The sequence below is a fragment of the Brenneria sp. hezel4-2-4 genome (genome assembly GCF_013155275.1).
Classification (GTDB): domain Bacteria; phylum Pseudomonadota; class Gammaproteobacteria; order Enterobacterales; family Enterobacteriaceae; genus Brenneria.
Window position 1 is genome coordinate 805,916 of sequence record NZ_JABJXS010000001.1, and the last position, 83,885, is coordinate 889,800.

58 protein-coding genes and 3 pseudogenes (1 of these 61 cut by a window edge) are annotated in these 83,885 nt (G+C 53.4%); 17 read left to right on the forward strand and 44 right to left on the reverse strand.

What is annotated here, in order from left to right:
• A protein-coding gene (locus HOY33_RS03725; RefSeq protein ID WP_172288645.1) for a DUF2971 domain-containing protein crosses the window boundary here: on the forward strand, positions 1-618 show its 3' portion. 498 nt of this gene lie to the left of the window's left edge; 618 of the gene's 1,116 nt are visible here — the last part of the coding sequence; its start codon lies off the left edge, out of view; it ends in the stop codon at positions 616-618.
• A 717-nt stretch (positions 619-1,335) separates the two neighbouring features.
• On the opposite strand, the pseudogene HOY33_RS03730 reads toward HOY33_RS03725, so the two are convergent.
• The 4 genes and pseudogenes from HOY33_RS03730 to HOY33_RS03745 form a co-directional block, all read right to left on the reverse strand.
• Positions 1,336-1,623: pseudogene (locus HOY33_RS03730) on the reverse strand (transposase); the annotation flags it as partial.
• Positions 1,624-1,793: 170 nt separating this feature from the next.
• Positions 1,794-3,593 carry a response regulator receiver domain gene (locus HOY33_RS03735; protein ID WP_172288647.1) on the reverse strand — a complete coding sequence of 600 codons (1,800 nt, stop codon included), beginning with the start codon at positions 3,591-3,593 and terminating at the stop codon, positions 1,794-1,796.
• On the reverse strand, positions 3,586-6,555 hold the full coding sequence (locus HOY33_RS03740) for an ATP-binding protein (RefSeq protein WP_172288649.1): 2,970 nt from the start codon (positions 6,553-6,555) through the stop codon (positions 3,586-3,588). The genes HOY33_RS03735 and HOY33_RS03740 overlap by 8 nt, the downstream gene beginning before the upstream one ends.
• The gene (locus tag HOY33_RS03745; protein ID WP_172288651.1) at positions 6,552-7,763 is read right to left on the reverse strand and encodes a DNA cytosine methyltransferase; all 1,212 of its coding nucleotides are present in this window, start codon (positions 7,761-7,763) and stop codon (positions 6,552-6,554) included. The genes HOY33_RS03740 and HOY33_RS03745 overlap by 4 nt, the downstream gene beginning before the upstream one ends.
• A gap of 290 nt (positions 7,764-8,053) precedes the next feature.
• Here HOY33_RS03745 and HOY33_RS03750 point away from each other — a divergent pair, with 290 nt between their 5' ends.
• Positions 8,054-8,767, forward strand: a complete 714-nt coding sequence (locus HOY33_RS03750) for a hypothetical protein (RefSeq protein ID WP_172288653.1) — start codon at positions 8,054-8,056, stop codon at positions 8,765-8,767.
• A 366-nt stretch (positions 8,768-9,133) separates the two neighbouring features.
• Here the strand turns inward: HOY33_RS03750 and HOY33_RS03755 are convergent.
• Positions 9,134-9,353: pseudogene (locus HOY33_RS03755) on the reverse strand (type II toxin-antitoxin system PemK/MazF family toxin); the annotation flags it as partial.
• A 299-nt stretch (positions 9,354-9,652) separates the two neighbouring features.
• On the opposite strand from HOY33_RS03755, the gene HOY33_RS03760 reads away from it, so the two are divergent.
• A complete protein-coding gene (locus HOY33_RS03760; RefSeq protein ID WP_172288655.1) occupies positions 9,653-13,687 on the forward strand; it encodes an NACHT domain-containing NTPase in 4,035 nt (1,344 codons plus the stop codon).
• Between the two features lie 271 nt (positions 13,688-13,958).
• Here the strand turns inward: HOY33_RS03760 and HOY33_RS03765 are convergent, their stop codons facing one another.
• Positions 13,959-14,099, reverse strand: a complete 141-nt coding sequence (locus HOY33_RS03765) for a hypothetical protein (protein ID WP_172288657.1) — start codon at positions 14,097-14,099, stop codon at positions 13,959-13,961.
• Positions 14,092-14,493 carry a nuclear transport factor 2 family protein gene (locus HOY33_RS03770; protein ID WP_172288659.1) on the reverse strand — a complete coding sequence of 134 codons (402 nt, stop codon included), beginning with the start codon at positions 14,491-14,493 and terminating at the stop codon, positions 14,092-14,094. Before HOY33_RS03770 ends, HOY33_RS03765 begins: the two co-directional genes overlap by 8 nt.
• Before the next feature lie 167 nt (positions 14,494-14,660).
• Here HOY33_RS03770 and HOY33_RS03775 point away from each other — a divergent pair, with 167 nt between their 5' ends.
• Genes HOY33_RS03775 through HOY33_RS03790 form a run of 4 tightly spaced genes read left to right on the forward strand, consistent with a single transcriptional unit; the run spans position 14,661 to position 20,417 of the window.
• Positions 14,661-15,845: an ABC transporter substrate-binding protein gene (locus HOY33_RS03775; RefSeq protein ID WP_172288661.1), complete on the forward strand. Its 1,185-nt coding sequence runs from the start codon at positions 14,661-14,663 to the stop codon at positions 15,843-15,845.
• Positions 15,846-15,865: 20 nt separating this feature from the next.
• The gene (locus HOY33_RS03780; RefSeq protein WP_172288663.1) at positions 15,866-16,729 is read left to right on the forward strand and encodes a branched-chain amino acid ABC transporter permease; all 864 of its coding nucleotides are present in this window, start codon (positions 15,866-15,868) and stop codon (positions 16,727-16,729) included.
• Positions 16,729-19,209: an ATP-binding cassette domain-containing protein gene (locus tag HOY33_RS03785; protein WP_172288664.1), complete on the forward strand. Its 2,481-nt coding sequence runs from the start codon at positions 16,729-16,731 to the stop codon at positions 19,207-19,209. The genes HOY33_RS03780 and HOY33_RS03785 overlap by 1 nt, the downstream gene beginning before the upstream one ends.
• Positions 19,206-20,417, forward strand: coding sequence for an amidohydrolase family protein (locus HOY33_RS03790; protein WP_172288665.1), 1,212 nt, complete (start codon positions 19,206-19,208; stop codon positions 20,415-20,417). Before HOY33_RS03785 ends, HOY33_RS03790 begins: the two co-directional genes overlap by 4 nt.
• Here HOY33_RS03790 and HOY33_RS03795 read toward each other — a convergent pair.
• The 8 genes from HOY33_RS03795 to HOY33_RS03830 form a co-directional block, all read right to left on the reverse strand.
• Positions 20,386-21,111 (reverse strand): GntR family transcriptional regulator, encoded by a 726-nt coding sequence (locus HOY33_RS03795; RefSeq protein WP_172288667.1) that lies wholly within the window; start codon positions 21,109-21,111, stop codon positions 20,386-20,388. The genes HOY33_RS03790 and HOY33_RS03795 overlap by 32 nt on opposite strands.
• A gap of 402 nt (positions 21,112-21,513) precedes the next feature.
• The gene (locus HOY33_RS03800) at positions 21,514-22,389 is read right to left on the reverse strand and encodes an NAD(P)-dependent oxidoreductase (protein ID WP_172288850.1); all 876 of its coding nucleotides are present in this window, start codon (positions 22,387-22,389) and stop codon (positions 21,514-21,516) included.
• A gap of 65 nt (positions 22,390-22,454) precedes the next feature.
• Positions 22,455-22,814: a RidA family protein gene (locus HOY33_RS03805; protein WP_172288669.1), complete on the reverse strand. Its 360-nt coding sequence runs from the start codon at positions 22,812-22,814 to the stop codon at positions 22,455-22,457.
• Positions 22,815-22,927: 113 nt separating this feature from the next.
• Positions 22,928-23,704 carry a transporter substrate-binding domain-containing protein gene (locus HOY33_RS03810; RefSeq protein WP_172288671.1) on the reverse strand — a complete coding sequence of 259 codons (777 nt, stop codon included), beginning with the start codon at positions 23,702-23,704 and terminating at the stop codon, positions 22,928-22,930.
• 19 nt (positions 23,705-23,723) lie between these two features.
• Positions 23,724-24,455 carry an amino acid ABC transporter ATP-binding protein gene (locus HOY33_RS03815; protein WP_172288674.1) on the reverse strand — a complete coding sequence of 244 codons (732 nt, stop codon included), beginning with the start codon at positions 24,453-24,455 and terminating at the stop codon, positions 23,724-23,726.
• Positions 24,442-25,092 (reverse strand): amino acid ABC transporter permease, encoded by a 651-nt coding sequence (locus tag HOY33_RS03820; RefSeq protein ID WP_199379465.1) that lies wholly within the window; start codon positions 25,090-25,092, stop codon positions 24,442-24,444. Before HOY33_RS03820 ends, HOY33_RS03815 begins: the two co-directional genes overlap by 14 nt.
• Positions 25,089-25,754, reverse strand: coding sequence for an amino acid ABC transporter permease (locus HOY33_RS03825; RefSeq protein WP_172288676.1), 666 nt, complete (start codon positions 25,752-25,754; stop codon positions 25,089-25,091). Before HOY33_RS03825 ends, HOY33_RS03820 begins: the two co-directional genes overlap by 4 nt.
• Before the next feature lie 317 nt (positions 25,755-26,071).
• The gene (locus HOY33_RS03830) at positions 26,072-27,277 is read right to left on the reverse strand and encodes a Zn-dependent hydrolase (RefSeq protein WP_172288678.1); all 1,206 of its coding nucleotides are present in this window, start codon (positions 27,275-27,277) and stop codon (positions 26,072-26,074) included.
• A 250-nt stretch (positions 27,278-27,527) separates the two neighbouring features.
• Here HOY33_RS03830 and HOY33_RS03835 point away from each other — a divergent pair, with 250 nt between their 5' ends.
• The gene (locus HOY33_RS03835; protein ID WP_172288680.1) at positions 27,528-28,229 is read left to right on the forward strand and encodes a GntR family transcriptional regulator; all 702 of its coding nucleotides are present in this window, start codon (positions 27,528-27,530) and stop codon (positions 28,227-28,229) included.
• A gap of 118 nt (positions 28,230-28,347) precedes the next feature.
• Here the strand turns inward: HOY33_RS03835 and HOY33_RS03840 are convergent, their stop codons facing one another.
• Positions 28,348-29,139 carry a siderophore-interacting protein gene (locus HOY33_RS03840; RefSeq protein WP_172288682.1) on the reverse strand — a complete coding sequence of 264 codons (792 nt, stop codon included), beginning with the start codon at positions 29,137-29,139 and terminating at the stop codon, positions 28,348-28,350.
• A 413-nt stretch (positions 29,140-29,552) separates the two neighbouring features.
• On the opposite strand from HOY33_RS03840, the gene HOY33_RS03845 reads away from it, so the two are divergent.
• The 7 genes from HOY33_RS03845 (at position 29,553) to HOY33_RS03875 (ending at position 38,613) form a co-directional block, all read left to right on the forward strand.
• Complete coding sequence (locus tag HOY33_RS03845; protein ID WP_330527261.1) at positions 29,553-30,335, forward strand: aldolase/citrate lyase family protein; 783 nt, start codon at positions 29,553-29,555, stop codon at positions 30,333-30,335.
• A 29-nt stretch (positions 30,336-30,364) separates the two neighbouring features.
• On the forward strand, positions 30,365-31,531 hold the full coding sequence (locus HOY33_RS03850; protein ID WP_172288684.1) for a siderophore biosynthesis protein PvsA: 1,167 nt from the start codon (positions 30,365-30,367) through the stop codon (positions 31,529-31,531).
• The gene (locus tag HOY33_RS03855) at positions 31,528-33,243 is read left to right on the forward strand and encodes an IucA/IucC family protein (RefSeq protein ID WP_253906913.1); all 1,716 of its coding nucleotides are present in this window, start codon (positions 31,528-31,530) and stop codon (positions 33,241-33,243) included. The genes HOY33_RS03850 and HOY33_RS03855 overlap by 4 nt, the downstream gene beginning before the upstream one ends.
• Positions 33,243-34,412 carry an MFS transporter gene (locus HOY33_RS03860; RefSeq protein WP_172288686.1) on the forward strand — a complete coding sequence of 390 codons (1,170 nt, stop codon included), beginning with the start codon at positions 33,243-33,245 and terminating at the stop codon, positions 34,410-34,412. The genes HOY33_RS03855 and HOY33_RS03860 overlap by 1 nt, the downstream gene beginning before the upstream one ends.
• Entirely contained in the window at positions 34,387-36,156 is a 1,770-nt protein-coding gene (locus HOY33_RS03865) for an IucA/IucC family siderophore biosynthesis protein (RefSeq protein ID WP_172288688.1), read from the forward strand. Before HOY33_RS03860 ends, HOY33_RS03865 begins: the two co-directional genes overlap by 26 nt.
• The gene (locus tag HOY33_RS03870) at positions 36,153-37,331 is read left to right on the forward strand and encodes a type III PLP-dependent enzyme (RefSeq protein WP_172288690.1); all 1,179 of its coding nucleotides are present in this window, start codon (positions 36,153-36,155) and stop codon (positions 37,329-37,331) included. The genes HOY33_RS03865 and HOY33_RS03870 overlap by 4 nt, the downstream gene beginning before the upstream one ends.
• Positions 37,332-37,491: 160 nt before the next feature.
• Positions 37,492-38,613 carry an ABC transporter substrate-binding protein gene (locus HOY33_RS03875; protein ID WP_172288692.1) on the forward strand — a complete coding sequence of 374 codons (1,122 nt, stop codon included), beginning with the start codon at positions 37,492-37,494 and terminating at the stop codon, positions 38,611-38,613.
• Positions 38,614-38,898: 285 nt separating this feature from the next.
• Here HOY33_RS03875 and HOY33_RS03880 read toward each other — a convergent pair whose 3' ends face one another.
• From HOY33_RS03880 to iolD, 24 genes are all read right to left on the reverse strand, one after another.
• A complete protein-coding gene (locus HOY33_RS03880; protein ID WP_172288694.1) occupies positions 38,899-40,965 on the reverse strand; it encodes a TonB-dependent siderophore receptor in 2,067 nt (688 codons plus the stop codon).
• A 222-nt stretch (positions 40,966-41,187) separates the two neighbouring features.
• Positions 41,188-42,852: a sulfatase gene (locus HOY33_RS03885; protein ID WP_172288696.1), complete on the reverse strand. Its 1,665-nt coding sequence runs from the start codon at positions 42,850-42,852 to the stop codon at positions 41,188-41,190.
• Between the two features lie 179 nt (positions 42,853-43,031).
• Entirely contained in the window at positions 43,032-44,255 is a 1,224-nt protein-coding gene (locus tag HOY33_RS03890) for an anaerobic sulfatase maturase (protein WP_172288698.1), read from the reverse strand.
• 146 nt (positions 44,256-44,401) lie between these two features.
• The gene (locus tag HOY33_RS03895; protein ID WP_172288700.1) at positions 44,402-45,856 is read right to left on the reverse strand and encodes a DUF1593 domain-containing protein; all 1,455 of its coding nucleotides are present in this window, start codon (positions 45,854-45,856) and stop codon (positions 44,402-44,404) included.
• A 13-nt stretch (positions 45,857-45,869) separates the two neighbouring features.
• A complete protein-coding gene (locus HOY33_RS03900) occupies positions 45,870-47,453 on the reverse strand; it encodes a carbohydrate porin (protein WP_253906914.1) in 1,584 nt (527 codons plus the stop codon).
• A gap of 292 nt (positions 47,454-47,745) precedes the next feature.
• On the reverse strand, positions 47,746-48,582 hold the full coding sequence (gene licT / locus HOY33_RS03905; RefSeq protein WP_172288702.1) for a BglG family transcription antiterminator LicT: 837 nt from the start codon (positions 48,580-48,582) through the stop codon (positions 47,746-47,748).
• A gap of 180 nt (positions 48,583-48,762) precedes the next feature.
• Entirely contained in the window at positions 48,763-50,667 is a 1,905-nt protein-coding gene (locus HOY33_RS03910; protein ID WP_172288704.1) for a beta-glucoside-specific PTS transporter subunit IIABC, read from the reverse strand.
• 747 nt (positions 50,668-51,414) lie between these two features.
• Entirely contained in the window at positions 51,415-52,812 is a 1,398-nt protein-coding gene (locus tag HOY33_RS03915) for a glycoside hydrolase family 1 protein (protein WP_172288706.1), read from the reverse strand.
• A 265-nt stretch (positions 52,813-53,077) separates the two neighbouring features.
• Positions 53,078-55,279 (reverse strand): catalase/peroxidase HPI, encoded by a 2,202-nt coding sequence (katG, locus tag HOY33_RS03920; RefSeq protein WP_172288708.1) that lies wholly within the window; start codon positions 55,277-55,279, stop codon positions 53,078-53,080.
• Positions 55,280-55,636: 357 nt separating this feature from the next.
• On the reverse strand, positions 55,637-56,512 hold the full coding sequence (locus tag HOY33_RS03925) for an EamA family transporter (protein WP_172288710.1): 876 nt from the start codon (positions 56,510-56,512) through the stop codon (positions 55,637-55,639).
• 101 nt (positions 56,513-56,613) lie between these two features.
• Entirely contained in the window at positions 56,614-57,885 is a 1,272-nt protein-coding gene (locus HOY33_RS03930) for a Glu/Leu/Phe/Val dehydrogenase (protein ID WP_172288712.1), read from the reverse strand.
• A gap of 114 nt (positions 57,886-57,999) precedes the next feature.
• Positions 58,000-58,605, reverse strand: a complete 606-nt coding sequence (locus tag HOY33_RS03935; RefSeq protein WP_172288714.1) for a TetR/AcrR family transcriptional regulator — start codon at positions 58,603-58,605, stop codon at positions 58,000-58,002.
• A gap of 55 nt (positions 58,606-58,660) precedes the next feature.
• Complete coding sequence (locus tag HOY33_RS03940; RefSeq protein ID WP_172288716.1) at positions 58,661-59,824, reverse strand: pyridoxal phosphate-dependent aminotransferase; 1,164 nt, start codon at positions 59,822-59,824, stop codon at positions 58,661-58,663.
• A gap of 50 nt (positions 59,825-59,874) precedes the next feature.
• The gene (locus HOY33_RS03945; protein WP_172288718.1) at positions 59,875-60,684 is read right to left on the reverse strand and encodes an SDR family oxidoreductase; all 810 of its coding nucleotides are present in this window, start codon (positions 60,682-60,684) and stop codon (positions 59,875-59,877) included.
• A 2-nt stretch (positions 60,685-60,686) separates the two neighbouring features.
• Positions 60,687-62,369, reverse strand: a complete 1,683-nt coding sequence (locus tag HOY33_RS03950) for a hydantoinase B/oxoprolinase family protein (RefSeq protein WP_172288720.1) — start codon at positions 62,367-62,369, stop codon at positions 60,687-60,689.
• A complete protein-coding gene (locus tag HOY33_RS03955; protein ID WP_172288722.1) occupies positions 62,369-64,456 on the reverse strand; it encodes a hydantoinase/oxoprolinase family protein in 2,088 nt (695 codons plus the stop codon). The genes HOY33_RS03950 and HOY33_RS03955 overlap by 1 nt, the downstream gene beginning before the upstream one ends.
• Positions 64,457-64,510: 54 nt before the next feature.
• Positions 64,511-65,851, reverse strand: coding sequence for an MFS transporter (locus HOY33_RS03960; protein WP_172288724.1), 1,341 nt, complete (start codon positions 65,849-65,851; stop codon positions 64,511-64,513).
• Positions 65,852-65,925: 74 nt separating this feature from the next.
• Positions 65,926-66,558 (reverse strand): RraA family protein, encoded by a 633-nt coding sequence (locus tag HOY33_RS03965; RefSeq protein ID WP_172288726.1) that lies wholly within the window; start codon positions 66,556-66,558, stop codon positions 65,926-65,928.
• A gap of 643 nt (positions 66,559-67,201) precedes the next feature.
• Positions 67,202-68,233 (reverse strand): ABC transporter permease, encoded by a 1,032-nt coding sequence (locus HOY33_RS03970; RefSeq protein ID WP_172288728.1) that lies wholly within the window; start codon positions 68,231-68,233, stop codon positions 67,202-67,204.
• Between the two features lie 16 nt (positions 68,234-68,249).
• Complete coding sequence (locus HOY33_RS03975) at positions 68,250-69,734, reverse strand: sugar ABC transporter ATP-binding protein (RefSeq protein WP_172288730.1); 1,485 nt, start codon at positions 69,732-69,734, stop codon at positions 68,250-68,252.
• Positions 69,735-69,766: 32 nt separating this feature from the next.
• Positions 69,767-70,690 carry a sugar ABC transporter substrate-binding protein gene (locus HOY33_RS03980; RefSeq protein WP_172288732.1) on the reverse strand — a complete coding sequence of 308 codons (924 nt, stop codon included), beginning with the start codon at positions 70,688-70,690 and terminating at the stop codon, positions 69,767-69,769.
• 496 nt (positions 70,691-71,186) lie between these two features.
• The gene (locus HOY33_RS03985; protein WP_172288734.1) at positions 71,187-72,401 is read right to left on the reverse strand and encodes an arabinose transporter; all 1,215 of its coding nucleotides are present in this window, start codon (positions 72,399-72,401) and stop codon (positions 71,187-71,189) included.
• A 190-nt stretch (positions 72,402-72,591) separates the two neighbouring features.
• Positions 72,592-73,476, reverse strand: coding sequence for a sugar phosphate isomerase/epimerase family protein (locus HOY33_RS03990; protein ID WP_172288736.1), 885 nt, complete (start codon positions 73,474-73,476; stop codon positions 72,592-72,594).
• 89 nt (positions 73,477-73,565) lie between these two features.
• A complete protein-coding gene (gene iolD / locus HOY33_RS03995; protein ID WP_172288738.1) occupies positions 73,566-75,506 on the reverse strand; it encodes a 3D-(3,5/4)-trihydroxycyclohexane-1,2-dione acylhydrolase (decyclizing) in 1,941 nt (646 codons plus the stop codon).
• Positions 75,507-75,983: 477 nt separating this feature from the next.
• Here iolD and iolC point away from each other — a divergent pair, with 477 nt between their 5' ends.
• Positions 75,984-77,903, forward strand: coding sequence for a 5-dehydro-2-deoxygluconokinase (gene iolC / locus HOY33_RS04000; RefSeq protein ID WP_172288740.1), 1,920 nt, complete (start codon positions 75,984-75,986; stop codon positions 77,901-77,903).
• Positions 77,904-78,183: 280 nt separating this feature from the next.
• Entirely contained in the window at positions 78,184-79,038 is an 855-nt protein-coding gene (locus HOY33_RS04005) for a MurR/RpiR family transcriptional regulator (RefSeq protein ID WP_172288742.1), read from the forward strand.
• A gap of 140 nt (positions 79,039-79,178) precedes the next feature.
• Here HOY33_RS04005 and iolB read toward each other — a convergent pair whose 3' ends face one another.
• The 4 genes and pseudogenes from iolB to HOY33_RS20595 form a co-directional block, all read right to left on the reverse strand.
• Positions 79,179-80,012: a 5-deoxy-glucuronate isomerase gene (gene iolB / locus HOY33_RS04010; protein WP_172288744.1), complete on the reverse strand. Its 834-nt coding sequence runs from the start codon at positions 80,010-80,012 to the stop codon at positions 79,179-79,181.
• 24 nt (positions 80,013-80,036) lie between these two features.
• On the reverse strand, positions 80,037-81,542 hold the full coding sequence (locus HOY33_RS04015) for a CoA-acylating methylmalonate-semialdehyde dehydrogenase (RefSeq protein WP_172288746.1): 1,506 nt from the start codon (positions 81,540-81,542) through the stop codon (positions 80,037-80,039).
• 454 nt (positions 81,543-81,996) lie between these two features.
• The gene (locus tag HOY33_RS04020; RefSeq protein ID WP_172288748.1) at positions 81,997-83,499 is read right to left on the reverse strand and encodes a sugar porter family MFS transporter; all 1,503 of its coding nucleotides are present in this window, start codon (positions 83,497-83,499) and stop codon (positions 81,997-81,999) included.
• A gap of 207 nt (positions 83,500-83,706) precedes the next feature.
• A pseudogene (locus HOY33_RS20595) lies at positions 83,707-83,885 on the reverse strand (gfo/Idh/MocA family oxidoreductase); the annotation flags it as partial.

An 83,885-nucleotide genomic window follows, 5' to 3' on the forward strand; every position in this document is an offset into this window, starting at 1 on the left:
CGTATGATGTGGGCGCATTATGCTGCCGGTTTTAGTGGCTGTGTAATGATCTATAACGCTCAAGAATTTACATCCCCAATTAATAATATAAGGATGCAACTAAAAGATAATTTGTTTTCTGATTACCCTGTTAGCTTCCCTGTCAAACCTATTACCTATAGTAATCAACCTAAGGAAATATCGATTCTAGATCCAACTTCCAATATTTTTGAGTTAATTTTAACTAAAAATAAATTCTGGAAATATGAGTCTGAATATCGAATGTTTGTACCTGAAGGAAATATGGGGATTGGTGGAGAGAGGAATATAAAAGATAGCGTAAACCGTAATGCAGGTCATGTTTTTCATCATGAAACAAGTGTCATGCAAGGGATTATATTTGGACCTCGAATGAGTAAATTGAAAAAAGAAGAAATCTGGCAAGTCATAAAATCCAATGTAATGAATACAAATACAAAATTATTCTACTTTTTTAATGCTGAACTAACACAATCAGGAAAAATTAATATTTCAAGTGGGCAAGTAGCACAAAAACAATACGGACATGATTTATATAAAACTGACCTAACGCAGCCCGAGTTAATTGATGCCATGAATATTTTCGGAATTGTAAAATAACCGATCAATATATTCTGTCTCTGTCACGAACCCGACAGCATGTAGATACGAAAACGTAAGTAACTGAGATATGTACAGCCCACAAAGCTGTAGGCAAACCATATTGGTCGCATAAATTTATCATCCGATATAATCGATAAATTTATCGGTAATAAAAACACTCAGTTCTCTCTGATAAGAGGCAGTTTAATTTGTAAAGATCATATTGTATTATTTTTTCGCCCCCCCCCAAAAAAAACCTTATCGTTATGGTCAATATTGTAATTTCCAAATCAGATAGGCGAGGATCAAGACAAATCTCATCAAAGAGTTATATTGGGCCGATATCTATTTTATATAATCCATTTTTTACTTTTTCATCACCAATATCATCAACAAGAATCCGAATTTCATTTTCATGGTTAAAGGCAGTCCTTTTAATGCATAGTAATTCTGCAAAAATATTATTTTTCCCACCAAAAATCATCTCTGAAAATATAATTTATTTCACAAAGTCTATAATTTTTTATCTTTATATTCAACCTTCCCTATGAAATACTTTAAACTTGAGAAATTATTAAAGCCATCAAATATTATATGAAATAGTTTTTTAGCTGTAGTTTTAACTACCGCTGATGCAGTTACTGTTCGACTGGATACAGCAGAAGATGAAAACGCTGTCATCCATTTGGCGTACAACGACAGGATTTAGTTATCCATCCCGGTAATACAGGTCTAGTTTTTCTTCAGCAATTGGGGTTCAAAGGTGGCTTCACGATCGCGGGGAGTACGCAGTTCAAGCGGGCCATCAGCAGTAGCTACAGTCTTTATCGAGTAGCCGTTGCGGGTATTGGAGCCAGATTTAGACTGATTTCTATCGTAGCCCAGATGATAAGACATTTCGGCGTTGAGAGCCGCCTCAACGCTGATTTTCTTCAGCAGGCGATCGAACAGGCTGAGATCTTCAGGGGCTTTGAGATTTTTGGCCTGTTCGTTAGCCAGAGTCTGCAACTGTTTTTCGTCCATAAAGTAACCTGATTTTGATGTTGGATTGAACATATCAAAATCAGGCAATTACATAATCTTATGTACAGGCTCACCGTCATTACTAACTAAAGGTTGTATCTAATCCTGGGGGCAGGTCAACTCCAATCCACTCATTGTAAGATATTCTCATTACAGAGTTTTTTTAATACTTAAGCCCACATATTGGTATTTTCCTGAAAATCAAGCCCTACTCGGGTCTGCGATGAACCAAACTTATGCAACAAATTCAACGCATACTCATAACGTAACTCTGCTACAGCATAAGCAGCTAAGGGGCGTATAGCTAATGGTTTACCTTCAACAGTAGCATCTTCACGAACAGCGGTTAGTGATACTTTATGTCCATCGCCATAGCGACCTAAATTACCAGCATAAAACGTATCCCAAGGTGGGTTATCTGTACCCAACCAATATGCTTTCGGTGTACCATCAATATTGAGATAAATATATTCATTCCGATTTGCTTTACTATTTGCTGTATCTAAATTCACATTGGTGAACCTAACTGCTTTAAAAACCATGTGTGATTCCCCAATACGTGACTGCCATTGAGTAATCTTTTGTCCAGGAACTAGATCACAGGCAGGAGTAATGCACACCCATATATCACCTTCGATGTCCAAGACAGTACCAGTGATAAGATGATCATTATTTACTACCATAGAACAAGAGAAGGCATTAAGATGTCCTAATGCTAAATCTTTATTATTCATACATTCATTGAAGAATTTCTGGACAAATGCTTTTCCGTCGTTTGGGCTGTCATTTTTAGCAACTGCCATTATCTTTTTAGAAAAATCACGGAGTACTAAGCGTGAAGCTGTTGCTAATTGCTCCCAATGTAAGTTAATTGCCTTGTCATGAGCTGAATCATCACTAGCATGTTGAAGAAGATTGTAAAGCCAACCAGCTTGAGCATATCTATTACTTATAATCCTGGACGCTTGCTCTATTCCATTCTCATCTAATTCATAACGCATTTTTGCCATTAAAAGATGCATTGGAGATGCATTGTGTTTGGTTAAGGCTACAATAAGTGCATCAATAAGCTCATGCTCAGGGTTTTCCTCACTTTTTCGAATAACCGAAATGAACGTTTTCCCCGTACTAATATAATTGGTATCACTCCCCCAGTGCCATTGTAAATCGGGTCTAGATATTCCGTCGATATTAACTCCATTTTTCTCCAAAATCTCATAGAAACGCCATTTCATAAGATCGATACAAGTTAAGTCAGACTCTTGAGTAACATCATTTATCTCGGATAAAAATGGATTTAGTGGATGTGTTGGTTTTCGAGGATTAATAAGTTTTTCAGGGGCATCCGAAAAATAAATATCGAAAATCTCGCGAAGGTTTATTTCTTCATTGATCCAACGGTAATCCCTTCCGTCCTCATGTGCATCCAACCACTTATTCATTCTTTCAATCGTATCTTCTGACGGTATCAACGTATGCGCAGGATCAATATGGATAAAATCTATCAAAATTTCTTTAAATACATCTTCTATATCACCAATATATCCCTTTGTATGCACCAGTGTAATATTATAGTGATTATTCTGATCAAGCGACTGAATAATTTTACGGGCACGAATACCTTTATCTGCCGCTTCATCTCCATCAAGATGATAGTCTAACACAATTAGATCACTATGATGAATGTGTGGTGGTATTTCTTCATCTCCACCCAAATTTGGTGTTCCACCATTAAAAACATCTATACTCCACTTATAAGTAGAGTGACACATAGTAATTATTTTTTTTAGTCTTTCTATATTTGCACCCATTGATGCAACAGTTTCCTCATCGCCAACAATAACTTGATTCTTCCGCTCAATCAATGAGATAAGCGTAGGATACTCATCATCAATAACTGTGACGTTACGGATAGGTTTTATAAAAGCTTCCTTTATAAGATCAGGATAAGTCGTTACCATATCAGTCATTGATCAATCCTTTAAACGCAATTGCAAAATTTGCACCATTAAGTTTTTTGAAAGTGTCTCGAACCTCATAGCGAATACTATGTCCACCAGCTTTCAGGTTTTGTTTACATAGATAAAGCCCTACACCTCTCCCGCCCTTTTGTTTACGAGTGAAGAAAAGGGTGAAGAGACTTTCGAGATCATCAACATCCACACCAGGCCCATTATCACTGATAAATACCTCATCATCAGTACATGATAATAATATTTCTTTTTTATTACTTTCAATCCTTTGCACCCAATATATTGAGTTATTTATTATATTTATGAATACTGGAAAGATTCGTGATTGCAAATCCATAATCGATATACTCCTGAATTCAGGAGTGCATGAAAGGTGGATATCTGCGGTCGATAGTTGTTTAGAAAAATATCCTGTGATATATTCCTCTATACCTAATCCTGTTATTTTCTGAATCTCTTTCTTACCGGATAGTTTAAGAGGAGAAAGAAATTTAAGCTTATCAATTAATGAGTTATGGCAATTTAATGCGACATCGATGTTTTTCTTCTGATTAGGAGTCAACTCATCATCTTTTATCACTTTCAATGCATACGTAAGTTCTTGATCTAATCCATCAAGTTCATGACCGATAATTTCGACTGTAATTCCGAGCTGTGCCAACGAATGCAATCGTGCTAATTCATCTCTATAACGGACGGACTCATTCATGCTGTGGATAGCGAGGCCTTCCAAATCAATCTGTTCATTAATACGCTCAAGAGCAGTGACATATGGAGATAATTTTTGAGCGTTTTCAATTTCAATTTTCTCCTGCTCGGCATCTAATTTCTCAAGTACTACTGGCAATGATACTCTCGCAAGGTTTAAGTCCTCAAGACTTTCTTCCATAGTAAGTTTATATTGCTCTCTGCAATTTTTAATTAAATCTTCGAGTTCAACTTGCTGCTTGAGAAGCATTTCTTTACCGCGGGCAGCATACCTTGTAATGCTATTATTGATACTTGCCAGTTTACTCCGATAAACTTCATATGCTTTCTCATAGTCGCTTTTCTGACTAGATTCGGCAATAGCCTTATTTATCGTATAAGTAATATCCTTAATAATCTCCTTGCAGTACAACTCTTCCTTTCTGTACGCACGATAGTCGTCTTCTAGACGCCCAAGATTTGCAGGTATAGGACTCAATGAATAACCCTGAATAGTCTCATAAAATTCATCAGTAGCTACCTTAAGTGCTTGTAGATCATCAATTGAATCTAAACTCAATCGTCCTGCCAGATTATCTTTAAATTCTGATAATGTAGACACAAGTTTTACCAGAGATGCCATGTTACGTTTTATTGATGTCCGTATACGTGTTCGTTCCTTGTTAAGTAATTTACTTCTATCTTCATCAGCCTTTAGCTGAGCCTTTTTTTCTTTAATATCATCAATTGTACTTTTTCTTTCTTTAGCGAGCCTGCCAAAGTGTTTATCTGCGGAATCTTGAAGAATTTTTTCAACTATTTCACGAAATAATTTCGAAGCACGATTCTCAATAAACCCTTCTCGACCAGCTTTGTCTTTTAAATTAGGATTATTTTCACGCGTTATGGCAATACGCCCAAACATACGGCGATTAGACCAAAAATATCTGCCAGCATTCTTAGATCGACGTTCTTCAATTGAGAAGTAATCACTATCAGCCCGTCCATATGGCATAACTCTTAGCCCGTCGCGATATACTTTCAATCCACCATATTTTTCTGATTGTTCAATAAAATGTGCATGCTGAGAATCATTCAATGATGAACTATTATAATTCCATTCATAAGATCCAATTCGCAAGTGAAAAGGACCGAAGGCGCTATCTTTTCGTGTTTTGTAAATTTGTTTTGGTTTAATAGAGTATTCTTCAATCCATTCTCCAAAAACTTTAACCCTACCTTTAAAATAGCCTTCGGAATCCACTTCCCCTTCAATTATATGCTCTAGTTCTTCCAGATTTCTTAGATCAAACTCTCTGTTTTCTCCGATGATTATCCTCGGTGCATTATTAATCCAACCGGTAACACTATATGAAAAATCATCTATTACTGGTTCATCATTACGAGAAAAGGGATCAGTAAAATTTGAAAGCGTTTGAAAAAATCGTTCGCGTGTACTTTTCTCAGTGTCGTCAGCTTGATTAAGCTCGGTACTTGATAACTGAATATAAATGTCATATTGGACATCCGCGATAAACATGGCTGTTCCATGGGTCGAATCGCCTGACCATACACCCCATTTGCTGAAATGCTCCTCTTTGAATACATCTTGTATCAGCGTTTCTTCGATTTTTTCTTGAGTAGTAACTTCTAATCCATCTTCAGTTTCTTGTTTGCTGAAAGCACTCCAAGCATCCGCAATCCGTTTTGTTCGAGCAGGATCATCTGAGTTGCCCCATATATTCCCCATCATCTGATCAAATAGTTGTGGAAGTACTTCTGAAAGATCATTTTTATGGATAAATTCACTGACAGGGATCTGAACATCATTCAGAAATAAGAATGGATTTTCAAACAACCGCCAATCTATAAGAGCCGCAACATAGTCACTATTTTTTCGTTTGGAGATAAGTAATAACAACGGTCCTAAAGCTGCTGATGACAAGCGACCAATCCCTTTTTGACCTTGTTTTGGGCGTTCTGCTAAACCATCTCGATCCCTTTCAGGAATAGAGAAACCATTAGTTTTTGATTCTGTCCCTACAATGAGCCATTTAGATTCAAATTCATTACGATTCATACCGTGGCCATCATCAACAATGGCTGAAACCTTCATATCCCCCTCAAAGATATGAAGGCATACTTGTTTGGCATAGGCATCATAAGCGTTCTTCCAAAGCTCCGATATAGCAGTCGGGCAGTCAGCTATCTGTTCCCGCCCTAGATGATCAATCGTCCTTGCTCTAGTCTGAAACGTAACATGTTGAGTCATTTTGTACATTCCTTACCATAATCTACTTCCCTGGCATTATTTTTAACCTCATGGGAAGGCTGCGTTGATAGTAGTTTCATTATTGATCCCAGCAGCACTTTACCAAGTTCTACAGGGACAGCATTTCCGATTTGTTTAGCAACAGACATTGCCCCCCCCAAAAAAACATACTCATCAGGGAATGTCTGTAACCGCGCTGCATGCCTCAGAGAAATGCCCTGTGGTAGCCACGGATGAACAAAACGGCCTTTCGAAGGGTTATTACAACCCGTAGTAACAGTATTTGATGGTATATGGGGATAGATTCTTCCATACACATCCAGATGGCCACTGTAATTCTTATGGCAATCTAATATCCTTCCTGACTCAGTTCTATCCCCTAAGAGAGGGGTGTTTTCAAAAAGAACTGTCATTTCAGGAGAATGCATCATATGGACATGACATGGATCATTGGAAACTACGGGTTTACCCCATACTAGCGTCTTAATGCAGAGTTCTGCATCCTCAACAGTGAAATTAAACTTCTCAATGAGTCTCTCTTTCAGCTCAACCAATACTGATTGAGGAGGACGTTCAAACACAGTAGAAGATGTTGCCCACATTCTTGAACCCGATTTGGTATGAGTAGCTTTTGGAGGCCATTCAAAACCATCTGTGCATATGTCTTTTCTTACTGCGAGTATGAAAGCACGCTTACGACTTTGTGGAACACCATAATCTCTCGCATTCAGAATGAAGGGTTGATCGCCAATGATGTGGTAGTCATGTGCTCTCGTGAGAGCGATAAAATTGTTCAAATACTCCGCATGGCGAGGCCAAAGGAGGCCCGGCACATTTTCAACCAAAAATACTTTTGGTCTTAGATTCTTAACGAAATCAAAGTAACGTATCAATAGAGCATTTCTTGGGTCATCTTTTCCTGCATCATTAATGCGGTGTGATGAAAACCCTTGACATGGCGGACCACCGAGCAAAATGTCAAGCTGACCCTGCTTGATGCCCTGAAACTTCATCATAGAGCCAATATCAACATCATTGATGTCTTGGGAGAACACCTGAGTTTGTGCGCCAAGCTTCTCAACAAGGTTGTGGTAGTAAGTATCAGAGGCTTGCTTATCAAGCTCAATTGCGGCTTGAACATCAATGCCAACCTCAAAGGCTGCAAGCGAAAAACCTCCCGCACCAGCAAATAAATCAATAGCTTTCAATTTAATCTTACTCAGACTTTTTAAGTTTTGATGCCAGCATTATACGCAACATCTGTATCAGATACCCCCAGTTAATGTTACTAGTGGAAAATCGTGTGATCCGTGTTATCCGTGTTATCTCTATGATATCAAAAGCACCAAACACACTTTACTGCGACTAACAACCGGATTGATACTAGTTTTATGTACATGGGATGGCTGGTCGATGCATCAGTAACTTTTTAATCGTTGAAACTGCGTGGCTTACAGAACAAAAAAGCAACAGCAATATGACATTTAGAGAGGATTGTATGGAAGAAATAGAGCATTTTACCGATGATCGGCACAAAGCCTGGTGTATCCATTGCGGTTCGCCCATTATTGATCGTCATACAAATAGAGATCACGTTCCGACAAAAGGGTTACTAGAAAGACCTCTGCCGCCCCATGTACCGCAAGTCGAAGTATGCAAGGAATGTAATACCAGCTTCTCATTGGATGAAGAGTACTTCGTTACTTTTCTGAGTTGCGTGGAGGCAGGAAGCACAGACCCTTCAGCGCAAAGAAATACAAAAATCGGGAGGGCGCTTACACGTACCCCATCCCTTGCTACTCGACTACAGGCAGCTAAGCAGATTACAGTGAATGAATATGGCAGACAGCAGATTCTTTGGCTACCTGAGATAGAACGCATAAATCGGGTTATTTTGAAAAATGCCAGAGGCCATGCTTTCTACGAGTACGGAGAGCCAATGTTGGACGATCCAATCTCTGTAAGTGCCGTTCCACTGATATCAATGAATCAAAACCAACGTAACGACTTCGAAGAAGCCGGTGGGCCTTTTGCTGGCTGGCCAGAAGTTGGAAGTAGAATGATGACTCGCGTCATGACAGGTCAAGACTTAGATGATGGTTGGGTTAATGTTCAAGATGACATCTATCGATATGTGGTATTTCAACAAGGCATAATGACCGTCCGCTCAGTCATACATAACTATCTCGCAACTGAGGTGGTTTGGGAATAACGGTGGACACTATGGTTCCCGAATCGCCGTTTTGCGAGATTGAGTACATATATGAGAAAATACCCACAGAATTCAATAATAAATCATATAAATCATATAACCAAAAAATAAATCACGATTTAACGTCTTATCAGCTCCAGTGGTCATTGCTTCTTCTAAATGTATACATTTCTCAAAGGTGGTCATTCTGGTGGTCTTGACAGAAAGGGGATTCAGGTTTAGCTTACTTATTAGCCACTTGTTGGCTAAGGCGATCCCAGTCAGAGGAGCCAGATTTTAGAGAAGCCCGCTCAGGGAAACCTGAGCGGGCTTTTTGCTTTTCTGAGTTTATCAATCACATCAAAAACATCGGCTCAGAATGGCTTGCTATCTGACCAGCACTTCATTCACGATAGCATCAGGTATACGTCCCAGACGCTTGCTGCTCAAGGCTTCCATATCAATGGTTCTGGGCTGCTCACAGCGAATAACGCCCGTTTTTTTCGTTCTTGCATCATCCAGCGAAACGGCAAAAACCCGCTTCACGAGCAAAGTTTCCGCCGCTGGTGATGGGAACAACAAAGGGTAGCCGGGTGAACTGATTAAATGGTGTCGCAATTAGCCAATAGCAGCAAGTGAGGAGTTCTCGAAGCAGATCGCAGAAAATAAAAATTCCGCAGATAAGTCCTCCATATCAAGAAAGGTTTAATGTCTGTTAACCTGCATGTCGCGATTGCGAAATGTGATGAATGTCAATAAGTTGTATAATGCGATCAGCAGTTGATAAAACAGCCCCCCAATAAAGAAAAAATGCCGTACTATCTCTGACAGAAGCAAGAAAACTCAGGCGCAGCTTTACTTTCTGCTCGAATATTTGAGCTATCCAACACGAAGCATTTTGTAACTATGAATTCAATCTTCTATCTTGAACGTAATTTTACGCACGGTGACAGGACGTACACAGAGACAGAGTTGCTGGCTGCATCAACGCACATTGTTGTGTTAGCAGAACCCGGCGGCGGGAAAACAGAGCTGATGAAAAGCATCGCTCAGAAACTGAACACTTCTGTCTTAAATGCCAGCGTATTTGCTTATGTGGGAGCAGATAAAGAAAATAGCTCACTGATAATCGACGCCGTTGATGAAGTCGCCAGAATCGATCAATCAGGTATCCATAAACTCCTTGCGCTCGCCAGAACATCAAAGCCAAATCGCGTAATCATGTCGAGTAGGTCAAGCGAATGGGGACTGGCTTCCACCAGTATTTTTGAAAAATTTCTTGGTGTCTCCCCTATGATTGTGAGACTGAGAGAATTCGATCAAGACGAACAACACGCTATCTTTAAGCACCATGCGCCAGCAGAAGACTTCTTTGCATTCCAGACCGAAGTCACTCGGTTTAGTTTAGACATGTTGTTACCAAACCCTCAGTTCCTGAAAATGTTCACCGATGCCTATTTAGAAAGTGGCAGACGATTTGCTGACAAACGTTCAATCTTTGCTTTAGCGGTCGAACGACTGGCCAAGGAAGTCAACCCAGATATCCCGAAAGCCTCTGTATCTCTTTCAGTTGCACAGAAGATTGCATTTTCTGCTGAGGTTTATGCCAAACTTCTGTTGTCGGGCGCAGAGGGCATCAGCACCATCGACACGACCGCAAACCGGATGTATCCCATGCTGCCAGCGTTGTTTAACGGCAGTACTGCCTGTTACGACATATTGTCAACGCAGCTTTTCAAACCCGGCGATAATGAAGACCAGCACCGCCCGGTCCACAAGATCGTCGCTGAATACTGCGCAGCGGATTATCTCATTAAACGAATAGCCGATCCTGCGGATGACCTCACTTTAACAAAGTGCTTGTCTGTTGTTGCACCTAACGGTACTGCCAGAGATGAGTTGAGAGGTCTGCTAGGATGGTTGGCGGCATTAGGCAACAGGTCGGTACAGGGATCCATTATTGAGCTTGACGCTTATGCGGTACTCGCAAACGGCGATCCATCACAGCTTGAACGCTCATCGAAACGGCAGCTTCTTCACCGACTTAAAGAGCTTGAAGCCACTGACCCTTACTTTCGTCGGAGCGATTTCTGGCGCCGGTTCAGCGCGGCTGGTTTCTTCACGCAAGACGTTGTTGAAGAAATAAAACCTCTTTTAGCAATGGGCAATGAGGGGCATTTACGTAACTTAATTTTAGAACTTCTGGTAGATTCCCCGGTTAACAGCCAGTTGACGCCTGAATTGAGCCTGATTATTTTAAACCCCAACGAGTCTGAACACATTCGTACATTAGCAAGCAGATGCTTACTCAATGTCAAAGAATACGATTTCATTGGCGTTTTAGCCGTTTTAATTTTTGAAGCAAGTAATATTTCACTCAATATTGCAGCCAAAGTCATCGAAGTCACAGGACTAGAGAAATTTGACCACACATATCTCTCTGGGTTCTTACGCGTCTGTGCGAACCTCTATCCCGATCACAAAGAACAATTAGAAAGGGTCGTTGGCACTCGTTATTTTATTAAGAAGCTAATCTCCTGTTTTTCACAGAATACTCTTGAACTTCTTCTGGACGAATTAACCCATAATCTTCATTGCCATTGTGGGAAAAAATCCTATGAGTGTGATTGTCGCAATGGAATAAGCAAGATCGTCGGTTCAATGGTCGATCGCTATTTTGAATTAACTCAAGCGCCTTTTGATCCTGTGAGGATCTGGCAATGGATAGGTAATCTCAATTTTCATCGCCAATGCCAAGCCGATCAAAGTAAATCGGTACAGGTGCTTCGGGAAAATGAAACGCTTCGCCAGGGGATCATTGCCCATGTATTCGGGCCATTAACGGATCGTAATGAAATATTCAACACAAGAGTAGAAAAGTTCGACGGACACCTGCACTCACATTCAGGCCTTCATTTATGGCGGAATGACTATAAATTTCTCCTCGATCTGGCGTTTGAAACAGATAACGCTGATCTGTGGGCGAGTTTCCTTGTCAGCCATCAACGTTACAAAAACAAGGAAGAACAAGGCTCTGATGACTTGCGGGCACAAATGCGTCAGCACGCCCTTTCCAAACCCGCATTTATGCGCGAGTGGGCCAGATACAAGAATGCAATGAAATTATCCGAGCAGGAACACCAGTGCTGGAGATTCAGACATAGCCGAAGCAGGAAACGTCGTGACAGAAAGCAACGGGAGATCCACACCAGAAATATAAAATTCGTTAATGAAAACAGAGATATTGTAGGGCAAGGTCGTCACTGGGGGTGCCTGCTGCGTTTTGCAGAACTCATTCTCATGGATCCGGAAAAAATTGAATTGGAGTTTGGTGACGAGAAACTGGTTCGGACTGCGTTGCGAAATTGTCTGGATTTTATTACTCCCATGGTTCCCACCCTACCCGAACTGGCGGCTCTGCAATGCGAATCTAAATACAGGCATTCTGAGACGGTTTTATATGCAGCCTGTCTGGAGATTCTACGTGCAGAAGGCAACCTTGAATGCGTCAATATCGAGTTACTTACAGCATTAAGAACTAACATTCACATGGGATACAATTCAGTTTCGACGGAAGAACGTGATGCTCTACAGGCAGAGGTTGACCGCCTCATTTTTCCTGATAGTGAAAGCGCGGAAAAATATCTCCGACAGTATGTTGAACCCCAACTCGCTCAACCATGCCCTCACCCTGAAATCTGGATGCTAAGTGGAGAAGAGGTCTTTAGCCAGTCACGCGCTAAACTTTCCATTGAATGGCTTCGTCGCTTTACCGATTTATCTCTTAACTCAGTGGATGCAATTTTTGAAATTGCTGCACAATACGGCGATCGTGAGGATTTAAAAGAAATTATTGCAGAGCGTTGCTCAGAGATAATGTCAGGCTGGCCCAATCCGACAGAAGATGAGGATTTTGAACGCAAGCGAATATTCTGGCTGGTACGGGAGTTTTACTTTCTCGAGAGCATTACAGCTACTTATTGGGCATGGCTAAAATCTGCCAAAAATAACTTACTGCATTTTTATGAGCGTTCTGGGCGCATGAACCGAAGCGAGCATCGTGCCTGGCCGGAACTGACCTCAATTAAAATTGAAGCCATTTTAGACGCTTTCTTTGAACAATGGCCGGATGTTGAACTGCCAAGTTATTGGAGCAGTGATAGTCCTGAAGAGGAAAAAGCCTACCGCTTTTTGACTGATTTAATTTGGTCAATTGAATCAGATATTCCTGACAATGCAATACCTGTACTGGGTCGCCTTCTTGCCGATCCACGTTTCACGAGCCAGAATAAAGGGCTGCAAAGTATATATGCTGGTCAGCTCAGAAAAAAAGCGCTCAGGGATTTTGAACCACCGACGCCAGATGAAATAGTCCAACATCTGGATTGTGATTCAGTGATTACTGTTGAAGGCCTGCGTCAGTTAGTTCTTCAGGAGCTTCATGATTTCCAGAAAGCGATTGATGGCGGGGAGTTTAACTCGGCAGATCGCTTCTATGAAAAAAATGAACGCCTTGATGAGGTAAAGTCTACGGAGATCATTGCTGAACGTCTCAATTTAAGACTCGAACCTCAGGGCATATCTATAACGCCTGAGCATCAGTTGAAAGGTCAAAACAGGAGTGACTTCACGGCATCTAAGTTGATTGGCGGAAGAAGACGACTGCTGGTTACGGAAGTCAAAGGCCAGTGGCACAGAGAGTTATATTCTGCCGCTTCAGCCCAACTCTATGACCGTTATTCCATCCACCCAGATGCCGAGCAGCAGGGGATCTTTCTTGTCATATGGTTTGGAGAGAGTGAGACCGTTGCTGGCCGCAAGATCCACAGTATCAAAACCGCTCAGGAACTTAAAATCAGTATTGAAGCAGTGTTACCGGTTGATCTTCGTGGTTTAGTTGATGTTTTCGTTTTAGATGTTTCGCGGCACAGTAAACATTAGCATGAGCAACATGACTCCTACTTTGAATTTGTCCCTATATATCCAGACATTTGGCTATCTTGAGGTTGCTTTAAGTAATACAGTACAAAAGAACTTTACAGTATTGTTACATCGAACATAAATATCCGATATCACCGCAGGTGTAAGATCAGGCATTTACCACTGGCACAAAGAGGTTGTTAAAAATTGGTGGTCATTCTGGTGGTCTTGACAGGATGAGAATTCAGGCATAGCTTAAATATCAGCCACTTACTGGCAAAGGCGATCCCAGTCAGGTGAGCCATTTTAGAGAAAGCAGACGTTCACAGACGTCTGCTTTTTTGCATTTAATCAATTGGTTATCCACCATCTCCAGCAGAATGCCGGTGAGCGGCGTTTTTACCGACGCCGCAGACGGAGTGCCGTCATTCAACCCGCGCAATCTCTGGCGCTAAAATCCACTCGGCGCTGTCGTTCCACACATCCATTTTAACGATCTTGCCGTCGCGCACTTCGTAGCGATCCAGGTAGCGATTGCCGGCAAAGGGGCGACCGTCGGGCCATTCGCCGTACAGCGTGCCGTTGGAATACACCACCACGTGATCGCCGCGATGCATACAGTCGAACTGCCCCACCGACTTTTTAACCCATTTATAGCGGGCGCCGTTAAAGTTGGTGATATCCTTGGTGGTCGGCATTTCACGTTTACCCGTAAAGGTAATCTTGACGTCCGGGTGCATATAAGATGCGGCGCGTATCGCATCCGGGGCCATCGACGCGGCCAGAAAACCTGTTACTACCTCAACGGCCTTTTCAATCTCAGACATAATCAACTCCGTGGTATCTGTGCGCTGTTTTGGCGCATCGGCACCAAAACAGCGCATCTTTGCAAAAAATAAACGCCATTTGGCGCGGCTTCACAGCAATACCAAACTGGCATCCAAATTGCTAGAAATAAAATACAAAATAGCTAGCAATCCACTCGAGGTGCAATATGTCTGGAAAATCATGCCTGAAAACCTGGCGGCAGCGCGCAGCGGCAGCCACCCTGTTTACCCTGATGTCGGCCAGCACGCTGGCGGCGGAAGAACCGATTAAAGTTGGCCTAGTGGCAGCGCTCACCGGCCAGTCGGCAAAGTCTGGTGAGGCGCTGACGCGCGGCCTCACCATCGCCATTAACGAAATCAACGCCGCGGGCGGGGTAAAGGGCCGCCCGCTGGAACTGGTACGCCGCGATGACGAGAGCAACCCCAGCAAAGGGATGCTGGCGGCGCGCGAGCTGATCCAGCGCGAGAAGGTCTCCGTGCTGTTTGGCGGATTGGATACGCCGGTATCGCTGGCCATTGTGCCATTAGCCAATCAGTTGAAGATGCCGTTTGTCGGCATTTGGGCCGCGGGCACCGCCATTACCCATAACGGCGCAAAAGAAAACTATGTGTTCCGCGTCTCGGCGGTGGATGAGCTGGTTGATGAAGCGTTGGTGGAATATGGCAGCGACAAAAAAGGCATGAAAAAACCGGGCATGATCCTGGTGAACAACCCATGGGGCGAATCCAATGAGAAGGGCTTTCGCGTCGCACTGCAAAAGCGCAATCTGCCGATCGCCGGCGTTGAGCGCATTGAAGACAGCGACGTCGATCTGGTGCCACAGTTGACCCGCCTGAAAAACGCCGGCGCCGATACCCTGCTGATGGTCGGCAACGTCGGCCCCTCCGCCCAGGTGGTAAAATCCCTGCATAAGATGAACTGGCAAGTGCCCGTGGTTTCCCACTGGGGGCCGGCGGGCGGCCGCTTTAGCGAACTGGCTGGGCCGGGGGCCGATCGCGTGACCTTCATCCAGACTTTTGTCTTTACCGATCACAACTCGGCCAAGGGCGAACAGGTGCTGACAGCGCTGAAAACGCAGTATCCGCAGATCAAAAGCCTGGCCGACGTCACCCCGGCGGTGGGTATCGCCAATGCCTATGACGCCATGCACCTCACCGCTTTAGCGATGAACAACGCAGGCAGCCTGGATGGCACCGCAGTACGTGACGGCTTCTATGCCATCAAAGACTATGCCGGCCTGATTAAACATTACCAGCAGCCGTTCACCCCGGAACAGCACGATGCCCTGGGGCCAAAAGATTATGTCTTCGCCCACTTCGTCGGCGAGCAGATCGTCCCGGTTAACGAGTAACCCACGCGAGGAGTCTGACCATGTGGAGCACTGCCCTGACCACCGGCCTGAGCCTTGGCAGCATGTATGCACTGCTGGCGCTCGGTTTTCATATCACCTGGATCGTGTCACGCACCCTCAACTTCGCACAGGGCAGTGCGATGATGGTCGGCGCGACGCTCGGCTATACCCTGAGCGTCAGTTGGGGCTGGCCGCTGTGGCTGGCGCTGCCCGCCACGCTGCTGTGCTGCGCGCTGTATGGCATGTTGATTGAGCGCCTGCTGGTGCGCCCGTTTGTCGCCCGTAACTCGGACGCCTGGCTGATGGCGACGGTGGCGGGCGGCATTCTGGTAGATAACCTGGCGATGTTCACCTTCGGCAAAGAGCCTCGCCAGTTCCCGGTGACCGACGTCACCTTCACCCTGTTTGGCAGCCAACTGTCGTTGATTAATCTGCTGATCCCACTGACCGGCGTGGTGATGGTGACGGCGCTGACGCTGGTGCGCCGCTACAGCCGCCTCGGCAAGGTGCTGGAAGCCACGGTGCAAAACCCGCGCGCCGCGCAGTTGATGGGTATCCGCGTCAATACCGTGGTGGCGGTGGCCTTCGCCCTGTCGACGCTGTTCGCCGCACTGGCCGGGCTGCTGATTGCACCGCTGTTCAACATCCACAGCGACATGGGCACCCTGTTTGGTCTGAAGGCGTTTGCGGTCGCGATCCTCGGTGGCCTTGCCAGCAGTAGCGGCATCTGGGTGGCCGGGCTGCTGTTCGGCCTGAGCGAAGCGCTGGTCACCCTGTGGTTCGGCTCCGCCTTTACCCAAATCTTCACCTTCTCGCTGGTGATCCTGGCGCTGGCCTTGCGCCCTGACGGGCTATTTGGTCAAAAACTGAGGGTCAAAGTGTAATGAGAGCGTTCCCTATCAATACCCTGGCCTTGATGCTGCTTGGCGTGATCAGCCTGCTGCTGCCCGGTTTTCTCGGCAGCTACACGCTGCTGGTATTTTCGCTGTTTGCGCTCGGCGTCACCACTGTGGTTGGGTTGAATATCCTGCTTGGGCTGAGCGGCCAGGTCTCCTTCGGCCATATCGCTTTTTACGCGCTGGGGGCTTACGTTTCCGCCGGGCTGACCATGGCCGGGCTGCCGCTCGGCGTGGCGATGCTGGCCGCGATGCTGGTGTGCGGCCTGATTGGCGGCTTGCTGGCGATCCCGGCGCTGCGCGTTAGCGGGCCGTTCCTGGCGATGATCACCATTGCCTTTGCGCTGGTGGTGCGCCATCTGTTGATTGAATGGCGCGAGGTTACCGGCGGTTCCAACGGCCTGATGGGCATCCCGATGCCGGAATTCGGCGGCCTCGATCCGGCGCTGGGTCTGGCGGTGTGCTGTGGTCTGCTGATGATGGCGGCGCTGTGCGGCTTTGCCCGCCTACAGCACAGCCAATGGGGATTGGCGATGCGCGCGGTGAAAGCCAGTGAAATCGCCGCGCGTTCGCTGGGCTTTAACCCGGTGGTGAGCAAAACTCTCGCCTTTACACTGTCAGCAATGTTCACCAGCGCCGCCGGTGCCCTGGTAGCGCCGTTGATGATGTTCATCAATCCGGACTCTTTCCCTTTCTCCCAGTCGATTCTGTTTATTCTGGCGGTAGTCATCGGCGGCAGCGGCACGCTGTTAGGGCCAGTGCTGGGGGCGCTGCTGATCGTGGTGCTGCCGGAGCTGCTGTCGACATTTGCCGAATACCGGCTGCTGATCTTCGCGGTGCTGCTGCTGACGGTGTTATGGCTGGCGCCGCGCGGGATTTTGGGCACCCTGGCGCGCTGGCTGGCAAAGCCGCCGGTGCAATTCGCGCCGCAAACGGCGGACGACGCGCTGCTGCGCGGCCACTTTAAGCACAGCGGCAACACTGTGCTGAAGGTGGAAAATATCGGCATCCGCTTTGGCGGCGTACAAGCAGCAAAAGACATCAGCTTCCAGGTACAACCCGGTGAAGTGCTGGGTCTGATTGGCCCCAACGGCGCCGGGAAAACCACGGTGCTGAACATGATCAGCGGCTTCTATCGCGCCGACAGCGGCAGTATCCGCTTACAGCAAGAACTGCGCGGCCTGCCCGCCTGGCGCGTGGCCCGCAATGGCATCGCCCGCACCTATCAAACCACCCAGTTGTTCAGCGGCATGAGCGTGCTGGAAAATCTGCTGGTGGCGCAGCAGCGCGGCAGGCAAGGATTGCCGTGGCGGCGCCCGACGGCCGATGCCCACGAGGTGGCGATGGCGCTGCTGGCGCTAGTGGGCTATCGCGGTTCGGTGCACACGCCCGCCGAGGATCTGCCCCACGTCGATCGCCGGCTGGTGGAGATTGCCCGTGCGCTGGCGCTCAACCCGGCGCTGCTGCTGCTGGACGAACCGGCGGCGGGCCTGAGCCGTGAAGAGACCGACGCGTTGATCCCGCTGCTGCGCCGACTAGCAGGCTTTGGCCTGGCGGTGATTGTGGTGGAACACGATATGGCGCTGGTGATGGCAGTCAGCGATCGGATCCAGGTGCTGGATGCCGGCAAACCGTTGGCGCAGGGCGCGCCTGCTGAAGTGCAACGTAACCCCGCGGTGGTGGCGGCCTATCTGGGCGGCACCGACTATCGCGGCAAGCCGCGCCGCCTTGCGCTGCAATCGAACGGCCAACCAGGGCTGGTGGTAAGCAAACTGACGCTGGATTACGGCGCTGCCCCGGTAGTACGCGACGTCAGCTTTACCGTCAATCCAGGGGAAACTGTGGCGATCCTGGGCGCCAACGGCGCGGGCAAATCAACCATTCTGCAAACTCTCGCCGGGCTGCATCCGGCGCGCAGCGGCGCAATTTACCTGCACGATCGCTCAATCAAAGAACTGAACGCCAGCCAGATTGCCGCACGGGGCCTGGCGCTGGTGCCGGAAGGCCGCCAATTATTTCCGCAGATGTCGGTGCTGGATAACCTATTGATCGGCCAGCACGCCTGCGCCGAAAAACACGATCCGCAGGTAGAAGTTGAATCGGTTCTCAAGCGCTTCCCGCGCCTGCGCGAACGGCTGCACAGCCCGGCGGGCCTGCTTTCCGGTGGCGAACAGCAGATGGTGGCGATCGGCCGCGGTCTGATGTCGCGTCCGTCGATCCTGCTGCTGGACGAACCGAGCCTGGGCCTGTCCCCGGCGATGATTGGCGAACTGTACGACGCGCTGGCTGCGCTGCGCGATGAGGGCGTTACTCTCCTGCTGGTGGATCAAATGGCCAACCTGGCGCTGACCATCGCCGATCGCGCGCTGGTACTGGAATCCGGCACAGTGGTTAAAGCCGGCCGCGCGCAGGATCTGCTGGCGCAGGCGGATCTGGCCGATGCCTGGCTGGGGGTAGCGAACGGATGAAACGCCTTACCATCGTTAACGCCCGCCTGGAAAACCAGCCCGGGCTGCACAGCCTGCTGATTGAAGACGGGCGCTTTGTTAGCGCCTTAAGCGGCCCGGCCGACACGCTGGATATGCAGGGCGCGCTGGTGCTGCCCGGTCTGGTTGAAACCCATATTCATCTGGATAAGGCCTGTATTATCGACCGCTGCAACCAGCAGGAAGGGACGCTGGCGGAGGCCATCAGCGAAACCGCACGCGCCAAGGCGGATTTCAGCGAGCAGGATGTCTATCAGCGCGGGGCCAGGGTGCTGGAAATGGCGATCATGCAGGGCACCACGCACATGCGTACCCACATTGAGATTGATCCGGTGATCGGCCTGACCGGCTTTCGTGCCATCCGCCGCCTACAGGCCGCTTATGCCTGGGCCATCGATCTGCAACTGTGCGTGTTCCCGCAGGAGGGGATGCTGAATAATCCCGGCACTGAAGCGCTACTTTGTGAAGCGCTGGCCTCCGGGGCGGATCTGCTGGGCGGCTGCCCCTACACCGACAGCGATCCGGTCGGGCAGATCAAACGGCTATTTGCGCTGGCGGCGCACCACGGCGTCGATCTGGATTTCCACCTCGATTTTGACCTGGCGCCGGAGAACCGATTGATCGATGAAGTGATCGTTCAAACGCGCCGCTGGCAGCTCGGCGGGCGCGTCACCGTTGGCCATGTCACCAAGCTGGCGATTCTGGAACTGGATGCGCTGCGGGCGCTGGGTGCGGAACTTGCGTCGGCCGGAGTGCGGGTCACCGCCCTGCCCGCCACCGATCTGTTTCTTACCGCGCGCGATCGTTTTGCGCTCAAACCGCGCGGTGTGGCGCCAGTGGACGAGTTGGATCGCCTGGGCGTTGTTTGCTCGCTGTCCACCAACAATATCGCCAACCCGTTCACGCCGTTTGGCGATGCTTCGCTGGTGCGGCAGGCCAACCTGTTTGCCAACGTTCGCCAACTCGGCACGCAGGCGGATTTGCTGCGCTGCCTGTCGTGGATCTCCAGCCAATCGGCGCGGCTGTTGCGACTGAGTCATTACGGACTAACGCCTGGCTGCCAGGCGGACTTTGTGGTGTTCGACGTCGAACGGGCCGATCAGGTGGTGGCGGAGATTGCCCCGCCAAAGATGGGCTTTAAGCGCGGGCGCCAAACCTTTAACCGCCCGCCAGCCCGGTTACTTCGCTAGCGCCGTCCAGCGCCTGGCGTAGCGTCATCGCGCCAGCCGCTGGATCGCTCAGATCCAACTCCAGCTCAGCTTCCAGCTCGTTCAAGTGCGCCTGCATAATCTGCTGCGCCTCTGCAACCTTGCCGGCGGCTAACGCTTTTACAATGGCGCCGTGCTCCGCACATTGGCAGGCAGGCGTATCGTTGCGCTGATACAGCGCCACAATCAGCGAACTGCGAACCATCAGGTTGGAAAGAATTTCCCCCAGCACCTTATTGCCGCTGATCTTAGCCAGCAGCAGATGAAACGCGCTAAGCTCGCGCACAATGTCCCGGCGATCCTGGCGCTGCGCCGCGGTGCGCTCGGCCTGCTGTTGAGCGGCAATATCCTCACCAAACAGGGCTATTCGCTCCGGCGTGATAGAGGCTACTATCGCGCTTTCGATGGCGCGGCGGGCGATAAAGATTTCGCGCGCTTCCCGCGCCTCCGGCTGGGCAACCATCGCGCCACGATTGGGTTCAATGGTGACAATGTGCAGCAACGCCAGGCGCTGAAGCGCAGCCTGCACATGGTTACGGTTGGCGTTGAGGGCATCGACAATCTGTGCTTCCACCAACCTGGCGCCGGGCTTTAGCCGGTGCTGAGCAATAGCAACCGACAGCGCCTCAACGATACGTTTTACTTCGCGCTGTTTCGCGGTGGCAACCTGACTCATCCTTACCTCAATCTGGCCTGAAATGGTCCCTATCATAACATCCTGATGCCCGGCAACAGAACGGCCTGCGCTTGAAAAGAACGGTGATAGTCACTGGGCCGATACGGGTGCCCGCACCAAACATATTCAAGCCTAAGATCGGCCGTGAAATTGAACCCATGCGCAAAAACCGCACTCGACAAGCGGGAGAATATCAATAAAGCGAATTCGGAGAAGCCGTCACGCTCCGTTTGTCAGGCGTGCCCCACCGCGATTACCGTGAGAAAGAGGATGGCGTATTTCAGCTCGCCCCCATTGATTCGGCGCTCAAGCAAGGAGAAATCACCTTTCTGATCGGCGGCAATGGCTGTTCAGTAATATTGCCGCCCGCGATCGACCGAACGATAGCGGGCAACATCCGTTTTACTGTTTTTGTTGATGCTGAAAATGATAGACCACGGACAGATCGTCCGCGCCATAGCCGGCGTCAACCGCCTGGCGCCAGAGGGATGCCGTTTCCCGCAGGCAAGGCAGGGTCTGGCCGGCGGATACGGATGAGAGCGCCAGCCGAGCGTCTTTCAGCGCCCAGTTCAACTGCATCTGCGGCGCATAACTTCCAGATTTAATCATCTCCATTTTCGCTTTTGCATAAGGCACGGCAAGCGGTCCTCCGTCCAGAACGGCCCACAAGTCATCTTCCGAAAAGCCGAATTGGTCGGCCAATAACAGGCTTTCCGATAGCCCCTGCATCAACAGAATCAGCCAGGTATTTACCACCAGTTTCATGCGCGAGCCTCTACCGGCCTCGCCCAGCCAAAGCGTACCCTTGCCGATTGCGGCGAACACCGGTTCCGCATTTGCGGCCCGTTCTCTGTCGCCGCTGGCAAGGATCAAAATCTGGGCATTTTCAGCAGGCGCCTTGGTGCCGGATACCGGCGCATCAATAAACGTAATATCCTGTCGATAATCGCCCAACGCTTGCGCGAGCTTGTCCGTCGACTCAACGCCGATGGTTCCCATCTGGCATAAAATGGCGCCAGACTTCAGGTGTTCGCGGATCTGCGCCACGATCGCTTCCGTCGTTTCAGCGTCCGTAAGCATGACGATAACGACATCGGCATTTTTTACTGCCTCAACGGGAGAATCGGATAATTTCAGCCCGTTGGCGACAAGGTCTTCTCCCCGCGCTTTGGTACGGTTCCATGCCGTAACCACAAATTCTTTTTTCAGTAAATTAGATGCAAAAGCATGTCCCATTGCGCCAAGACCCAATACGGCGACGTCAGGCTTACGAACCATCATTCATTCCTCAATTTAACTAAGATCTGTACCCTGTTGCGCTGGCAAGATAACAAGAATAGGGATTAGGCTTTTTTCAGGCAGGTAACCTGTACTTCGATCTGAAAAAGCGGATTAGGCAGACGGGTTTCGACACAAACGCGCGCCGGAGCATGGCCCGCCGGCACCCATTTATCCCAAACGCCGTTCATTTCATCGAACCGGGTAATATCCGTCAGCCAAATATTGGCGGCAATAAGGTCGGTTTTAACGCATCCCGCCTGTTTTAATAATCCTTCAATCTTGTCCAGTACGCTTTGCGTTTGAATCGCCACGCTATCGGATAAGTCATCGGCCACCTGGCCGGAAATAACAACAATACTATCGGTAGCCTTATACTCCACAGTCGTGCTCATGCGGGCGTTGGTATTGTAACGAGTGATCATGGGATATTTCCGTTTTAATGAATAGGGGTATTTAAACAGCGAATGACGCCGCAATTAACCCCCGGCGCCAATATCATCTATTCGCGATACGGGGGTCAGTTGCGCATCACGGCTTATTCCGCGCCGAGGTCGGCCGGCTTGCCAAGATATTTTTGGCTTAGCGCATCCAGCTTGCCATTCTCAATACTGGTCTTGATAAAGGCATTAAGCCAATCGGCCAAACCGGTTTCACCCTGTTGCACCGCCATATGCGCCGGACTGTTGCGAATGCGGAACTTGGGATCCAACTCCGCCTGCGGCGACTGCTTTGCCATCGCGGCGATCTGGGTATCCGTCGAGGCGATGAGGTCGGCCTGTCCGGTTAAATAAGCGGTAACCGATGTCGAATCGTCTTCGGTGCGCATAATTTTCGCATTGGGATTAGACGCGCTGAGCGCCAGGTCAGGCGTGGAGCCGCGAGAAACCGCCACCACATACTTTCCAAGCTCATCGGCATTGCCGACCTGAATTTTCTTCGGCCCCCATATACCGATGTAGGTATTGACATAGGGGTCGGTGAATAACACCTGCTTGGTTCGTTCCGGCGTTTTTCCCAGATTGGAAATAATAATATCGACTTTACCGGTGAGCAGATAAGGTACGCGGTTGGGCGCGGTAACCTGCTGCAACTGGAGCTTAACGCCCAGCGCCTCGGCGACCATCTTGCCCATTTCAATATCCAATCCCGTTGGATTACGCGCCTCATCCTGATAGCCAAATGGCGGCGTATCAAGCGAGGTGCCGATCCGCACCACGCCGGAGGAACGTATATCATCCAGTTTATCGGCATACGCGCTCACCGATCCCAGGGCCAACATAACGACAGAAAGCAATGCAATAGAGTTACGCATTTAGTGATCTCCACATTTTTTAATGTAAAACAGCATCAAGAAAGAATTTCAATTCAGCGGTGGCGGGATTTGACAGCGTTGCGGCCGCCGGCCCCTGCTCCCTGATTTTCCCCTGGTGCATAAACACCACCCTTGAACCAAAGCGCCGTGCAAAACCGATTTCATGCGTCACCAGGATCATGGTCATGCCGTCCTGGGCAACGCTTTCCAGCACCTTCAGCACTTCGCCCGTCAGTTCCGGATCGAGGGCTGAAGTCACCTCATCAAACAACATCACCTTGGGCCGCATCGCCAACGACCGCGCAATCGCTACCCGCTGCTTCTGCCCGCCGGATAAATTATGCGGAAACGCATCCAGCTTATTTTCGAGGCCGACGCGCTTTAACACATCGTGCGCCAGTTCACGCGCCTCCGCCGGCGACTGGTGGAGAACAATACGCGGCGCCAGCGTGATGTTATCCGCCACCGAAAGATGCGGGAAAAGATTGTAGTGTTGAAAAACGATGCCCACGTCCTGGCGTAAAAGCCGCAGATTGCAGTGCGGATCGTTAACGCGCGTGCCGTTGACAATCACATGCCCGCCCTGCACGGACTCAAGTCCGTTAATACAGCGCAGCAACGTACTTTTGCCAGAGCCAGAGCGACCTAAAATGGTCACTACGTCACCTTTTTCTACGGATAACGAGACATCATCCAATACGGTATTGGTGCCAAACCGCTTAATAATGTTTTGCAGATCAACGATAGGCATTTAGCTTCCGCTCGTATGAACGGCTCCATTGGGTAAGAGGAAAACACAGGGCAAAATAGAGCACGGCGACGGTCAGATAGACGGCGAACGGACTGTAGGTCGCCGCGGTGGTAAGTTGCCCCTGACGAGTGAGTTCAATAAGCCCGATGATTGAGGCCAGCGAAGTGTTTTTTATCAGCTGAACCAGAAATCCCACCGTCGGTGGAATAGCGATACGTATCGATTGTGGAATAATCACGTGACGCAGTTGCTCTGAGTAAGAAAGCCCCAGACAGGCGCCGGCTTCCCATTGCGTTTTGGTGATGGATTCCAACGCGCCCCGCCATACTTCTCCCAGATAGGCGCCGCCGTAAATGGCGAAGCTTAACGCCGCGGCCAGCCACGGATTAATATTGACGCCGAGCGCCGCCATGCCGAAATAGAGCAAGAACAGCCATGCCAGTAAAGGGATCCCCTGTACGATCTGGACATAGATAATCCCAATCCAGCGCAACGGTCTGAACGGCGCCATTCTGAGCAATGCCGTAACAATGCCAACCACGGCGGAACCGGAAAAAGCCATGATGGCCAACAATAGGGTCCATCGTATCGACGCGATAAGATAGAGAATATCGATGTAGCTAAAACCACGGATCATGTGCGTCTCCCGAAGGTAAAGCGATAAGTCAGGCTGAAAACGATGCGCAGAATTAAAGAAAGCGAGAGATAAAGTGCAGCGATAAGGATATAAATCTCAAAATCGCGGAAGGTTCGGCTCTGAACCAGTGAGCCGACATAAAATAGATCGGGAACCGCGATTTGCGACACCACGGCAGTGGCCAGAATGAAGAAAATAAACTGGCTCGCCAGCGCAGGCACCATATTTTTCAGGGCGGGAAACAGCACGATATGGCGAAATATCTGGAAACCTGACAACCCCAGCGATGCACCGGCTTCAATATTCTCTTCCGGCACCGACTGAAACCCGGCGCGCATGATTTCGGTCAGGTAGGCGCCGAGATTGACGATAAAGGCGATAATGGCGGCCGTCATCCCGTCAAATCGAATGCCTATCTGCGGCAGACCGAAAAATATCAAAAACAGCTGCACCAGCAGGGGCGTGTTTCTGATGACTTCCACATAACCGGTAATGCAGCGCTGAAGCCAAACCGGCCCGTAGACGCATCCGGCGGCGCCTAGAATTCCGACCGCCAATCCGCCGATAAAGGAAGCGCTTGATAACGTCAGCGTAACCAGAATTCCGTCAAGGAACATTCTCCATGCGGCAAAAACATCCTCAAATTGAAGCTCAAGGATCATAACTTCCCCCTCTTCCCCGGTGTCAAAGCTGACAATCAATCTAACTGCAATAATACATGTAATATTGCGTGCAATTAATTTAAGCAACACTCATGCCAACATAAATCCCTTTATACGTTGCGGTGTGCAAAATAAATTGTGGTTAAATTAGCCGTAATCCGTTGTGTTTAGCGAGATTTCCGGCTCCTTGCGCGTTAGCGCCTGATGCTAAGCGACCATGAATGATCCGTCATAAGCGCTATAAATGTGCAACCACGGTGATATTGCTCCTTTATAGGGCATGGTGTTGAAGCAACGCGATTACCCGACCAAGTTGATTATGAAAGAAAACGACTAACCCCTTGAGCCAGCACTTCAATTCCCAGAATCAGATCGGCGTCCGCGGTATCTTCCGTCCAGTGGTGACTGACGCCGCCAATCGACGGGACAAACAGCATGGCGACGGGCAGCTTTTTGGCAATCATTTTGGCGTCATGGCCGGCGCCGCTGGGCATCACCTGCCAGGCCGTTGGGGCGAGTTCGGTTGAGGCGGCTTCAAGGCACGACATCATGTCGCTATCACAGATAACCGGCATCGATTTCGTCGTGGAAATTAAGGTCGCCTTGCAGCGATCGCGCCGGTTACTTTCCTGCACGACGCTTCTGAGCGTCTGCTCCATACGTTCAAGCACGGCTGCGGAAATATCGCGGAACTCAAGGAAAATCTCCGCCCGTCCCGGGATAACGGCAGACGGCGCGCCCGGATCGAGAGTGATATTACACGTGGTCCAGGTACTGTATTCGCTGCAAACGGTGGGAAAAAGCCGATCGAGATCGCTGAGCAGCCGCACTGCGGCAAGGCCCGCATCGCGTCGTTCACTCATCCGCGTCCCGCCGGCATGATCCTGCTGGCCTTCAATGACGATGCGCCAGGTCCAGATACCGACAATGCCGCTCACCACGCCGAGGCGAAGACCGGCATTTTCCAACTGGGTTCCCTGCTCAATATGCATTTCGAAAAAACCCCGGTAACGCTCCGGATCGATCTGGAGGCGAGGAATACCCGCAAGCCCGGCGGCTTCCAGCGCCGAACGCAGCGGAGGGCCATTATGACGGCCGCGGCTTTGGTCGATCTCCTCTTCAGTCAATGCCCCGACGATGCTGCGGCTTCCCAGATAACCGCCGGAAAAATGCCCCTCTTCATCGGCGAATGCGCAAACGTCGACGGCGAAACCCGCGCGTGCCAACGCCACGCCGGCAACGACGCCAAGCGCGCCATCAAGCCAGCCCGCTTCTATCTGACTTTCAATATGGCTGCCGACCAAGACTTTTGGCCCCGGTTTGTTCGTCCGTCCGAATACATTGCCAATGCCATCCATTGTGGCCTCAAGACCGACATCCGTCATACGCCGCATCAGCCAGCGACGGCTCTCCATATCGGCGGCGCTGTAGGTGGGACGACTCACGCCGGTTTTATAGGCGCCAATTTTTCGTAGCTCATAAAGATCGTTAAGGAATAACTCGCTATCCACTTTGTTGCTCATTTTCTTTCCCCTGACGCTGCATAGTAGAAACAGGCATTTTTACATGCACAATTGCACGCAATAAAACAAGCACAAAATATGCCAACATTTGCAACAGGATGAATGACCAGTAAGGAAAGAATCGCGCGTGCGGTGCAATAAAGATTTTTGTTGCTGGCCCCGGCATAAAACTGTTATTCATTCATATTATGATTGAATAGAGTTGAATCGCTGGTTATCTGAAAGTTAAAACACATAGACGTGGGAAGACATGACTGGACAGAGTAATAACGACAGGATCCGGGGGAAACATCCCAGTGAAGACCTGATTTATAATCACCTGATTAACGCAATTATCGACAAAAAACTGCGCCCCGGACATCACCTCAATGAGGTTAAGCTTGCTGAAAGCTATAATATTCCTCGCTCCAGAGTAAGGCGCGTACTCGAACGCCTGCGCGAGGAGGATATTGTCGAATTCAAGCTACATCAGGGGGTGTTTATTGCGCGGCCTACCGTGGCTGATGCGAAACATGTCTTCGAAGCCCGTCGAAAGCTGGAATACATTATGATCCAACTTGTCTGCGAGCGTGTGCAACCTGCCGATATCGTGGAGCTGCGCGCCCTGCTTGAACGTGAAAAAACCGCCTTTGACGCACGCCGCAATGACGTCAACCGTATCACCGCCGAGTTCCATTTCACCCTGGCCCGCATCGTCGGCAATCCGGTCATTGAACGAATGGTTTATCTGATAATACAGCGCTGCATCCTGGTTCAGTCAATGTATGAACCGAAAACCGACATCCTCTGTATGACGGATGAACATGCCGGTTTGGTCGACAGTATCGCCAACAAAGATGTAACCGGTGCTATCCGTAAAATGGAGCATCATATCGAGCACATCATTTCCAATCTCGATCTGAGCGAAACGCGTCACGCCGAAGCGGATATTTACGATTTATTCCTGCCTTAATGGTTCCCCGACTCATCAGGACTTCCGATTTCGGCGGTCTGATTGTCACATGGAAACCGGGAGCCTCAACGCGCCGCTGGCCTGACAGCGCAGAGACAACGGCGAATGAAAGGTGAATTTACTTCCGGTGCCAGTAGGCGATGGCGCGAACGAAAGTCTCGTCACAGCCGCGGCGCTGGATAAAATAATCGCTCAGCCTTTTTACCGTCTCGCTTTCGCCGGTCAACCAGATGAAATAGTCGTCAGTCGGCAGCGAGATCTTGTCCAGCGCGCCGATGAGCCTGTCGAGGTTATCGGTATGCATCATTCCGTTCCCCAACCAGTTGACGTCAACGCCATTGAGATCGTCCAGATAGCCGCGGCCCGTGGATTCATCGGTATAAGCGAACAGATGGAGTTGCTCCGCTTTAATGGCGGGCCGGCGGCGTTTGAACGCCGGGAGGCCGGTTTCATCGCAGACGTAAAGCTGAAAATGATAATCATCCGGCACGATTAGCGATCCACGCGGGCCGCCAATAACCAGCTCGTCTCCCGGCCGCGCACGCTCGGCCCAGTCGCTGGCCACCCCGCCCTGATGGATATAAAAATCCAGCGTCAACGAATTCTCACCGTCAAATTCCAACGGCGTGTAATCGCGCCCGACAGGACGTTGGCCCTCTTGCCAAACGATGCCTTCCGCCGACACCTCCGGTAGATTCAGTTCGCCGTTTTTCGGATCGGGGAAAAAGAGTTTGATATGGTCGTCGAAACCCGGCGAGTTAAAACCCATTAGATCCGCGCCGGTGAACTGAATGCGCCAGAAGCTATCCGCCACGCGGGTTTTATTAGCCACGCTGATGTGTCGGAAACGCAATTCGTTACGCACGCGCTGCGGCGCACGCTTATCGTTATCGTCAGTCTGTTTAACCAAAAGAAGTCTCCTTAATCCACCGCCGCTGACGCATGATTAAGCCAACATCCTGCCGTCATCCTCTGCGGTGCGCAGTCGGGTAATAAAATCGATGTTCATCAAAACAGGTCAGTCGCGGCAAGCATCGTCATCCTCACCTTGCGTCCCAATGGAATGATTTCGGCAAAAACCGGCGTCAGTGAATCCGCTTTCATAGTTGAGAATCATTTCCATTTCGCTACAGATAATAGGTACATCGCCTGTTAAGCACAAGATGAGATAACACGCGGATATTGACGCCGCTGATGGTGGCTTCATCAAAATGCTAATGGGACAACGCATAAGTAAACATTATGTAACATCTTTTCACTATAATCTCACATTGCTAATGATTATCTTTACGAAAATGATTATCATTAACATGGAGAGATAATGTGTTGTCATTACATCTGCACCTGCATAAACCGGTTCAACAGGCAATATTGGGTATGCTGAACTCGGTTCCCCACCCGAGCATCGTGGAAATGATCGCCTGCGCCGGATACGACTTTGTGATCCTCGATCTGGAGCATCTCCCCCACAACGAAACGCTGTTACAGCAGTGTATCCACATTGCCCAGTTCCACCGCTGCGCGCCGCTGGTGCGCATCCCGCGGCCCGACCACAAACTGATCGGCCGCGTACTGGATATGGGCGCGCATGGCATCGTCATCCCCCAGGCGGAAAGCGCCGAACAGGTACTGGCGGTACGCGATGCCATGCGTTTCCCGCCGCAAGGCAAGCGCGGCATTACCGGCGGCAGCGTGACCGGTTTTGGCGCCCTGCCGCTGGCCGAGTATATCCAACAGGCTAATCAGGGTCTGCTGCTGATACCGATGATTGAAACCGCCGCCGGTCTCGCCGCCATCGACGACATCCTGGCGGTCGAGGGCGTCAGCATGATTATGGAAGGCGCGCTGGATCTGGCGCTGGATCTCGGCTTAGGCCCGGTTCCCCATCATGCGGACGTGGAAGCGCATATCCGCCGGCTGGCGCAACGCTGTCAGTCGGCCGACGTGCCTTTCTGCGCCAATCCCCGAACGGCCGAACAGCTGAATTACTGGCGTGAGTCCGGCATACGGGTCTGGCTATGCGGCGAGGATCGCGGATTTCTGTTCCGTAGCCTGCGCCAGCGCCTTGATGAGATCAAACCCACCGCTTTTTCCTATCCCGAATAACCCTTTTCGTTATAAAACAGGTAATTATCATGCCGCAAAAGTCTCCTTTGGTGATCGTCAGCCACGTGGTCAACGCCGCCGTGACAGAAGGTTTTATCCCCGCCGCCCGTCAACTGGGTTTTCCCGTCCTGCTGCTGACCGATCAGGGCATGGCGCATAATCGGGCGTTGGCCGGCCAGGTGAAGATCCTCGAATGCGATGTGTTTAACCCGCTGGCCATTCTCGATACCCTTACCGATGGCGGTATCCAGCCTGCCGCCCTGTTCTCCAACAGCGACCATCTTCAGACCGCCGTCGCGATTGCCGCCGAAGCGCTCGGCCTGCCCGGCAAAGACTGGCGCATCTGTTACGCCGCCAAGGAAAAATGGCGCATGCGTCAGCGGTTGACCACGCTGGGGCTGCCCTCCACCTGGTCGACGCAGCTATTGCCCGAGACGCCCGTCGCACCGGACTGGCCGTGGCCGCTGGTGGTCAAGCCCAGTCAGGGCGTGGCCTCTATGGACGTCAGTCTGATCGAGAGCGCCGGTCGGATGCAGCAGTTCCTCGCCGCACATCCCGCCCGCCCGACGCTACTGCTGGAGCAGTTTATTGCCGGGCCGCTGTTTACGCTGGAAACGCTGGGCGACGGTCAGACATTGCTGCCGATTGGCGGCTTTGACGTTGAACTGTCGCCGCCGCCTCACTTTGTCGAAACGCGCGCCGTCTGGCAGGGCGAATACGGCGTGAAGTGGCGGCGACATGCGCTGGAACAGCTGCGCCGCTTTGGCGTGGGTTTCGGCGTCTGCCACAGCGAATTCATCGCCACGCCGCAGGGGCCGGTGCTGGTGGAGATAAACTACCGCAGCATCGGCGACGGTCGTGAATTCTTGCTGGATCGCATTCTGCCCGGCGGCTGGTTCACCCCCATCCTGCAACTGCATCTGGGGCAGCCGGTTCCCGCCGTTCCCGCCGCCGCCACCCAGGCGCTGATCCATTATCTGGTCGCCGGAAAGGAAGGCACGCTGCATCAGGCGCCCCGGCCCACGCTACGTGAAGGCGTCCGGTATCGCCCGCTGAAAACGCAGGGCGAGCGCATCACGCTGACGCATTCCAATAAAGATTACCTCGGCGTGTTGTATGTCGAAGCCCGGGACAGCGCGGCGCTGCGTCAACTGGAACAGCAAACGCTGGCCCAGCTGCGTTGGGAGATCGCATGATGAATCATCAGGATTACATTACCCTGCGCATCATTAACGCCAGCCTGCGGGAAGACGTGTCGGCGCTGGTCAGCCGCGGCGACATTCGCCGGCAGGACGGGGAATACTGGCTGTACGCCGCCCATCTCAATACGCCGCTGCGTATTCAGGTGCAAAGCAGCGATTATATGCAGTCATGGGTGGCCGTCGCCCCGCGCTGGCAGATACCCGCGGGCGAAGGCTGGCAAACGCAGACGGGTTATGCCGACTGGCTGGCGCTGCTGATGCCCGATCGGGATGACGAAACCCGGCAGTTGTACGCCAGCTACCAGCAAGAAGCCGACGCCGCCTGCGAACAGGGAGAACTTTGCCATCAGGCGTTTTTGCAACAGCGCGCCGACCTCGCCCGTCCGCTGCCGGCGCGCAGTTGGGGTGAGCGCCTGCGCCATGCCGATCAGATGGCCAGCTATCTCGATCACCCCTACTATCCCACCGCACGCGCCAAGTTTGGCTTCAGCACCGACCAGCTAAGCCGCTACGCGCCGGAGTTTTGCTCGCCGTTTTTGCTGCGCTGGCTGGCCGTGCCCGCCGCATCGCTGACGCTGACGCGCCCCGGCGCGCATCCGGACTGGTGGCCGTCATTTGCCCAGGTGGGGCTGGCCTGCGACCTGCGCCACAGCCACACCCTGATCCCGGTGCATCCTCTGACCTGGGAACAGCTATCCTCGCTGCCGGACGACGCCATTGCCGCGCCGCTGCCCTGGCTAAACGTATATCCCACGCTGTCCGTGCGTACCGTGCAGCTCGCGGATTTCCCGGATACGCACATCAAGATCCCTTTGGCGATGCGCACGCTGGGACAAAAAAACATCCGGCTGATAAAGCCTTCAACGCTGTACGACGGACAATGGTTCGCGCAGGTGCTGCCGCAGTTGGCGGCCCGCGATCCCATGCTACAGGGGCGGTATCGTCACGTGGATGAATCATTCTGCGGCCATCTGGGCGATGAAAAACTGTTCGCCTTTCTGGTGCGCCGCTATCCGCAGCCGCGTCAGGACGAAACCCTGGCGCCGGTGGCGGCGCTGGGCAGCGCCATGCCGGACGGCCGCGCCTATCTGGAATTTGTGCTCGACCAGCCCGGCATGCCGGCGCTGGAAGACTGGTGGCAAGACTATTGCCAACTGATGAGCGACGTCCATCTGACCTTATGGCTGCGCTACGGCATCGCGCTGGAGTCCAATCAGCAGAATGCGATTATCAGCTTTACGCCCGGGCAACCGCCGTCGCTGGTGATGAAGGATAACGATGCCGCCCGACTCTGGCCGCAACGCTTCGCGGCCGCGCGCCCGGATCTCCAGCCACGCGTCGCCGAACTGCTTGACGAACGCATTCGGGTTGAAGATGAGCGCGCGCTGGCGCAGATGTTTATCACCATCACTCTGCAACTGGATCTCGCCGCTGTACTGGAAAATCTCGCCGACCGAGGCGCGCTGGATCGCCGACAGGGTTATCGCATCCTGCGGCAGGCGCTGCTCGCCACCCTGCGGCGGTTGGATCGACAAGGCGTTGATACCCGTCTCCCCCGGCAGATACTGTTTGAAGAGACTTATCAGCCGGTGAAATATCTCCTGCTCAGCGGCAGTCTGCTCAGCAAACAGGCTTCCGGCGCGGCGGATATCAACAAATACTACGGACAGAGCGGCCCGAACTTTTTACGCCAGGTCGCGGAATAATGCGCGGCGTTCTGACCGTGGTGCTGGCCTGCCATTTTCTGGCGGCCTTTACCGTACTGGGCGTTCCGCTGTTTTTGCCGACGCTGTTGCAGGGATTCGGCATCCATGCCGAGAGTTTGTGGATCGGCGTGTTATACAGTCTGCCCACGGTGGCGACGGCGCTAAGCGCGCCGCTGTGGGGGCGCTTTGCCGATCGTTTCGGTCGCCGGTTGTCGCTCCAGCGGGCCTTGCTCGGTTTAACGGCGGCCTTTGTCATGGCGGGGCTGGCTCCGTCATTGCCGTGGCTTATCGCGGCGCTGCTGCTTCAGGGCATTGCCGGCGGGACGCTGGCCGCCGCCAATGGCTATCTGGCCGTTAGTCTCAGCGGCGCGGCGCTCGGCAACGCCCTGAACTGGACGCAGTTTTCCGCCCGGCTGGCGCTGCTGTGCGCCCCTGCCGGATTAGGCTTACTCATCAGCGCTACCCCGGTTCCGACCTTACGGCTGTACCTGTGGCTGGCCGTCCTGCCGCTGGCCGGGTTTGTGCTGTCGCTGTCGTTGCCCCTTGACGATGCGCCGCGCCATCCGTCATCACGGCCGCAACCGGCGCTTCCCGGCGAACCGCGTCATCCCGCCGCGATCCGGCTGTTGTCGTTACAGTTTCTGTTCAACTTCGCCATGGTGGTGACCTTTCCCTATTTTCTGCCGTTCGCTCAGCACTGGCTCAGCGGCGAAAGCCGCATAGGCCTGTTTTACAGCTGGCCGCATCTGCTTTATCTGTTGCTGCTTCCGCTGCTACAGCGCGTCACGGCATCTTCCGGGCATCTGGGCTATGGTCTGACGCTGATGGTTATCGCCGCGTTCTGGCACAGCGTGCTGGACAGCGCCGTCGCGTTGCTGGCGGCGCGCACCCTATTCGGCATCGGTATTCTGTTTGGCTATAACGGCATCAATCGGCTTATCAGCCAGACGATCGCCAGCCACAACGCCGGCCACGAGTTCGGCCGTCTGGATGCCGCCGGCAAATGGGCCGGCGTCGCCGCCGGTTTAAGCGCGGCCTGGCTGTGCGCCCACTTTTCCGTTAGCGCCCCCTTTATCGCTTCCGGCGTCGTCGCCGGATTGGCGTTGTTTATTTTTCTGTTCTCCCCGTTTAAGGAGTCAACCTATGAAGACCTCGCTCGCCGTCCATGAAAAACCGGGGACCGATGCGTTTATCGCCGCCCCGCTGCGTGATGCCGCGGAATACGCCACCTTCACCGCGCTGCTCAACTGCTATATCCGCGAGTTCGCCCAGCCGGCCGGTCAGGTCCGAACGGCGTCCGGCGGCAATATTCCGCAGGCGCTGGCCAGCAAGATGCTTGCCGGCGATGTGGTGGTGATCGACTTATGCGCCAGCCAGCGGCAATTGGCGATTAAGGCCGATCGCTGGAGTCTGCTGGGGCGCGGGCGTTATAACAGCACCCCGTTCATCAAGCAGTTCGGCAAACCCTGGCGGGCGATCTGCGCCGGGGAGGCTATGCGATTGTTACAGGAAGAGATGGCCGCGCAGTTGCAACAGGGGATCAACCCCGAACTGGTGGAACAGATCGAGAACAGTATTCGCGTGACGCACGCCTTTCTTGAGACGCCGCTCCCAGCGTATCCCGACAATTTTGTGCGCAGCGAACAGAGCTTGATTTGGGGCCACCCGATGCACCCGACGCCCAAAAGCCGCAGCGGCGTCGATCCCGAGGCGTTGCTGGCCTGCTCGCCGGAGGCCGGCGCGCACTTTCCGCTGTACTGGTTTCGCATCGATCCCCGACTGCTGCAACAGCAGGGAGACGCCCGGGCCGTCGCCATCTTGTCCACGTTGACCGATGAAGCCCACGCCTATCCCTGCCATCCCTGGGAAGCCGATCATATCCTCCGCTCGCCGCTCTACCAGCAGGCGCGGCGTCAAGGGCTGATCGCCCCGCTGGGCTTACGCGGCGCGCCGTTTTATCCCACGTCGTCGGTGCGCACGCTGTATCAGGCCGGATTACCCTGGTTCCTGAAATGCTCCATCCACGTGCGCCTGACCAACTGCGTGCGCAAAAACGCCTGGTATGAACTGGAAAGCGCCGTCGCGCTGAACACGCTGCTGGCGGAGACCTTTTGTCGACTGGAAAACCAGACGCCGGGTTTTCACATCATGCGCGAACCGGCCGCCAGCAGTCTGGATTTCAGCCTGATCCCCGGCGCCGATGCGCAGGAGGCGCGCCATTTGCAGGAGTGCTTCGGTATCCTGTACCGTGAAAACCTGCCGCCGGCCACCCGTCTGGATTGCCAGGTGGAAATGGCCGCCGCGCTCTTTGCCTGGGATCGCCAGGGCAATAGCCTGATCGCCCCGTTCATCGCCCGTCTGGCCGCGCAGCGCGATCTGTCATGGGCCGACGCCAGCCAACGGTGGCTGACCGCCTATCTTGATGTGCTGCTGCCGGGAGTGCTCAACGCTTTCTTTAATGAAGGCGTCATTTTCGAACCCCATCTGCAAAATACCCTGATCGGGTTGCAAAACGGCCTGCCGCACCGCGTGTGGATACGCGATCTGGAAGGCACCAAACTCGACCCGTCACGCTGGCCCGCCGCCGCGCTTAGCGGTATGTCGGAGCGGGCGCGGCAGTCGGTCTGGTATCCGCGCGACAAAGGCTGGCAACGCATCGCCTACTGTCTGCTGATCAACAACCTTTCCGAAGCGTTGTTCCACCTGGCCGGCGGCGACCGAACGTTGGAGCAACAATTATGGAATACGCTGGCGCAACGCCTGACGGGCTGGCGGCGCGAGCCGGAAATCGCCGCCTTGCTGTCAGGCGCCAAAATCCCGTCCAAAAACAACCTGCGCACCCGTCTGTTGCAACGCGCGGATAAGCAGGCCGACTATACGCCGATCGCACATCCTATGAGGGCTCCTGTATGACGCCTTTGGTTTATCAAACGCTCGATCGTTTACAGCAGACGCGTAGCGCGCCATTTTGCGCTTATGTCTATGACCTGTCGGCGTTGCGCGCGCATATTGCCGCCATGCGCGCCGCTCTGCCCGCGCAGTGCGAACTGTTTTACGCGGCCAAAGCCAACCCGGAAAAAGCGATCCTGCATACGCTGGCGCCGTGGGTGGACGGCTTCGAGGCCGCCTCCGGCGGCGAATTGCGCTGGTTGCGGGATCAGGTGCCGGACAGTCCGTTGATTTTCGGCGGGCCGGGCAAACTGCCTGCGGAACTGGAAACGGCGGTAGAACTGGAAATCGACGCCATCCATGTGGAGAGCCTGACCGAGTTGCGGCGGCTGAGCGATATCGCCACGCGGCGTCAACGCCCGGTCAGGGTGATGCTGCGGATGAACATTCCGCTGACCGGCATCGACGGCACCCGGTTAATGATGGGCGGCAAGCCGACGCCATTCGGACTGGACGCCGCCGAGCTGCCGTTGGCTATCGCCGCCATCGACGCATGCCGCTGGCTAAGCTTAACCGGTTTCCATTTTCACCTGATGTCCCATCAACTGGCGGTGGAAAATCATCTGGCGTTAATGCGTCTGTATCTGCAACAGGTCGCCCGCTGGTGCGAGCAGTTCGACGTGCAGATCCAACAGGTCAACGTCGGCGGCGGGATCGGCATCAACTACCGCGATCCGACGGCGCACTTCGACTGGGCGACATTCTGCCGGCGCTTGCCGGCGGTAATTAGCGAATGTCAGGCCGGGCACCTTAAACTGCGCTTCGAGTGCGGCCGCTATATCAGCGCGGGCTGCGGCTACTATGTGATGGAAGTGCTGGATATCAAGCGCAATCTGGGCGAGTGGTTCGCCATCGGCCACGGCGGCACCCACCATTTTCGCACCCCGGCAGCTCAGGGGCATAATCATCCGTTCAGCGTACTAAGACGCGAACAGCATGCGCCGGCCGTCGAAAATCAGCCGGTTACGCTGGTGGGACAACTTTGCACCCCCAAAGATGTGCTGGCGCGACAGCAGCCCGTCGCGGCCCTGGCGATCGGCGACTGGCTGGTGTTCAGTCTGGCCGGGGCCTATGCCTGGAACATCTCGCACCAGAATTTCCTGATGCACGCTCCGCCGGAAGTGCTATGGCTTGAGTGACGGCAGCGCCACCGGCCGTCACGCCGATGGCGCGCGTGTTTTAAGAACCGATTGCTTTAAGCATCGATTGTTTTAAGAGTCGATTGTTTTAAGCATCGATTGTTTTAAGCGTCGATTCACTTTACATTTCGCTATCATCTTTAACCCAACGAGCAAAACCATGATCAGGTTCCCCCGTCGTTTACTGTTACTGCTGTGCATCATGACGTCCTCCCTTGTCCGCGCGGCGCCCGTCACGGTGCAGGACATCGCCGGACGGCATGTCACCGTTGACGCGCCGGTCTCGCGGGTGATGCTGGCCGACAGCCGCCTGCTGCTGGCGGTCAACATTCTCCATCCGGCCGAACCGCTGAAAAACATTATCGCCTGGGACGACTCGCTGCGGGTTCGCGCGCCGGATATGGCCCGCCACTATGCGCAGCGCTATCCGCAGCTCAAACAGATTACGGTGTTCGACAACCCCTACCGCAGCGATTTCAGCGTCGAACGCGCACTCACGCTGCGCCCCGATCTGATCGTATTCGATATCGGCGTTCTGCCCAAGCTACAAGGCAACGGCACGTTGGCGATGTTGGAAAAGAGCGGCATCGCGGTGATTTTCATCGATTTCCGTCAGCGTCCGCTGACCCATGCGCCAGACAGTATCCGCTTGCTGGGCGAGGTGTTCGGCGAACAACAGAACGCGGAACGTTTTATCCAACGCTGGCGGCAACTTTATCAACGCGTGCAGGATCGGGTGCTCACCCTTCCGGAAAATCAGCGACCCGGCGTGGTATTTGAGAACCATGCCGGCATGACGGGCGACACCTGCTGCGCGGTATTTGGCCGCAATAGCTACGGAGAATTTATTGCCGCCGCCGGCGGGCGCAATCTGCTGGCGGAGAAAGTCCCCGTTCAGGGCGCAGACGTCAGCCCGGAACTGCTGATTACCAGCAACCCGGATTATTATCTGTTAAGCGGCGCGGACTGGAGCCAGCGCGGTAAAGAATCGCTCGCGGTGCCGCTAGGCTATGAAGCCAGCCGCGAAACCGCCCTGCCGAGACTGTTGCATCTGATGGCGCGAAACGGCGTTGCCCCGATACCGGCGGTGCGGCAGAAAAAAGTGATGGCGGTTTATCACCAGTTCTACGACAGCCCGTTCAACGTTATCGCATTGGAGGCGATTGCCAAATTCCTCCATCCACAGCTATTCGCCGATGTCGATCCGCAGGCGGATTTGGAGGCGCTATACCGTGATTTCACCGGCGTAGAATACAGCGGGTTATTCTTTCTTCAGCCGTAAATAAACCTCGGGAACGTTTTTCAACGTTGCGTAGCAACGGCCCACAGAGTGACGGACAGGGCGCCCGTAATAAAAAGCCCGCTCCAACAGGAGCGGGCTCAGACCGTTGACAAAGCCCGTTATTAGGGAGAGCGTGGCGAGGGGCCGTAGCGGCGTAAGCCGCCGGAGCGCCCCTCGGTACGGTAGGCCCGGGTATCTCGGGCTTACCGACGACTTTGTCAGCAACCTCAGCCCGCTCCAACATCCAACAGGAGCGGGCTATACCGATGGGCGATCAAACCGGTATCAGAACTTATAGCTCAGTCCGGCGGTCACGGAACGCCCCGGCGCCGGCTGGCGTCCCCACGGACTGGTATCAATACCGCGGTACCAGTACTCTTTGTCGAACAGATTATTCACCGCAACATAGCCGCTCAGCAGATTACGGCCGGACTTGTACAGATCGCGGCTGACCTGCGCATTCCATACCCAGTAAGACGGCTGCTGCCCCGCGGATTCAGTGCTGTTGTCACGCACGGTGTTCGCCGCATCGGAAAAGGACTTGCTGAAATAGTAGCTTGACAGGGTAAAGGTGGTGCCGCGCCATGCGTAGCTGCCGTCCAGCGTAAGCTGGTGACGAGAGGCATAAGGGACGCGCTTGCCCTGATTCTGTCCGTTCAGCTGTTCCGCATCAAGATAGGCATAACCGGCGTGCAGCTTCAGGCCGTCCAGCGCGGCCGGACTCCAGAATCCTTCCAGTTCGACACCCTGATGGCGGGTTTTCCCCATATTCAGGAAACGGTCCGAGGTGTTTTCATAGGAAATCTGATCTTTATAGTCGATACGGTACAGGCCGGCGCTCAGGCTGACGTTATCCGCCGGGCTGTAACGTACGCCGCTCTCATAGTTCCAAGCCAGTTCCGAGCTGACATCGCCGCCTTTCACGATCTGCGTCACCTGCGCCGGGCGCAGGCTCTTCTGAGTGTTGGCATAGAGGAACCATTCCGGCGCCAACTGATAGCCGACCGTCAGCCCTGGCAGCCACTGGGCATCCTGCGCGGAAGTATTTACGCCGGTGATCTTATCGGCGTATTTTTCGGTCACACGCTCAAAACGCACGCCGGGAGTAATGGTCAGACGATCGTCCAGCAGTTTGACCGCGTTGCTGATATAACCGGCCCAGGCCCGGTCGTCGAAATCCCAATCGCGGGTGGTGGCCGTGGCGCCGCTGGCCAACGTACGCTGTTTCACCTGATAATCGATCTCTTCTTTAATAAAGCGCGCCCCGATAATCCACTGCTGGTTCACGCTATCGCCGTCAATATCCAGGCTCAGGCGAGGCTCCGTTCCCCAGACGTTGAAGCTGCGCGGCGAGTTCTGCACGATCCTCGCAGGCAACGCGGGGTTCCAGGTCTGACCCGCCACCCCGCTCATCCCGACGTGGAAATCACGGTCGGATTGATGACCGAAAAACATCCAGTTAAACTCCGCCGAATCGACAAAGCCAAGCGATCCCAATTGCTGGTTATAGACTGCGCTATAGCGCTTGGTGTGACCGTCGTAATCATCCCACGGACGCGTGCTCTGACGACGATCGGCGCGGTAATCCGCGCCGGACAGCGCCCCGGCCAGCTCGGCATGGGCATCGTAATACTGGTAAGAAAGATCGAGGCTGGTCTCGTCGTTGATGTTCCACAACCCGCGGATACGGTAGTTTTGCACCTTACTGGCGCTGTGTTCGCGGAACGAGTTGCCTTTCACCTGGTTGGCTTCCAACTGAAGGCCGAAGCTATCATTAATCATGCCGCCGGTACGCAGATAGGTATCCCACAGATTGCGGCCGCGGCCGAAGAACGTGGCGCGTTCGGCGATTTCATTTTCCCAGGCAACCGGGATCGGTTTACTGATCAGGTTGATTACGCCGCCGACGTTGTTCGGCCCGTACTGCACCGCCGCTCCGCCGCGCACCACATCAATACGGTCGATGGTGGCGAAACTGGTGGGGAACAACGACATGCCTTCCTGACCATAGGGCGCCAGCGCCAGCGGAATGCCGTCTTGCAGGATCTGGGAGCGCCCGCTGCGGCTGTCGTACAAACCGCGAACCGCAATCTGCGGCAGAATTCCCGTGCCGGTTTCATCCTGAATTTTCACCCCGGGCACGCGCTGCAACGCATCATCCAACGTCCGGTTCGCACCCTGATGAAGCTGTTCATGTGTGATGACGGTACGGTTGCCCGCCCAGGTTTTCACCTCTTCCGCTCTGGAATCACCTAAAATATTGCCATTAACGGTGATAGTTCCCTCATCTGACCATGCTGTATTGCTGAAAAGAATCAACGCCACGGCGCTGGCGATACGGCTGTGCTGCATGAATAACATCCTTCTTGTTGTTAATGATTCGCATAATCATATTGATAATCTTTACCAAAATAAAACGATATCTTTACACTTCTGGACGATTCTTCATTTTTTGCACACAATTCAGCCAGCAGAGGAGTTATCTAAAGCGGGAAATACGTTGTTGAGAGAATAAGGCGGCGGTTCACAGGATATTCATAGCGGGCACAGAATGCCCGCCGACGTCAGAGAGGATTATTTATCCATCATCTCCTTTAACAGCGGTTCGCTTTTCTTCACCGCTTCATTGGATGCTTTTACTCTAGCTTCTTTGCCGACCTGATCGGGAATAAAGCCGGCGAGGATCTCCTCATGATTATATCCCTTCAGCCATTCACGCGGGAAAGGCGCCAATTGCTCCCCGGCTCCTTCATGGCGATAGACCTGGCCTTGCCCTAACCGCTGGTTATAAGGAATGACATTTTTGCCCTGGTGATCGCGCAGTTCCTGATAAAGTTGCTTACGCAACGCGATCTTGGCATTGATGATTTTTTCATCCTTCGCATCGATCAGGTTGTGTTTTTCCTGCGGGTCATTGCGCATGTCATACAGTTCTTCCTTATCCCACACGCCATAGTACTGAATGTATTTATATTCCGGCGTACGAATGGCAAACGTGGTGGGCGTTTGCGGAAAGCTGTATTCCCAGAAGTATTCATAGACGAAGTGGTCTTGCCGTTTCGGCGCCGTTTGCCCCTCGACGCCAAGTTTCCAGAAGCTCTGACCATCATAGTTTTTCGGCGTCGGAACCCCCGCAGCCTCCAGAATAGTCGGGGCGATATCAATGTTTCTGACAATATCCTCCACGACCTTGTCTTTGGCAAAACCCGGACCGGATGCAATCAGCGGCACGCGAATCGACTCTTCGTAAGCATTGCGCTTATCGATTAAGCCATGCTCGCCGAACATAAAGCCATTGTCCCCCATCACCATAATAATGGTGTTTTGATCCAGACCTTGCCGTTTCAGCCAGTCGCGCACGCGCCCTACGCTGTCATCCACCGAACGCAGGGTTTCGTAGTAGTCGCGCTGGTACTGCTGAAGATCCATGTTGGTGTTGTAAGGGTAATCAACGCCGTGCCAACTATTACGCTGGTTTTTCACCCACATCGGTTTACCGGCATAGTTTTCCGGGGTATCGGCATAGGTATCGGGCAGCGGGAATGTGACCCCTTTCATACTGCCGCGGTGGCGTTTAGCCGGCAGGAAATCCGAGTGCACGCCTTTATGCGACAGATACATCATGAACGGTTTGTTCTTATCAAGCTGATTCAGCCAGTTCACCGCATAGTCGGTCAGTTCATCGGTAATATAGCCTTTTTGCGGCACCATTTTTCCGTCGATATTAAGCATTACCGGCTTACCATAGTTGTCGATAGGGTAATAACTGCCCTGCCCCAGCAGCCCGACCCAGCGATCAAAACCGGCAAATCCTTTATTCGCGGTTTTATCCGCGCCGCCAAAATGCCACTTACCGAAGAAACCGGTTTGATACCCCTTGTCGCGCAGCAACTCCGGAAAATAGTTCAGATGCGAAAGATCCGACGGATTATTGTCCGACACGCCGTGATTATGGACATACATTCCCGTCAGGATACTGGCGCGGCTGGGCGAACACAGCGAGGTGGTAACAAACGCGTTTTTAAAATACGTGCCTTCTTTGGCGATGCTGTCCATATTTGGCGTATCAATGGCCGGATTCAGAAATCCGAACGCATCATAGCGCTGATCGTCAAGCAGGATGTAGATCACGTTGGGTTGTTGCGGCACGACAGATGAGGAAGCTGGCGCGGCGGCATGCACGCTCGCCGCCTGCATGCAAGCCAGCGTAATTGCCGCCAGAAGTTTATTTTTTTTCATTACAGTTCCTTTCTCTATACACTAAATAATCCGAGTTGCAGAAAGTTGAGCGAGGAAAGTCAACGCACCTGCAACTTGAAGTATGACGGGTATATACCGTCTTCCCGCACCGTACGGATCAGACAGCATTAAAAAATCTACGTTTTAATGAAAATACCCAGACAGTCATTCAATTTCAGTTAATAGAATGTTTGTTTGATATTCCTCCTTATCTTTTTCATCGATTCTTTACGCACCATTTGCGTTAATAATGACTGCATGCGCGGCAGCACATGCAACAGATGCGTTTTAAATCCGTCACAAAAATAATTTTTATTCGGCCGACCATCGCTGGAAATTTCAAAGCGATGTTTTGGGCAGCCGCCATGACATACCGGCCTTACCGCGCAATTCAGGCAATCTTTACTGATGTTTTTCAGTTTATGCTGACCAAAAGCGATATTGCGCGGTGAATTAACCAACGAGACCAAATCATCCTGATTAATATTTCCCAGCTTATGTTCGGGATATACAAAATGGTCGCAGGAATAGACATCGCCGTTCGACTCGACAATAAGATTTCCGCCGCAGGTTTCATTAATGACACAGGCGCTGAGCTGACCGGTCATTTTGGTCAACGTATGCTCAAAATTCATGACAAATACATTGCCCAAATCGTGTTGCACCCAGTAATCAAAAATAGTATTCAGGAAACGCCCGTAGGCTTTGGCGGGAACAGACCATTCCGTTACGCTGCACTGGCCGGAAAAATCAGGCTGGATCAGCATCAGTCCGTTTGCGTCCGGCTGCGCCGCACGGCGCTCCACCAGCGGAATAAACTGCATATAACGGCTGCCGATGCGCTTGAGAAAATGGTAAACGTCCAGCGGACGTTTAACGTTTTCCGCATTCACCACCGTCAACGTATTGAATTCGACCCGGTGACGCTTCAACGCCTCCAGCCCTTGCATCACGGCATCAAAGGTGCTTTTTCCGCTTCGGGTAAGGCGATGCGCGTCGTTGCTGATCCGGTCGCCATCGATCGACAGACCGACCAGAAACTGGTTTTCCTTTAGAAAGCGCGCCCAGTCATCGTCAATATTGATGCCGTTGGTTTGAAAGAAATTATTGATCCGTTTGCCGCCGCGGTATTGATTCTGTAACCGTAGCGCCTCACGAAAGAAATCAATGCCCAGCAGCGTCGGTTCGCCGCCCTGCCACAGAAAGTCCACCACGTCGGCCTGCTGCCCGCTGATATTTTTACGGATATAATTTTCCAGCGTTTCGCCATCCATCTTCCAACGGCTTTTCCGCTCTGGATAAAGGTGCTCCTTCTCCAGATAAAAACAGTAAGAGCAATCGATATTGCATACCGAACCCGACGGCTTGGCCATCAATTGAAAATTGGCAATGGATTGGCTCATGGATACCTCTGTCTCTGCTTACGGGGGGGACAACCACTTATTGAGTTCCGTGCGGTTGGGATTGCCAACGTCCTTGTCGGCCGATAGTCATCAAACACAGCGGTTTCTTTTCTCCCGACGCGCGATCGTCAATCCGGCGCCTCCATTCACTGCGCTGCGGGCAACACCGTCACAATCGCCCGCCGATAGGACGTTAATGCCGGAGAGCCGTTGTCTTTCCCTTCCAGAATAATATGGAACGGCGTCGCTGTCTTGACGGCGGGCGCGGTGAAACGGGTTTGTTCCCCCTCTTGATGAGACAGCTCAAGTCCCGGCCCAAAATGAATGCCCATCGCCGTTGCGGTCGGTTCTTTGTATTGCCACCAGCGATACGTGACCTGATTGCCGTCGACATCGCCGGAACCCTGCGCCGAGAGCGTGACCACCTCGCCGGATTTCACCTGCCAGGACAAAATCTGTGTCCCCGGCGCGCCATTGAGCACCAGATTGGGGTTATGGTTGGCTTTTTTCACCTCCCCGGTCAGAGTCCAGTCCATTCGGGCGGCAAAGTCATTCTGGAAAGCATCGCGCCACCGCCAGATCGTCGCTGGCGCCGTGCGGTATTTTTTCCCGTCGACGCCCATGACTTCATCCGATGTGCTGACGCGCAAGCCTCCCGCATCATCCGGTGCGACAGCGGCATAGCGCCCGCCCCAGCCGCCATATTCCGGATGTTCAGGATCGCCAAGCCCGGTGCGCAGCAAATACAGGAAGGATGGCGAATCGCCTTCCATCGAGTATTCCACCGCCGGATATACCGCGCCCAGCGGGCCTTTACGCCGGATGTTCTCCGCCAGCCATTCGTTATTCACTTTGCTCATATCGCCGCCGATCGCCCGCGACGAAGATATCCCGATCCAGGTTGACAGGAAATACTCATTCCAGGCATGAATGCTGGTGATATAGCGCAGCTGCGGGAAATTACCGCGGATCCACACGCCGGTGTTATCCTGATCGGAAATGGCATAAACACGGATCTTCTTGATGAAAGCGGCAACCTCTTCCGGCGTCCGGCGCGCTTTTACATCATGCAGCGCCTGGGCCAGATCGACGCCGCCGCCCCACAGGGTAATCCATAAGGGACGATCGTCCTGTTTATCCACCGCCTGAATGATAAGCTCTGACGCCGGCGTCGATTTGCCATCGCCGACATACGCCATGCCGTATCCCGCCTGCCCGCTGCGAACCACCTGGCGTAGCGCCTGAGCGGAAGGGTATCCCTGCGCATGTTTCTGTAGATTTGGCAACACGCGCTCATAGGCATCAATACGTTCGTGGATCATCGGCGTGTTGACTTTGTCGCGCAGCCAGGTCGAGGTGGTCGCCACGATGCCTTCTACGTCAAATTCATTGCTGTACAACAAAAATCGAACCAGAGACTGGGAATCGTCCGGCTCATTGCCAATATCACTCAGAATCAGTATGCGGGTTTTTTCCGCGTTCACCGCCGCCGCAGCCCCCTCGGTTACCGCGGAGGCCGCCGCCACGGAAAATGCCGGACAACATGCCGCCAGACATACGCTCAATGAAATTGATTTAATCTTTTTTGCTGAAAAAAACATATTTTTTCCCTTATCAGAAAACCACTTCCGCCTGGACGCCGAAGCTGATTTGATACTCTTTGCCATCGTTAAAACTCTGGTTATCTATTTCATTTTCCAGCGCTCTGAGATAGCTGGTGTAGAAACGGATTTCAGGTCGCGATTTCAACAGGCTGGTGTCTACTTTGAACGTGTGCGCCAGCGTCACTTTATAACCCGATTCATCATAGCCAATATTATTGGCGCTATTTTCCTGAATAAAGTAACCCAGCTCCAGCGCCGTTTGGTTGGTTCTATCCCAAATATAGGCAGGGCGAATCACCGCACGAAGGGTTTCAAAATCGGTGTGCGCGCCGGTATACGTGGAGTAAAGGTCATTACCGCGACCATACACCAGTGAATGGGCCATAATAATATCATCACGCAGGTATATTTCCCCCTGGTTAACCAATCGCCAGCCAATACCGTCGCTGTGAATGCCATAATAAGAACTGTTATAGTCAAAATCCGGATTGGCGCTCGAAATATTCATAAATTGACTGGCCATCGAGTTATTGGCGACTTGCGCCGTCAATTCATTAAATCCCCCCAATACAGGGTGACGTAAAATAGCCTGACCCAGCCATGATGATTTTACTTTATAGTCATCACCGGAAGTTTGCGCGGCTTTTTGCTCATCGGTCTGATTAGCAAAAGCATATTTCGCGCCGACTTCCAATGACAATTTTTCGCTCAGCGGAATATCTTTATATCTGACTTCAGCAATATTGACATTAACCTGAGTCGTATCGCTACAGCTTGAGGTTGTACATACGGCACTGTAATTATCGATATCATTACGCGTCAGCGCCATACTTAAAGAACCGACGGGGAGTTGCCAATCTTCAATACCCAGCCCTGCGCCGGAAAGTGTCCGATTACTTTTCCAGTCCAACATATGGATTTCATATTGGGGCAAAGTATGTTTACCGATCCAGAATTTCGCTTCCGGCGCGAAGGGCAGGAATCCGGTCGTTTCAACATACAGTTTACTGAGTTTCCCCATGCCGCCGCCGGCCATCCCTTTTTCAAACGATTCATTACTCTGAGATAAACCTAAATCCCCTTCAAACTGCACATTCGCCCAAATAGATTTATTGCCTTCCTGCCACGCGCGTTTTTTGAACGACAGGTTATACCAACCATCATATTCATTGCCGAAGCGGCCAAGCGATCCCACCGCCCAGGATTTGGGGCCGCCATTGGTCGTGGATGCCCAACCGGTACGGAAATAACCCGAGTATTTAAACCCGGTATCATCCTGAACATATTTACTGATTTTTTTCAGCGTTGATTCTGATAATTCCGGTTCGCTTTCATTCACCGCCGCCGTAGTCGATACGCTGCCGGCAACAGCCGTGGTTTGTTGCGGCTTCACCGCTGTTGATTGTCTGACTTTTTCTTTTTCCTCATAGGCTTGCAGTTTATCCTGGGTAATCCGCAATTGCTCCTCCAGCAACGCCATCCGCTGTTCAAGGGTTAAAGGTTGCGCCATCACATTCGGTGCGAATCCGTAACAGGACAACAACATTAAAACCAGCGCCTTGTGTTTAAATGGCAGATGTTTTTTCTTCATCATTTTATTCCTCATTAATATCGACAACCATCACTCGGTCATGCTCCGTCGTGATGTATCCCTGATGCGGCAAAAAACGGCAATTAGGTACTTTTCCAGGATTAAAAAAACTCCAGGATTAAAAAAAAACCCGCCCAGCCGGATGAATCATCATTTCACCCAACAAGACAGGTTTCGCCTGAATTAAATCAGTTACGTCCTATTTAATGTCACTATAATTTATATTCTTTTATTCATTCAACTTTTACAATTTCGAAACGTGAGCGAAGTCACCTGAAAAAATCTCATCAATATCCTATTTTGAATTATTGTTCAGTCGATTGATATGAATAGTCAAAAACATGATTTCATCCGTTGTCAACTGATATTGATAGTGTCGCTCAACATAATTGTAAACTCGCATCGCACAGGCATAGGCCGTCTGCATTATTTCTTTTATGCCTTCATAAATACTGTCATCGGCATGGCTTACCGCATTCCGATTGAATAATCGTAATGCAAAAAACTTCAAGTGCGTAATGAAACGTTGGTAATCGATGGAATTTTCATCGTATTTAATACGCAGGTCATATTTTACAATGGTTAATATATCCTTAATAAGCGTAGCGCTTTGCACGGTGCTTTGCATATCGGTGTTGTTTTTCGCATTAACCAGATGCAGCGCGATAAATCCCGCTTCATCGTCGGGTAAACGGACTTGCAGTTTTTCCTCTATAATATCCAACGCGCGCAAACCGACGGAAAACTCTTTCGGATAGAAGAGCTTAATTTCCCACAGCAATTGATTATGAATTTTCATGTCGCTTTTAAAGCGTTTGACCGAAAAATTAATATGGTCGCTCAAGGCCAGAAACAGCGTATCCTGTAATTCAATATCCAATGCACTACGCGCCAGCACAATGATCTGTTCGGTAATATTCAGATAGACGGGAGGAATTTCCGCCAGAATTTCCGCAAAAAAAGCGTTCAGCCCGCCGCTGGTTTTGAGAAAACGGCTCTCGATCATCTTTTCATCCACACAATCGCCATTTTTCTTGCCAAAACCAATGCCGCGCCCCAGTGCTACGCACTCTTCTCCTTTGTCTGTCACCGCCAGCACCGCATTATTGCTTAATATTCTGTTTATTTTCATTATGACGCCTGTATGGTTGTTCCGGCGGGGCAACAAGTCCCGGTATCGACCGTTGCCCTGCTCGTATTCTGCTGTCATCCTTGTGTCTTGATTCACCCACTGCGGACACAGTCTACGCCATTATAGGTAGGTAATAACCTGACGATGCTTGTCCGCACCCTTTTTCAGTCTGCATCATAATCATGCGAGCGCAATAATGGTATCGCCCGCCTGCTGGTATCGTTCGGTGCTGAGACTGAATACGCGATAATCATCGGCATTAGTGACCACGATCGGCGTTACCGTGTCATAACCCGCTTTCTCGATCTCGGCCAAATCAAATTCCAGCAATAGTTGGCCTTTCTTTACATCATCCCCTTCCGCGACCTGCATGCGGTAATGCTTACCATCCAGTTGCACCGTATTGATCCCGACATGGATCAGTATTTCAGCGCCGGCGGATGAGCGAATGCCAATCGCGTGGCCGCTGGCGAACGTACTGGCGATTGTCCCGTCTACCGGCGAATAGATGCGGCCTTCCTGTGGCCGGATGGCAATTCCCGCGCCGACGATACCGGAAGAAAACACCTTGTCATTAACCTCGGCCAGCGGAACCAACTCGCCTTTTACCGGGGAACCAATCTGTTGGCTGGCGGCGGTCGTCGCGTTCAGATCGGCGGTCGCGGCCCGGTCGGATGTCGGCGAAGGAGACGACGGTGCCGGTGTTTGCACCGCAGGTGCGTTAGGTTCCTCGAACCCGACAATCATGGTTAAAATCAGGCTGGCAAGGAAAGCGATCACGCAACCGATGATAAAGCCCAGGAAACCCTCGCCGTAGAAAATCGGCAGCGTCAGTAATCCGGGCATCCCCATGGAGATGGCCGAACTTTTCGCATAACCCGCCACCGCGCCGCCCATTGCGGCGGCAATCACCGCGCAGACGAACGGTTTTTTCAGCTTCAGCGTGACGCCGTATACGCCGGGTTCGGTGATGCCGAACAGCGAGGCAATAAAGGAGCTGCCTGCCAGCGCTTTGAGTTTTTTATCTTTGGTACGCAGCATCACGCCCAGCAGCGCTCCGGATTGGGCAAACACGGACGGACTGGACGCGGCCTTGAGGTAGCTGTGCCCCATAACGGAAATATCATTGATAAAGACGGTGACAAACCCCCAATGCACCCCAAAAATCACCAGAATCTGCCACGAGGCGGCAATCAGCGCACCGGCGATAATCGGGTTGAAGTTATAAATGCTCACAAACAGCGAAGCGATTAACTCACTGGCCGAAATGCCGATCGGCCCGATGGTCATCAGCGTCAACGGCACCATCAGCACCAGCAGGAAAAACGGCGTCAGAATATTGCGCACGCTTTCGTGGATGTGGCGATTCAGGAAGCGTTCGATATGCGACATCAGCCATACCGTGAAGATAATCGGAATGACCGACGAGGTATATTTCATCATCACCACCGGCAAACCGAAGAAAGTGACAGGTTCTCCGGCCTCAAACAATCCCAGAATGGTGGGATAGACCAGCGCCCCGGCAATCGATACGGCGACGAAGATATTGGTTTCAAATTTACGTGCGGAGGTGATGGCCAGCAGCATCGGCAGAAAGTAGAACAAGCTGTCGGACGCCGCGTGCAGAATAACGTAGGTGCTTTCCTTGTTGTTCAACCACCCCGCCGCTATCGCGATAGCCAGCACGCCTTTCAACACCCCGGCGGCGGCCATCGCTCCCAGCAAGGGGGTAAAGATCCCCGCCACCAAATCAATCAGCCGCCCCATGATCGAGACGCTATTTTCAGCGCCCGCCGCCGGGGTATCGCCGCCCGAACGTTTATTCCCGCTGTCTTCCAGCAATCCTGAAATCGGACCGAAAGCGCGGTACACCTCCGGCACCCGGTTGCCGATAACCACCTGCAACTGTCCCGACCCATTGATCACCGTAATAACGCCATCCAACGCTTCCAACGCGGGCAAATCCACCTTGGCGTTATCCACGATCTTAAAGCGCAAGCGTGTTGCACAATGAACCAGAGTCGAGACATTTTCCTCTCCTCCGACCAACCTCAGAATACTTTCTGCCAGCACTTTGCTATTCATAATGACACGTCCCGTTTCGTAAATGGCTGCAACTGTCTTGTACAATTTGTCTTGCTTACGCCCGCTGGCCAGCTGGAAAAAAGCAAAAAAAAACCTGGATAAAAAAGTGTGTCAACACACTGTTTTATCCAGGTCTCGCCCAGAAGATCAACGCTTCTGGTGACGTCCAATGGGTTACTTGTAGCAAGTCCGTGCCGAGAAAGCCACTGCTATGTTTTATTTTGTGAAAAGTATCACTAAATTTTTACCAGGGCATCAACAAAAGCCCGCGTCCCAACGTATCGCGTACCGTCCCTGGTAAGCTTGCCATATTACGCCGAGAGCAATCCGCGCAATATGGCATGTCCATGACTTCCCTGAAAACGGCTTGTCTCTTCGTCACAACTCAGGAAGAAACGCCGAGCAACGGTTTGTTTTTCCCTTTGGCGTAAAAGGGGCTGAGTCGGGGGAGGCCTTTAGGATGAGCCGCAGGGATGCGGCTCAAGCCAGTGCCGCGTCAGGAACGCGTCACTGGCGGTCCGTCAAAAGGACTCCCCCGGCGAAGGCATCGCGTAGCGACCCCGTTCCGCCCAAAAGCCAGAGGTCAAGGAGCTGCGGCGATTGAGCGCTCCTTGTCGGGCGCGTGCTACGACGTGGCATGAAAATACCTTTCTTTTCGCGCACGAAATAGCTCTGAACCCACATATTTACCATTATCGGTAAATATGTGAATAAGAGACAAGAAACGACAGGGATTAACCCGCAATATCACTCGGCCAAACTGCGGCCGTTGCTGTTAATCACATCCTGATACCAGAAAAAGCTCTTTTTGCGGCGACGCTCCAGCGTGCCCTGCCCCTCATCGTCACGATCGACATAAATAAATCCGTAGCGTTTCGACATTTGCGCCGTGCCGGCGCTGACCAGATCGATCGGCCCCCAACTGGTATATCCCATCAATTCAACGCCGTCCTCAATCGCTTCCCTTACCTGTATCAGGTGCTGCTTAAGATACTGAATGCGATACTCATCATCGATGCTGCCGTCGGCCTCGGGAACATCCCGTGCGCCCAGGCCGTTTTCAACGATAAACAGCGGTTTCTGATAACGGTCATGCAGTTCATTGAGCAGATAACGCAGCCCTTCGGGATCGATCTGCCAGCCCCACTCCGAACTTGCAAGATGCGGGTTGGGGATCATCCGCATAATGTTTGCCTGAGATACCTGATATTTTTCCGGCTCCGCCGTGGCGCAACCGCTCATATAGTAGCTGAACGAGACGAAATCGACGGTTTCTTTCAGGTCGACTTTATCCTGCTCGGTCACCTGCAAACTGATGTCATTTTCCCGGAAATAGCGCCGTATCCAGTTCGGATAAGCGCCACGCGCCTGAACATCGCCAAAAAACATCCATTCGCGATTGACGCTCTGCGCTTTCAAGACATCCGCCGGCTTACAGGTGATCGGATAGCGCACGCCGCCTAATAGCATATTGCCGATTTTCGCATCAGGAATAATCTCATGGCAGGCCTTTACCGCACGGGCGCTGGCGACCAGTTGGTGATGAATGGCCTGATAAATATCCTGTTTGCTGCGATCGCCCGCCAAGCCGACGCCGGTGAACGGGGCATGCAGCGCCATATTGATTTCATTAAAGGTCAGCCAGTATTTCACCTTGTGGCGATAGCGGGTAAACACCGTGCGCGCATAGCGTTCAAACAGCGGGATGGTTTCACGGCCGCCCCAGCCGTCGTATTGCTTGACCAGTCCATAAGGCATTTCATAGTGGGACAGCGTAATCAGCGGCTGAATACCATAACGAGCCATTTCGTCGAACAGACGATCGTAGAACGCCAGTCCCTCTTCATTCGGTTCGGCCTCATCGCCATTCGGATAAATACGCGTCCAGGCAATCGAGGTGCGCAGCACCTTGAACCCCATTTCGGCAAACAACCGAATATCTTCAGGATAGCGGTGATAAAAATCGATGGCGACGTCCTTGATGTTGGTGATGCCGTCGCCGCGTTCCACCACCTTGCCATGTACGCCTTTCGGTTGAACATCGGAGGTGGAAATGCCTTTCCCACCTTCATTCCACGCGCCTTCGACCTGATTGGCCGCCATCGAACCGCCCCACAAAAATCCTTCCGGAAATGCCTTTTGCATCGCAAACCTCTCCTCATTGACAGCTGAAAAGCAAAAAAAAACCTGATTCAATTCATGATGTTAAAAACATGAATTGAATCAGGTTTCGCTCAGGTTGCCCCGATAACGTCCTCTACCCACAGTTATAGCGGCTAACGCGGCCTAACTCAAGCGCCCAGCGATGATCTCTTGATCGGTGTCTGAAATTTAATAGAGGAATTCACTCTCGGCCCGGCTCGCCGGGCCGAGAATGTTCAGACGCGATGGGTTAACATCGCGCTACGGATCATACCAGGTCGAAGCGATCGAGGTTCATGACTTTGTTCCACACCGCGACGAAATCCTGCACAAATTTCGCCTGCGCGTCCGCGCTGCCGTAAACTTCGGCCAACGCACGCAGCTGCGAGTGCGAACCGAAAATCAGATCGACGCGGGTGGCCGTCCAATTGAGTTCGTCGGTCACGCGGTCGCGTCCTTCAAACACGCCTTCATTGTCCGCCGCCGCTCTCCACGTCGTGCCCATATCCAGCAGGTTCACAAAGAAATCATTGGTCAGCTCCTGCGGACGCCGGGTAAATACGCCATGCTGGGTTTGGCCGGCATTGATGTTCAGTACCCGCAACCCGCCGAGCAGCACCGTCATTTCCGGCGCGCTCAAGGTGAGCAACTGCGCCTTATCCACCAGCAACGCTTCAGCAACAACGCTGTAGCGCCCCTTAAGGTAGTTGCGGAACCCATCGGCAATCGGCTCCAGCACGTCAAAGGCCTCAATATCGGTTTGTTCCTGCGAGGCATCCATACGTCCCGGGGTGAACGGCACGGTCACCGGGTGACCGGCGTTTTTCGCCGCCTGTTCAACGCCGGCGCAACCGGCTAGCACGATCAGGTCGGCCAGCGACACTTTCTTGTCGCCGAACTGGCTGCTGTTAAATGTCTGCTGAATACCTTCCAGCGTGCTTAACACGTGCGCCAGTTGCTCGGGCTGATTGACCGCCCAATCTTTCTGCGGCGCCAGACGAATACGAGCGCCGTTGGCGCCGCCGCGCTTGTCGGAGCCGCGGAACGTCGATGCCGACGCCCAGGCTGCCGATACCAATTGCGAAATAGACAGACCTGAAGCCAGAATTTTGTCTTTCAGATCGGCGATATCCTGTTCATTAACCAGTTCATGATCGACTGCCGGGATCGGATCCTGCCAAATCAACTCTTCCGCAGGGACTTCCGGGCCGAGATAACGGACACGCGGCCCCATATCACGGTGCGTCAGCTTGAACCAGGCGCGGGCGAAAGCGTCGGCGAACTCATCCGGATTCTCATAGAAGCGGCGGGAGATTTTCTCGTAGATCGGATCGACGCGCAAAGAGAGATCGGTGGTCAGCATGGTCGGCACATGGCGCTTTGACGGATCGTGCGCATCCGGCATTTCGCCTGCTCCGGCGCCATCTTTCGGCTGCCACTGATGGGCGCCGGCCGGGCTTTTGGTCAGTTCCCACTCGAAGCCGAACAGGTTTTCGAAGAAATAGTTGCTCCATTTGGTCGGCGTTTGCGACCAGGTAACTTCCAGACCGCTGGTGATGGCATCGCCGCCTTTGCCGGTGCCAAAGCGGCTCTTCCAGCCCAGCCCCTGTTCTTCAATGCCGGCGGCTTCCGGTTCCGCCTCGACCAACGCTGCATCGCCCGCGCCGTGAGTTTTACCGAAAGTGTGACCGCCCGCGATCAGCGCGACGGTTTCTTCATCATTCATCGCCATGCGGCTGAACGTTTCACGAATATCTTTCGCGGCGGCCAGCGGATCAGGATTGCCGTTCGGGCCTTCCGGGTTGACGTAAATCAGCCCCATCTGCACGGCGGCCAGCGGGTTTTCCAGATCCCGTTCGCCGGAATAGCGTTTGTCGCCGCCCAGCCAGATGGTTTCGGAACCCCAGTAAACATCTTCTTCAGGTTCCCACACGTCGGCGCGCCCGCCGGCATAACCGAACGTTTTGAATCCCATCGATTCCAGAGCGACGTTGCCGGTGAGGATCATCAGGTCGGCCCAGGAAATGTTGCGGCCATATTTCTGTTTAATCGGCCACAGCAAGCGACGCGCCTTATCGAGGTTGGCGTTATCCGGCCAACTGTTAAGCGGGGCGAAACGCTGCTGACCCGCACCGGCGCCGCCGCGGCCATCACCCGTACGATAGGTGCCCGCGCTGTGCCAGGCCATACGGATGAACAACGGACCGTAATGGCCGAAGTCTGCCGGCCACCAGTCTTGCGAATCGGTCATCAGGGCGTGGAGATCTTTTTTGACCGCCGCCAAATCCAGGCTGTTGAACGCGGCGGCATAGTCGAAATCTTTATCCATCGGGTCGGACAGGGAGGAGTGCTGGTGCAGGATTTTCAGATTCAGTTGGTTCGGCCACCAATCTTTGTTTGAGGTGCCGCCGCCGCTGTTCGGCACTTTACTACCGCCACCCGAAAACGGGCATTTGCTTTCAGTTGTCATGAGTTTTCCTACCTCTATTTGTGTGTCCTATCGACTCGGCCAGTCTGGTGTACGAATGTTGAGTCGTTGACATGAAATTGCTCGTAATATTCGCCTTGGGTGCTGCGCTAACGGTTAACGTAAAACATGGAATTTCATTGGATCGTTATCAAAAGAACGTCCGTTGACGGCGCGTTCTTTCGGCTGAAATTCACGAGTAATCTTACTCAGTTCAGGGTTATAGATAAAATAGAATCACATGACCATTGCGATAGCTGCTAACTATCAATTAGCTAAAAACAAAAGCTGAATATTGCAGATTAGGAAAGGACGGCAGTAGCAGGCCAACAAGATAACGGTGTATGCCGCGACACGCACTTACCGGGGTGATTGACGCGCCATGCCCCTGCGCGAAGGCAGCTTCACCACCGCGATGAAGGTTCCGCCAATCACCAGCACGGCGCCGGCCAGTTTATAGGCATTCAGGCTATCGCCCATCAGCACTACGCCCATGCCGATGGCAAACACCGGGCTTAACAACGAGAACGGGATAATCTGGTTCACCGGATAACGTTTTAACAGCCAGTACCAGAGCGAGTACGCCACCAGCGACGCGCCGATGGCGCTGTAAAACACCGCAAACCAGCCTCGCCATGACGCATCCGCCAACGCCCCGATCTGATCGGTCTCAAACACCAGCGACGCCAAACCGACAAGCGGGATGGCAAAAAACGACATCCACCCGGCCATGGTCACCGGATGGATATTGACCGAGGATTTAACAATAATATTGCTCACCGCCCACCCCATGGCGCTGATAAGCAGTAAGATGACGGCGCTCCACGACGCGGCCGTCGGACTGCCTGAAATCACCACCGCGCCGCTCAGCGAAACCGCGATCCCCAGACACTGCACCAGACGCAGCTTTTCATTAAGAAATAGCGCCGCGATGATCATGGCGAACGGCGTGCCTAACTGGACGAGCACTGCCGCGGTGCCGGCATCGGTAAAACGCATACCGACAAATAGCAGCGCGAAATGCAACAGCCCGAAGGTCAATGCCAGCCACAGCATCGTTTTCAACTGTTCGCGGTTTATCCGCGTGAAGGGAACAATCAGTAGGGCGACGACGACAAACCGCAGCAACGTTAAAAATAGCGGCGGCAACTCCGCGATACCCATTTTGATGGCGATAACATTGAATGCCCACATGAAGACAACCAGTAAAACAATGAACACATGCCCTAACGCCACAATGTTAACCTTTTATATAAAGAAACAGGCAGCCTCTCACCCATCCGAGTGAGAGGCTATGCGAACCACCCCGGCGATATGAACCTGCGGGCAAATCCGACTCAGGGATACAACCCGCGTTCTTTACGCGCCATCAATATCCTTTCGCAGGCGACCGCATAAGCGGCGGTACGCAGCGTCACCTGTAGCTTATCCGCTTTTTGCCATACGGCATCCAGGGCATTTTTCATGATGTGATCCAGCCGGTTATTAATCTCGTCCTCGCTCCAGAAAAAGCTGGAAAAATCCTGCACCCATTCGAAATAGCTGACCGTTACCCCGCCGGCATTACAAACCACATCGGGCACCACCACGATATTGCGCTGACGCAAAATATCATCGGCTTCAGGGAAGGTCGGGCCATTGGCGCCCTCAAGCACCAGCCGGCATGACAAGTTGGCCGCTCTTTGCGGCGTGATTTGCCCTTCCAGCGCCGCCGGGATCAGAATATCAAATTCCTGCAACCAGAAATCATCACTGCGGATAACGTCGGCCTGGGGATAACCGGCGATGGCGCCGTGCGATTGCTGCCAGGCCATTAATGCGGGAATGTTAATGCCGTCCGCGTGATAGAGCGTTGCGCTGTGATCCTGTACCGCCACGACCTTCGCCCCCTGCCTGGCGAATAGCATCGCCGCGATGCTGCCCACATTGCCGAACCCCTGCACCGCCACGCGGGCGCCATCAAGGGATAAGCCAATGTTGTCAGCCGCCGCGCAGCCGGTGACAAACACCCCGCGTCCGGTGGCGCTGACGCGACCGAGAGAACCGCCCAGATGAATGGGTTTACCGGTCACGACGCCGGTTGTGGTGGCGCCGACATTCATCGAGTAGGTATCCATCATCCATGCCATGATCTGCCCGTTGGTGCCGACATCCGGCGCCGGGATATCCTGCTGCGGGCCTATCACGCCGCCAATCTCGCTGGTATAACGGCGGGTCAGGCGCTCAAGCTCTTTAACCGACAATGCTTTCGGATCGACGCGGATCCCGCCTTTGGCTCCGCCGAACGGCAGGTTCAGTACCGCGCTCTTGATCGTCATCCAGGCCGAAAGCGCCATAACCTCATCCAGCGAGACGTCAGGATGAAAGCGGACGCCGCCTTTGCCCGGTCCGCGTGATAAATTGTGCTGTACCCGGTAACCCTCAAAATGTCGAATGCTGCCGTCATCCATTTCCAGAGGAATATCCACAATCAGCGTCCGTTTGGGATGGCGCAACGTATCGATCCATTCGCCTAACTCACCGAGGTACGGCGACACGCGTTCAATTTGTGATAAATAGGTGGCCCACGCAGAGGACTTATCTGCCGAAACATAAGACAGTGTGCTCATGATTAACTATACCTGCTGATTTAGTTGAAAAACATCATCATTTACCTGAAGAACGGACGTAAGAATCCCTCGCCGCGCGGCGATAGTCAGTTCAATAAGCCAGGGTGTCGTTTTTTACCGTATCCGGCTGGTCGCGGCCGTCACCGGTTTAACCTCCGCCCAACCTTTAAGGCCGCCGATAAGCACCGACATTAACTGCGTGCCGACTTCCCTTTCACTCAGGCCGACGGTATCCATCAGGTCAAAGATCTCCCGCGGATCAAACAGGATGTTCCACAGGAAGACGGCTTTATCGCCGATGTCCGGCAGCGCCATTTCGGCCATCGCCTCGCGCAGCGGCGGCCTGACGGCATCGGCCTGTACCAGAAGATAATCGGCGCCTTCCCACAGGCGCTCCAGATAGCCGCGCCGGTTACGCATCGGCACCATCGCCGCCCCGCGCTCACGCACCAGCTTGATCCAGTAACGGCAAACCTTTTCCAGCCGCTCCAGGCCGGTGCAGGTTTGCCGCTCGCTGAACGCCAACAACAGTGCCCCCACATCGCGCCGATAGGTATTCAACACCTCTTCAACCGATGAAAACTGGCGATATGCGGTCGCCACCGATACTTGCGCCTCCACAGCAATCTCGGACAGGCTGATCGGCCCCTCCGCCACCTCAAACAACCGGGCGGCCGCCTGAATCAGACTTTTGCGATTTCGTTCGGTATCACTGCGCATAATCCCACTCCATACGATGCAAATTAATGTATTACACTGTTGTTGCTTTTGTTTGTTAACTCAGCATCGCCAGGCCGCGCTTCAGTCTGGCGACGCCTTCGGCGATGGCCTCTTTACTGGCCGCATAGGATAGACGCAAATGACTTTCCCCCGCCGCGCCGAATTCGCTGCCCGGACGAACGGCAAGGCCTTGTTCACGCAGCAGCCCCACCATATCAATGGCCGGGATCGGCAATGAATAAGACGGGAAGCAGTAAAACGCCCCTTCCGGCTGATTGAGCGCCAAGCCGGGAATAGCCGATAAGCCGTCCATCATCAGCGCGCGACGCTCGCGGTAGACCGCATACATCCGTTTCACGTCATCTCCACAGGATTTTAACGCCACCAGCGCCGCCCGTTGCACCGCCGTGTTGACGGAGCCATTCAGGGTATTGTGCACGCGCGCCGCCGCCGTAATCATATCAGCCGGCCCCGCCAGATACCCTACCCGCCAGCCCGTCATGGCATAACTTTTCGAGAAAGTCTGACAGTACAGGGTGCGGCCTTTGAAAGCGGGAACCTGCAATACCGACGTAAAGGCCTGGTCGGTAAAGACTAAATCACTGTAGGCCTCATCGGCAATCACCAGCGTACCGGTCTTGCGGACAATACGGCCCAGCGTTTCGATCTCGCGCTGGCTATGGACAATCCCGGTCGGGTTTCCCGGGTTACAGAAGATGAACAAGCGCGCGCCTTCCATCATGCTTTCCAGCAGTTCAAGATCCCAGTGTAAATCGGCGCGGCAGGGCATCGGCAGACAAACGCCGCCCGCCATATTCACCAGATCGGCGTACAGCGAATAGGTCGGATCGGGGATAACCACCCGGTCGCCGGGATTGACGATAGACAAAATCGCCGCCGCCAACCCGCCGGTGCCGCCGTGAGTGACCAGGATCTCGCCGTTGCCGACCGGATCGCCGGACAGTGAGGAAACCTGTTCGGCCAACGCCTGGCAAAGCAGTTTGTCGCCCAACAGCGGGGCATAGTGGGTGTAACCCTGCTGTAAGGCCTCCGCCGCGGCGGCGATGATGCGCGGCGGCGTATCAAAATCAGGCTCGCCCATCGCCAGCGACACCATATCGCTGCTCGACGGAGGTTGTTGCACGCGTAATGAGGTGCTCTCTACGCGTAATACGGCGTTAGACGCCTTGAAGCGCGGGACGGATGTTGAAGAACTCATTTCTCACCTTATCTTAATGATATTCATGGTTAATCATTGGGCTGCGGAGCTTAGCGATAGTTTTCCCTTTCGGCGCGACATTCCGGCGGCGCGCCTTTCCAGCGGCTCACCTCAAGATCGCCGGAGATGTCGCGCTGGTAGGCCGGCGCAACGATCAGTTCTTCAATCACGGTGCGCGGCGGCAATGCCGCACACAGTAAAATAGCTTCAGCCACATCCTCCGGCTGTACCATGGTCTCACGCACGCTCTTGACCGGCGGGTTGGCGCGGTTGTCCATGATCGGCGTATTCACCTCGCCCGGTAAAATGCAGGTGGCGCGGATCCCCTGATTGCGAAACGTGTTGTGCAGATAGGTCATGAAATTACGCACGCCGGCTTTCGCAGCGCCATAGGCCGCGCCGCCCAGTAAATTCGGCCGTAGCGCGGCGAGGGAGGACACTGTAATAATGCTGCCGCCGCCGCGTTGCAGCATGTCGGGCAGCACCGCCTGAGTCAGCAGGAACACGGCCTTCAGGTTCACATCCTGCACCTGTTGCCACTCATCCTCTTCAATCCAGCGGGCGTTCAATACCTTGCTGGCGCTGCCGGCATTGTTGACCAGAATATCCACCGCCCCCAGTTGTTCAATCGTCCAATTCACCAGACTCACCACCTGGGATTTTTGTTCGATATGCGCGGCATGCACCCAGGCCTCTCCCCCTTGCTCGCGGATACCCGCGGCCACCTGATCCAGCACCGTCTGCCGACGCCCGACCAGCACTACTTTAGCCCCTTTCGCCGCCAGCAGTTCGGCGGTGCTGCGGCCGATCCCGCTCCCCGCGCCGGTAACGATGGCGACTTTGCCAAGTAAAGCATTCATAGTTATCTCCACTCCGTGTTGTCGAGGCTAAAACCGTAATCGCGCAATGCCCCTTCCGCCGTGATATAGCCTTGCTGTAGATCGTACACAATGGCCTCTTTCGCTCGCTCGGCGACCGGCATTTTTCCGCCGCCGCCGGGCATCTGGATAGTGACTTCATCGCCGGGGAACACATCATGACGTCCCACCGGTTTTTCCAACTGCCGTCCGTTAATGGCGATGTAGTTCGGCGCCCCGGCCTGCCCCCCCAGCACCCCCTGCGCCGGATGTTTCTGGCGCGAATAGAACATGCTGTGCGACAGCGGAAATTTGCCCAGATTGCGGATCACCATGCGCTGCGCCAGCCCGCCGCGATAGCGCCCTGCGCCGCCGGAGTCCGGGACAATGGCCTTTTGCAGGAACAGCAGCGGCGTCGCGGATTCAATCAGTTCGATCGGCGTCGACGACATGTTGCCGGGGAACCCGGTCACGATGCCGTCGGCGTGCGGTCGCGCCCCGGTGCCGCCGTTGACGCACAGGCTTTCCACGAAACGCCGGCCGTCGTCCAGTTGACCGGCGAACACGTCGCAGGTGACCGGCGCGCTGCCGGAGTGGCCCATTACGCGCTCCGGCATCACCTCGGCCAGCGCGGAGAAAATGGCGGCATGCGCCATGTGGCCGACGCGGTTACGCATCTCGACGGCGCAAGGCGGTCGCGCATTGGCGATCGAGCCTTCCGGGGCAGTCACGGTAATCGATTTGAAACAACCTTCATTGTTCGGCAGATGCGGCTCCAGCAGACACTTCAGCGGATAGACGCTGTAGGCGTAGGTAAATGACATCGGGCAGTTGCTGCCAAACAGCGATTCGTCGGACGAGCCGGTATAGTCGATAACCACATTGCTCCCCTCAACGATCACCGCGACGTGCAAATGGATATCGCCTTCATAGTCGCCGATATCGACAGAGGCCTCGTAGCGGCCATCCGGCACCGCCAGAATCGCCTTGCGCATCGCATTTTCCGTTAGCGAATGGATCTTCTCCGCCAGCGGTTCGACGCGGCTGATGTGCAGATCGTCCATCAGTGCCAGCAGGCCGTCGGCGCCAATCTGGTTAGCCGCCAGCATGGCATGCAGATCGCCCTGCACCTGATCCGGCGAGCGCACGTTGGCCAGCAGCAAATCCAGCAGTTGCTGATTCACTTCACCGGCCACGATCAGCTTGCTCGGCGGGATCAAAAAGCCTTCTTCATAGATGTCGCGCGACGACCCCATATTCAGCGAGCCGCCGATATCGGACATATGCGCCGCCGAACCGGTAAAGGCCACCAGTTCGCCGTCACGGAAAACCGGCGTCACAATGGTGACATCATTCAGGTGACCGGTGCCCAGCCAGGGATCGTTGGTGATCAGGCTGTCTCCCGGCTTCAGCGTTTCAGCCGGGAATTTCGCCAGCAGATGACGCACCGTGGCGGGCATAGTGCCGATAAAAACCGGTACGCTGGCCTTCGGCTGCGCCAGTGAATGGCCTTGCGCATCCATCAACAGGCAGGAGTAATCGCCCACTTCACGGATAATGCTGGAGAACGCCATGCTGATTAACGTTGCCGCCGCTTCTTCAGAAATGCTGACCAGACGATCCCAGGTGATGCGCAGGCTGATGGGATCGTTCAGGAAATCGAGGTTGTCTTCAGTACGGGTATTCATCAGTGGATCTCCATCAAGATATTGCCCTGCTGATCCAGCGTGGCGGTCGCCCCCGGCCCAACGTAGATCGCGCACTCTTTCTCTTGCAGTAAGGCGGGGCCGGCGACGGGTTCCGCCACCGTCAACAGGCTGCGCGGGATCACCCGGCACGGGCTGAAGCCCAGCTCGCGGCCAAGGTAAACCGCCAGCGTTTTTTCATGCTCGTCGCTCGCGTTGCCGCTTTGCTGCCCGCCGGCGGCAATGGCTGGCGGCGTGGTCTGCACGCGTCCGCGCCAGTTCACCACCTCCACGCCCTGTCCGGGCAGGGTGCGGCCAAAACGCGCGTAATGCGCGGTTTCAAACGCCGCGATCAGCGAGGCGATATCGCCTTGCGTCAGGAACGCATCCGGCAACATAACCGTCAGTTCGGAACCCTGCCCGACGTAGCGGACGTCCGCCAGTTTCTGGGTCGATGCGCTTTGCGGATCGACGTTAGCCGCCGCCAGGGTGGTGAAGGCTTCATCAAAGCCTTCGGCAAATACCGCGTGGATGGCATTAAAATCCAGCCCCGGCAGCAAGCGGCAGCGGTCGCTGCGCACAAAGTCGGCGCAGGGCGGCGCCGTCAGCAAACCGAATGCCGAATACACGCCGGCGCCGTCCGGGAAGTAAACACGCTTCACGCTCAGCAATTTCGCCAGCGACCAGGCATGACTCGGGCCGGCGCCGCCAAAGGCCAGCATAGTCATCTGCTGCGGGCTGACGCCCTTTTCCACCGCATGGGTGCGCAACGCTTCGGCCATTTTATTGTTGGCGACCTGATGAATGCCCCAGGCGGCATCTTCGATGCTCAACCCCAGCGGCTCCGCCACGCGGCCGATGGCGCGCCGCGCCGCGTCCACATCCAGCGTCATCCGTCCGCCGAGGAAAGCGTGCGGATCAAGCAGCCCCAACACCACGTTGGCATCGGTCACGGTCGGCAACTCGCCGCCGCGGCCGTAACAAGCCGGCCCCGGGAAGGCGCTGGCGCTCTCCGGGCCGATTTCCAGCAGACCGAGCGAATCGACCCGGGCGATACTGCCGCCGCCGGCGCCAATTTCAATCATATCGACCACCGGCAGTTTTACCGGCAGACCGCTGCCTTTCAGCAGGCGATCGGCGCGGCCGACCTCATAATCGGTGGTAATGGAAGGCTCGCCGTTGCGCACCACACAGGCTTTGGCGGTGGTTCCGCCCATGTCAAACGCCAGCACCTGCGGATGTTGGTTCTTACGGGCGAACGCCGCCGTCGCGACGATGCCGCCCGCCGGGCCGGATTCGATAATGCGCGTCGGGTACTCCGCCGCCACCTGCGGCGCCATCAATCCGCCATTGGAACCCATCACCAGCCAGTCGCAGGTAAAGCCTCCTTCGCGCAACTTATTTTCCAGACGCGACATATAGCGTTTGGCTTTCGGCTGGACAAACGCATTCATCGCCGTCAGCACGCCGCGATCATACTCACGGATTTCGCGCGATACCCGGTGCGACACAGAGATGGATACGCCAGGCAGTTCACGCGACAGAATCGCGGCGATTTGATTCTCATGTTCCGGCCAGGCATAGGCATGCATGCACAGCACCGCCACCGCTTCGTATTGCCGCGCCCGCAGCTCGGCGGCCAGCGTAATCACCTCACTGGCGTCCAGCGGCGTAATCACCTCGCCCCGACTGGTGACGCGCTCGTTCAACTCATAAGCATCGGAACGCGGCAGCAACGGCGCGGCCGGCGCGCCATTCAGGTCGTAGATGTCGTAACGGTATTCACGCCCCATGATTAATACGTCGCGAAACCCTTTGGTCACCACAAATGCCGTCCTGGCGCCGCGACGTTCCAGCAACGCATTGATCGCCAACGTGGTGCCATGCGTAATGGTGTGAACCTGTTTTGCCTCTACTCCGGCAATCTCCAAAAGCTGCGTCAGACCGATATACGCGCCTTCAGAGGGATCTTCCGGCGTGGTCAACGTTTTGTGGCGTAGCGCATAGCCAGTGGCATCGTCCAACAGCACCAAATCGGTAAAAGTACCGCCGATATCAAATCCCATTCGCCACGTTGATGCGTGTTTCATAATTACCTCGATTGCTTCTCGGGTTACTCAAAAATTCATGCTTTGGCCGGTGACTTACGCGTCACGCAGCGGTTTTCCGGCGGTTTCTTGCAGATAAATGGCGCTAACCAACGTTAAACAGGCGGTGAGCATCACCATATAACTCGGGATGCTGGCGATGCCGGTCAAGCCAATCAGCCAGGTCATCAGCAGCGGCGCCGAACCGCCAAAAATCACCGTGGAAACGTTGAAACCAATGCTATAGGCGCTGTAACGCACCGTCGTCGGGAACATCTCGGCCAGCGTGCTTTGAATCACCCCGGCGTGACCGGCAAAGGCAAAGGCCAGCAACATGGCGGACATACACGCCAGCGGCAGCATGCCGAGCGTCAGCAGCCAGAAACACGGCCAGGCCAGCAACGCCAATGCCACCGCCGAGGCAATCAACAGCGGCTTGCGCCCCAGGCGATCCGACAGCCAGGCCATCATCGGAATGGCGCCGATAATGGTCAGCAGGCCGCAGGCGGTCACCAGCAGACTCTGTACCTGAGTAAAGTGCATCACCTTATTGAGGTAGGTCGGCATATAAACGAACAGGATGTAATAACCGGGGCCGTTTACCGCCGGCAGCGTGATCGCCAGACCGATGGCCTTCAGGTGACGCCGCGAAGTGAACACTTCTTTCAACGGGTTGCGAACGATGCGCTTATGGCGCTGCATCATCCGAAAATGCGGCGTATCTTCCATCCGTGAACGGATATAGAAACCGATCATCGCCATGGGGATCGCCAACAGGAAAGGAATACGCCAGCCCCAGGCGCGCATGGCGTCGGCGCCGAACAGATTGATCAATCCGCCAATCAACAGGCTGCCGAACAGCAGAGCGACGAAAGACCCCATCACCAGCGGCGACATCACGACCGCGCGTCGGTGATCCTCGGCGTACTCGGCCACAAAAGATCCTGCGCCGGATACCTCGCCGCCGGCGGAGAAGCCTTGCACCAGACGCAGCAGAATCAACAGCGCCGGCGCCACCCAGCCAATGCTTTCATAGCTTGGCAGCAGACCGATGGCGGCCGTGGCGAGCGAAATCATCAGCAGCAGAATGGCCAGCAGCTTCTGACGGCCAATCTTATCGCCCAGATAACCGCAAATTACGCCGCCGAAAGGTCTGACGACAAAACTGACGGTAAAACCCACGTAGGTCAGTATCAGACCTGCATTGGTGGTGCCCACGTCATTCGCCATAAAGACCAGAACCAGCGTGCTGACCAGCAGGCCGTAAATGCCGTAGTCATACCATTCAACGAATGAGCCGATACCACCGGCCAGTGAAGCGCGTCTGACCGCGTTATTCTGGGCGTCTTCTTTCACCGGTATGGAATAGTTCATGGGTATAGCTTGTGATTTATTCATTGTTCTGCCCTGCAATAGTGTTAATGTTCCGCCGATGCACGGTACGGTGGTGCAACGGGCCGCCATGCGTCAGATCACCGATACTGTCGCGTCACTTCCGCGGTCAGTTCGGCTTCTCGTTTCGCCACTTCTTTAACACGCGCTAAAATGGCCTCGGCTCGCCAGAGTGGGATGATGGCGACGCCATCATCGTCAGCCACCACGATATCGCCGGCAGAGCAAACCACGCCGCCGATAGCCACCGGTTCACCGATCACCCCCGGGCCATTCTTATAAGGCCCTGCAGGTGTCGTGCCACGAGCGAAGGTCGGGAACCCCGTCGACTCGATAACTTTGCGATCGCGCACCGCGCCATCCAACACCTGACCGTGGGCGCCGGCATGCTGAAAGCGCTGGGTCAGTTGCTCGCCGACCAACGCGCGATCGACATGACCGAGGCCGTTAATCATCACCACATCGCCCGGTTCGACGTAATCCAGCGCTTTAATCACCGCCGCGTTATCACCCGCGGCGACCAACACCGGTAAAGCGAACCCGACAAATTGCACGCCGGGAAACAACGGGACGATGCCGGCATCGCACATCCCCAAACGCTCCATCGCGTCACCAATATTGGCGACCGGGAAAGGTTTAAATGCGGCCAGCCACTCGCGTGAAGGACGTTGCCAACGTGGCGCTATACGAATATCTGCATTTTCTAATGACATGGGTTTACTCCCCGCAATGAGATCACGTGTGATTAATATTCTGTTCTTTCGTTTTTAATTGAAAAGAAATTACCTAATGAGAAACTTTTATCACTTTTAAATCGCAGCGGTCAAATAAAACAAACAGAGGAAATTCATATATTACATGGCGTAAAAATAAGAAATAGTTTTGACTGAACCTGGTTTAACTAAAAAATAATACATAAAAATCAATGGTATAATACAAAAATACCGATGAGAAATCATTATGATAAAATGAATTAACAAGGGGGGTAATAAACAAAAAAAGTATACTTAATACATTTAAAGGAAAAAATTAAAACCTATGAATTTATTTTCACAAACATCATTAAATGAAATTTAAATCGCCATAAATATACGCACAATAATAGTGATTTAATGCACGTTATAGGTGCAGCATTATTTTAATCATTAAATAACGCTCAGTTAATGGCTGAAAAAACACGCCAGGTCCGCACCATCATGAAGCATGGTCATGCCATCCAATGCGGGTAACGACAAAAAAACCGGAAATGAGCGTCAACAAAACGCGGCGGCGTTCATGCGGGGGATAAGGGGCGCGGGATACGTTGGCTACCAGGCCATCATCACTTTCGTTCCGATGGCCGTCGCCAGGCTATCGCTAGAATTTTTTGCGGTTACGGTGCATATCAATAGAAACCGCGCTGACGATAATCAGGCCTTTGATGATGTCCTGAATATAGGCATCGACGCCGACAAAAGTGAAGCCGCTCTTGATCAGACCGAGGATCACAGCGCCAATCAGCGTGCCGGTAATGCGTCCGACGCCCCCCATCAGGCTGCTGCCGCCGATAACTGCCGCCGCGATGGCGTCCAGTTCATAGGTCATCCCCATGCTCGACTGGCCGCTGCTGACGCGCGCGGCCAACACCACGCCCGCCAGTCCGGAAAGCCCGCCGGCGATGGTGTAGACAATCACCAGGTATTTGTTGACGTTGATGCCGGAGACCTTTGCCGAGATCATGTTGCCGCCGATGGCGTAAACGTATTTTCCGTAACGGGTGTGCTTCAACGCGATATGGAAGATCACCACCACCACCAGAAAAATGACTACCGGCATGGCGCCCTGTCCGATAGCGCTAAAGCCATCGGAAAGAAAGCTTATCGGGTTGCCGTGGGTATAGTATTGCGCCAGACCGCGCGCCGATACCATCATCCCCAGCGTGGCGATAAAGGGCGGAATACCGGTTTTGGTGATCAATATGCCGTTGATCAAACCGCAAATCACCCCCACGCCGATCCCCGCGCCTATCGGGATCGCCGCCGGCAGATCGACCAGCGACGGATACATCGGCGACAGGCTGTCGGAGGTCTGCGCCAGACTGGCTGCCACCACGGCGGTCAGCGCGATCACCGAGCCAGACGAAAGGTCTATCCCGGTGGTGATGATGATCTGAGTCACGCCCACCGCAATAATCCCGATAATAGCCACCTGCAATATGATCAGCAGCAGACGGTTCGGGTTCATCAGAAAGGATTGATCGCGCACATACCAACCGATGATTTCAAACACCAGGGCAATACCGATCATGACAATAAAGATCCCGGTGTCTTTCGGCATCCTGTTCTTCAGCCAATCAGGCAAGAGAAAGCGTTTGGCGGGCTGTTGCGAAGACTCTTTTATATTATTCATGTCCATTCCTTACGTCTTATCTGGATGCCAGCGACAAAATGGTTTCCTGGTCGGCATCCTCTTTATTGAGAATGCCGGTGATACGGCCTTCATGCATCACCATGACCCGATCGCTCATACCAAGAATTTCCGGGAGTTCCGACGACACCATAATGATGGCGACACCACGGTTGGCCAGTTCACTGATCAAGCGATAAATTTCCGCCTTGGCGCCCACATCGATCCCGCGCGTGGGTTCATCAAGGATCAGAATTTTCGGCTGTGCCAATAGCCAGCGGGCAATCAATACCTTTTGCTGGTTACCGCCGCTCAGGTTATTAATGATTTGATCCATCGTTGGGGTTTTAATATTCAGCCGTCTGATTTGCGCCATGCACTCTTCGGCCATCTGCACGTGTCTGATGAAACCGTTTTTACCGATGTAATCCGGCAGTTTGACGATGCTCATGTTTTCCATCACCGACAGCACCAGAAATAAGCCGGACTTTTTGCGGTCTTCCGTGAGGAACGCCAGCCCTTTTTCTATCGCCGTCGACGGGGAGTCCACCGTGGTTGGCACGCCGTCTATCAGGATCTCGCCGGCATCGGGCGGCGCCATGCCGAACAGGCTTTCCATCACCTCACTGCGCCCCGCGCCCACCAGACCGGCGACGCCGAGGATTTCTCCACGGCGCAGCGAAAAGCTGACATCATGGAATATCCCCTGGCGAGTCAGCCCGCGAACCGTCAGGACTTCTTCTCCTATGGCATTATTAAATTTCGGAAACAGCTGGGTTAATTCGCGCCCCACCATTTGGGTGATCAGCGACTGACGCGAAAGGTTGGCGGTCTGATCGCTGCTAATCCAGCAGCCATCGCGGAAAATACTGACTTCATCGGTAATCGCAAACACCTCATCCATTTTGTGACTGATATAGATGATGGCTTTTCCCTGGGCGCGCAAATCGCGAATAATGGTAAACAGGTGGGCGACTTCCGTTTCCGTCAGCGCTGACGTCGGCTCGTCCATAATAATGATGTCTGAATTCCACGAAACGGCCTTGGCAATCTCCACCATTTGCTGATTGGCGATGCTTAAATCCCCCACCAGTCGCTCCGGCGGCAGACGAATATTGAGCCTGTCGAGCAGCGCAATGGTCTGGGAATTAAGCCGGGCGTGATCGACAAACCCATACTTCAACGGTTCACGCCCCAACCAGATGTTTTCAGCAATGGTCATATAGGGAACCAGATTGAGTTCCTGGTGGATCATTGAGATCCCCGCGTGCAGGGCGGCCTGAGTGTTGTCAAACTGTACCGTTTTCCCCTTCATGCGGATCACGCCGTTGTCGGGACGGTAAATGCCGATAAGGCATTTCATTAACGTAGACTTGCCCGCGCCATTTTCCCCCATCAGCGCATGGACGGTTCCCGCTTTGATCCGCAACGAAACATTGTTGAGCGCCTTCACACCAGGGAAAAACTTGCTAATACCTTCGGCTTCAAGTGCATAAGCAGTCATATTTCACCTCCGAGCTACGGTGTCAGAAACGATTATTTAGTGTTGCGGCTAGCGAATTCCTGATAGTTATCTTTGGTAATCAACTCGAAGGGAACCAGCACAGCGGACTCTACTTTTTCGCCGCCGATCAATTTCATTGCGGTATCGACAGCGCCTTCCCCCTGTCCCTGGGCACTCTGGAACACCGTGGCGACCATTTTGCCGTTTTTGATGAACTGCAACGCATCCGGCGTGCCGTCCACGCCGGCAACCAGTATGTTGTTCGAATTGCGGCCCAGAGCCTGCAATGCGCCGATAGCCATTTCATCGTTGTTGGAGGCAATGGCGTTAATTTCTTTACCGGTGGTCAACCAATTGGTCACCAGATCGACCGCTTCGTTACGCGACCACTTCGCCGTTTGCTCTTCCACTATCCTGATGTCGGGGTATTTAGCGATCACGGATTTGACGCCTTTGGTGCGTTCACGGGTGGATTCATTGGATAATTCGCCCAGCAGAATTGCCACGTTGCCCTTATAGTCCATCGACTTTGCCAACGCTTCCATCTGCAACTGCCCCGCCACCTGTGAATCGGAACCGACGTAGGCCATTTTGCTGCCCAGCGCGGCCTGGGGATCGCGGTTGACAAACACCAGAGGAATACCGGACGCGTCGACGACTTTGATGATGGGCTGCACGGCATCGGTATCCACCGGCACGATAATAATCGCGTCCACGCCCTGACCAATGAAGTTCTGTACCTGCTGGAGCTGCTGCGCCACATCGCCTTTGGCATCTTCCATATGAATTTTGGCCCCTGCTTCCTGAACTTTTCTTTGAATGTTATGCCGCAGGATGGTTTGCCAGTTGTCATCAAATACCGCCATGGAAGCGCCAATCAATATCTCTTTGGCATGACTGGTGAGCGGTAACATGCAGGCGAACAATATGGCCAAGACTGTGTTTTTGATATTCATGATCAATCCTCATCACTCATTGTTATGTGCAGGTACGTGAAGATCATAATGAAAAATATTTTTTACATTAATTCAACGCAGCTGCTGGCACGTATCGGGTTCACAGCGCAATCTCCAGCAATAGTTCAGATTTTTTCTCGATCTCCTAATTGCTTTAACACATTGATAAAAATAAATTTTTAAAAAACACCCTGGCGTGGGTTAGGTGATTTTGACGCCAGACAGGTAAAATCAGTTTTTTTATTTCATATTTATTAATTTAAAACGTATTACATAAAAGCATTGAAATGAATATTTTAAAAACAGGAAAAAACAAAAATTTGACATATATCCAACATTTGATTGAAAAATGTTCAAGAATGAGAGCTACCTCAGAGGATAGAAATGAAAGACCGGGAGAGAATTCATTGTGGGTTGATCGGCATAATGCGGGTTGTGTCGAAAGGGGAAGGTGCGCCGACCTTCCCGCAGCGCGAATTATTTAGAGCGGATACCGTTAGTCATTCGAAGGTACTGCGGCAGACATACTTTTTATCATCAGAATTTGCACCACCATCACACCCAGCAGCGCACATGCGGCAGCCGCTAAAAACACACTGCGATAGCCCGCCCAGGTTGCCAGCGTTCCGATCAGCGGCCCGGTGATGCCATAGGCGATATCCTGAAAGGCGGAATATCCTCCCAATGCCGTACCTCGCACCTGCTGGCCCACTCGCTTAAGCACTTCAACGCCCAGAGAAGGGAAAATCAGCGAGCATCCTCCTCCGGTCAGTGCGGCGCCAATGAGAGCGAACCAGGCGGTGGGCGCCTGCCAGATGCATATCAAACCCACACACTCCAGCAGCAACGAATACCTGGCAACCCAAAATCCGCCGCGCCGATCGGGCAGCGATCCAAAGCACAACCTCACCGCAATAAAACTTACGCCAAAGGCGGTCAGGGCAAAACCCGCATTCCCCCACTGTTGTTCAGCAAAATACAGCGAAATAAAAGCGCTAAGCGCCGCAAAACCGACGCCTTGCAAAGCCAACGCCACCCCTGGCCGCCATATCTGACCGACAACGGAAAACAGGGACTGACGCGTAGTGCCGTTCTTCGCAACGCTCGGCACACTGAAATTGCACACCAGCGCCAGGAGAGGCAACAGCAAAGTCATCATCCCCAGCGCAAAAAATCCCCATAGCTGATAAATGACTAATCCAACCGGCGCGCTTACCGCCAGTGCGCCGTATGTCGCCATCCCGTTCCAGGACATCACCTTGCCGGAGTGCGCGGCGCCGGCCAGACCGATTCCCCATGTCAGATTGCCCGTCAGCAGTTGACTTTCTCCCAGCCCGAGCAGTATCCGCCCCAGCAAAAGCACCCCAAACGCCCACATCATGCTATCGGGCGATACCAGCAGATCGGATACCAGATAGGCCATTCCCGACAATCCGCAGGTAAGCAACCCAAAGTAGGTCGTCCGTTTGGCGCCTTTATTATCAGCCGAACGCCCCGCATAGCTGCGGGTCAACACCGTGGCTAAAAACTGAAGGCCCACGGTCAAACCGACCAGGGTGTTATTTAGCCCCAGCACCTGATGTACATATAACGGAATCGCGGTCAGCGGCAGCCCAACGGTCATGTATGCAATAAACATGGCGATGCTGATACGCAGCAAGGAATGATGTTGGTAAGAGGGAGATATTTTTAGCTGTGCAGGAGCAGACATTTTTTCCTCACGAAGACGACTTTCGGGCAATCAGCCCTTAACAAACGATCGGAGAATCAATCCTGTTTTTGATGGCGGCTCAATGCAAGAAATGCCCGCCTGCGCAGGCATCGCGGTCAAGGGCGATATCAACGACAGGACAGACAATATGCCCGGCCGCCAGTCATCCATTGACCGGCGGCCTGACGGCTTACCGGCCCAGCAATTCCCGCTCGATAAGCTCGCGGGTTTCCACTGCCTGGTATTTCATTTTTTCCGGATAACCGAACAGCGAGGCGGCAATAATCGACTCCCCCCCCACCTTGAAGGTGCGATTGGCAAAGTCCATTTCCCGCAGCGTCTGAAACAGCGCGTCGAAATCCACCTCACCTTCGCCGACCCCCACATGCTGATGGACGACGGCGTCAACGCCCGGCGGGTTGACGATGTAACGGCAATGCTTGGTATGGTTCATGGTATCGGCAATCAGCACATGGGAAAGATCGTCCCCGGCATATTTCAGCATGCTGGCCACGTCCCCGACGCCTTTGTCGTAGAAAAAGGTGTGCGGCACGCTATAGAGATACTTCACATTCTCGCTGCGCAGGGATTTGACCATATCGGCGGTCGGGTTGCTCTCTTCACAGAAATCCCAGGGATGGGACTGGATTTCAATGCGGATGCCTTCACGCTCGGCGATCGGCAACAGTTCTTCCATGGACTTGTACCACATTTCCTCACAAATCTCCGGCTGGTTAGGGTCTCCCGCCAACTCGGTATTGATAACCGGCACTCCCATTTCAACCGCAATCTCAATCATGCGCTTCCAGTTTTTTACCGCCGCCTGGCGTCGGGCCTCATCAGGACCGGACCAGCGATAGACCACGATGAATGACGAAATTTCCACGTTGTTATCGCGCAATGCCTTCTTATACTCGCTTACCAGTTCCCGGCTAGCCTTGGGATACTTGTAAAACGGGTTGATACGCGGATGCGGTGATTGTTCAATATAGCGATATCCCCAGTCGGCTACCTGCCTGACCATATCCGTGATGCTCATTTCTTTAATCACATCAACATCAAAAGCGATTTTCATTGGGTTTACTCCTTCACTTGCATCGTTGAGTCAAGGGGGTTTGGGCGGCGGCGAGCGTCCTGCCGCCCTAATATCATCATCATTGCCGATCAGTAACGCCGCGCCCGTTCGGTATTGTCCGCCAGCATACGCGCAACCGCCTGAACCGACTCGCTTTCGGAAACCTCGGCTCCCCCGACCCGCCACCAGCTGAAATACTTGTGGATCATCGTCTTGGGCAACACTTTGATATCCAGTAAGGTGGAGACGGTCTGCCGACGGGCATCCTCAAGAGCGTGATGCAGTTCTTCCAGGGTGGTGACCCGGTAGCTCTTGCAGCCGTAACCCTCGGCGATTTTGGCGAAATCCACCGGCACCAGGCCGCCGTCAAGTCTGGACGGCGAACCGTCGCGGAAACGAAATTCGGTAAAGAAGCTGTTCATGCCGTGTTCCATCTGCAAATTGTTGATGCAACCATTGGTCATGTTATCCAGCAACACCACGTTGATTTTGCGGCGTTCCTGAATGGAGGTGACCAGCTCGGAGTGCAGCATCATGAACGAGCCGTCTCCCACCAGGGCATAAACTTCGCGATCCGGTTCCGCCAGCTTGACGCCCAGCGCGGCATTCACCTCATATCCCATGCAGGAATAGCCATACTCGACGTGGTAACCGTGCGTATCGGTAGTGCGCCATATACGCTGGAGATCGCCAGGCAGGCTGCCGGCGGCGGCGACGATCACCGCATTGCGCGGAATGGTGCGGTTTAGCACCCCCAGCACCCGGCTTTGGGTCAGTACGGAACCGGTAAGACGATGAAATTCGGTAAACACTTTCTGACGATCGAGATGATCGTCAATCTCGGGTACGAAATCCTCGCCGGAAAAGTCGACAGCGTAGACGCGATCGGTCTCATCCAGCAACTGCCGCCGCACCTCTTCCACCTTTCCTTCCCAGGCGATCGGCCAGTTTTCAGGCTGTAAACGTTCGTTGAGCGCCACGAGCGCTTCGCGCGCATCAGCCACCAGTTGGCGGCCATCAAGTTTGAACGCGTCGAAACGGCTAACGTTGATATTCAGGAATGACACCTCGGGATTCTGAAATATCCATTTCGACGAGGTGGTAAAATCGGTATAGCGGGTGCCGATACCAATAATCAGATCGGCTTCCTTCGCCAGCAGGTTAGCCGCCAGCGTCCCGGTTTCGCCCACGCCGCCTACGTTCAGCGGATGCTCCGACACCAGCGTACCTTTACCGGCCTGCGTTTCCGCGAAAGGAATATTAAACCGTTCGGCAAACGCCTGGAGCGCCGCGCCGGCGCCGGAATATTTGGCGCCGCCGCCACAGATAATCAGCGGCTTACGTTTGCCGAGCAGCAGCGAGCGCGCGTCGTCCAACATGCCGGCGGTCGGCAGAGTGCGTTCGATGCGGTGCACGCGTTTCTGGAAGAAATAGTCCGGATAATCATAGGCCTCGCCCTGCACATCCTGCGGCAAAGAGAGAGTCACAGCTCCGGTTTCCGCCGGGTCGGTCAACACCCGTATGGCGCTGATGCAGGCGGTCATCAGTTGCTCGGGGCGGACAATCCGATCCCAGTATTTGCTCACCGCCCGGAAAGCATCGTTGGTACTGATGCTTAAGTCATAGGATTGCTCGATCTGTTGCAGCACCGGATCGGGCTGGCGAGTGGCGTAAACGTCGCCCGGCAGCAGCAGCAGCGGAATGCGGTTGGCGCTGGCGGTCGCGGCGGCGGTGACCATATTTGCCGCGCCGGGGCCGACCGACGACGTGCAGGCATAGATCTGACGGCGCAGCGATTGCTTGGCAAAACCAATGGCCGTATGGGCCATGCCCTGCTCGTTGCGCCCCTGATGAATGTGCAGTTGGCCGCAGTCCTGCTCCAGCGCCTGCCCGAGCCCCAATACATTGCCATGGCCGAAAATAGCGAAGATACCTTTGACAAACTTGGTCTCGACGCCGTCAACCTCAACATATTGGTTATCCAGAAAACGCACCAATGCTTGTGCCGTGGTAAGTCTGATCTTGTTCATTTTCCACCCTTCTATATCATCTGGCCTATGGGGGAATGTCCCGTGCTGGCCTGTCAGGTTTCCGGTACATGGTGAGACTTGAGATTATAGTTAGAATGGTTTTCATATAAAAAGACAAATAAAATTAAAATTCCATTTTTGAGAGGCTAATCAAAGAATCAAAATTTCATGGCGCGCCTGCGCTTTCCACCATCGTTTTTCGCTCATTATTGACGGTGTCAATTGGATAAAATACCCGTTAATTACATAAAGTTAATTTTAAAAATCAGCAATATAATTGAAAATTGCTTTTTTAAAACCGATCGACTGAAGTCAGCGTTAAAAATCAACATTCTCGTTCGTCCGGTTGAATTTTGATGCTATTTTGTCACTAAAATTGAATTTATAAATTCCATTTATATTGAAAATGAAATCTTTAATCCTCATAATAAACCAACATCAAATGGCTTTCTTCCTAATACTTTAGAGGAAATACACATGGGCACAGCGCAGAAACAGCTTGATGTCATCTGCATCGGACGTATCGCGATCGATCTCTACGGACAACAAATCGGCGCGCGTTTGGAAGACATGACGACATTTTCCAAATACCTGGGCGGATCTTCCGGCAACGTGGCCTACGGCACGGCGGTCCAGGGATTAAAATCCGGCATGCTGGCACGCGTCGGCGACGAACACATGGGCCGATTCCTGCGTGAAGAACTGCAACGTGCCGGTGTGGATACCCAATACCTGATTACCGATAAAGAGCGTCTGACGGCGCTGGTGATCCTCGGGGTTAAGGATCAGGAAACGTTCCCGCTGATTTTTTACCGTGAAAATTGCGCCGACATGGCTCTCTCGCCGGACGATATCGACGAAAGCTATATCGCCTCCTCACGGGCGGTGGCGGTGACCGGCACCCACCTTTCGCATCCCAATACCCGCGCCGCCGTACTCAAGGCGCTGGACTTCGCCAAACGCCACGGCCTGCGCCGCGCGCTGGATATTGACTATCGTCCGGTGCTGTGGGGGTTGACCTCGCTCGGCGACGGTGAAACCCGCTTTATTTCTTCCGAACGGGTCACCCGGGAGCTACAGGATGTGCTGCATCACTTTGATCTGATTGTCGGCACGGAGGAAGAATTCCATATTGCCGGCGGCACCACCGATACGCTGGCGGCGCTGCGCAACGTGAGACGCGTCAGTCAGGCAACGCTGGTGTGTAAGCGCGGCGCTCAGGGTTGTTCGGTGTTTGAAGGCGAGATCCCGGACAGTTGGGACGCCGTCGCGCTGCAAAGAGGCGTGCGGGTGGAGGTGCTCAACGTGCTCGGCGCCGGCGACGCTTTCATGTCCGGCCTGCTGCGCGGCTACCTGAACGGCGAGAGCTGGGAGCAGGCCTGCCGCTACGCCAATGCCTGCGGCGCCCTGGTGGTCTCCCGCCACGGCTGCGCGCCGGCCATGCCGACCAAGACCGAACTGGATGATTATCTGTCGCGCGTGGACAGCGTCAAACAGCCGGATAAAGATCCCCGCCTGAACCACCTGCACCGGGTGACCACCCGTAAACAGGCCTGGCCCGAACTCTGCATCTTCGCCTTTGATCACCGCAAGCAGTTGGTCGATCTCGCCGTCGCCGCCGGTAAGTCGCCGGATGAGATCCCCAGGCTGAAACAGTTGCTGCTTGAGGGGGCCCGCGAAGCCGCCGCCGCGACCGGTCTTGACGGCAACGCCGGCATCCTGGCCGATACCACTTTCGGCCAGGCGGCGCTGAACGACATCACCGGCCAGGGCTGGTGGATCGGCCGGCCGATAGAATTGCCCAGTTCGCGTCCGCTGCGCCTTGAACACGGCGATATCGGTTCTCAGCTGGTTAGCTGGCCGCTGGAGCATGTGGTCAAGTGTCTGGTGTTCTATCATCCTGCGGACCCGGAATCACTCCGGCTGGAGCAGGAAGCGCTGATAAGCGAGGTCTATCATGCCTGCCAGCAGTCCGGCCACGAGCTGCTGCTGGAGCTTATCCTGCCGGAAAGCAACCCCGACCGGGATGAGAAGCACTATGCGACCCTGTTGCAGCGCTTCTATTCGTTGGGCGTACAGCCTGACTGGTGGAAATTGCCGCCCATGTCGTCCCAAGGGTGGCAGGATATCGGCCGCATCATTGAAGAAAACGATGCCTACTGCCGCGGTGTCCTGATCCTCGGTCTGGATGCGCCGGAGGCCGTTCTGAAACAAGGTTTCGCCGCCGCGGCCGACGCGCCATGCGTCAAAGGTTTCGCCGTCGGGCGCACCATTTTCGCCGAAGCCTCCGATCGGTGGTTTCGCGGCAAGCTGGACGATCGACAACTGGTCGATGCCGTCAAACAGCGCTTTATGACCCTTATCGAGTACTGGCGCCTTTACCGGCCGGTACGCTGACCGTTAACCATCTGACCGCCAGGCGCCTGCCTGGCGGTTTCTTTTGCGAAGTGAAATAATTTTTTCATGCCGCGCGAAATAAATCCGCAGCGCCGCTCCAGCTAAAAAAACCGACCGGCCATACTCACGGGAGCTGATACCATTCATAGCCCTTACCGAGTCTAAGCTTGACCCCCTTCAAAGTATGGCTTGATATTTTCAATAATATGTTGATTTGAAATTTCTAATCGTAATAATCATTCCTAGCGCTCTCGCCCTGACTGACTATTAAGTGGTTTCCATGACAACAGTTTCCCAACTCTCGTCGTTGCAAGATGAAATACGCGACCGATACGATTCGCTTAGCAAACGGCTGAAACAGGTGGCGCGCTATATGCTGGATAACAGCAGCAGCATTCCGTTTGAAACGATCGCCTCCATTGCTGAAAAAGCCGATGTTCCGCCTTCAACGCTGATCCGCTTCGCCAATGCATTCGGCTTTGACGGATTCAACGAAATGAAACAGGTATTCCGTCAAGACCTGATGGAGGGGACCGTCAGCTATACCAATCGCGTCAGGCTGTTCCGGCAGACCGCCAGTAAAGATACGGCCGCGCCGGAAACGCCGATGGAAATACTGAATATGTTCAGTATGGTTAACAGCACGGCATTACAGCAGTTACCCGGGCAGGTAAACGAAGCGGATCTCAATACGGCGGTGAAACTGCTGGACGAAGCCGACAATATTTATATCATCGGCCTGCGGCGCTCATTCAGCATCGCCTCTTATCTGACCTATGCTCTGCGTCATCTGGAACGACGGGCGTTTCTTATCGATGGTTTGGGCGGCATGTTCAACGAACAGTTAAGCATGGTGAAACCTTCCGATGTGGTGGTCGCCATCAGTTACTCGCCCTATGCTCAGGAAGTGGTGGATTTGGTATCGCTCGGCGCCAAGAGCGGCGTCAGACAGATTGCCATTACCGACAGCATGGTCAGCCCGCTGGCGGCGTTCAGCGACGTCTGCTTTGTGGTGCGCGAGGCTCAGGTGGACGGTTTCCGTTCTCAGGTATCATCCATGTGCCTGTCCCAGACGCTGATGCTGTCGCTGGCGATGAATAACGCCGCCCGCGCCGCCGGCAATACGCCATCCTGATGCAAGATTGACCGACTTCTCTGACCGGCGACCGTCCGGTCAGCCTCGATTCAACACCACCGTCGCCGCATAAAAAACTGCACCTGAATCAGTTGGTATCCAACCTTTAGGGTGCAGTTCCGTAACACGGACGGTATCTATTATGGTATCGGTCTTGATGCCCGGGGATAAGCGTCGGAGTTAATCCAGGCGTGATCTTTTTCCCAGGTAAACTGCCATTTACGTACCGGACCGGCCATCACATTCAGGTAATAGCTGTCATAACCGGCGATCGTCGCCACCGGATGATAACCGCGCGGCACTTTCACCACATCGCCGTTATACACCGCCATACACTCGTCCAGGCTGCGATCGTCGGTATACACCCGCTGTAGGCAGAAGCCGCGCGCCGGATCGAGCCGATGATAGTAGGTCTCCTCCAGATAAGTCTCATCGGGCGAGTTTTCCTGATCGTGCTTATGGCTGGGGTATGAGCTGGTATTCCCCTCATCGGTATAAACCTCGACCACCAGCAGGCTGTCGGCCGCTTCGGTCTCCGGCAAAATATTATGCACCAGACGCTGATTGCGCCCCTTGCCGCGCTGTTCCACCCCCACGTCCCGGGGGGCAATCAACCGCGCCGGCAGATCGCCGTGACCGGGCGCGCTGCACACCGCCAGTTCCAGATCGCTCTCGGCCGCCACGCTGACCCGATCGTGGTGCGGCACATACACTGAAAAAGGCGGTATGCGCTCAAAGGGACTCATTCTTTTACCAATATGACTAAACTCGGCATGGCGCGTGGCGATGCTGGCTATCCCGGCCACCAGCACCAGGCAAAGCTCGCGATCGCCGCTCTCCAACTCAAGCGTCTGTCCGGCTTTAAGCTGCCAGGCATCAAAACCCACGTAACGCCAGCCGGCATTTTCCGGCGTAATATGCTGCCGGTGTCCGTCGGCATCGTCCGTCCGATATTTTGATAACAGTTCGCTCACGTCATCCTCCTGTTGAATAGATGATTATCCCAGCGTCGGCATGCTGTATTCCGATACGGTGAGCTGTCCGGTCGGCCAACGGGTGGTCACGGTCTTCATTCGGGTATAGAAGCGCACACCGTCGGTCCCGTGTACGTTCAATGCCCCGAATACCGAGCGTTTCCAGCCGCCAAACGAGTGAAACGCCACCGGAACCGGAACCGGCACATTGACCCCGACCATACCGGCCTGTACCCGATGAGTGAAGTCGCGAGCATAGCGGCCGCTGCTGGTGAAAATGGCGCTACCGTTGCCGAACTCGTGGCTATTAACGATGTTCAGCGCGGTTTCGTAGTCAGGCGCGCGCACGACGCCCAGCACTGGTCCGAAAATCTCCTCCCGGTAAATCACCATATCGGTGGTGACGTTATCGAACAGCGTACCGCCGACATAGAATCCTTCCTCATGGCCTTCCACATTATAACCGCGACCGTCGATAACCACGGTAGCGCCTTCTTTCTCGCCCTGATCGATATAATTCAGCACTTTTTTCTGATGGACCGAGGAGATAACCGGCCCCATTTCATTTTCCTTGCCGCTGCCTTTAGCGCCGGGACCCACGCGCAGTTCGGCGATCAGCGGTTTGAGTTTGGCGATCAGTTTGTCTGCGGTTTCATCCCCGACCACCACCACGATAGGCAGCGCCATACAGCGCTCACCGGCGGAACCGAAAGCCCCGCCCATCACCGCATTGACCGTTGCGTCCAGATCGGCATCGGGCATGACGATAGCGTGGTTTTTGGCGGCGCCGAAAGCCTGTACCCGTTTGCCGTGAGCGCTGGCGGTTTTGTAGATATGCTCCGCCACGCCGGATGAACCGACGAAACTGACCGCCTGAATGCGCGGATCGCTGGTCAGCAGGCTGGCCTCGTCGTTACCGCAGTGCACCACGTTGAATACGCCATCGGGCAAGCCCGCCTCGGTCAGCAGCTCCGCCATGCGAACGGAAGCCGACGGGTCGGCGGCCGGCGGTTTGAGCACAAAAGTGTTGCCGCAGGCCAGCGCAATCGGGAACATCCACATCGGCACCATCGCCGGGAAGTTGAACGGCGTAATGCCGGCCACTACCCCCAGCGGCTGCATGATCGAGAAACTATCCACGCCGGTGCCGACATCGGCGGAGTAGTCGCCCTTGATAAGATGCGGAATGCCGCAGGCAAACTCCACCACTTCTATGCCGCGGGTCAGTTCACCCAGCGCATCGGAAAACACCTTACCGTGCTCGCTGACAATCAACTCGGCCAGTTCATCGCGATGCAGTTCCAGCAGCGTTTTGAAATTGAACAGGATACGGGCACGACGCAGCGGCGTGGTTTTCGCCCACTGTTCAAATGCGGCATGGGCGATACCGATGGCTTCCTTCACTTCATCATGGGTGCTTAACGTGACCTGACTCGCTACCTTGCCGGTAGCAGGATTGTATACCGGAGAGGTATTGTTGCTTGTGCTAATCCGCTGTTTGCCGCCGATGTAATTACCCACTATCTTCATCTTGTCTCACCCTCGTCTACTGAACCACTCCCACACCTGGCTCGGTTCGGGAGATAAAATCGCTTGCCGCAGTGACCCATCTTGGTAAAGGTCAGGGCTTAAGAGCCGTCGCTGGCGAGCGACTATATGATAGTAACAATAGTGTTATGAAAAAAATATTTCAAATAAATTATTTTGAAATTTTCATTTAGTGTGAGCTGACGCATACTTTGCCGGGTAATAAATCATGGCGTCTCGTCGCGCTATGCCGCTATGCCAGGCAGTATCCATGCGTCTTGACTGGGAGCGGATAAATCAAGGGCCGCGCAGTGAGGCCGATCGAGAACTTATCCCATTTCAATGAAAGCATTTGCCGTTAGATCGGCGTTCGGTATAACGCCTACCGGTGATTCCCGAATAAGCGTCATACTGATTTACCGAAAACTATCTCTTGCCAGGTTAGGTGATATCGCGTTTAGGGTTCCTGCGTTTTACCGGCAGTTTGCCTGAGCTGATTACGCTCGGCTTTTTTAGCGGCTTTAGCGGCAAAGTCACTATCATATTTATCACGCAGATAATGTTCGATCTGCTCCAGACTGCGGTTGCGTGTTTCAGGAATGTATTTCAGAACAAATACGATGCCGAACAGACCGATCACCCCGTAGGTACAGAATGCGCCCGCCAGACCAAACGTATCGAGCAGTATGGGGAATGACATGGCAATAAAGACATTTGCCCCCCACAGCGCGCATACCGCGCCGCCCATACAGATCCCGCGAATTTTGACGGGAAACATTTCAGACAGCATCAGCCAGATGACCGGCGCATAGGCACCCTGCAAAAAGCACAGGAACAACAGCATCCCGCCCAACACCAGATAGCTGCGCAACAGGTTCACGTCGCCGCCGACATGCTCGGGCATAAAGCCGGAAATAGCCGCCAGTAAGAACAGACAGCAGGTACAACCAATCTGTCCCAGCGCGGCCATGGTGCGTCGGCCGATATAACCGAGCAACACAATGCCGATCATCACCATAATGACCGAAACCACGCCGTTTGCGATAGTAGCGAACAAGGCGGCGTCGGTGCTTAACCCGGTGTTTTGTAAAATGGTCGGCGCATAATACATGATGCTGTTTACGGCGGTGGCCGCATGGAAAAAGGCAAATGCAACGCCGATAAGGAACACCTTACGCATCCATGGCACACGCAGATCTTTCAGGGAACCTTTCTGACGGGACTGTTCCGCCACGGTTTCCTCGATCTCCATCATTTCCCACTCAACGTCTTCCTTTGCCCGCGTTTTATTTAATACATTCCGCGCTTCGGCAAGGCGGCCCTTCAGCGCGTACCAGCGCGGCGTATCGGGCATATACAGCATACCGAACCACAGTAAAATGGCGGGAATGGTGGCAATACCCAGCATCCAGCGCCAGGTGTTCTCGCCGCCCCAGATTTCGTTAAAAGCAAAGTTCGAGACATAGGCGAGCAATTGACCGGTTACGATCATTAATTCACTGATGGTAACCAATTGTCCCCGCCGGTTAGCCGGGGCGATTTCAGCAAGATACACAGGCACCGTCGTGCCGGCGCCGCCGACCGCCAATCCCAGGATGACACGGGAAAATACCATCACGGTCAGATTGGGCGCCAGCGCTGTTCCCAGCGCGCCGATCGCAAAGATGACGGCCAGTATCAGGATGATTTTCCGGCGGCCGAGCCTGTCGGCAAGCGAACCGGATACGACTGCCCCAGTGGCGGCGCCCACTAAGAGCGAACTGGTTACCAGACCGGTGGTGAAAGGGGTTAATTGCATTTCCGGGCCCATAAACAGCAGAACGCCGGAAATGACGCCAGTATCGTATCCAAACAGCAGACCACCCAGTGTGGCGATAGCGGCAATTACTTTGACTAAAGGCTCAGTTTTGGCGTTGCTGTTAGGACCTGATGCAGGGTTTTTAGTAATATAATGTTCCATTGAGTCAAACTCCAAATAGGGCTAGGTCATTGTCATTATTACACTTTCTCTTTACTTCGTTAGGCTGAGATAGCGGTACACGCAGTGGCTGCAACACCTGTTTCAGTCACTGCGAAATGACAAGGTTACTGGCTGATGTCCAGCATCGCCTCGCAGGGCAGATGGCCAAGGCTGTCGGTACAAAATGAAAGTTTCATCGTATTGTCCTTACTCGTAATCGACCCAGGTGGCGCCGCTGTCAGCAGAACGAACACAGTTTTCAATCCAGCGCACCCCTTCCAGACCGGCATCGATATTGGGATAGATTAATTTCTCCAGCGTCGCGGTATCGCCCGTCCGTTTAGCGTGGATGGCGATGGCGCATTGCAGGTAGATATTCGCCCAGG

Coding starts and splice junctions, on each gene's coding strand:
- HOY33_RS03735 (WP_172288647.1), bottom strand. CDS start 3,593: ATGACTGATATGGTAACGACTTATCCTGATCTTATAAAGGAAGCTTTT.
- HOY33_RS03740 (WP_172288649.1), bottom strand. CDS start 6,555: ATGACTCAACATGTTACGTTTCAGACTAGAGCAAGGACGATTGATCAT.
- HOY33_RS03750 (WP_172288653.1), top strand. CDS start 8,054: ATGGAAGAAATAGAGCATTTTACCGATGATCGGCACAAAGCCTGGTGT.
- HOY33_RS03760 (WP_172288655.1), top strand. CDS start 9,653: ATGAATTCAATCTTCTATCTTGAACGTAATTTTACGCACGGTGACAGG.
- HOY33_RS03770 (WP_172288659.1), bottom strand. CDS start 14,493: ATGTCTGAGATTGAAAAGGCCGTTGAGGTAGTAACAGGTTTTCTGGCC.
- HOY33_RS03775 (WP_172288661.1), top strand. CDS start 14,661: ATGTCTGGAAAATCATGCCTGAAAACCTGGCGGCAGCGCGCAGCGGCA.
- HOY33_RS03780 (WP_172288663.1), top strand. CDS start 15,866: ATGTGGAGCACTGCCCTGACCACCGGCCTGAGCCTTGGCAGCATGTAT.
- HOY33_RS03785 (WP_172288664.1), top strand. CDS start 16,729: ATGAGAGCGTTCCCTATCAATACCCTGGCCTTGATGCTGCTTGGCGTG.
- HOY33_RS03790 (WP_172288665.1), top strand. CDS start 19,206: ATGAAACGCCTTACCATCGTTAACGCCCGCCTGGAAAACCAGCCCGGG.
- HOY33_RS03795 (WP_172288667.1), bottom strand. CDS start 21,111: ATGAGTCAGGTTGCCACCGCGAAACAGCGCGAAGTAAAACGTATCGTT.
- HOY33_RS03800 (WP_172288850.1), bottom strand. CDS start 22,389: ATGGTTCGTAAGCCTGACGTCGCCGTATTGGGTCTTGGCGCAATGGGA.
- HOY33_RS03805 (WP_172288669.1), bottom strand. CDS start 22,814: ATGATCACTCGTTACAATACCAACGCCCGCATGAGCACGACTGTGGAG.
- HOY33_RS03810 (WP_172288671.1), bottom strand. CDS start 23,704: ATGCGTAACTCTATTGCATTGCTTTCTGTCGTTATGTTGGCCCTGGGA.
- HOY33_RS03815 (WP_172288674.1), bottom strand. CDS start 24,455: ATGCCTATCGTTGATCTGCAAAACATTATTAAGCGGTTTGGCACCAAT.
- HOY33_RS03820 (WP_199379465.1), bottom strand. CDS start 25,092: ATGATCCGTGGTTTTAGCTACATCGATATTCTCTATCTTATCGCGTCG.
- HOY33_RS03825 (WP_172288676.1), bottom strand. CDS start 25,754: ATGATCCTTGAGCTTCAATTTGAGGATGTTTTTGCCGCATGGAGAATG.
- HOY33_RS03830 (WP_172288678.1), bottom strand. CDS start 27,277: ATGAGCAACAAAGTGGATAGCGAGTTATTCCTTAACGATCTTTATGAG.
- HOY33_RS03835 (WP_172288680.1), top strand. CDS start 27,528: ATGACTGGACAGAGTAATAACGACAGGATCCGGGGGAAACATCCCAGT.
- HOY33_RS03850 (WP_172288684.1), top strand. CDS start 30,365: ATGCCGCAAAAGTCTCCTTTGGTGATCGTCAGCCACGTGGTCAACGCC.
- HOY33_RS03855 (WP_253906913.1), top strand. CDS start 31,528: ATGATGAATCATCAGGATTACATTACCCTGCGCATCATTAACGCCAGC.
- HOY33_RS03860 (WP_172288686.1), top strand. CDS start 33,243: ATGCGCGGCGTTCTGACCGTGGTGCTGGCCTGCCATTTTCTGGCGGCC.
- HOY33_RS03865 (WP_172288688.1), top strand. CDS start 34,387: ATGAAGACCTCGCTCGCCGTCCATGAAAAACCGGGGACCGATGCGTTT.
- HOY33_RS03870 (WP_172288690.1), top strand. CDS start 36,153: ATGACGCCTTTGGTTTATCAAACGCTCGATCGTTTACAGCAGACGCGT.
- HOY33_RS03875 (WP_172288692.1), top strand. CDS start 37,492: ATGATCAGGTTCCCCCGTCGTTTACTGTTACTGCTGTGCATCATGACG.
- HOY33_RS03880 (WP_172288694.1), bottom strand. CDS start 40,965: ATGCAGCACAGCCGTATCGCCAGCGCCGTGGCGTTGATTCTTTTCAGC.
- HOY33_RS03885 (WP_172288696.1), bottom strand. CDS start 42,852: ATGAAAAAAAATAAACTTCTGGCGGCAATTACGCTGGCTTGCATGCAG.
- HOY33_RS03890 (WP_172288698.1), bottom strand. CDS start 44,255: ATGAGCCAATCCATTGCCAATTTTCAATTGATGGCCAAGCCGTCGGGT.
- HOY33_RS03895 (WP_172288700.1), bottom strand. CDS start 45,856: ATGTTTTTTTCAGCAAAAAAGATTAAATCAATTTCATTGAGCGTATGT.
- HOY33_RS03900 (WP_253906914.1), bottom strand. CDS start 47,453: ATGATGAAGAAAAAACATCTGCCATTTAAACACAAGGCGCTGGTTTTA.
- licT (WP_172288702.1), bottom strand. CDS start 48,582: ATGAAAATAAACAGAATATTAAGCAATAATGCGGTGCTGGCGGTGACA.
- HOY33_RS03910 (WP_172288704.1), bottom strand. CDS start 50,667: ATGAATAGCAAAGTGCTGGCAGAAAGTATTCTGAGGTTGGTCGGAGGA.
- HOY33_RS03915 (WP_172288706.1), bottom strand. CDS start 52,812: ATGCAAAAGGCATTTCCGGAAGGATTTTTGTGGGGCGGTTCGATGGCG.
- katG (WP_172288708.1), bottom strand. CDS start 55,279: ATGACAACTGAAAGCAAATGCCCGTTTTCGGGTGGCGGTAGTAAAGTG.
- HOY33_RS03930 (WP_172288712.1), bottom strand. CDS start 57,885: ATGAGCACACTGTCTTATGTTTCGGCAGATAAGTCCTCTGCGTGGGCC.
- HOY33_RS03935 (WP_172288714.1), bottom strand. CDS start 58,605: ATGCGCAGTGATACCGAACGAAATCGCAAAAGTCTGATTCAGGCGGCC.
- HOY33_RS03940 (WP_172288716.1), bottom strand. CDS start 59,824: ATGAGTTCTTCAACATCCGTCCCGCGCTTCAAGGCGTCTAACGCCGTA.
- HOY33_RS03945 (WP_172288718.1), bottom strand. CDS start 60,684: ATGAATGCTTTACTTGGCAAAGTCGCCATCGTTACCGGCGCGGGGAGC.
- HOY33_RS03950 (WP_172288720.1), bottom strand. CDS start 62,369: ATGAATACCCGTACTGAAGACAACCTCGATTTCCTGAACGATCCCATC.
- HOY33_RS03955 (WP_172288722.1), bottom strand. CDS start 64,456: ATGAAACACGCATCAACGTGGCGAATGGGATTTGATATCGGCGGTACT.
- HOY33_RS03960 (WP_172288724.1), bottom strand. CDS start 65,851: ATGAATAAATCACAAGCTATACCCATGAACTATTCCATACCGGTGAAA.
- HOY33_RS03965 (WP_172288726.1), bottom strand. CDS start 66,558: ATGTCATTAGAAAATGCAGATATTCGTATAGCGCCACGTTGGCAACGT.
- HOY33_RS03970 (WP_172288728.1), bottom strand. CDS start 68,233: ATGAATAATATAAAAGAGTCTTCGCAACAGCCCGCCAAACGCTTTCTC.
- HOY33_RS03975 (WP_172288730.1), bottom strand. CDS start 69,734: ATGACTGCTTATGCACTTGAAGCCGAAGGTATTAGCAAGTTTTTCCCT.
- HOY33_RS03980 (WP_172288732.1), bottom strand. CDS start 70,690: ATGAATATCAAAAACACAGTCTTGGCCATATTGTTCGCCTGCATGTTA.
- HOY33_RS03985 (WP_172288734.1), bottom strand. CDS start 72,401: ATGTCTGCTCCTGCACAGCTAAAAATATCTCCCTCTTACCAACATCAT.
- HOY33_RS03990 (WP_172288736.1), bottom strand. CDS start 73,476: ATGAAAATCGCTTTTGATGTTGATGTGATTAAAGAAATGAGCATCACG.
- iolD (WP_172288738.1), bottom strand. CDS start 75,506: ATGAACAAGATCAGACTTACCACGGCACAAGCATTGGTGCGTTTTCTG.
- iolC (WP_172288740.1), top strand. CDS start 75,984: ATGGGCACAGCGCAGAAACAGCTTGATGTCATCTGCATCGGACGTATC.
- HOY33_RS04005 (WP_172288742.1), top strand. CDS start 78,184: ATGACAACAGTTTCCCAACTCTCGTCGTTGCAAGATGAAATACGCGAC.
- HOY33_RS04015 (WP_172288746.1), bottom strand. CDS start 81,542: ATGAAGATAGTGGGTAATTACATCGGCGGCAAACAGCGGATTAGCACA.
- HOY33_RS04020 (WP_172288748.1), bottom strand. CDS start 83,499: ATGGAACATTATATTACTAAAAACCCTGCATCAGGTCCTAACAGCAAC.